This window comes from Aliirhizobium cellulosilyticum, from assembly GCF_014198105.1.
GTDB classification, from domain to species: Bacteria; Pseudomonadota; Alphaproteobacteria; order Rhizobiales; family Rhizobiaceae; genus Neorhizobium; species Neorhizobium cellulosilyticum.
Window position 1 is genome coordinate 1 of record NZ_JACIGW010000009.1, and the last position, 115343, is coordinate 115343.

Consider the following 115343-nt stretch of genomic DNA (forward strand, 5'->3'; position numbering starts at 1 on the left):
CACCCGCATAAGGCATTGGGGTATTGCTCGCCTCGTGAGTTCTTAAACCGTCAAACCGAAAGCTGATCCTGTCCGGTTTTTAAGGGGCAACTCCAGCTGCCAATAAGAACATTAATCCGGCATTAGGCCAAATCAGTGGCCTCAGGACATCCGAACGCGTTAGCTCCGCGTTCATGTGTTCTCTCATTGACGACAAAAATCGAACAAACTCGGGCAATGTGCACCTATGAAAACCTTAGAAAAGAAATAACCTACGAATTGCACAAAGCACAAGGTATTCATAAATCGCTACAAATTCGCTGCCATTCTCCGCGCTGTTAGGGTGGCACTCATACTTCCCCTTCCCCCACCCTTTGCGCTATGGGCAATGCCCATGGCTAATTCGACCTTCACAATCCTGCTCGGCGGCAATCTTGTCGTCACCGATCGCGTCAGACACGCGATCGCGGGAAGCCGTGTGATTGCCGCGGATAGTGGCATGCGCCACGCGGCCGGGCTTGGCGTGATACCGGAACTCTGGGTCGGCGACTTCGACTCTTCCGACGAAGACCTGATCGCCCGTTTTCCCGAGGTGGAGCGAAAGACTTATCCACTGGCCAAGAACGAGACCGATGGCGAAATTGCCACGGCCGAGGCGATCGAACGCGGCGCAAAGCGTCTGATCCTGATCGGCGCACTTGGCGGCGAGCGTTCCGACCACGCGCTGCAGCATTTTCTGCTTGCCATGAGCCTTGCCGAACGCGGCTTCGACATACTTCTCGCCTCGGGTGATGAAGAGGCCATTCCCTTTCTGCCGGGCAAAAAAGCGATCGACCTCCCCAAGGACGCGCTGTTTTCCGTCCTCGGCTTTTCCGCCCTGTCGGGCCTCGACATTTTGGGCGCAAGATATCCCTTGAAGGATTTCTCGCTGCCTTTCGGTTCATCCCGCACGGTTTCGAATGTTGCGGAAGGGCCGGTCGAATTCCATCTAAAGAGCGGCAAGGCGATGATCCTTGCCCGTCCCCACGATTTTTCCGGAGCATAAACGGTCCTCATGGCACCTCCCATTCTCAAGCTTGACGATATCCTCCTGAGCTTCGGCGGCGCGCCGCTGCTGAACGGCGCAGGCCTGCAGGTGGAACCGGGCGACCGCATCTGCCTCGTCGGCCGCAACGGCTCGGGCAAGTCGACACTTATGAAGATCGCGGCCGGCATGGTCGAGGCGCAGTCGGGCGAAGTTTTCCGTCATCCATCCGCAACGATCCGTTATCTCGAACAGGCTCCCGATTTCGCCGGGTATTCGACCGTGCAGGCCTATGCCGAAGCGGGCCTCGGTCCGGGCGACGATCCCTATCGTGTCACCTATCTGCTCGAACATCTGGGCCTGACCGGCGAAGAAGATCCGAACCGTTTGTCCGGCGGCGAAGCGCGCCGTGCAGCACTTGCCCGTGTCATGGCACCGGAACCCGACATCCTGCTGCTTGACGAACCGACCAACCATCTCGACCTGCCCACCATCGAATGGCTGGAAGACGAGTTGCGCAAGACGCGCAGCGCGCTGGTGGTCATCAGCCACGACCGTCGTTTTCTTGAAAAAGTCTCGAATGCAACGGTCTGGATCGATCGCGGCACCGCCCGCCGGCTTTCCCGAGGTTTCGGCCATTTCGAAGCCTGGCGCGATCAGGTTCTCGAAGAGGAAGAGATCGAACAGCACAAGCTCGGCAAGGCGATCGAGCGCGAAGAGCACTGGATGCGCTACGGCGTCACCGCACGACGCAAGCGCAACATGCGCCGTGTTGGCGAATTGCAGGCCATGCGCGCGAGCTATCGCGGCCATAACGGACCGCAGGGCAGCGTTCAGGCCTCGGTTGCCGAGGGTCGCGAGTCCGGCAAGCTGGTTGTCGAAGCCGAAAACATCACCAAGGCTTACGAGGAGCGCACGATCGTGGCGCCCTTCTCGATCCGCGTCCATCGCGGCGACCGTATCGGTCTCGTCGGCCCGAACGGCGCCGGCAAGACGACACTTCTGAAGATGTTGACCGGCCAGCTGGAGCCTGACAGCGGCTGGATCAAGCTCGGCACCAACCTGGAAATCGCCACCCTCGACCAGAAGCGCGAGGACCTCGATCCCGAGGATACCCTGTCCCATTATCTGACTGACGGCCGCGGCGAGACCCTGCTGGTCAACGGCGAACAGCGCCATGTTGCCGGTTACATGAAGGATTTCCTGTTCCAGCCTGAACAGATCCGCACGCCGATCAAGAACCTGTCGGGTGGCGAGCGCGCCCGTCTGATGCTGGCCCGCATGCTGGCAAGGCCTTCGAACCTCTTGATCCTCGACGAACCGACCAACGATCTCGACATCGAGACGCTGGACCTGCTGCAGGAAATCGTCGCTGGCTATAACGGCACCGTCATCCTCGTCAGCCACGACCGCGATTTTCTCGATCGCACAGTGACCTCGACCATCGCACCCGCCGCCCCGGATGCGCCCGATGGCCGCTGGATCGAATATGCCGGCGGCTACACGGACATGCTGGCGCAGCGCAAGGGCGCGCAGGAAGAGCGGAAAAAGGCGGAGAAAGCAGCCGAAAAGCCAAAGGCCGAAAACGCAGCCTCTTCCTCCGACGCGCCCAAAGCCAAGGGAAAGCTCTCCTACAAGCAGAAGTTCGCGCTGGAGAATATTCCCAAGGAAATGGAAAAGGCCGAAGCCGAGATCGCTCTGCGAGAAAAGAAAATGGCCGATCCCAACCTCTTCACCAAGGACCCGGCAAGCTTCAACAAGTTGGCTGCCGAAATGGAAAAGCTGCGCGAAAAGCTGACCCAAATGGAGGAGGAATGGCTGGAGCTGGAAATGTTGCGCGAGGAAATCGAGGGCTGAGCACGATGCGCCAGGCATTCGAAAATTAAATATTTGTTAGCCTTAACAAATATTTAATCAAGAAAATCAGTGTCTCGCCCCGGAACAATCCCGACATTCATCGCGTTTGGTGCGTGTCAGGTTGCTAAAACATGCAACCGGCAAAACCGAGATGAACTCTGGAGATGTCCAATGCTGACAAGTGTATCGCGTCGTCGGCTGGCAAATGAGGCGATGAATCAGCGCGTATTGATTATCGAGGATGAGTTTCTGATTGCGCTCGACGTGGCCGACACGATCGAGAACATGGGCCTGAAGGTCGTGGGGCTGGCGAATGCCCGCAAGCACGCGCTTTCGCTCGCAGCCCATGCGGATATCGCGCTCGTCGATGTCAATCTCGCCGATGGCCGGACGGGACCGGAAATCGGCCGCGAACTTGCCGAACAATATGGCCTCACGGTCGTATTCATGACCGGCAATCCGGAAGATATCGCGGATGGCGTAGAAGGAACGCTCGGCGTTCTGACCAAACCCGTCAGGCCTGAAGTGGTAGAACAGACGATCGGTTATGCGATCGCCAACCGCCTCGGCGGCATGGCCATCGTTCCCCGCGAACTCAAGGTTTTTCGCGGAAACGCAAACTGAGTCAAAATTCCTGCATGGACTTGTCGAATCCGTGCCGCATCTTTCGTCCTTGGAGGAAGGGCGCCAGCTGATGGCGTCCATAATCAAGGAGGAATATCGACATGCGGATGATTTTCGTGAACCTGCCGGTGGCGGATCTTCAGGCTTCCACGGCGTTTTACACGGCGCTCGGTTTCACCAAGAACCCCGATTTTTCCGATGACACCGCAAGCTGCATGGTCGTCAGCGAGCAGATCTACGTGATGCTTCTCACCCACGACAAGTTCCGCATGTTCATCAATGGCGATATCTCCGACGCCAGGAAGACGAAAGAGGTGCTGAACTGCCTTTCCGCATCGAGCCGCGACGAGGTTGACGGCTTCAAGGCAAAGGCGCTTGCCGCCGGCGGCGCGGAGTGGAAGCCCAATATGGAAATGGGCCCGATGTACGGCTGCAGCTTCCAGGACCTCGACGGCCATGTCTGGGAAGTCATGTATATGGACATGTCTGGTGGGTGATCCACTGGCAATTGCGGCTCACCGATAAAAGCCCCCTCCCAACCCTCCCCACAAGGGGGAGGGCTAACCTGGACGCGTCGCTTATGCCCGATTGGAAACAAGCGGGGGCGGCGGTTTTTTGTCCCCCTTTTTGGCGGAGATGGCCGGCAGGCCAGAGGGGAATTTCCATGGAGAGAACGATTGTGTTGCCCCTCTTGCCAGCATGAAGCGAGACCGGTAAATCTTTGCACGCTCTAACGGGGTGCCCTGCGTCTGCTGGGCTGAGAGGCGAAACGCCAACCCGCGGAACCTGATCCGGCTAACACCGGCGGAGGGATTAGACGGCTCGCAACCAGCGCCTATTCCCCACATCGACATTTTGAGGAGGCGCTGATGCGCGGGATTTCGACTTTTCTTCTGGCCGCCACGGCCATGTTTTTCACCCCTTTTGCTGCTGAAGCTCAGGACAAGACGCTCACCGTCTATACCTATGAGAGCTTCACCTCCGACTGGGGCCCCGGCCCGAAAATCAAGGCCGAGTTTGAAAAGACCTGCGCCTGCACCGTCAATTTCGTCGGCGTTGCCGATGGCGTGGCGCTTCTCACCCGTCTAAAGCTGGAAGGTACGGGATCGGAAGCCGATATCGCGCTCGGCCTGGATACCAGCCTGATCTCCGAAGCCAAGGCGACAGGCCTTTTCGAGGCGAACGGCGTCGATGCAGGCGCCGTCAAGGTTCCCGGCAATTATGCAGACGACACGTTCATTCCCTATGACTACGGCCACTTCGCCGTCATCTACGATACGCAAACGATCAAGAACCCGCCGAAGAGCCTCAAGGATCTGATCGAAGGGGACGCTTCGCAGAAGATCGCCATTCAGGACCCGCGCACCTCGACCCCCGGTCTCGGCCTTCTGCTCTGGGTAAAGTCCGTCTATGCCGACAAGGCGCCGGAAGCCTGGGCGAAACTCAGGGACCGGGTTCTGACCGTCACCCCCGGCTGGTCGGAAGCCTATGGCCTGTTCACCAAGGGCGAAGTGCCGATGGTGCTCTCCTATACGACCTCGCCGGCCTATCACATGGTCGAGGAAAAAACCGACCGCTATCAGGCCGCAAGTTTTTCGGACGGCCATTACATCCAGATCGAAGTCGCCGGCATGCTGAAACACGCCCGGGATAAGGATCTGGCGAAAAGCTTCCTGACGTTTCTGATATCGCCGGCCGCACAGGATATCATTCCGACCACCAACTGGATGATGCCGGCCGCCGCCACCGCCGCCCCGCTGCCTGAGGCTTTCGACAAGCTTGTAAAGCCGGAAAAGACGCTGCTGATCGGCTCCGACGAAGTGGCGAAGAACCGTCAGGCCTGGATCGACGAATGGCTGACCGCCATGAGCAAGAAGTGACATGTCGAAACGGACGGAATATCGCATTTGCTGACGACTGCTGAAAGACGACGCGGCATCGGTGCTGGCCTTGCCGTGCTTGCCGCCATCATCGTCTTTGTCGGCACTGCGATCGCGACGCTGCTGGCCTGGGATGGCGATCAATCGGCATCCCGGCTTTTCACCTCCTATACCTGGAGCATTCTGCGCTTCACGCTTTGGCAGGCGGCCCTGTCGACCTTGCTGTCGGTTGCCTTCTCCATTCCGGTCGCGCTGGCCCTGGCTCGCCGCCCCCGGTTTGCAGGCAGAGCCTGGATCCTCCGCCTCATGGCCTTGCCCATGGGCCTGCCGGCACTCGTCGGCGCGCTCGGCCTCCTCGGCGTCTGGGGCAGGCAAGGGGTTTTGAACGGCTGGCTTACTGCCGCCGGACTGGAACACCCGGTCAGCGTCTACGGCCTTTCCGGCATCCTGCTCGCTCATACATTCTTCAACATTCCGCTCGCCGTGCGCCTGCTGCTCTCCGTGCTCGAGCGACTGCCGGCGGAATACTGGCTTCTGTCGGCCAGCCTCGGCATGAAGCCGGCCTCGATCTTCCGTTTTGTCGAATGGCCGGCGCTCGCGCGTGTCGTTCCCGGCGTTGCGGGGCTGATTTTCATGCTCTGCGCCACCAGCTTCACGCTGGTCTTAGTACTTGGCGGCGGCCCGGCCGCAACCACGCTGGAAGTGGCGATCTACCAGGCCCTACGCTTTGATTTTGACCCGCCGCGCGCGGTCGCACTCGCCTTTCTGCAGATCGCCCTCACAGCGGCCGTGATCGGCCTCATCGCGTTTCTGCCGGCGGCAACCGATACGGTCAGGACCGCAGGCCGAAAGGTCTTGCGCCTCGACGGGCGCTCATCCGCATCCCGCCTGTGGGATGGCCTCATCATTGCTGTCGCCGTCATCTTCGTCGCCTCGCCGCTCTTCTCGGTTTTCGTCGCTGGCCTTCGTGCGGATCTCTGGAAACTCGTCAACGGACCACGCTTCATTCAGGCAGCCACGACAAGCCTCGTGATCGCCGTAACTGCCGCAGTGATCGCCGTCTCCGCATCGCTCGCCATCATCATGGCGCGGCAGACGATCAGGGACCGGCGTGATCCCAATATTGCTGCACGGCTTCTATCGACCTCGCTCGCCGGCACATCCTCGCTCGTTCTCGTCGTACCGCCGATCATTCTCGGCACCGGCTGGTTTTTGGTGCTTCGGCAATTCGGCAATGTCGCCTCGTTTGCACCCTGTCTCGTCGCCTTCATCAATGCTCTGATGGCATTGCCCTTCGCCGTGCGGGTGCTCGAACCGGCACTGGATGACCACCACCATCAGACCGCCCGGCTGGCCACCTCACTCGGCATCAGCGGCCCTGCCAAGTGGCGGCTAATCGATCTCCCCGTCCTGACACGCCCGATACTCACCGCCCTCTCCTTCGCTATGGCACTTTCCCTCGGCGATCTCGGTGCGGTTGCCCTGTTCGGCTCCAGCGAGCTCGTCACCCTGCCTTGGCTGGTCTACAGCACGCTATCGAGTTACAGAACGAACGATGCCGATGGGCTGGCGCTGATCCTCGGCGTGATCTGCCTTGCCTTGACCATACTCGGCACCGCGGGCAAAAAGGAAAACGCGAATGCATGACGGCATCGTCCTCGACAAGGTCGCGCTGACGCTCGGCAAGACGAGTTTCGCTTTCGATTGCCGCATCGAACCGGGCGCAGTCACCGCGATCGCCGGCCCGTCGGGCGCAGGAAAATCGACGCTGCTCAATCTGATTGCCGGTTTCGAACGTCCGCAATCAGGCCACATCCTTATCGCCGGAATCGACCAGACCTTGAGCCACCCGTCGGAAAGACCGGTCTCGGTAGTCTTCCAGGATCACAACCTCTTCGCCCATCTCGACATCTTCACCAACGTCGCGCTTGGCCTCAACCCGTCTTTGCGGCTTTCCCCGCAAGACAGGGACCGCGCCGAAAACGCCTTGGTGCGTGTTGGTCTTGCCGGATTCGGCAAGCGCATGCCGGGCTCGCTATCGGGAGGAGAAAAACAGCGGGCAGCATTTGCCCGGGCTTTGCTGCGCAACAAGCCGGTGCTCCTGCTGGACGAACCCTTCGCAGCGCTAGACACCGATCTGCGTCTGCAAATGTCCGCCCTTCTTCTTGACCTGCATAAGGAAAATGCAAATACCGTGGTCATGATAACCCATGACCGCGAGGAAATTGCCCGCATTGCAGATCGCATCCTGCATGTCGAAAAGGGGCAGATCGCTACCGACGAAGCAAAGGCGGATTACCTTTCGCGATTTGCCGCACCCGTTTCGGCCCTATCCGGCACTGTGTGAACGAAAGTCATCAAGCGTGCATGGGCACCGCCACAATTTGGACGTGGCCCAATGGCATCGGCGTTCAAGTTTATTTTCTTTTCATACCCAGTAGGCAATACATATTCATTTAGGAATATCTGTGCAGTTGGCGCGAAAGACGGTAAGCGACAACGGGCGGAAGACGAAGCCAGACGCGACGGCAGGATGCCGAAGTGTAATTCCGGAGATGGTAGTGCAGGCGAAGACTGTAAAGACGGATCGTGCCAGGTGGCCGAGATTTTGGCAGCGTAGCCGCGCATTCCGTTCCGCAGCCACACTCTTTGCCGTCACCTCGATGCTTTACGGCTGCCAGTCGATCTTCGACCAGGCCTATACACCCAATGTATCGCCGTCGGAAAACCCGCAGACTGTCGACCAGGTTCAGAAGAATGACCCGCGTGCCGCAATGGGCGCCCGCGAGCATCCGCGCATTGTCGCAAGTTACGGCGGCGAATATCGCGATGCGAAGACCGAGCGTCTGGTCGCGCGTATCACCGGTGCATTGACGGCCGTTTCGGAAAATCCAACCCAGTCCTTCCGCATCACCATTCTGAATTCGCCGGCAATCAACGCCTTCGCGCTGCCAGGCGGTTATCTCTATGTCACACGCGGTCTGCTGGCGCTCGCCAACGATGCGTCGGAAGTGGCGGCCGTCCTATCGCACGAAATGGGCCACGTCACCGCCAATCACGGCATCGAGCGTCAGAAGCGGGAAGAGGCGGAAGTCATTGCCAGCCGAGTCGTCGCCGAGGTCCTGTCGAGCGATCTCGCCGGCAAGCAGGCGCTCGCACGTGGCAAGCTGCGTCTCGCCGCCTTCTCCCGCCAGCAGGAATTGCAGGCGGATGTTATCGGCGTGCGCATGCTCGGCGAAGCCGGATATGATCCTTATGCAGCCGCTCGCTTCCTTGATTCCATGGCAGCCTACGCCCGCTATTCCGCCGTCGATCCAGATAACGACCAGAGCCTCGACTTCCTTTCAAGCCACCCGAATTCGGCCCAGCGTGTCGATCTCGCGCGCCGCCATGCCCGCGCCTTCGGCCAGGAAGGCGTCGGCGACCGTGGCCGCGATTATTATCTCGCCGGCATCGACGGTCTCCTTTACGGCGACAGCCCGCAGGAAGGTTATGTTCGAGGCCAGACGTTCCTACACGGCAGCCTCGGCATCCGTTTCGATGTTCCGCCGGATTTCCGGATCGACAACAAGGTCGAGGCGGTGCTCGCAACCGGCCCCGGCGAAAGCGCCATCCGTTTCGATGGCGTTGCCGCCGGCGACAATAACAACCTGACGAATTACCTGACGAGCGGCTGGGTTGCAGGATTGCAGCCGGAAACCGTGCGCGAGTCCACCGTCAACGGCCTGCCGGCCGCAACCGCCCGCGCCTCCGCCGAGCGCTGGGATTTCGACGTGACCGTCGTGCGCCTCAATGAGCAAATTTTCCGCTTTTTGACAGCGGTACCAAAGGGTAACACGACCCTACAATCTACGGCAGATACGCTACGCAACAGCTTTCGTCGTATGACGCCAGAAGAAATAGCCTCCCTGAAGCCGCTTCGCGTGCGGATCGTCACGGTTGGCCCAAGTGACACTCTTGCATCGCTCTCGGGACGGATGATGGGAACGGATCGAAAGCTCGATCTTTTCAAGCTCATCAACGCGCTACCGGCCGGCGCGACGGTGTCGCCCGGCCAGAAGATGAAGATCATTTCCGAATAGCGGGGTGAAGGAACACCCCTTCACACTCAGCAGGCGGCAGCAGCCATCTGCGGATTGGCGGAAACGAGCGCAGACTTAAGCTTCTCGATGGCGCGGCTTTCGATCTGACGCACGCGTTCCTTGGAAATGCCAAGTTCGGTACCTAGCGCTTCGAGCGTTGCTCCGTCGTCGGTAAGCCGGCGAGCACGAATGATCTTCTTCTCGCGGTCGTTAAGTTTGGTGAGCGCGCCCTGCAGCCATTTCAGCCGTCGTTCGCCGTCGATCATCCCCGAGACCTGCTCGTCGGGAAGTGGCTCGTTGCTCTCCAGCATGTCCAGCCGTTCGCCGCTATCGGCGTCACCAGCAATCGTCGGCGCCTGCAGCGAGGCATCGTTGGCGGAAAGACGTGCATCCATTGTCTGCACGTCGTTTACGCTGACACCGAGCGCCACCGCGATCTCTTCATGGATGGCACGGGCAGTAAGATTGCTGTCACCGCGGGCGAGCTTTGCACGCAACCGGCGTAGATTGAAGAAAAGCGCCTTCTGCGCAGAGCTGGTCCCGCCGCGCACGATCGACCAGTTGCGCAAGATATAGTCCTGCATCGAAGCGCGGATCCACCAGCTAGCATAGGTTGAAAAACGAACGTCCCGCGCCGGCTCAAACCTTGCCGCCGCCTCAAGCAGCCCTACATAACCTTCTTGAACGAGATCACTCATCGGCAGACCGAAGCCGCGAAACTTCGAAGCCATGGCTATGACGAGACGCATATGCGCAAGTGCAATCTGGTTTCGTGCATTCTGATCCTGGCCGTCTTTCCATCGGATGGCAAGATCACGCTCCTCTTCCCGGGCGAGATAGGGAGCTGACATCGCTATCTTGATCATTGTGCGGTCTGCGGACATGGCTGTCATCGTCTTCTCCGTCAACGGTTCTGATATGACGATGAACAGCGGGAAACCTTGCAAACGCACATCCGCGAAGGATGCCAACGTTAGTTCGGACTGCTGATCTCGCCCCCTCATCAGCGACCCGGAACATCCTGGTCGCAACAGTTTCAGAAGGGAACCGAGGGCAGCGTTACGCAGCAATCAATTCGCCGTTCCGGCGGGTTAACGCGGCGACAGCGCAAAAGTTCCAATAAAAAAACCCGGCTCGAGGCCGGGTTTTTTTATTGCTGTATCTCAGAAAAATCAGGCAGCTTCTTCCTGCGCTTCATCCTCATCAAGGCTCTTGCCGCGCTTGGGTCCCTTGGCAAGATTGACCTCGACAAGACGAACAGCTTCGGTATCCGACATCTTGTTGACGGCCGCGATTTCACGGGCCATTCGATCGAGAGCAGCCTCATAAAGCTGACGCTCGGAATAAGACTGTTCCGGCTGGTTTTCAGCGCGATAGAGATCGCGGACCACTTCAGCGATAGAAATCAGGTCACCGGAATTGATCTTTGCATCATATTCCTGGGCGCGGCGCGACCACATGGTGCGCTTCACACGAGCCTTGCCCTGCACGACCTTGAGCGCGCGTTCGACGAAATCCGTTTCCGAAAGCTTGCGCATGCCGATAGCAACGGCTTTGGCGACCGGAACCTTCAGGCGCATCTTATCCTTTTCGAAGTCGATTACAAAAAGCTCGAGCTTCATGCCAGCAACTTCTTGCTCTTCAATCGCACTGATCGTACCAACGCCATGAGCGGGATACACGATCGATTCGCCGGTCTTGAAACCCTGGCGAGCCGGGGAATTCTTCTTCTGCTGAGTCGTCATTCGTTTCAAAAACTCCCTTCTACTCACCCACATCTGGGTCAGGGGAAAGCCGGGTCTGTCAGGCCCGGATGAGACGGGGGAAACCGTCGGGTCACTCCATACTGGTCCGACAAAACGCGCGCGAAAAAACAAATCCCATCGCTGAGCTGCGACCGACAACATGAAACGAGTTTATGTCTCGGGGAGCGCGTGTGATTGATCTGTGCTTTCGTGATGTTTTTTGGGCACGCGAGTGCCGCCTTGTGGAACAGTATCTCTTGTCTACCACAAAAAAGTGCGGAAATCAATAATTTGCTTCACAGAGTCCGCAAAGCAACATTATAGCGTCCTGCCTATGAAAGCAGCAACGCTTCAATGGCGCCTGCGACAGCAAGGCAGGCGCATCCCGGCTGGACAACCTAGACTCAGTCGCCCTTGCCCGGTTCCGGAGAGAAATACTTCTCGTACTTGCCCACCTCGCCGTCAAGCTCCTTGGCGCCGTCCATCGGATCTTTCTTGATCGTGATGTTTGGCCAGATCTGGGCGAACTCCGCATTGATCTTCAGCCATTTGTCCAGCCCCGGCTCGGTATCGGGCTTGATAGCCTCGGCAGGACATTCAGGTTCGCATACGCCGCAATCGATGCATTCGTCGGGATGGATGACGAGAAAATTCTCGCCTTCATAGAAGCAATCCACCGGGCAGACTTCGACGCAGTCGGTATATTTGCAGCGGACACAGTTATCGGTCACGACATAAGTCATGAAGCACTCCACATCAACGCGTTGATCAGGACACGATTGGGAACGGTCGGGCCCCGAGGGCCGGACGGGGGCAACGCAACCGCTGGAACGACAGAGGCGGGCTATCCGGCATTTTCGAACGTCACGTAAAGCCTTTATCCAAGCTTAGCAAGGATAAACCATTTCGAAAAAACGCGGAAACAGGGCGCATTTTCTAATCATCGTCCCAATTGATCCCGGCACCCAAGTCGGCATCACCAGCATTGGGAAAAAGACGGTCTGTCTCGCGGCGTTCCTTTTTAGTCGGACGGCCGGATCCCTTGATGCGCTGCGCCTGTTCCAGCATTGTCAGGCGCTCGGTTTTCTCGCGCGGTGGGGTGAGATCTTCGTAGAGTTCCTTGGCCTCTTCGTAAGGCCCTCGCCGATCGCCACCGGACTTGACGACCAGGATGAGATCGCGCCGATCGAGCGCGATTTCCACCCGATCGCCCACCTTCACCTGGAAGCTCGGCTGGCGGATCGAAGCCCCGTTCACCTTCACATGGCCGGAATTGAGCAGGCCTTGCGCGAGTGATCGGGACTTCACCATGCGGGTGAAGAAAAGCCATTTGTCTATGCGTTGCCGCAAATCCCCGGATGGCTTTTCGCTCATGACCCTTTACTTCTTCATCTGCTCCTTAAGAGCAGCGAGTTTTGCGAAAGGAGAATCTGGATCGATCGGCTTTTCCTTGCGAGGCGGCTTTGCCTCGAAACGTGCAGGCTGGTTGTTCTTCTGCCCGCCGCGTTCCGGACGCGGACCACCCTCGTTGCGCTCGCCACGGAAGGGACGATCGCCCTGCGGACGCTTGTCACCCCTGCGGTCGTTGTTACGGTCGCGACCCTGGCCTTCGCGCTTGTCCTGCTCACCGCCGCGGCGGTTGTCACGACGATCACCATCACGGCGGCCCTGCGGAGCATTTTCGCCGCCGGCATTGCGTTGGCCGCCACGATCACCACCCCGGTCACCGCCATGACCGCGGCGATCGCCCTGCGGACGGCCACCACGCTGGTTGTTTTCACGACCGCCGCCCGGGCGCCACAACAGAACCGGCTTCGGCTCTTCAGCTTCCGCAGGCTTCGCACCTTCGACTTCGGCAGACAGCTCTACGGCTGCAGCCTCGACAACCGGTTCAGCCGCAGTTTCGGTTACTGTTTCAGACGGGGCTTCCGCAGTGTCTGCGTCTGCCGTTTCTTCAACAGCAGATGCTTCAGCCGAAATCTCCACAGCGGAAATCTCGTCCGATGCTGCGGATGCAGCGGCGGCCGGCGTCTGGCTGGCGAGATAGGCCTGAGCCTCTTCCGCAGTTACGCTGTCGGCCCGATAGCCGAGACCCTTAAGAATTTCTTCCATATCGTCCGGCGTTGCACCGAGGATCGACAGCATGGCCGTCGTCGTGGTGAACCGGCGACCGTCATAGGCACCTTCCGGACGCGGCGTCGCACCCGGCTTCCACTGCAAGAGCGGACGGATAAGGTCTGCAAGACGTTCGAGAATATCGACGCGAACCGCACGCTTCCCGAGGAAACGGAAACCGGCGAGCTTGTAGAAGGTCCGCTCAAACGACGGATCGGCAACAACCGACGTGCGGCCAGCGGCAAGAGCCGGAATAAGGTCGCCATAACCCGGCTTGTCGAGACCATCGTTCTTCAGCGCCCACAGCAGCGTGATAAGCTCGGCCGGAGCCGGCTTCAACAGCGCAGGCATGAAGACGTGATAGGCGCCGAAACGGATGCCATAGCGGCGCATCGAGGCGCGAGCATCCTGATCGAGGGACTTCACGTCCTCGGCAACATCCCGACGGAACAAGACACCGAGATTTTCGACGATCTGAAACGCTAGGCCCTTTGCCAGACCCTGCAGGTCTTCCGCACGAGACAGGTCGTCGAGCGGCTTCAGCACCGTTGCGATATGATGATTGACGAAACGTTCGATGCGGGCGGCCACGTGTTCACGGGCATTGCCGGTCAGCTGTTCATCCGACAGCAGGATGACCCGTGGGCGCATGACATGGTCGCTTGCTGCAAGACGGGCAACCGGATCGCCGAGCCAACGCACAGAACCATCGGAACCGACGGCAAGATCGTTATTGCCGGAAGCATAGAGACGGGCGGCACGCGCCTCGAACTCCAGCGCCAGCGCCTTTTGTGAGGCGGCCTGAACAGCCTTGGCATCCGGTCCTTCGGTCCCCGAGACCGGAGTAAAGCGGAATCCCGCCAACTGTCCGACGTGATGTCCCTCGACAAACACATCGCCATTCACACTGATTTCTGCTTCCAGCATCGCATTCTCTCTTAGGCGCCTCATGAGCACAGATGTCCTGCGATCAACAAAGCGTTTCGTCAACCTTTCATGTAGCGCGTCCGACAACCTATCCTCGATTTCCCGTGTCTTTTCTTGCCAGTGTGTCGGATCGGCAAGCCAGCCGGGTCGGTTTGACACATAGGTCCAGGTTCGAATCTGCGCGATTCGGGCAGACAGGGTATCGATTTCGCCGTCGGTGCGGTCGGCACGGCGAACCTGCTCCGCCATGAAGTCCTCGTTCACCGTGCCGCGACGCACAAGATCGAAGAAAAGCGTCGAAATAAGGTCAGCATGCTGCGCCGGCGCAATTCTTCTATAGTCTGGAAGCGCGCAGGCGTCCCATAATTTCTCCACACGCTCCGGCGTGGTAACGATATCCTTCACTTCCGGATAGCGCGACAGATAGTCAAGCGCCTGGCTGTCGGTAGCCGGCAAAGCACGCGTCAGCCCCTGTATCGTCGGATTTGCATCAAGACTGCGCCGAAGCTCATTGAGCGACGAAAAGCTGAGGTTTTTCGAACGCCACTGCAGCACCTTTACACTGTCGAAATGATGCCCCTCGATCCGCTCCACCAGCTCGTCGTCGAACGGCGCGACCTGTCCCGTCACCCCGAACGTGCCATCGCGAAGGTGCCGTCCCGCACGACCGGCAATCTGCGCCATTTCGGCAGGATTGAGATTGCGGAACTGGTATCCGTCGAATTTCCGGTCCTGCGCGAAGGCGACATGGTCGACATCGAGGTTGAGGCCCATGCCGATCGCATCGGTGGCCACCAGATATTCGACATCACCTTCCTGATAAAGGCCGACCTGCGCATTGCGGGTGCGCGGGCTGAGCGCTCCAAGCACGACGGCAGCCCCGCCGCGCTGGCGGCGGATCAGTTCGGCGATCGCATAAACCTCATCGGCCGAAAAGGCGACAATCGCGGTCCGCTGCGGCAGGCGCGTGATCTTCTTCTGGCCCGCATAAAAAAGCTGCGACAGGCGCGGGCGCTCCACGATCGTAATGCCTGGCAGAAGATTCTCGAGGATCGGCCGCATGGTTGCAGCGCCGAGAAGAAGCGTCTCGTCACGGCCGCGCAGATGCAGGATGCGGTCGGTAAAGATATGTCCGCGCTCAAGATCGCCGGCAAGCTGGACTTCATCGATAGCGACGAAAGAGGCCTTCGTCTCGCGTGGCATCGCCTCGACGGTGCAGACCGAATAACGCGCCATATGCGGCGTGATCTTCTCTTCCCCGGTGATCAGTGCAACATTGTGATGCCCGACCTTCTCCACCAGCCTCGTATAGACTTCGCGCGCGAGCAACCGGAGCGGCAGGCCGATCACGCCTGAGCCGTGCGCCACCATGCGCTCGATCGCGTAATGGGTCTTGCCGGTATTCGTGGGGCCAAGCACGGCGGTTACGCCACGCCCGCTAAAAATCATTGGCTGAGAATTCAAAGCGAAGTTCCACGTCTAATCAACCACGGGCTCCATTGTCGCCCGAAGTTTCGCAACACATGGCGACGCAACGCGACAAACGCAAGAAGAAAGACGCTGAGGCGGCTGAAAACCGGGCTGACGACATCTTCGGAACAAAAGTGAACGAATCGGCGACGAATCGAAGACTCACTGGATTCACGCTCCGTTCTCACAATATATAGACACAGAAACTAGACAGACACATCATATTGTACCAACGGACATTCCGCCGACTTTCCCGACGAGAACAGGTCAAGGACTCGTATCGCTTCGAGAGTCAATCACCCGACCAATCAGCATTTTTTGACGCATCAGAAGTTAGAGACATCTCTCAACGTCCGTTAACAGCCCGTAACAAGGAGTGAGAACAAGGACTTCCACGCCAATGGAACAAAAGTTCCAGCGCCACGTTCTCACCGCAAATTCATCCTGGCTTCAGGAAAGCGGAGATAAACCCATGCTCGGAACGGTTCTACTCGTAATACTCATTCTGCTCCTTATCGGCGCTCTGCCGAATTGGGGACATAGCCGGAACTGGGGTTATGGTCCTTCGGGCGGCTTGGGTCTCGTCGTTCTTATCATCATCATCCTGCTTCTCATGGGCAGGATCTGAACTATCAACGTGGAAGGGAAGGAAACCGAGTTATGAAGAAGATCATGCTGATCGCCGCGCTTGTCGGCACTCTCGCATCGTGCACCTCGACCGAAAAGGGAACGGCCATCGGCGCAGCATCCGGCGCGGTTATCGGCGGCGCCGTAACGAACAGCTGGGGCGGCGCGGCAGTCGGCGCTGTGGGCGGCGGTCTGATCGGGGCAGCCATCGGCGAATCCCAGAAGCACCGCGGCTACTGCGTCTATCGCGACCGCTATGGCCGTACCTACGAAGCTCGTTGCCGCTAAGCGGCACGTTTTCAGCTGAATATGTTAAGGCCGGAATCGGGAGAGGATTCCGGCCTTAATCTTTTGATGATCTATATTGCCTGCAAGTAGCAACAGGCCCCGGCCTGTTCAGCCGGCCATATACTGGCCGCCGTTGGCGGTAAGCGTCGACCCGGTAATGAAACCCGCATCGTCGGAAGCCAGAAACACCACGCAGCGGGCAATTTCTTCCGGCCTGCCAAGCCGCCCGACCGGGATATGCGGAAGGATTTTTTCCTCCAGCACATGTTGCGGAATGGCTTTCACCATGTCCGTCTCGGTATAACCCGGGCAGATCGCATTGACCGTGATGTTGCGCGACGCGCCTTCGAGCGCCAGTGCCTTGGTGAAACCGACATCGCCGGCTTTCGCGGCTGCATAATTCGCCTGACCCAACTGGCCTTTTTGTCCGTTGATCGACGATATGCTGATGATCCGGCCAAAACCGCGTTCCCGCATCCCCGGCCACACAGGATGGGTCATGTTGAACAGTCCGCTGAGATTGGTGCCGATCACCTCGTTCCACTGCTGCGGCGTCATGCGGTGGAACATGTTGTCCCGCGCAATGCCGGCATTGTTGACGAGAACCTCAATCGGACCCATCTGCTTCTCAACAGCCTCGACACCGGCAACGCAGGCATCGTAATTCGACACGTCCCACTTGAAAACCGGAATGCCGGTTGCGTCGTGAAACTGGGATGCACGCTCGTCATTGCCGTGATAACTCGCAGCAACCCTGTATCCTGCGGCCTTTAGGGCGACCGAAACCGCGGCACCGATGCCGCGCGTACCACCCGAAACGAGAGCAACTCGCCCCATCATTCTTCCTTCTCTTTTAAAACCGCGTCACGGTTCAAGGGCGTTCATGGACGTTCCAGACACATGGCGACCCCCATGCCGCCGCCGATGCATAGCGTCGCCAGCCCTTTCGACGATCCGCGCCGCTTCATCTCGAACAACAAAGTGTTGAGAATGCGAGCGCCGGAAGCGCCGATCGGATGACCGATGGCGATTGCTCCGCCATTGACGTTGACGATCGACGGATCGAGACCGAGATCACGGACCACCGCGCAGCTCTGCGCCGCAAATGCCTCATTCGCCTCAATAAGATCAAGATCGGAAACTTTCCAGCCCGCCTTTTCCAAGGCTTTGCGCGACGCCGGGATCGGCCCCGTCCCCATGATCTGCGGGTCGACGCCTGCCGTTGCCCAGGACGCAATGCGTGCGAGCGGCTCGATACCGCGGCGAACGGCTTCTTCTTCCGTCATCAGTACGACGGCGGCAGCACCATCATTGAGACCCGAGGCATTTCCGGCCGTTACCGTACCTTCCTTGTCGAAGGCAGGGCGAAGTTTGGCCATCAGGTCCAGCGTCGCGCCGGCCCGGATATATTCGTCCTGGTCGACGGTGACATCACCCTTTCTTCCCTTGACGACGAAGGGCAGGATCTCGTCCCGGAACCGCCCTGCCGCCTGTGCAGTCTCGGCTTTGTTTTGCGAGGAAACCGCATACTGATCCTGGTCATCACGGGAAAGCTGCCATTGGCGGGCGATATTTTCCGCCGTAATTCCCATGTGATAACCGTAAAATGCGTCGGTCAGGCCATCCTTCAGCATCGTATCGACCATCTTGAAGTCACCCATCTTCACACCGCCGCGAAGATGGGCGCAATGCGGCGCCATTGACATCGATTCCTGTCCACCGGCAACAATGATCTTCGCGTCGCCAAGCGCCACCTGCTGCATACCAAGCGCGACAGCACGCAGACCTGATCCGCAAAGCTGGTTGACGCCCCAGGCGGTCGCTTCCTGCGGCACGCCTGCCTTCATCGCCGCCTGCCTTGCGGGGTTCTGCCCCTCGCCTGCCGGCAGGACCTGGCCGAGGATGACTTCATCCACCTCGCCTGCCTCGACCCCGGCGCGCGCCAATACCCCCTTGATGGCAACGGCTCCGAGTTCATGCGCCAGCACGCTTGCGAAGGCACCGTTGAACGAGCCGACAGCGGTACGACCCGCAGCGGCGATGACAATAGAAGGATGAGGCATGCGTTTCCTCCGGCATTATTGTTGGCCGGACACTGGCAAAGCTCGGTCGAGGTGTCAAATGGACGCACGCGACATCGGCTTTGAAGTCATTTGCTGCGCAACACGATTTTCGTCGCGCCGCACAAAAACATTGTCTCGGCGCATGGTTGAGCTTACATTTCATGCTGGGAGAAGGGCGCTTGCCCTGGAAATAATAAGATTTGTGCTGTGGGAGGCAAAACAATGGCGAAAGCCGAAGGCGAGACGGTTATCAAGAAATACGCCAACCGGCGGCTGTATAACACCGGCACCAGCACCTATGTCACCCTGGAGGATCTCGCCAAGATGGTGAAGAAGGGTGAGGTTTTTGCGGTGCAGGACGCAAAGACCGGCGAGGACATCACCCATTCGGTCCTGACACAGATTATCTTCGAGCAGGAATCCAAGACGGGAAACACGCTTCTGCCGGTTTCCTTCCTGCGCCAGCTCATTTCTTTCTATGGCGATCAGATGCAGATGGTCGTGCCGACATTCCTTGAACAATCCATGCACGCTTTCACCGAACAGCAAGTACAGATGCGAGAGCAGATGACACGCGCCTTCGGCGAGACGCCTTTGGCCAAGAACCTTCACGCTCCGATGCAGATGATGGAAGATCAGGTGCGTCGCAACACGGAAATGTTCCGTCAGGCTATGCAGATGTTCGCACCCTATTCCGCCCCACCGGCAAGCCCGGCACCGAAAAAAGCCGAGGCACGCGATATCGACGAGTTGAAGGAACAGCTCCGTAGCCTCCAGAGTCGGCTGGACAGCCTCGGCGCCTGACACTGCAATTCTGAAAATAGAATTCGCGCAACAAAAAAGCCCGGTCAGACCGGGCTTTTTTGTTTCTGCTTGAGAAAAGCGCTTATGCGCTTTCCTTCGGCGTCAGAACCTGGCGACCGCGGTACATGCCGGTCTTCAGGTCGATATGGTGCGGACGGCGAAGTTCGCCGGAATTCTTGTCCTCGACAAACGTCGGGGTAGCCAGCGCGTCTGCGGAGCGGCGCATACCGCGCTTGGATCGGCTAACTTTTCTCTTTGGTACTGCCATTTGTGTTACTCCACTTCGTGCAAAACGCCTTATTCGGCCCCTGTGAGGCCGAACCCGTCACGTCTCGATCTCGGAAATTTGGCTGGCTTATACATGCACGTCAGGGCTTTGACCAGTCCCCACAGGCATTTTTTCGCGGCCGCGCCGGATTCGTCGAATCCAGCCATTCATGCCTCGTCCGCCGGCACGATCCAGGTCTCGGCAAGCGCTGCCGTTTCCCACGCCTTCCACGCCGGATGCGCCTTCATCGCCGCCATATAGGCAAGCACAGCCTTGTCGGACACGAGGTCATACGCCTCGAACCGGTTGACCACCGGCGCGAACATAGCATCTGCCGCCGAAAACTCGCCGAACAGATAAGGCCCGCCCGAGCGTGCCGTCAGCTCGGTCCAGATCGCGGAAATCCGCGAGACGTCGGCATCCACGCCCGCCTGCACGTCCACCGCCAAGTCGAGCCGGCGTTTTGGCCGCCGCAGGTTCATCGGGCAGGCATTGCGTATACCCCTGAAGCCGGACAGCATCTCCATCGAAACGGAGCGCGCCAAAGCCCTGTCGGCAAGAGCTTTCGGCCAAATGGCTCTCTCCGGAAAAAGCTCGGCAGCATATTCGATGATCGCAAGCGATTCCCAGACGCGAAACGCACCATGATGCAAGCACGGCACTCGGCCGGTCGGCGAGATTTCCCTGAATTTCGGATTTCCGCCCTCATCATCGAAAGGGATCAGCACTTCACTGAACGGAACCCCCGCGGCGGTCAGCGCAATCCATGGCCGGAATGACCAGGATGAATAGTTCTTGTTGCCGATATAAAGAGTGAGTTCTTCAGCCATGACAGTCTCCAGCTTTTGCCTCACGCTACAGGCACACGCCAAAAGCCTCCAATGAAAAGCCTAGAACCTAGTCATAAATGCATTTGATATATTCGCCGGAATTCCTCGCCCGCCGATCGATGACGGCAGCCAGACGGCGCATTCCGCGGCCCGGTTTGCTGGCAACGCGGGTAAACGGATTGGGCAGTGCCACGGCCAGAAGTGCTGCCTGGCCGGTGCTGAGCTTTGCCGCACTTGTCTTGAAATAATGCTGGGCGGCGGCTTCCGCACCATAGATGCCCGGCCCCCATTCCGCTACGTTGAGATAGATTTCCAGCATCCGCCGCTTCGTCCAGATCGTATCGGCAGCAATCGCCAGCGGCATTTCCAGCACCTTGCGCACGAAGAAACGACCGTTCCACAAAAACAGGTTTTTCGCCGTCTGCATCGAGATCGTGCTGGCGCCGCGGGTCGCCTCGCCGCTGAGAGTATCCTCGACGACACCTCGCATCTGTTTCCAGTCGACTCCGCCGTGAAAGCAGAACTGCCCGTCTTCCGACATCATCACCGCGCGCACGAGATTGGGCGAGATCTCGTCGAGATCCACCCAACGCCGATCATAGCCGCGCAGGAGGAAAAGTTCCGACAGCATCAGCGTCGAGACTGGCCGCGTAAACGGCACGGCGTAAACGGGAATGAGCAGGTAGGGCAGGATGAGAAGTGCGGCGAGGACGAGAACCGCCCGCTTCGCGATATGCGAAAACGATCCCGCCTTTTGCCGTCGCGGCATGGCGGGTTCCTCTTCCTCAGTCTGTCGATCTGGCGTGATATCCAAACGAAGTTCCCAAGAGCCCCGATAAGCAACCCGATGTTTCATAGCCAGTATGTCGGCATGTGACGAGTCTTTCGCGTTAAACTTCCTGTGGGGTGGTAAATCCCGTTGCCAGCGCTGTGGCGGCATGCAACACAGCGGCCATGAACACGAAGCCCGCCGATCAGCCCCTTTTCGAGACCCGACTGAAGCAGAGCGCCGTCGAGACGGAAACACTGCTGATGCGCCTTCTGTCATCGCAGGCGCTGGAAGACGAGATCGCCCGGCCGGAAAACCTGACCGCCGCCATGCGCCACGGAACGCTGAACGGCGGCAAGCGGTTGCGACCCTTCCTCGTTCTCGAAAGTGCCGCCCTGTTCGGCGGAGATCGCGAGACGGCACTGCGCATCGGTGCGGCACTCGAATGCCTGCACTGTTATTCGCTCATCCATGACGATTTGCCGGCCATGGACGATGACGACCTGCGCCGCGGCCAGCCGACGGTCCACAAGGCCTTCGATGAGGCCGTTGCGATCCTCGCCGGCGACAGCCTGCTGACCTACGCTTTCGATATCATTTCGGCGCAGGAAACCCGGCTTCCTGCTGACCGCAAGGTGCAGCTGATCTCTGCACTTGCCCGTGCTGCCGGTGTCGGCGGCATGGCAGGCGGACAAGCGCTCGATCTGGCGGCGGAAAAGAAGGCCCCCGATGAAGCCGGCATCCGCACCCTGCAGGCAATGAAGACCGGCGCATTGCTGCGGTTTGCCTGCGAGGCGGGGCCGGTCATTGCCGGCGCATCCGATGACGACCGCAAGCGGCTCCGGCTCTTCGGCGAAAAGATCGGCCTTGCCTTCCAGCTCGCCGACGACCTGCTCGACGTCACCTCCGATGCGGCAACGCTCGGCAAGGCAGCCGGCAAGGATGCCGGACGCGGCAAGGGCACGCTGGTCGGATTGCACGGGATGGATTGGGCGGAAAAGACGCTGAATGCGCTAACGGTGGAAGCTGTCGATCTGCTCGCGCCCTATGGCGAAAAGGCAGAAGTCCTGCAGCAGGCGGCGCGCTTCGTCGCCAATCGCCAGAGCTAAGCCGGCAAACAACCGACTTCACAGAGATAAACCCACCGCCGGCCTGAACAAGCCGACGGTGGGTTTGTTTTTACTGCTGGATCGGAGCGATCGCCACTTCGACGCGGCGGTTCTGCGCGCGGCCGTCCGGCGTTGCGTTGGAAGCGACCGGCTGCGACTGACCGAAGCCCATGGTCGAGATACGACGCTGGTCGACACCGCGACCGCCGAGATAGTTTGCGACCGATGCCGCGCGGCGCTCGGAAAGCGCCTGGTTATGCTGCAGGCTGCCGGTCGAGTCCGTATGACCGTTGACGTCGATATAGGTCTTGCCGAACTTGTTGAGCACGATCGCAACAGAATTCAGCGTATCGTAGAACGGCGGGATGACCTGGTCCTGGTCGGTTGCGAACGTGATGTTCGACGGCATATTGAGGATGATGCGGTCACCCTGGCGCGTCACGGAGACGCCGGTACCCTGCAACTGCTGGCGCAGTTCGGCTTCCTGGCGGTCCATGTAATTGCCGATCGCGCCACCGGCGAGACCGCCGATTGCGGCACCGATCAAGGCATTGCGGCCCTTGTTGCCGCCGCCGATGACGAGACCGCCGAGTGCGCCGATACCGGCACCGATTGCGGCGCCGCCCGCAGTGTTGGAAACCTTCTGCTCGCCCGTATACGGATCGGTCGTGGTGCAGGCAGAAAGGAAGGTCGCGGCCAGCGCGACAATGGCAAATTTCTTGAGCATTCGAATCGTTTCCCGTCCTAGGTGGTCGCACTTCCTTACCACGAAATGCGGCAAAACGAGGAAAAGGCTGCTTTCTCCCCATCATTGGCCACTGACGGGGAGATCACATGACTGCAAATTCCATCATGCGGCAGGAGGAAGGATTTCGATACGGTTGTGCAATCCGCTGGCAACGATGGCCGGAATATCCGGCGGCGTTATCGGCGGGAATACCGTCTGTCCGAATTCGACCCTGTCGCCGACATCGACAAAGAAAGCCTCATGCAGGCTGCCGGGCAAGTTGATGATCAGCATCCGCGCATCGGTTTTTCCGGGGTTTCTGAAAGCATGCACGGTGCCGGGCGCGATATGAAGCGCCTCGCCAGCTCCCTTCCTGTGCCAGATACCGTCGAGCAGGAACTCGTATTCACCCTCCAGAACATAGAAGGCCTCGTCATCCGCCTGCCGGTGCATCGGCGCGCCTTGTCCGGGCGCTGTGCGGTTCTCGATCAGGGTGAATTTGTCATTCGTCACGGCACTTCGAATATGGAAGGTCAGCAGATTGCCGAGAAAATGCACCGTCATCGGTGCGGTGTCGTTGGGATTGACCTTGGCGGTCATGTCGTCTTGTCCTCTCTTGTATTTGTGATACGATCGCCTCTTAATGAGACAAGTTTCTCATAAAGGAAATATGATGACAGGTCAAGTATTGCGCGAAACAGGCTCCGGACGGATCAACCAGAAGAAGAGAACGCGCGCCGAATTGCTGAAGACAGCACGAAAAATGATCGAGGATGGAATGTCGTTTTCGGTCGCGGATGTGGCCGATGCATCCGGTATTTCCCGCGCCACGGCCTATCGATACTTCTCCAAGCCGGACGACATTTTGCGCGAGGCCGCACTGGATGCGGTGGCGGAGCAGGTTCAGCTTTCCGACGAGGTTTCGAACAACGGCACGGTCGAGCAGCGGCTGGACGAGATGGTCGGCCGGATTTTCCGGATGGTCGCCGAAAACGAAAGCGTGTTTCGCGCATTTCTGGCAGCGTCGGTCACCGACGACCAGATCCCGCGCACGGGCCGCCGCCTTCCCTGGCTGTCGGAAGCGCTGCAGCCGATCGAGGAAAAGCTGTCGAAACCGGCTTACGAGACCCTGCTCGCCGGCCTGTCGCTACTGACAGGCATCGAAGCGATCATCGTGCTGCGCGACGTCTGCGCCATGGATATCGACAGGGGGGAAAAGGTCGTGCGCTGGTCTGCCCAGGCCATGCTTGCGAAAGCATTGGCCGAGGCGGAATGACTATTCGGCAGCCGAGCGGTTCTGGCCGAAACGGTTTTCGATATAGTCGGTGACGAGCTTCTCGAAATCGCCGGCAATGTTCGGGCCCTTCAGCGTCATCGCCTTCTTGCCGTCTATGAAGACGGGCGCGGATGGCGTTTCGCCCGTACCCGGCAGCGAGATGCCGATATCGGCATGCTTGCTCTCGCCCGGACCATTGACGATGCAGCCCATGACGGCGACGTTGAGCGCTTCGACACCCGGATATTTCTCGCGCCAGATCGGCATGTTCTTGCGGATATCCGCCTGAATGTTCTGGGCCAGTTCCTGGAACACGGTCGAAGTCGTACGACCGCAACCCGGACACGCGGCGACGACCGGAATGAACTGGCGGAAGCCCATGACCTGCAGGATTTCCTGGGCCACCTGCACTTCCTTCGTCCGGTCGCCATTCGGCTCCGGCGTCAGCGAAACGCGGATCGTGTCGCCGATCCCGTGCTGCAGCACATAGCCCATGGCCGCCGAAGAGGCGACGATGCCCTTCGAGCCCATGCCCGCTTCAGTGAGACCAAGATGCAGCGCGTGGTTGGAGCGCTCGGCCAGCATGGAATAACAGGCGATCAGGTCCTGCACTTGGCTGACCTTGGCCGACAAGATGATGCGGTTGCGCGGCAGGCCGATCGATTCGGCAAGCTCGGCCGAGATAAGCGCCGACTGCACGATTGCCTCATGCATGACCTGACGGGCCGAAAGCGGCGAACCGGCTTCCGCATTGCGGTCCATCAGCGTCGTCAGGAGGTCCTGATCGAGCGAACCCCAGTTGACGCCGATACGCACCGGCTTGTCATGGCGGATCGCCATTTCGATAATGTCGCCGAACTGCTTGTCCTTCTTGTCCTTGAAGCCGACATTGCCCGGATTGATGCGATACTTTGCCAGCGCTTCGGCACAGGCCGGGTGATCGGAGAGCAGCTTGTGGCCGATATAGTGGAAATCGCCGACAAGCGGCACATCCATGCCGAGCCGCAGAAGGCGCTCGCGCACCTTGGGCACGGCAGCAGCACTTTCGTCGCGATCAACGGTGATGCGCACGATTTCCGAACCGGCTTTGTAGAGCGCTGCGACCTGCGCCACCGTCGCATCGATATCGGCCGTATCCGTATTGGTCATCGACTGCACGACGACCGGCGCACCGCCACCCACGATCACCCCGCCCACATCGACCGCAACGGTTTGACGGCGCGGTTTCGGATCGAAGTCTATGGGTGATGTCATGGTCGGGTCTCGGTGCCTACAAGCAGAGTTGCAATTCAGGTGGCGTATGCATTGCCGCTTGTCAACCACCGAGCCGTGTCAGTTTTGCGGCATCGGCCTCAATGATGCGCTCCATCCGCATGCCGGGCGAGCCGGGAGACCGCCAGCACGACGACGAGGAAACCCGACAACGCAAGGAAGATCGACGCCAGCCCGGTATGTTCGGCGACAAAGCCGATCACCGACGGCGCAAGCAGAATGCCGGAATAACCCATCGTCGTGACGACCGACAATCCGACACCGGCAGCCATGCCCGGCAGGTTGCCGGCAGCGGAAAACACGATCGGCACCATGTTGGAGATGCCTATGCCGGCCAGCGCAAAGCCGGCGATCGCAACGGTCGTATTTGGCGCAAGCCCGATGATCGCCAGCCCGCAGATCGCGATCGTGCCGCAGATCCGAAGCGTCATGACGGCACCCAGACGGTCGCGGATAAGGTCGCCGGCAAACCGCATGATCGCCATGGTGCAGGAGAAACCGGCAAAGGCGAAACCGGAAAGGGCGACGGACGCGCCAAGCTCGTTGCGCATGTAAAGCGCGCCCCAATCGAGGATGGCGCCTTCCGGGATCATGCAGAACAGCGCGATCACGCCGATCAGCCAGGGCAGCGGCGAACGCGGCAACCGGCTGCGTGTCTCGTCCTTGACTTCATCAGGATGTGGCGCGTCATGCAGCACAATCCTCCAGCAGAGGACGACCATCAGCGCCGCAATCAGCGTGACGATAATAGAATGGCTGAAAACCCCGAGCTTCTGGATCAGAAAACCGCCGCTCGATGCGCCAAGCAGGCCGCCGAGGCTCCAGAAAGCGTGGCAGGACGACATGATCGCCCGGCGCATATGCTTTTCGGTCGCCACCGCATTGGCATTCATCGCCACGTCCATCGCACCGATCAGGCCGCCGAACAGGAAGATTGCCACCACCCCGCTCCAGACTTCCCCGGTTACAGAAAGAAGCAGCAGCATGGGTGTCAGAAGCACCGCAGCGAATTTTGAAACCGTGCTCGACCCGAACCGGGCGATCTGGCTTCCGGCGATCGGCATCATCACGATCGAACCAACGCCGAAGACGAGGATCATCAGTCCCAGCTCTTTTTCGCTGAGGCCAAGGCGCGAGGCGAATTCCGGAATTTTCGGCGCCCAGGAACCGATCATGAAACCGTTCATCAGGAAAAGAAGCGCGACACCGGCCCGCTCCCTGGTCAGATAGGATCCAAGCGGCCGGCCGGCCTTCTCGATCTCGGATTGGCTCATGGGGTATTTCCTCTTGATGCATTTTTTTCGTTGATTGAGGCGGCCGCACCGCATCGATGTGCCTCGACACCCTGAAGACTTATCTTTTCCACCAGCGCCTCGTCGGCATCGGCCTCGAACACCAGCGACAAGGGGGCCTGAAGCGCATGCACATGAAACGCGGCCTTCAAGCCCAGCTTGTCCGAGGTGATGGCGGCGAGGCTGCGTCTGCTGGCAGCACAGGCCATACGCTTGAAGGCAGCGTCTTCAAAAATATCCGCGGCCAGCCCGTCTTCCAGCGTCAGGCCGCAGGCGCCGAGAATGCAAAGATCCGGCCGGATCATTTCCAACTGCCGGATGGCAGTCGCATCGAGCGCAGCCCCGACAGCCGGATCCACCCTGCCGCCGATCATGATCAGTTCGACGCCGGGTCGACCGGAGAGTTCTGCAGCAATTGCCGGCGTATTGGTGACGGCGGTCAGGCGAAAATTTTCAGGCAGGCTGCGGGCAACAGCAAGATTGGTCGACCCCGCGTCGAAGAAGACGACACTGCCTTCTTCAAGCAGTTCCACCACCTTTTGCCCCAGCATCACCTTGCGATCCGGCTGCTCTGAGATGCGCGTTTTCAGCGGAACCGTCGTGCCGCCCGGCAGCAGCGCCCCGCCATAGACCCGTTCGCATTCGCCCCGTCCCGCCATTTCCCTGAGGTCGCGCCGAACCGTATCCTCTGAAACACCGAACGCCTGCGCGAGATCCTGCGCCGCAACACGCCCCTTGGTGCGAAGTTCGGCAAGGATGCGCGCCTGTCTTTCACTGACAAATTGATCCATGCCGTAACCATGCACGATTCGGCATAAATACGCAATATCGTGCAAAAACACGAAATATGTCACAACGCAAAAAGGCGGCCCGCATGGCGAGCCGCCTTCTATCATTCATGCGCAAACCCTGTTCAGGCGGCGTAGACCACCAGCAGATCCTTGGCGTCGATCTGATCGCCGGCCTTGACGAGAACTTCCGTGATCACGCCGTCCTTTTCGGCATGCAGCGCGGTCTCCATCTTCATTGCCTCGATCGACAACAGCACATCGCCCGCCTGCACCGTCTGGCCGGAAGAGACGAAAACCGTCGAGACGACACCCGGCATCGGTGCGCCCAGATGCGCTGCATTGCCGGCTTCCGCCTTGCGGCGGACGGTACCGGAGGCGGCACGATTGCGGTCCGGCACCTTGATGCGGCGCGGCTGGCCGTTGAGTTCGAAGAACACTGTCACCATGCCCTGCGCATCTGCAGCGCTGATTGCCTGGTTGACGATAACCAGCGTCTTGCCCCGCTCGATATCGGCAAACATTTCCTCGCCGTCTGCCAAACCGTAAAAATAGGTGGGCGTCGGCAGCACGGAGACCGGGCCATAGGTTTCCGACGCCAGTGCGAAATCAGTGAACACCTTCGGATACATGAGATAAGAAGCGAACTCGAAGTCATCGACCTTACGGCCAAGCTTCTCCTCGATGTCCTTGCGCTCCTTGGCAAGATCGGCCGGCGGCAGCAGCGAACCGGGCACCGCCGTATAGGGCTTTTCGCCCTTCAGCGCCTTCTTCTGGATACCTTCCGGCCATCCGCCCGGAGGCTGGCCCAGATCGCCCTTCAGCATCGAAACGACCGATTCCGGGAAGGCGATATCCTTGTCCGGGTTCTCGACATCGGCCACCGTCAGGTCCTGGGACACCATCATCAGCGCCATGTCGCCGACGACCTTCGAAGACGGCGTCACCTTGACGATATCGCCGAACATCTGGTTCACGTCGGCATAGGTCTGGGCGACCTTGTGCCACTTGGTATCCAGCCCCAGCGAACGGGCCTGTTCCTTCAGGTTGGTGAACTGACCACCCGGCATCTCATGCAGATAGACTTCCGATGCCGGCCCCTTGAGATCGCTTTCGAAGGCCGCATACTGGTTGCGCACCGCTTCCCAGTAGAACGAGATTTTTCTGATCCATTCCGGATCGAGACCCGGATCGCGCTCGGAGCCCGAAAGAGCCTCGACGATCGAACCGAGACATGGCTGCGATGTATTGCCGGAAAACGCATCCATAGCCGCATCGACCACATCGACGCCGGCGTCGACGGCCGCAAGCACTGTGGCTGCCGAAATGCCCGATGTGTCATGCGTATGGAAATGGATCGGCAGCGATGTCGCGTCACGCAGCGCCTTGAACAGAACCTTGGCCGCGGCCGGCTTCAGAAGCCCGGCCATGTCCTTGACGGCAATGATATGCGCACCGGCCTTTTCCAGTTCCTGCGCCAGCCCGACATAATATTTGAGGTCGTATTTCGGCCGCGCCGAATTGCCGAGATCGCCGGTATAGCAGATCGCAGCCTCGCACAGCTTGCCTTCCTCGTTCACCGCATCCATCGACACTCGCATGTTGTCGACCCAGTTCAGGCAGTCGAACACGCGGAACAGATCGATGCCGCCGTTTTCTGAACTGCCCTTCGCCGCCTGACGGACGAAATATTTGACGACATTGTCGGGATAATTCTTGTAGCCGACGCCGTTTGCCCCGCGCAGAAGCATCTGCAGAAGGATGTTCGGAGCCGCCTCGCGGATCAGCGCCAGCCGCTCCCACGGATCTTCGGTGAGGAAGCGCATCGAAACGTCGAACGTCGCACCGCCCCAGCACTCCAGCGAGAAGAGGTTCGGCAACGCCCGTGCATAGACACCGGCAATGCTGGCAATGTCGTGGGTACGCATGCGGGTCGCGAGCAGCGACTGGTGGCCATCACGCATCGTCGTGTCGGTGATCAGCGCCCTGCCTTCGCCGCGAATCCATTCGGCAAACTTCTTCGGCCCCAGCTCATCGAGTTTCTGCTTGGTACCGGCCGGGATCGCCCCTTCGATGAACGGCAGGACGGGCTTCGAGATTTTGTCCGATGGCGTCGGCCGCCCCTTCGTCTCCGGATGGCCGTTGACGGTCACGTCGGCGAGATATGTCAGAAGCTTCGTCGCACGGTCGGCGCGCTTCACCTGTTCGAACAGTTCCGGCGTCGTATCGATAAACCGCGTCGTATAGGTGTTGTCGCGGAATTTCGGGTGCCCGATGATCGCTTCGAGGAAGGTCAGGTTTGTAGCCACACCACGAATACGGAATTCGCGCAACGCGCGATCCATGCGGCTGATCGCTTCTTGCGGCGTCGATCCCGAGGCCGTCACCTTGACCAGCAGCGGATCGTAATAACGGGTGATGATCGCACCCGTATAGGCCGTACCGCCATCCAGCCGGATACCGAAGCCGGCAGCCGAACGATAAGCGGTGATACGCCCGTAGTCCGGGATGAAGTTCTGTTCCGGATCTTCCGTGGTGATGCGGCACTGAAGGGCGTGGCCGTTGAGCCGGATATTCTCCTGGGCAGGCACGCCCGATTCCGGCGTACCGATTGCAAAGCCTTCCAGAATGTGGATCTGCGCCTTGACGATATCGATACCGGTCACGACTTCCGTCACCGTATGTTCGACCTGAATGCGCGGGTTCACTTCGATGAAGTAGAACTTGCCGGTCTCGGCATCCATCAGATACTCGACCGTGCCGGCGCCGACATAATTCGTTGCCTTGGCGATCTTCAGCGAATAGCCGGCAAGCTCAGCACGCTGCGCCTCGGAAAGATAAGGAGCCGGCGCGCGCTCCACCACCTTCTGGTTACGTCGCTGGATGGAACAATCGCGCTCGAACAGGTGCACGACATTGCCGTGCGTATCGCCCAGCACCTGACTTTCGACGTGACGGGCACGTTCGACCAGCTTCTCCAGATAGACCTCGTCCTTGCCGAAAGCCGCCTTCGCCTCGCGCTTGGCCTCGACGACTTCCTTGGCCAGGTCCTTGGGGTCGCGGATGGCGCGCATACCACGACCGCCGCCGCCCCAGGAAGCCTTCAGCATTATGGGATAACCGATTTCCTCGGCCATCCGCGCCACTTCTGCAGCGTCGTCCGGCAGTGGATCGGTTGCCGGCACGACCGGCACGCCGACGGAAATGGCCAGATTGCGGGCCGCCACCTTGTTACCGAGCTGCCGCATCGTATCGGGCCGCGGACCAATAAAGATGATGCCAGCCTCATCGCATGCATCGACGAATTCCGGGCTTTCCGACAGGAGCCCGTAGCCGGGATGGATCGCGTCGGCGCCGGAAAGTTTAGCGACCCGGATCACTTCCGGGATCGAGAGATAGCTCTCGATCGGCCCGAGATCCTTGGCAAGATGCGGGCCGCGGCCGACCTGATAGCTCTCGTCCGCCTTGAACCGGTGCAGCGAAAGTTTGTCTTCCTCCGCCCAGATCGCGACCGTCTTAATCCCGAGCTCGTTGGCAGCGCGGAAAACGCGGATTGCGATCTCGGATCGGTTGGCAACAAGGATCTTCTTTATCTGCAAAGCGCTCTCCCCACGGCAATTTGAGTTTGTTGCACCGCAAGAGATCAATATCCCTGAAATTACGCAAGTATAAAGTTGGCCGAAAATGGCACCTCAAGTTGCACAGATTGCCTCAGGCGATCAGCGCCAGGCGAAACGCCAGCGCAATCAAATGCTGCCGGTTGTTAGCACCGAGCTTTTCGTGCAGCCCGTTGATGTACCAATCGACTGTATGGCTGGAAATATCCAGCTCCTTTGCTATCTCGTTAGAGGTAAGCCCGTTGGCCAATAGAAGTGTGATTTCCATTTCACGCCGCGTCAATTGTACATCGCTCAAAGGCGCATTCTCGAAGATATCCGCCTTGTGGCGAAGCTCAAGCAACTTCCAGAAAACCGCTTTGGCAGCCGCATCGAACAGGCTGATTTCGGCCGGCGAGAGGTCGACCGGGTTACCCCCAACCGCGAAACTGCCGACAAGTCCGTTGCGGCCATGAACCGGAAACAGATATCCGTCGTGCAGCCCGTGCCGCGCGGCCTCCTGAAGCATCCTCTTCATTCGTTGACGATGCGGATCGGCCTTCAACGTCAAAAGCGCATCCTTCCAGCGGAACGGCCGTTGAGCCAGGCGCAGCCATCGAAGCGTCGGATCGATCAGCGAATATTTCCGTTGGGTATAGAGTTCCGTCCAGTTTGCCGGCCATTCGGCGGCAAGGATTGATCTCTGCAGATTGAGCTGCGGCAGGGGCTGGATGAGAAGACTGTAAAAATCAAACCCATAGCTACCGACCAGGCTTTCCAGCTCGGCGGTAACCTGTTCCGGCGTCTTTGCTTCCCCAAGCAACACCAGGAACTGGACAATCATGGTAATATTCAATACCGCCCCCGAGCCCGAACCGGGCATGCCGAATTACATAAGCTACAATTGCCGAGATAGTTTACACAGACGGTTAGGATTGATTGAAACCGGGCCGCCAAATCTAGCATCGCTGAATCGATAAACACCACAAATACGTGCATTCCTATTTTTCTACACGACACACCATAGCGACACAATCTCGCCTACGATAATGGCTTGGAATCGCCTTGTATTGTCCATAAAGCTCTGTGACCCACATTAGGGTGAAAGTGACTGAAGAGGTTAGACGGTTGACACTATTTCAGGTTTATGGGCGGGCACTTGGATACCTGGGCAAGAACAAGTGGCGCGTGACGGCAATCGTCATCGCCAACATCGTGCTGGCCGTGATCACCATCGCAGAGCCGATCCTGTTCGGCTGGATCATCGATGCGATATCCTCCGGCGGTGCAGTGACCAATGTCCTGATCCTATGGGCAGCTTTCGGCTTCTTCAATACGGTAGCATACGTACTCGTGGCCCGTGAGGCTGACCGGCTTGCACACGGCCGGCGTGCATCGCTGCTGACAGAGGCCTTCGGGCGGATCATCTCGATGCCGCTCTCCTGGCATCACCAGCGCGGCACTTCCAACGCCCTTCACACGCTGCTTCGCGCCGCCGAAAGCCTTTTCGGTCTCTGGCTCGAATTCATGCGCACGCATCTCGCAACCGCTGTGGCGATCCTCTTCCTGATCCCGACCGCAATCTCCATGGACTGGCGCCTCAGCCTCGTACTGCTCTGCCTCGCCGTCTTCTACTGGGTGATCGGCGTTGCGGTGATGAAGCGAACCAAGGAAGGCCAGGCCTCCGTGGAAAGCCACTATCACCAGGTGTTCTCGCATGTCAGCGATTCGATCAGCAACGTCTCGGTCCTGCATAGCTACAACCGTATCGAGGCTGAAACCCAGGCCCTCAAGGTCTATACCAAGGACCTGCTGAAAGCCCAGTATCCGGTTCTCGACTGGTGGGCGCTGGCAGGCGGCCTCAACCGCACGGCCTCGACCGTCTCCATGGGCGTTATCCTCGTCATCGGCACCACGCTCGTCCAGCGCGGCGAGATCCGCGTCGGTGATGTGGTCGCATTTATCGGTTTCGCCAACCTTCTGATCGCCCGCCTCGACCTGCTGCGCCAGTTCGCCACCCAGATTTTCGAGGCCCGCGCCAAGCTCGAAGATTTCTTCGCGCTCGAAGATTCCGTCGATGACCGCACCGAGCCCGCCAATGCCGGCGAGTTGCGCGATGTCAGCGGCGAGGTCGAATTCCGCGATGTGAGCTTCGGTTTCGCCAACACCAAACAGGGCGTTCACAACATCTCGTTTACCGCCAAGGCCGGTCAGACTGTTGCGATCGTCGGGCCGACGGGTGCCGGCAAGACAACCCTCATCAACCTTCTCCAGCGAGTTTACGATCCACAACAGGGCAAGATCCTGATCGACGGGATCGATATCTCGACCGTCACCCGCAAATCGCTGCGCCAGCAGATCGCCACCGTCTTCCAGGATGCCGGCCTTCTGAACCGCTCGATCAGCGACAATATCCGCCTCGGCCGCGAGGGTGCCACGGAAGCCGATATCATCAAAGCTGCGGAAGCCGCGGCCGCGACCGAATTCATCGAAGACCGCCTCAATGGTTATGAGACTGCGGTCGGCGAACGCGGCAACAAGCTGTCCGGTGGCGAACGCCAGCGTATCGCAATCGCTCGCGCAATCCTGAAAAATGCCCCGATCCTCGTTCTCGACGAGGCGACCAGTGCGCTCGACGTCGAAACCGAAGCCCGGGTGAAGGTAGCGATCGACAAGCTCCGGCAGGACCGCACCACCTTCATCATCGCCCACCGCCTGTCGACTGTCCGTGACGCCAACACCGTCATCTTCCTCGATGGCGGTCGTGTCGCCGAAGTGGGAAGTTATGACGAGCTGAGCCGCCTCGGCGGCCGCTTCGCCTCGCTCCTGCGAACCAGCGGCTTGCTGGACGACAGCGAGGATGATGACGCGTCGAAGAAGGACAAGAAACCGGAGGCGACGCCGAACCCGGCGTGATGCAGTTTTTTGGATAGATTACTATACGGCCCGGCGCTCCATAAGACGCCGGGCTTTTATGTTTGTGGGATAAGCCTTTTGCGTGGCGTCATCCTAGGGACACGCCTGAGCATGACGAAAGAGGCAGCGGTTCTTACGCGGGCTTGCCGCGGTGGGGACGAAATCCGCCCTCCCCGCAAAAAACATCATTGCCAATCAATCACCTGGCGAAAATCATCGCCGACGATCATCCCCACACCCGGCCAACCGCTTAACCTGATCACGTCATCAAGCAGGGGGCCGGGTCGCGAACCGGACGCCTACGGACGAAAGATCCGGCGCACGATGATGGTCGTTAAGCGGAAGGGCATGCCGTCAGGGCAAAGTCCTTCACCGGAACGGAAAAACGGGATGCTCCTCACCCGTCAACCTTCCGGAACGCTTCACGATCGGGCGGGCAGAATGCCTGACACCAATATCCACCCATTATCGCACTGCCCGCCTCCCCAATGAGCCGACCGTGACGGAATCTCCCGTTGCGGTCACCTGTGCTGCGCTTCTTTTCGATGGAGACTGCCTTATGCCGACGTAGAAAAGCATCGCCCCGAAAACCATTCCGGTTTCCGGGGCGATGCCATCTCATTCGATTGTCACGTCACGCAGTTGTCTGGCTTTGCGGCCTATTTGGACGACAGCAGAAACCCGCCATCCTTGCCGGCAGAATTGCCGTCGACGGTAACATTGCCGCCTTCGACCTTGATCTTGTGGGCCTTGCCCTCAATCGTCAGTTCGGCCTCGAAACCATCCCAGCCGGTCGGCAGCGACGGATCGACGGTCAGACGATCGCCGTTGCGCTTGATGCCGAGAATGCCCTCGATCGCCGCGCGATAGAGCCAGCCGGCGGAACCCGTATACCAGGTCCAGCCACCTCGGCTCTGATAGTCGCCGGCGCCATAGACATCGGCGGCAACGACGTAAGGTTCGACCCGATATGTTTCGGCCGCATCGCGATTGAGCGCGTGGTTGATGGGGTTGAGGATCTGGAAGCATTTCCAGGCATCGTCACCACGTTTCATCTGCGCCAGCGCCAGCACGACCCAGATGGCTGCATGCGTGTACTGACCGCCGTTTTCGCGGACACCGGGCGGATAGGCCTTGATATAGCCGGGATCCTGCCGGGTCTTTTCGAACGGCGGGGTGAACAGGCGGATGATGCCCGCCTCTTCGTCCACCAGCTGTTTCATCACCGCATCCATCGCCTGGTCACGCCGGTCCACCCGGCCTTCGCCGGAAAGTACGCTCCACGATTGGCCGAGGCTGTCGATGCGGCATTCGTCGCTCTTGGCAGAACCGAGCGGCGTGCCGTCATCGAAATAGCCGCGACGATAATAGTCGCCGTCCCAGCCGTCGGTTTCGAGCGCATCCTTCAGCGTGTCGATATGCTTCTTCCAGCGATCAACGCGCTTCTTGTCCTTGCGCGCTTCGGCGTAAGGAATGAAGTCACGCAGGGCAGCCGCCAGGAACCAGCCGAGCCAGACACTCATGCCGCGGCCTGCAACGCCGACACGGTTCATGCCGTCGTTCCAGTCGCCGCCGAGCATCAAGGGCAGGCCCATGTCGCCGGTACGGTCGATAGCAAGATCGAGCGCACGCGCCGCATGTTCGTAGAGGTCGGCGATCTCGTTCGTCACCTCGGGCTGGATGAAGGCATCGTGCTTCGTCTTTTCGAGGATCGGACCGGAGAGGAACGGCAACTGCTCTTCCAGAATGGTCTGGTCGCCGGTGACCGAGACATACTGGTTGATCGCATAGGCGAGCCACACCACGTCGTCGGAGATCGTCGTGCGCACGCCGGAGCCGTTATGCGGCAGCCACCAGTGCATCACGTCGCCTTCCTTGAACTGGCGCGACGCCGCATTGATGATCTGCCGGCGGGCAAGCGACGGCTCGTGCACGAGGAAGGCCAGCGTATCCTGCAACTGGTCGCGGAAGCCGAATGCACCCGATGCCTGATAGAAGGCGGTACGGGCCATGATGCGGCAACCGAGCGCCTGATAGGGCAGCCAGTGGTTGACCATGTTGTCGAGCGACTTGTCCGGCGTCGAGATTTTCAGACGACCGGTGAACTCGTTCCAGAAGCCACGGTTCTCTGCCAGCGCACCGTCGAACCTGACGGTCTTGAGCTCGGCGGAAAGCGCAACTGCCTCCTCCTTCGTTGCGGCATCACCGAGGAAGAAGGTGACTTCCGTTTCCTGACCCGGAGCAAGCTCCACGTCATAGGCGAGCGCCGCACACGGATCGCCATCGAGATCGAGCGAACCGCTGAGTGAGGACACACCCGCCACCGCAGCCGGCATCTGAACCGAGCCGAAGCGGCCGACGAATTCGCGACGGCTTGCCGTGAAGCCGGTCGGCATCTCGCTCATGCCGAGGAAGGCAAAGCGGCTGAAATTGATGCTGAACGCGTTGTTGGCAAACAGCGTGCCCGTCGCCTCGTCCCGCGAAGGCAGGATGAAGGGAACAGTCTTTGCCGTGTTCGCACCGAGCAGCCATTCGACATAACCGTAAAGCTTCAGCTTCTTCGTTTCCGAGCCGGAGTTCTTCAGCTTGATATGCGAGAACTTGGCATGACGCGTCCGGTCGACGGTCTGGGTCAGTTCCAGCTTCAGGCCGTCCTCTTCGGACGAGAAGACCGAATAACCGAGGCCGTGGCGGGCTTCGAACAGGACTTCCGGGCGACGCGAGAGCGCAGCGAACGGCGTATAAACCTTGTTCGTTTCCGTATCGGATACGTAGAAACCTTCACCCGGACGGTTGATAACGAGATCATTGGTCCAAGGCGTCAGCTGGTAGTCACGGGAGTTTTCCGCCCAGGAGAAGCCTGCACCTTCGGCCGAAACGTGGAAGCCGAACGTATCGTTGGAGATGACGTTGATCCACGGATGCGGCGTCGACTGGCCACCGTTGAGGCGGACCACATATTCGTTGCCCTCTTCCGAGAAGCCGCCGATGCCGTTCCAGAATTCGAGATCCGTAGGCTCCTTCGGCAGGACTTCGGGAGCGGCAAAGATCTCGCCGTTCAGAAGCGGACGACGATCGGCATCGATCTGCTGTTCCGTCGAAGGCGCAAAGATCGTGCTCGTACGGTTGAGCTGATCCCCGAATTGGCCGTTACGGGCATGCAGGACGACGCGGGAAGCGGCGATCAGGCCATCAGCGCCCGCGCCTTCCAGAAGATCGCGGCGCAGCGTGAACACATGCGTGCGTCCGCCTTCCTGGCCCATGCGGGTCGCCATCTGCTCGATCGACTGCTGCATGTCCTGTGCATCGTCGGCCCCGCGCTCGTTGAAGATCACGAGATCGGAGACTACGCCGCGCGAACGCAGATATTGCTGCGCCAGGATGGCTTCCTTGGCGACCGGCATGTCCGCCTCGTCATTGATCCGCAGCGTGAATATCGGAAGGTCGCCCGAAACCGAGGACGGCCAGAGGCCCGACTGCTTCTGCATGCCTGCCTGCAGCGTCTGCTGGTCGGCGCGAAGCTGCATGTCGGGATAGACGAGATAACGGGCCAGATGCTGGAAGACGGCCGCATCCTGCGAGGTGACGCCGAGATGGCGCATCTGCATCTGCGTACGCGTCCAGGCCTGGGTCAGTTCGCTCTGGAAGCTTTCGGCGTGGCGATAATGTTCAATCGCCTTGTCGAGATCTTCGCGTTTCGGTGCTGCGATCGTCCAGAAGACGACGCTGACCTTCTTGCCGGCCGGAACCCGCACGCTGCGGCGCAGCGATAGGATCGGATCGAGCGTGAAGCCGTCGGTATTCGACAGCGACGCGCCCGGATCGAAGGCAGCAGCCTCCGACAGCGTGCGGCCACGGCCGAGGAATTTGCGGCGGTCGGTTTCGTATTCGGTCGGGCGGTCCGTTCCGGCGTGGTCGGCGGCGAGATGCGCAACCAGCATGTCCGGTTCGCTGTGATCGCGCTTGTTGCGCCATGCGCGGATCACGTCGCCGCGCTTGCCGATTTCGGTATTGATAAACATGCGCGAGAAGACCGGGTGGCCGTTATCGCCGTCATCACCCGCAATCACCGGCTCCATATAGGAGGTGACTTCGATGAAACGGTCTTCGGTGCCCATATTGAGCAGCGTCACGCGACGGCCTTCGGCATCGTGCTCGGTGCCGACGATGACCTCGACCGTGCTGGTCAGGTCGCCGACCGTCTTGTGGAACTCGGCCTTTTCGTCGCCGAACACAGCCTTCGACTGCTCGCCTTCCGCACGACGCGGTTCGGTCGTGGTCGACCACCAGTCATTGGTCGCCGTATCGCGTAGGAAGATGAACTGACCCCAGCGATCTTCCGTCGGATCTGGTCTCCAGCGCGAAACGGAGAGGCCGTTCCAGCGGGAGTAACCCGAACCGGTCGCCGTCATCATTAGCGAGTAATGACCGTTGGAGAGCAGCACCAGTTCGCGGTCCTTGGTGGCCGGGCTGGTGATCGTGCGAATTTCCGGACGAAGCAACTCGCCGCCGCCGGTACCCGGCTTTTCCTCGTGCTTGGCGCTCATCACCGGAATGTCGCGCGGCGCCTTTTCCTGCAGCAGCAGTTCGGCCGCCTCGATCACCGGATCGGCGTGGAAGAGCTCGCGCAGCAAGCCGTTCATGACGACGTTGGCAACAGCAGCAATCGACATGCCATGGTGGTGGGCATAGTAGTTGTAGACGACAGCGCAGCGCTTGCCTTCCGGCACACGGGTCGGTGTGAAGTCGACCGCATCGTGGAAACCGTAAATGCCGAGCGCACCGAGTTCGCGCAGTTCGGCAAGGTTTTCGACCGCTGCCGTCGGGTCGTACTGGCTGGCAAGGATCGACGCGTAAGGCGCGATGACGGCGTTCTGGCCGAGACCACGCTTCAGACCCAGCGTCGGCACACCGAAATTGGTGTACTGGTAGTGCATCTGATGGTCGAGCGCGTTGAACGCGGCTTCCGAAATGCCCCACGGCGTGCCGAGGCGGCGGCCATGGTTCATCTGTTCCTTGACGATCAGGTTGTTGGTCTGGTTGAGGATACCGCCCTGACGCTCCTGCATGACGAGCGGCGGCATCAGGTATTCGAACATCGAACCCGACCAGGACACCAGCGCACCGCGCGCACCGATCGGCACGACATGGCGGCCGAGCTTGTACCAGTGCTCGTTCGGCAGGTCGCCCTTGGCGATGCCGAACAGGCTGGTGAGGCGAGCCTCGGACGCGAGCAGGTCATAGCAGGCTTCGTCGACTTCGTTGCTCTCGACCCGGTAACCGATCGACAGAAGACGACGATCCTTGCGGAACAGGAACTTGAAGTCCATCGCAAAGGCGATCTTGCGGGCACGGACACTAAGCGACGCGAGGCGATCGCGCAGCTCTTCGACATTGGCGTTATCGAAGGTACTGTCGGCAATATGCGCTTCGCAGGCGGTTACCAGCGAGGCGGCCCACTTGGTCACTTCCTCGCTCTGGCTGGAGCGAACTTCGTGGTCGAGATTGTGCGAAAGCTTCTGGATCTCGCGCGCCAGCACCGACAGGTTGATGATGCGGATCGAGGCGAACTCGTGCTCGCGCTTGACGGCGGCAAGCGCATTGGCAAAGCCGTTGATCCGCTCTTCGAGACGGCGACGCAGCGGACGCACGGTCTTGCGATCGTCGGGAAGCGCCTTCAGCGTTTCACCGAGAATGCCGGCGACATCACCCAGACCATCGAGATTGCCCTGCAGATGCGCCGACGGCGCTTCTGCCCAGATGCGGCAGGCAGACGAAATCGCAATCAGGTGACCGGCGAAGTTACCGCTGTCGACCGACGACACGTAGCGCGGCATCAGCGGCTTCATCGTGTCGATATGATACCAGTTATACATGTGGCCGCGGAACTTGTCGGCCTTTTCGACGGTCGCAAGCGTCTGCTCAAGCCGTTCGATCGTCTCGGCAAAGCTGATCCAGCCGAAGTGACGCGCCGAAATGGTCGACAGGAGATAGACGCCGATATTGGTCGGCGAGGTGCGCTTGGCGACCGACGGATTCGGCTTTTCCTGATAGTTGTCCGGCGGCAGATAGCTGTGTTCCGGCGTCACGAACATTTCGAAATAACGCCAGGTGCGGCGCGCGATCTTGCGCAGCTCGACCGACACGTTTTCCGGCACGAACAGCTTGTCTTCCGTCTCGGCCGACTGGCTGACATACCAGGCAACGAGCGGCGAGAAGATCCACAGGATTGCAAACGGAATGCCGACGAGGAAGGCATTGTCGCCCGGGATGGCGGCAAGAATGATGCTGAGCACGGCAATTGCCGGCGCATGCCACATCGACCGGTAATAATCGGTCGGGCTGCCCTGCGCATTCGACTGGATAGACGCAGCCGTCTTCCATTCCAGCATCAGCTTGCGGGAAACGAACAGGCGATAGAGCGAACGGCCGATCGCGTCCGTCATGATGCAGGCAGAATCGGCAATGAAGACGATCCGGAGCGCCACCTGAGCATTGGTCGAGCGGACGTCGGACCAGACAGAATAGAAATGCGCCTTGGCGACGTTGTCGCTCGAACGCGGCAAAAGATTGGTCAGAAGCGAGATCGTCGGAGCGACGAACAGCGAGAAGATCAGCAAAATCTGCCAGATCAGCGCGCCAAGCGGGTCCATGCAATACCAGCCGAGCACGGAGGCGAAGAACCATGCGATCGGAGTGAGCGACCGGCGCAGGTTATCGAGCATCTTCCAACGACCGAGCGCGGTCACACCACGCTTGGCGTCGATGATGTAAGGGATGAGCTGCCAGTCGCCGCGTGCCCAGCGATGCTGGCGCGAAACTTCGACTTCGTAACGGGTCGGGAAATCCTCGACCAGCTCGACATCGGTGACAAGAGCGCAACGCGCGAAAGACCCTTCGAGAAGGTCGTGGGAGAGAACCGCGTTTTCTTCGATACGGCCCTTCAGCGATGCCTCGAAGGCATCGACGTGATAGAGGCCCTTGCCGGTGAACGAACCTTCAGCGGTCAGGTCCTGATAGACGTCGGAGACGGCGAAGACGTAAGGGTCGAGACCGCGGCCGACCGAGAAGACGCGCTGGAAGACCGAGGCTTCCGTGCCGGTCGTCAGCGACGGCGTGACGCGCGGCTGCATCAGGCCGTAGCCCTTGACCACCTGGTTGGTTTCAGGATCGAGAACCGGGCGGTTGATGGGGTGGTGCATCTTGCCGACGAGCTTGGTCGCCGCATCGCGGATGAGGCGGGTATCGGCATCGAGCGTCATCACATACTGGATGTTTGCCGGAACCGTGTTGGCGCCCTGGAGATAGGTCGTATCGCGGTCGCCGCGCAGAAGCAGGTTCAGCTCATGCAGCTTTCCGCGCTTGCGCTCCCAGCCCATCCATACGCCTTCGTTCGGATTGAACAGGCGACGACGATGGAGAAGGAAGAACCGGTCGCTTGCCACCTCGTCCTTGTAACGCGCGTTGAGCGCCACGATTTCGCGCTTGGCATAATCGAGGATTTCTAGATCGGCTTCGGTCTGCTCAACCTTGCTGTCGCGCCAGTCGGACAGCAGCGAGAAATAGATCTCGCCCTGCGCGTTGGCGAGATAATGAACCTCGAGATTGCGCACCAGTTCATCGACCGTATCGCGGTCGGTAATCAGGCACGGCACGACGACGAGCGTCTTTGCCTCTTCCGGAATGCCTTCCTTGAATTCGTAACCGACAAGCCGCGCCGGTTTAACGAAATAGGTGACGACCGTGTTGAACAGGCCGGTCGCGCCTTCCGAAGCAGGAAGCGCAAACATCAGGAGCAGGAAGAAAACGACGATCAGCGGGATCGCGGCCTGAACCAGGAAATGGCCTGTGATCGCCAGGGCAAGCACGGTCAGCAGGATCACCGGAGCGGCAATCGCGAGCCAGTTCAGCTTGCGATAGGCGCGCACGGCCCGCTGCAGGATCGGCGGGTGATAATTGACGGCTGCCTCCAGTTCCTTGCGGTGACGGCCGACGATGAATGCGCCTACATTGGTCTCGCGTACATCCGGGTCTTTTTCGGCCGCTTCCTGCGAAAGCTTGATAGCGGCCTGGGTGACTTCGGCTTCGCTGCGCTTGGAAAGGCGCGCGAGCTTTTCGATGCGGTTGCGATAGGCGTTGCGCGAACCGAAATCGAGCGCTTCGTAATCGGTATGCTCGCGAAACAGCTTGTCGATCTGCGAGACGTCCTCGAACCAGACGCTCCATTCCGTATCGATGATGAGACGCAGGCTCTTGATGATATTGCCCATCGTCACATTGCCGGAAGACAGACGGCTCTGCTCCGACTGCGTGACGGTCTCGACATCCGTGCCGACCTCGGCAAGGCGCTGTTCAATCCACTGCGTGGCGAACGTCGTCGACTGAGAGGCATTGCGCATTCTATAGAGGAACTGAGCTGCAAACGTGTTGTCGCGCACCAGATCCGCAACACCGGCCAGCACCTTGGCGCTTTCGGTCTCGTCGTTCAGGCGGATGATCTCGTCGGCCACGTCATTGGCGCGCTTGCGCATGTTGCGCGAACGGTCGACGCGGGTGGCGATACGGCGCAGGTTCTCGATCAGCACGAAGCGGATGAAGGACGGCAGCGCCCAAAGTTCGCCGATTTCGAGCGGTTCGTTTTCCTGGAAACCCTCGACCATGGCGGCCAGCGTCTCGCGGTTCACGCCCGAATGGGTATGCGCCACGTAAAGCCATGCGAGCGCCAGAACGCGCGGCATCTTCTGTCCCTGGACGACGCGGGTCGGCAGTTGCTTGAAGAACTTTTTAGGAAAATCGCGGCGGACTTCCTGGATCGCCTCTTCGACGATGTAATAGTTGTCGAGCAGCCATTCGGCCGCCGGCGTGATCGAGGCACCGGCGTCCACGTCGAGAGCCGCAGCGCGATAGACGCGAAGGATTTCCTTCTCGTTGTCGGAATGCTGCTGGAAGAACTCGAAGGACATGAGGCCGGGAAGATCTTCCCCCTCGCCGCGGCCGAGCCTTACGCCGCAGTCTCTCAGGTCGTCTATCGTCAGATAGCTCGCACGGATCGAATCATTGTGATCGATCTGCTTGACGTCTGTTTCGCGCGAGGAGCCGGGCTTCGGAGTATCAAGGGACATGGACACGCTTCTGAATGAAAGATCGGGGTTTATCGGCCAAATTTCTTGGGCCTACGCCGGAAGATCACGTCGCCATCTGGGAAATGGCGCCAAGTTCCGGTGCAATCCGCGCGAAGGGAGATAGAGGCCGGCTTGAATATTGCAAATCAAAGACACCAATTATCGCCAGCCACAGCTCGGATTGACACAATCTATCCAATTAACCTTGGCAGCCTGAATAAAGGCTGAACGGATTCAAACGATTGATTCAGGAAGAAAACTTTAAAGCTTGAGCCACTCGATTGGCGCATAGCGGCCAATGGTCTATACCCGCGCCTTCTCTTTGCGAAAGCCAGAAAGGCCTGACAGATGACGCTGCGATTTTCAAACGACATGACCGACGTGATCGCCATCCGCCGGCATCTGCATGAAAATCCGGAAATCGGCCTTTCAGAATTCAAGACCTCGGATTTCATTGCCGGGAAGCTTGAGGAGTACGGCTACGAGGTCACGCGCGGGCTGGCGAAGACCGGCATCGTCGCAACGCTTAAAAACGGCGACAGTTCGCGTTCCGTCGGCATTCGCGCCGATATCGACGCCCTGCCGATCACCGAAGAGACCGGCCTCGAATATGCCAGCAAGAACAAGGGTGTGATGCATGCCTGCGGCCACGACGGACACACCGCCATGCTGTTGGGAGCGGCAAAAATCCTTGCCGAGCGAAAGAATTTCGACGGCACGATCCATCTGATCTTCCAGCCGGCGGAGGAAAACTTTGGTGGCGCCAGGATCATGATTGACGAAGGCCTGTTCGATAAATTCCCCTGCGACGCCGTCTTCGGCATGCACAATGATCCGGCCATGCCCTTCGGCAAGGTCTTCGTCAAGGACGGCCCACTGATGGCGGCGGTCGATGAAGCCCGCATCATCGTCAACGGCCATGGCGGTCACGGCGCCGAACCGCAGGCGGCATCCGATCCGATCGTTGCTGGCGCCAGCATCATCATGGCGCTGCAGACGATCGTCTCGCGCAACATCCATCCGCTCGATCCGGCTGTCGTCACGGTCGGCGCATTCAACGCTGGCATCGCCAGCAATGTCATTCCCGAACGCTCGGAAATGGTCATCACCATCCGCTCCTTCGATCCGGGTGTGCGCAACAAGCTGGAAGAGCGCATCCGCGCCATCGCCGAAGGCCAGGCCGCAAGCTATGGCATGACCGCCACGGTCCATTACGAGCGGGGGTACGAAGCGACTATCAATCACACAGCGGAAACCGATTTCGTTCGCGACCTGGCAAAAAAGGTCGTCGGAGCAGAGAATGTCGCCGAGATCGAACGCCCGATGATGGGCGCCGAGGACTTTGCCTATATGCTGGCTGAGCGTCCCGGCAGCTACTTTTTCCTCGGCACCGCGAAGACCGACAACGACCCTTCGCTGCATCATCCGCGCTTCAACTTCAACGACGATGCACTACCGATCGGCGTCAATCTCTGGGTTGAGCTTGCCGAGACTTATCTGGCGTCGAAATAGGATTTCTTTACGGGAGGAGACGTTATCGACGATCTCTCCCGCTCGTCATCCTCGGGTTTGTCGCGAGGATCTAATCACGTTTCCACCAATTCAACGTAGCAGATGCTCGGGACAAGCCCGAGCATGACAGAACGCGGCATTACCGCATTTAAGGCTCAGAAAATACCGAGCGTCACGGCACCGACGAAGACAAAAGCCGCAACGGCGATTGCCAGATGCGTGGCAGATTGCCAGCTGTCGAACAGCGAGTGGCGATGGGAAAGCGATCGTGTCTGAACAGTCGAGTGTCGCATGATCTTCCTCCAGCTTTTCTTAAAGCCACCATTCTCCGGGTGATGACTGATGCTACCTTATCCCTATCAACTTGGTAGAGATAAAGTTCCAAGCAAAAGCGGCGGATTGGAAAATCCTTTTCCGTTAATGCCTGTAATGCGACGTTAACGGTTTATTATGCCTCCGGTTCCGACGAGCGCCTTTTTGTCGCCTCAATCCGGATTTCGTTCGAGCGCCATGCGGAAAATGTCGCTATCGACATTGCCGCCCGAGCAGACCGCAATCACGGTGTCGCCGAGCGTCTCGCCGTGGAAAAGCGCTGCCGCAAGCGCCACAGCGCCGCCCGGTTCGACGACGATCTTCAACCGGCTGAAGGCAAGCGCCATGGCTTTCAAAGCCTCGTCCTCGGTGACGACGAGCCCGGCGCCGCAAAGCTTCGACATGATCGGAAAGGTGATGTTTCCCGGCTGCGGCGTGATGATCGCATCGCAGAGCGAACCGGATTGCCTCGCGTTTTTTTCGATCGTGCCGGATGCCAGCGAACGCGTGACATCATCGAACCCTTCCGGCTCGCAAGGGTGGACAGTGAAGCCCGGCGCCTTGGCGGCGAGCGCCAGCGAAACGCCGGAAATGAAGCCGCCGCCACCGGTCGGGACGAGAACGCCGGCCTTTTCGATACCCAGTTCCTCTGCCTGTTCGGCGATTTCGAGACCCGCCGTCCCCTGACCGGCGATCACCAGCGGTTCATCGAACGGTTTGACCAGCGTGAGGTTGCGCTCGGCCGAGAGCCGCGCACCGATCGCATCGCGATCCTCCGTCGCGCGATCGTAGAGCACGACTTCGGCGCCATAGGCACGGGTGTTCTCGATCTTGATGCGCGGCGCATCGGCCGGCATGATGATGACTGCCGGAATGCCGTGCAGCTTCGCGGCAAGCGCCACGCCCTGCGCGTGATTGCCGGAAGAAAACGCGATCACGCCTTTTGCACGAACCTCCGGCGCCAGCCCCGAAATCGCCGACCATGCACCGCGGAATTTGAACGATCCCGTATGCTGCAGGCATTCGGGTTTGACGAAAATCCGCCGTCCGGCGATCTCGTCGAGGAAGGGAGAGGAAAGCAGCGGCGTGCGGCGGACATGGCCGTCGAGACGGGCTCGGGCGGCTTCGATCATGGCAATATCGGTCATGGAAATCCTTGCTCGGAAAAGGCAGCGGCGCGTGAATGACAAAAGCCTATTATCGCCCCGGCTCGAGGTAAAGCGACGCAAGCCGGGAAGATTGTCACCAAGTCAATTCAGCCGGCCAGTTTCAACGAGTAAGCCGGGCACCGATCTTCACCACAGCCTTGATCGGCAAATGATCCGATGCCCGCCGAGAAAGCGGCGTGTCATGCGTTTCGACACGATCGATCAACTCGGGGCGGTTCGCCATGATGCGGTCGAGCGCCAGCACCGGCAGTCGTGACGGGAAACTTGGCACCGCCGATGGCAGGCCGAAAACCGTCGCCAGCGTGTTGAGCGAGGAACGATCGCCCAGCCGCCATTCGTTGAGGTCCCCCATTAGAACGGTCGGATATTCTTCGCGTGCGCGCAGGATATCGAGGATCATCCGCGCCTGCTGTTGGCGGGACCGATTGAGCAGGCCAAGATGCGCGGCAATCACCCGAAATGTATTTCCACCTGCAAGGTCGAGTTCCGCCATCAGCGCCCCGCGCGGCTCCAGTCCCGGCAGCTTCACCTGGTGCACATCACGCACCACCCCCTCGCGGAAAAACACGACATTGCCATGCCAACCATGCGCGCGCGCGACGCCAGAGACCGGAACCGGGTAAAGCCCCGTTTCCCTCTCCATCCATGCGAGATCGAGAAGCCCACGGCGCTCACCGAAGCGTGTATCCGCCTCCTGCAGCGCGATGATATCGGCACCGATTTCGCGGATTACCTGGGCGATCCGGCCAGGATCGAATTTGCCATCGACCCCGACGCATTTGTGCACATTGTAGGATGCGACAAGCAGGCCGGTTGAAGGATCATGCTGTGAATGGATGCCAATCCCGCGCGCCTTTCGGGCGCGGATCGACGCAATGATGCTGGCCGGCAAGGTTGTACGTTTCTCGTGCATCACCGTCATTCTTCAAAGCATGACCGACGCGGGCCGCGCCGACCGGTACAGATCACAGATAGGGTGAACCCAACCAGAGCACCCGTTCAAGCAGGCGTTTTGCAAATGGTCGTGAACGAAGACCATGCAGCGTCACCTCTTCCGCAGAGGAAATAGCCAGGTCGACCCTTCGTTCCAGCGCTTGCGCAAATCCACGATCGAAAACTTCAAGATCGACCTCGAAATTCAACCTCAGCGAGCGGGGGTCGATATTCGAAGAACCGACATAGGCCCAGCAGCCGTCGATAGCCATCAGCTTGGAGTGGTTGAACGGTCCTGCCGCCCGCCAGATGCGGCAATAGTTTTTCAGCATCTGGTCGAACTGAGCCGTCATGGCGAGATCGACTAGTTTCAGGTTGTTGGCGCTCGGTACGACGATATCGACCACCACGCCGCGCCGGGCCGCCGTGATCAGCGCAGTGATCAGCTCCCGGTCGGGCAGGAAATAAGGTGAGACGATCTTGATCGAGGACCGGGCGATGGAAAAAGCGCCCATCAGCATCTTCTGGTTCGTCTCGACGCTGCGATCCGGACCGGAAGAGACGGCTCGCATTATGGTGGGCGAACCGGGCCGCATGCCAGGTGTCGGAACCTTCCAGGCTTCACCCTCCAGCTTTTCGTCGGTGGAAAACTCCCAGTCGGCAGCCGAGATCGCCAAAAGATCGGCCACAACCGGTCCGGTCACGCGGAAATGCGTGTCAGCGGCACATTTATCGCCGCTGAATTCGCAGGAAAATCCCTCACGGATGTTCATGCCGCCGGTAAAGGCTATTTCGCCGTCGATGACCATGATCTTGCGGTGGGTCCGCAGGTTCGCATAGGGCAGCCGCAGGCCGGTGATGACATTGCCGTTGAACACATCGACGGTGACGCCGCCCTCACGCAGCATGCCGAGCACACTCGGCACGGAATAACGTGCACCGACGGCATCGATCAGCACCCGGACCTCGACACCACGCCGAGCCGCCGCACTCAGCGCCTCGATAAACCGCGCGCCAATCCGGTCCCGGTCGAAAATATAGGTTTCGAGCAGAATGGAACGGCTCGCGAGCGCGATCTCTTCGAGCATTGCGCCATAGGCTGCATCGCCATTGTCGAAGGCGGAAATCGTATTGCCGGTCGTCAGGTGGTGCCGGGTGACACGGTCGCCAAGCGTCTTCATCCCCCGAAACCGGTGGCCGAAGTCCTCGATCACCTGATCATCGGTCGCATCATAGGAGGCGAAATCGAAACGCTCCGCTCCCTGCAGCAGCGAGCGCCGATCACCGATGACATTACGGCGGATACGATTGACGCCGGCGATCAGATAAAACGCCGCGCCGACGATGGGCGACAGAAGGATGACGCCGACCCACCCGACCGCGGAGCGGACCTCTTCCTTCGTCATTGTCGCGTGAAAGGCCGCAGACGCGCCGGCCACCACCGAGACAATGAACAGGATGTGCGGCCAATAGGCGTCGATAAGCGAGATCATGGCGTCCAATATAGGGACGCCATGATACTAGGCAATGCGGCTAGACAATTGGAGAAATCAGCGGTTTACGCCGTCAGCTCCTTGGCGAATTTTTCAAGCCCGCGCTCGACCTTGTCGAACATGTCATCGACCTGCTCGTCGGTAATGATCATCGGCGGGCAAAACGCAATCGAATCGCCGATCGCGCGGCTGATGACGCCCTCCTCCATCAGATATCCGAACAGCTTAGGCCCGAGCTGCCCGGCGGCAAAGCCTTCGCGCGGCACAAGTTCGAAGGCGCCGATCAAGCCCACCCCGCGGTATTCTATGACCAGCGGATGATCAGCGATCGACTTCAGCCGCGCCAGGAATTTCGGGCTGAGCGACCTGACATTGCCGACAAGATCACGCTCCTCGATGATCCTGATATTTTCCAGAGCGACGGCAGCAGCGACCGGATGGCCGGCAGCAGTGACGCCATGGCCGAACGTACCGATCTTCGCCGATTCATCCGCCAGTGGCTGGTAGACATTTTCGTTGATCAGAAGCGCCGAGATCGGCTGATAGGAAGACGAGATCTGCTTCGACAGCGTCATCATGTCGGGCTGCAGCGCATAGGTCGTGGCGCCGAACATCTCGCCCGTGCGGCCGAAACCGCAGATAACTTCGTCGGCGATGAAAAGCACATCATATTTCTTCAGAACCTTCTGGATCGCTTCCCAGTAACCGGCCGGCGGCACGATGACGCCGCCCGCACCCATGACCGGCTCGCCGATAAAGGCGGCAACCGTATCGGGACCTTGCTTCAGGATCAGGTCTTCCAGATCTTTTGCGCAGCGCTCGACGAACTGCGCCTCGGTCTCGCCCTCGGTCTTGAAGGCGCGGTAATGCGGGCAGCTCGTGTGCAGTACGCGGGCAATCGGCAAGTCGAATGAGCGGTGATTGTTGGGCAGGCCGGTCAGGCTGGCGGACGCGATGGTGACGCCGTGATAGCCCTTGGTGCGGGAAATGATCTTCTTCTTGTCCGGCTTGCCGAGCGCGTTCGACCGGTACCAGACGATCTTCATCGCCGTATCATTGGCTTCCGAACCCGAATTGGTGAAATAAGCCTTTGACATCGGCACCGGCGCGATCTCGATGAGCTTTTCGGCAAGCTCGACGGAGGGGCTGTGGGTGCGCGCGGTGAATGTGTGGTAATAAGGCAGCTTCGCCATCTGCTTGGCAGCGGCTTCCACCAACCGACTTTCGCCGAAGCCGACGCCGACGCTCCAAAGCCCCGCCATGCCCTCGATATACTGCTTGCCGGCATTGTCGTAGACATGGATGCCTTCGCCGCGCTCGATCACCAGCGCGCCATCGCGCTCCAGCGCCCGTGCGTTCGTGTACGAATGCAGATGATAGGCCTTGTCGCGGGCCTCGATGGAATTGGGATGGATCGTCACGGGCTGTTCTCCTCTTGCACGAACGCGAATAGGAAATTCATAAGAGGAATCCAGCGGATTTCCAGCCCTCAAACACGATTTAGCAGAGCCCGTCGTTTAAAATAATTGACGGGCTCATGAGCAATTTTCATAGGCCTGATCAGCGAACCGACATCCTAGCGTACAGACATGGCCGCGATCGGCGGCTCTGCTTGAGCAGGGATCGGGCTCTTGTAATCCTGCCCCTTGTGCCGGCGCTTCAGATCTGCCCAGGCAGCCTCGCGCAGCTGTTCGCTGGTCATCGCCGCAAGACCCGTGGCCGCCATCACTTTCGCGACCGAAGCCATACCCTTGTGGGCGAGCGCGCTCTTGCCCTGCGCAACCACCTGCCAGGTATGAAGCTGCGTGCCTATGGCGAGCGTCGCACCATAGGCCTGAACAGTCGGCACGACCCAACTGACATCGCCCACATCAGTCGATCCGCCCATCTGGCGAACTTCGTTGTGAGGCGGCAGAACGAAGTCGGCAAGCGGGATATCCCGCTGTTCGAGGCGCTCCTGCGCCCAGCTGGCCGCAACATCCTCGGGTGTCAGTGTGGCGCGGATCTTTTCCGCAAATTCGATATCCGCAGCATCGAAGGCCGGCGGCCCCATGCTCTCCCAGATATCCTGCATCGTATCCATCAGCGGCGTGTTCACCACGAGGTTGGAAACGCCGGCAAGCGTGACGGATTCCATCTTCGTCTCGGTCATCAGCGCCGCGCCCTCGGCCACCTTCTTTACCCTCTCGATAAGCGCGAAGAGACCGGCGAGATCCGGCGCGCGCACGACATAACGAACCTTGGCATGCGCCTGAACGACGTTCGGAGAAATGCCGCCGGTGTCCAGCACCGCATAATGAATACGGCATTCGGACGGCATGTGCTCGCGCATATAATTGACACCGACGCTCATCAGTTCGACGGCATCGAGCGCGCTACGACCCAGTTCCGGCACGGCGGCGGCATGGGCGGCACGGCCGGTAAAGGTGAAATCGATGCGGCAATTGGCAAGCGACGTCTCACGCTGCACCCCGGCAAAGTTGCTCGGATGCCAACTGATGGCGATATCGACATCGGAAAAGGCGCCGTCACGCACCATGAAGGCCTTGGCGGCACCACCCTCTTCCGCCGGGCAGCCGTAATAACGGACCCGGCCGGGCGTGCCCGTCTTTTCAAGCCAATCCTTGAGCGCGGTCGCAGCCAGGAGGGAAGCGGAACCGAGCAGGTTGTGCCCGCAGCCGTGACCGTTTGCACCGGCAACCAGCGGATCGTGCTCTACGGTGTCCGCCTTCTGGCTGAGACCGGCCAGCGCATCATATTCGCCGAGAAATGCAATGACCGGGCCACCGCTGCCGGCCTCGCCCATCACAGCGGTCGGGATATTGGCAACCGCATCGGTAATCCGAAAACCCTGCGCCTCCAGCATCTCGCGATGGGCAGCAGCAGACTCCGTCTCCATGTAGCAGGTCTCGGGCGTCTCCCAGACTTGGTTGGCCAGTTCCGCGAACACCTCCGTTTTACGATCCACGAGATCCCAGACGAGAGGGAGGTTCGAGTTGCCATCGGTCATGAAACAGCCGCCTTGATTTCTAGCTAAGATGAGTTTTGGGTATGGAATGCAATAACCGCATACCTATCCCTTTCCGGGCCAAGCGCAACGCATAATGCAAAGAATTAAGGCTATGCGCATCGATTAGGCAGCGTCACCGCAGTTGTGATCAAATCCCGAATCTTACCGTCTCGACAACCGAGTGATAATCGCTATTCTCGCGCGCCACGGGAAGCAGACACGCTGAGCGAGCATTGCTTCACCGCAAAACAAATATGGAGTGAATGAGCAAAGACCAAGCATGACGTTCTGCATTTGTCGCCTCGATTGAAAATCTATTCCTTGAGGCAGCCGATATGTAGGACGACCCGCATGATCCTGCAGTTTCACCCGAGATGGGGAAATATATTTCGACCGGCATAGAGTTGGGCTTGCCGGTCAGGAGGTGAACAACACAGGACTTGGTCAAAAGATGCGGCAAAACGCATCGTAAATCAGGGAAATCAACCGTGCTGGCAAAGCCGGCACAGGTAGGGAGACTATCAATGAAACGTGTACTTACTCTCGCAGCGGCAGCGCTTCTGTCCGCAACATTCTTTGCCGGCGCCGCCAGCGCGAAGACCTTCGTTTATTGCTCCGAAGGTTCGCCAGAAGGCTTCGATCCGGGCCTCTATACCGCCGGCACGACCTTCGACGCCTCGGCTCATCCGATCTTCAACCGCCTGCTCGAATTCAAGCCGGGCACGACGCAGCCGGAAGCCGGTCTCGCAGAGAGCTGGGAAATTTCCGCTGACGGCACCGTCTACACCTTCAAGCTGCGCAAGGGCGTCAAGTTCCAGACCACGGACTTCTTCACCCCGACCCGCGAATTGAACGCAGACGACGTCATCTTCTCGATCGGTCGCCAGATTGACGAAAAGAACGCCTGGAACAAGTACATTTCCGGCGGCACCTGGGAATATGCCGACGGCATGGGCTTCCCGAAGCTGATCAAGTCGATCGAAAAAGTCGACGACCTGACGGTCAAGGTCACGCTGAACCGTCCGGAAGCACCGTTCCTGGCCAACCTTGCCATGCCGTTCGCTTCGATCCTGTCGAAGGAATATGCCGACAGCCTCGAGAAGGACGGCAAGAAGGAGCAGTTGAACCAGAACCCGGTCGGTACCGGTCCGTTCACCTTCGTCGCCTACCAGCAGGACGCCATCATCCGCTACAAGAAGAACGCCGACTACTGGGGCACCGCTCCGAAGATCGACGATCTCGTCTTCGCGATCACCAGCGACGCTGCCGTTCGTTACCAGAAGCTGAAGGCCGGCGAATGCCACCTGATGCCGTTCCCGAATGCCGCCGACGTTGAATCGATGAAGTCCGACCCGAACCTGGAAGTTCTGGAGCAGGAAGGCCTCAACATCGCCTACCTCGCCTACAACACGACCCAGGCTCCGTTCGACAAGCCGGAAGTTCGTATCGCTCTGAACAAGGCGATCAACAAGAAGGCCATCGTTGACGCCGTCTTCCAGGGCATGGCAACGCCTGCAACCAACCCGATCCCGCCGACAATGTGGTCTTACAACAACGAGACCAAGGACGACACCTACGACCTCGACGCTGCCAAGAAGATGCTGGCAGACGTTGGCGTCAAGGATCTCTCGATGAAGATCTGGGCAATGCCGGTTTCGCGTCCATACATGCTCAACGCACGTCGCGCTGCTGAAATCATGCAGGACGACTTCGCCAAGATCGGCGTCAAGGTCGAGATCGTTTCCTACGAATGGGCTGAATACCTGTCGCGTTCGAAGGCAAAAGACCGTGACGGTGCCGCAATCCTCGGCTGGACCGGCGACAACGGCGACCCGGACAACTTCCTCGACACCCTGCTCGGCTGCGATGCAGTTGGCGGCAACAACCGCGCACAGTGGTGCAACCAGGAATTCGACGCTCTCGTGAAGAAGGCCAAGGTCACCTCCGACCAGGCTGAGCGCACCAAGCTTTATGAGCAGGCACAGGCCGTCTTCAAAAAGGACGCTCCCTGGGCAACCATCGATCACTCGCTCGCCGTCGTTCCGATGCGCAAGGGTGTGACCGGCTTTACCCAGAGCCCGCTCGGCGACTTCACTTTTGAAGCAGTCGATATCGCCGAGTAAAACTGGCCTATCACAACTTTTTGCCGCGGGACGCGTTGCGTTTCCCGCGGCATTTTCTTATGAGATGCCTAAAAATATGGCGGTGACGCCGATATGGCTCGATCCATGGCTTGACAAAAGCCCAGGTCGGTCCAGCCCCTTTCCGCAAAGGCTTAAAATGTTTGGCTTCCTTCTGCGGCGCCTCGCCGTCCTGATCCCGACTTTCATCGGGGTCTCCATCATCGCCTTCTCCTTCATCCGGCTTTTGCCGGGTGATCCGGTTGCGCTCCTTTCGGGTGAGCGCGTCATGTCTCCGGAGCGTCACGCGCAGATCAGCGCGCAGCTCGGCATGGACCGGCCGATGATCGTGCAGTATTTCGATTATCTCGGTGGCGTACTCACCGGCGACTTCGGCACCTCGATCGTCTCGAAGAAGCCGGTTCTTGATCAGTTCCTGACACTGTTCCCGGCAACGGTCGAACTGTCTTTCTGTGCCATCATCATAGCGATCGCGCTCGGCATTCCCGCCGGTGTCATTGCCGCAATCAAGCGAGGCTCGATCTTCGATCAGGGCCTGATGGGCATCGCACTGGTCGGTTATTCCATGCCGATCTTCTGGTGGGGTCTGCTGCTGATCATCCTGTTTTCGGGCACCCTGCAGTGGTTCCCGGTATCGGGTCGCATCTCGCTGATGTTCTATTTCCCGCAGGTCACCGGCTTCATGCTGATCGACAGCCTGATTTCCGGCCAGAAGGGGGCGTTTGCCTCGGCACTCAGCCACCTCGTTCTGCCGTCGATCGTGCTCGCCACCATTCCGCTCGCCGTCATCGCCCGCCAGACCCGTTCGGCCATGCTGGAAGTTCTGTCCGAAGACTATGTGCGCACCGCCCGCGCCAAAGGCCTGTCGCCATTCCGCGTCGTCGGCATCCATGCGCTGCGCAACGCCATGATCCCGGTTATCACGACGGTCGGCCTGCAGGTCGGCGTCATGTTGGCCGGCGCGATCCTGACCGAGACGATCTTCTCCTGGCCGGGCATCGGCAAATGGATCCTCGATAGCGTCTTCCGCCGTGACTACGCCGTCATCCAGGGTGGACTGCTGCTGATCGCCGCGATCATCATGACGGTCAACCTGATCGTCGACCTGCTCTATGGTCTCGTCAACCCGCGTATCCGCCACTAAGAAGGAGCAAAATCCCATGGCTGACGCCACTCTTACACCAAAGGCTGCGGAGCCCGTATCCTCGGCCCAGATGCGACGCCAGATGCTCAAGGAGTTCTGGTTCTACTTTTCCGAAAACCGCGGCGCCGTGATCGGCCTGTTCGTTTTCCTGGCTTTGGTGCTGGTCGCGATCCTCGCACCGGTGATCGCGCCCCATTCGCCGTTCGAACAGTATCGTGATGCGGTCTTGAAGCCGCCGGTATGGGCTGAAGGTGGCACCGCCACCTATATTCTCGGCACCGATCCGGTCGGTCGCGATATCCTCTCGCGCCTGATCTACGGCGCGCAGTATTCGCTGTTCGTCGGTCTGGTCGTCACCACACTGTCGCTGGTTTCCGGCATCGTCGTCGGTCTTCTGGCCGGTTATTACCGCGGCTGGCTGGACACGATCATCATGCGCCTGATGGACATGATCCTCGCCGTTCCCTCGCTGCTTCTGGCGCTGGTGCTCGTCACCATTCTCGGTCCGGGCCTGAACAGCGCCATGATCGCGATTGCCGTGACGCTGCAGCCGCATTTCGTGCGCCTCACCCGCGCCGCCGTGATGGCCGAAAAGACCCGCGACTATGTCACCGCCGCCCGTATCGCCGGCGCAAGCCCGCTGCGCCTGATGTTCCGCACCATCCTGCCGAACTGCACCGCACCGCTGATCGTCCAGGCAACCCTGTCCTTCTCCAACGCCATTCTCGATGCGGCCGCTCTCGGCTTCCTCGGCATGGGCGCTCAGCCGCCGACACCGGAATGGGGCACGATGCTGGCCGAAGCCCGCGAATTCATTCTGCGCGCCTGGTGGGTCGTCACCTTCCCGGGTCTCGCAATCCTCATCACCGTTCTTGCCATCAACCTGATGGGCGACGGCCTGCGCGATGCGCTTGATCCGAAGCTGAAGAGGTCCTGATCATGTCGCTTCTGCAAATCGACAATCTCACCGTCGAATTCGAAACCGCCAGCGGCTGGTTCCGCGCCGTGGACGGCGTCTCGATCTCGGTCGACAAGGCCGAAGTGCTCGCCATCGTCGGCGAATCCGGCTCCGGCAAGTCGGTCTCCATGCTGGCAGTCATGGGTCTTCTGCCCTGGACGGCAAAGATCACCGCCGACCGCATGCTTTTCGAAGGCAAGGATATCCAGGCACTCAGCGGCGCCGAGCGGCGCAAGTTGATCGGCAAGGATATCGCCATGATCTTCCAGGAGCCGATCGCCAGCCTCAACCCGTGTTTCACGGTCGGCTTCCAGATCGAAGAAGTCCTGCGCATCCATCTCGGCCTCGGAAAGAAGGAGCGCCAAGCGCGCGCCATCGAACTGTTCAAGCAGGTTGGCCTGCCGAACCCGGAAGAGCGCATGCATGCCTTCCCGCATCAGATGTCGGGCGGCCAGTGCCAGCGCGTGATGATCGCGATCGCAATCGCCTGCAGCCCCAAGCTTCTGATCGCCGACGAGCCGACCACCGCGCTCGACGTGACGATCCAGAAGCAGATTCTCGATCTGATCATGGATCTGCAGGCCCGCACCGGCATGGGCCTGATCATGATCACCCATGACATGGGCGTGGTTGCAGAAACCGCCGACCGCGTCGTCGTGCAATACAAGGGTCGCAAGATGGAGGAAGCCGACGTGCTTTCGCTGTTCGAAAACCCGAAGAGCAATTACACCAAGGCGCTTCTGGCAGCCCTGCCTGAAAACGCCACCGGTGACCGCCTGACCACGGTTTCCGCCTTCTTCGACGGCAACCCGGAACCGGCACCTTCCGCAGGAGCATCGGCATGAGCGACATAAAGACCACCGACACCATGCTCGAAGTCCGCGACATCAAGCGCGATTACGAACTGCCGGGCGGCTTCATGAAGCCGAAGAAGACGCTTCATGCGGTGAAGGGCGTTTCCTTCAGCCTGGAACGCGGCAAGACGCTGGCGATCGTCGGCGAATCTGGCTGTGGCAAGTCCACGCTGGCGCGCATGATCACCTTCATCGACGAACCGACCTCCGGTGAACTGATCATCGACGGCAAGAAGATGGACACGCGTCCGGGCCACCTGACGTCCGAAATGCGCCAGAAGGTGCAGATCATCTTCCAGAACCCCTATGGCTCGCTCAATCCGCGCCAGAAGATCGGCGACGTTCTCGGTGAGCCGCTGGCGATCAACACCGATTTGTCTGCTGCCGAGCGCCGCAACCGCGCCACCGAAATGCTGATCAAGGTCGGCCTCGGCCCGGAACATTACAATCGCTACCCGCACATGTTCTCCGGCGGTCAGCGCCAGCGTATCGCCATTGCCCGCGCGCTGATGATGAATCCGAAGCTGCTGGTGCTCGACGAACCGGTTTCCGCACTCGACCTTTCGGTTCAGGCCCAGGTGCTGAACCTGCTTGCCGACCTGCAGGACGAGTTCAACCTCACCTACGTCTTCATCAGCCACGACCTCTCGGTCGTTCGCTACATCGCCGACGAGGTGATGGTGATGTATTTCGGCGAGGCAGTCGAATACGGCAGGCGCGACGAGGTGTTTTCCAATCCGAAGCACGAATATACACAGACCCTGTTCAAGGCGACGCCGAAGGCCGACGTGGAATCGATCCGGGCGCGTATCGCAGCGAAGAAGGCCGCTTCTGCGGCTTGAGCCTTGCTGCCATTGCCAGACATTGGACCGGAGGGAGAAATCTCTCCGGTCTTTTTTATTCGACAAACACCCTGACGGTCGCGGCCCTGCCCGCACTGTCAATCACCGTCAGCGTCGAAAATCCCGCCCCTTCCGGTTGCCATTCATTCGTCCGACGGCGTGAGAGATCGGCAAGCGGCTTGCCGTTCGCGAGCCAGCGGAATGGCGGGCGGCCACCCTGCAATTTCAGCACAAGCGGCGAGATATCGCCGGATGACGCTCCAAGATCGACCTTCGCCCCTTCGGGCGGATAGACTATCTGCGGCGCGGTCTCGCGAGACGACGAGCGGATAAGCCCGCTTGCGGTGACGGCAAACCGCCGCTGGGCGATCGGAAGATCGGATTGCGCCAGGCGCACGGCACCGGCCGGGGCCGCAGGATGTGGCGTGAACGGCACGCCGGAGCGCGAAAAGGCTTCGAACAGGATCGGCGCCGCCGTCTGGTAACCGGCAATACCCGGCACCGCGCCGTTATCCGGCCGTCCGACCCAGACACCGAGCACATAACGTCCGTCATAACCAACCGACCACGCATCACGATAACCGTAGCTGGTACCGGTCTTGTAGGCGATGCCGAGTTTTCGGCTGCCGGTCGGCGGCAGAACGTCGGAGAGAATATCGGTGACATTCCAGATCGCCAGCCGCTCCAGCAGCATCTCGCTGTCGAGCACGGTCGGCTGTTCATCGATACCATTACCGACCCGGACCGGCTGCCCGCCATTGGCAAGTGCTGCATAGGACTGCACCAGATCCTTGAGCGTGATGCCGACCCCGCCAAGCCCGATCGCCAGCCCCGGCGCCTCGCTCGGCGGCAGGACCGGGTGCACATCGGCACGACGAAAGCGGATCATCAGCCGCGACGGCCCGACCGCATCAAGCAACCTGACCGCAGGCACGTTGAGCGACAGCTGCAGCGCCTGCCTGACTGTCACGTCGCCCTGATAGGTCATGTCGAAATTCTTCGGCCGGTAACCGAAGAAATCCGCCGGCCGGTCCTCGATCATGGTTTCCTGGGAAACTAGCCCCTGCTCGAAGGCAAGGCCGTAGATGAACGGCTTCAGCGTCGAGCCCGGCGACCTGAGTACGCGCGTCATGTCGATCCAGCCGGAACGCCCCGCATCGAAATAATCCGCAGACCCCACTTCCCCGACGATCTCGCCGGTCGTTGCATCCGCCATCACCATGGCAAGCGAAACCTTTGGGGCGAGCTTTGCGGAAGCCTCTCGCGCCACCTCCTCAAGTTGTCTCTGAATGCCACGTTTCAGCGTCGTGTGATATTCTTCTGCCTTGGGCTGCTTGCGGATAGCGGCTTCGGCAAGATGCGCGGCATAGGCCGGCAATTGCAGCCTTTGCCGCGGCACCGCATCAAGCAACGCCCGCTCCGCCTCACCCTCTCCCGTCACCTCGGCCACCGCGGGACGGGTCAGCACCCGTTCGCGCGCGGCATGCGCCTCCTGCGGATGGCGATCCGGTCGGCGCATCTCCGGAGATTGCGGCAGGGCGACGAGGAGTGCCGCTTCGGCCACCGTCAGCCGCTTCGGCTCCTTACCGAAATACGCGAGGCTCGCGGCCCTCACACCCTCCAGATTGCCTCCATAGGGCGCATGGGTGAGATAGAGTTCGAGGATCGCTTTTTTGTCGAGGCGGCGCTCGATCTGGATGGCGCGAGCAAGCTGCAGGAGCTTTGCGGAAAACGACCGTGTCTCGCGCGGCTCGATCAACCGCGCCACCTGCATGGAAAGCGTCGAGGCGCCGGAAACGATCCGGCCATTGGTCAAAAGCTGGAGCGCAGCGCGGCCGATCGCCAGCGGATCGATACCGCCATGCTCGTAAAACCGCCGGTCCTCATAACCGATCAGCATGGCGAGAAAACGTGGATCGACATCCTCGACATCCGTCTTCAACCGCCAGCGCCCTTGCGGCGTGGCAAATGCCCGCAGCAAGTCTCCATCGGCATCCAGCACTTCGCGCGAGGTGACCGTGGCATTCTCGAGTGGCGGCGGATAGGCGCGATCGGCCGAGTCAAGGCCGAGGGTCGCCGCTCCCGCCAGCAAGAGGCAGGCGCCGAAGCCGACCGAGAATTTCCACCTGCGTTTCATGCGGGTTCTTCTGTTGTCCGTTTTCAATCATGCGCCGAAATCCTGGAAGCGTCCGCCCCTCATCCGGCTGCCGCCACCTTCTCCCCGCAAACGGGGCGAAGGACCTGTGCCGCAGCCTATCCGTCCCCCTCCAACGTTGCGCGAGCCACGTCCCCTCTCCCCGCCTGCGGGGAGAGGGTTAGGGTGAGGGGCAAGCTCCCCTCAAACACCGAAGGCAGCCCACCTAGAATTAGGAGAGTGCGGCGATTTACCTGTCCGGCCAAGGCAAGCAGCCTCCACCCTCACTGAGCCGCCAAAACCTCCATCTTGCCCATCGCCGTCCGGCCCGAAAACTGCGGGCGGTACATGTCGTCCACCTGGGCTGCCGGGTGATCATAGACGCCCGGCGTCACGGCACGCACGACGTAAGCCAGCGTGATCTGCCGATTGTCACCCTGTGAACGATCAAAGGCGGCCACAAAGCGGTCGTTGCGGAATTCCGTATGCGCCGCCTGCACTTCCTCGATCCAGTCGAAATTGGAAAGATTGGCGCTGTTGACGATAGACGGATTGTCGATCTCGAAACCGGCCGGCAGAAGATCGGTGACGACGATGCGGGACGGCCAGTCATTGGTCTCGGTGACGTTCAGGACAACGACATAACGCTCGTTCTGCTTCGCCTCGCTGACATTCGCCTCCTCGCCTGCCATCGTGTAATAGGTCCGAGAGATCTGGAACCCGTCGCCGCCAGCCGGCAATGGCGTGGCCGGTGCGGCAACCGTGGTGATCGCGGCAGACAGGGCATCGCCGCTGTCGTTGCGGATGGTCAGCGGATGATCGAGCAGAACATCGCCCGCCATCTGCGACATCAGCGTGCCGGAATGGGCTGCGCCATTGACGTTGAGACGAAGGCTGTCATCACCGTTCTGCAGCGCACGGGCGGCAAGCAGCATCCAGGTCTGTTCCTGAGTGCTGGTGTATTTCTTAATAGCCCATTCCTTGGCAACGACATCCGCCAGCGCCGGCACGATCGGCGGCACCGGCCTGCTTTCGGCGGCAAGCGCCAGAACCGCGGCACCGTCACGCAGCGACGAACCGTAATCGGAACGGGCAAGGCTCACCTTATGGACCTGCGCATTTTCCGACATCTGCAGCGCATCGTTGAAGATACTTCGCGACCGCTGGCCATCGCCGTAAAGCGAAAGCGCCGCCGCAATATGCGCCTTGGCAAGCGGTGTCGGAAAATCATTGAGCATCGTATCGGCGTAATAGCGGAGATCGCTGATCGCAGCCTTGCGGTTACGGGCCAGAACATAAAGCGCATAGGCGATCTGGTTGCCCTGGTCGCGGACATTGGTCGTGTAGGCGAGCGTGTTCTGCAGGTTTTCCAGCGCCTGCACCAGCGGCTGTTCCGGCACGTCATATCCCTGCTCGCGGGCGCGCGAGAGGAAATCGCTGACATAGGCATCGAGCCAGAGATCATTGCCCGCGCCATCCGGCCCCCAGAGGCCGAAACTGCCGGCAGAAGCCTGGAAGGACAGCACGCGATAGATCGCATCCTGTACACGCTTCTTCACCTCGGCATCGTCGGCAAGCCCGTTCTGCACCGCCATTTCGCTGAGATAGAGCAGCGGCAAAGCCCGGCTCGTCGTCTGCTCGGCGCAGCCATAAGGATAGCGGTCGAGGCTCATCAGCAGCGCCGGGATATCGAAGGCGTTGGAACGGCTGACATTGACGCTGACCGATGCCCCCTGCAGCACGCTATCGGCCAGCAGATTGCCGTCGACGGTAACGCTTGCGCCGGGCCGAAGATCGACCAGCCGCCGTTCCGTCACCGGCATCGCTGCCGGGCGGACCGGAATATGGAGAACCTGATCGACGGAGAGACCGGCGCTATTGGCAAGCTTGATCGACACCGTACCCTCGCCCGGCTCGATACCGACCAGCGGCAGCGTGACGCTGGTCTTGCCTCCTGCGGTGAGTTCCACCGGCTTGATCGCGCTCTGGCCAACAGCCACCGCATCGCTGGTCTCGACCTTCAGATCGTAGGTTCCGGCAGGCCCGTCGGTATTGGCAATATCGAGCCGCAGATTGCTGTCATCGCCCGGTGCCAGAAAGCGCGGCAGGCTGGAGGTGATGACGATCGGATCGCGGATGATGACATCCCTGACGCCATGACCAACACCGGATTTCGACCAGGCTACAGCCATGACCCGCGCCGTTCCGTTGAACTGCGGAATATCGAAGGAGACCTTTGCCCTGCCTTCACTGTCCAGCTTCACCGGACCGGAGAAGAACGCAACCAGCTTTTCCTTCGGCGGGCTGGCCTGCAGCGCCATGCTGCCACCATCGCCGCCGGTCCTTAAGCGCCCGGTCGCCCCGAGCGAACCGTCGATCAATCGGCCATAAATGTCACGGATTTCCAGCCCGAGACGACGCTGGCCGAAATACCAGTCATCGGGTGCCGGCGGCTCGTAACGGGTGAGGTTCAAGATGCCGACATCGACGGCCGCGACCGTGACATAGGCGTCCTCGTTGGCACCCGCTCCCGCTACCTGCAGCGAGAGTTCAAGCGGCTGGCGCGGCAGCGTCTTTTCCGGAGCGTCGATGGCAATCGAAAGATCACGGGCCTCGGGATCGACCTTCAGCCAGGTAATCCCGATCGCCCGCATCGGCATGCGGTTTTCGCGGACTTCGCCGGGGCGATAAAGGGTTGCGGTGACATAGGAACCTGCACCCCAATCCGCAGTCACCGGAATTTCGACTTCGCCGCCATTTTCCGCAATGCTGGCGGTCTCGACAGAGATCAGCTCTTCCGAACCAGCCATCACCATCAGCTCGCCGGCATAACGCGACGAGACTTTCAGCTTGGCCGTATCACCGACCTTGTAGCTTTGCTTGTCGAGTGCGATTTCCAGCGCATCCGGCGTTTCGGTCGAGGCCGCGGTAACAAACCAGCCGGCATCGAACTCGACGCTGGAAGCCGGGCCGCCGATATCGGCGGTTTCTACCTCGAGGCGATAGCGTCCCCATTCGACGGGAACGGAAACGCGCCCGCCATCGGTCGTAACATCGACCGTTCCGTTGGAAACCTGGCGCGTACGGGTGATAGGCTCGTAACGCCAGGAATTGCCGTCGCGATACCACTGGTAATCCCGCTCGACCTTGACGAGCTTCCACGGTAAGCCTTTCAGCGCCTGCTTGGCGCCCGCCTCATTGACGAGGATGACGTTGAAATTGCCGACCGCACCCTCCGGCAGATCACCGGAAAACTCCGGCTTGATGCCGATCCGCGGACCGTCAGCCTTGACCGGCAGCGACAGATTGCGCTCGATCGCGCGGCCGCCGGTTTCCTGCATGCGCACGACGATATCGGCATTGATGAGTTTTGTCGTCGACGGCAGTTCCGCCACATCCGCGTCGAACGTGGCCTTGCCGTCCTCATCAGTATCCTCCAGCGGGTCGAGCGGGATGCGCACGGTTTCGGTTTCCTCCTCGTCGGCAAGGCCGAACTGGTAGCCGGGGAAGACCGCGTTTTCGCGGGTAGGCTTCAGCGCGATCTCGCCTTCGAGGCCGAGACCGGCCGCAGGCGCGCCGTAGAGATAGCGTCCGTCGATGGAAACCTTAGCCGGCTCACCGACAACGATCTCCTTCGCCTCGCTCGTCATGTCGAATTCTATGCGATCCGGTACGAAATCATCGACCAGGAAAGTCTTCTCGCCGATCGCCGAGCCCTTGGGATCGGTAAACACCTGCATCGTCCAGGTGCCGCGCATGGAGGTGTCCTGCAGAGCCAAATCGAGCGTATAGCCGCCGATATTGCCGTTTCTCACCATCCGCCGATCTTCCACACCATCGGGGCGCAGGAAAACGAAGGTGAGTGGCAGGTTTTCGATCGCCGTCGCATCGACATTGCGGGCAAGCGCGCTTGCATGCACCACCTCGCCGGGGCGATAGATGCCGCGCTCGGTCCAGGACAGAAGATCGATCGCGCCGGGAGCCGGGCGGCCGGTGACGCCGCGGTCGGACAGATCGAAACCGGCACGGGTCATGTCGAGGAAGACATAGTCCTTGCCCTCACTCTGGGCCGCCAGAACCGCCGGCACCATGGCCGCCGTACCGCGCATCAGGCCGGCGGTGAAGGTGGCGCGGCCATCCGCATCCGTCTTGGCCGTACCGAGGATTTCGTTGTTCTTGGCCAGAAGCTGCAGGTCGACGCCTTCGATCGGCTTGGCGGACCCGAGCGCACGGGCAAACACATGCAACCCGTCGGTGCCGGCATAAGTGGTGAGACCGATATCGGAAACGACGAACCACTGCGTCGCCTTGTTGTCCCATTCCTGATTGACGGCATTGGCGGCAGACGCCGTCAGAACATAGACGCCGGGCTTGCGTTCCGGCAGCGCCTCGTCGACCGGGAAACTGGTCGTCACGTCCTTGTTCAAATCTTGGCCGAGATCGATCGTGCCCTGCCAGACGATCTCGCCATTTTCCTGCTCGATCCGGTCGGCGCTGTAGCCGCTCATCTGGGTCAGGAACTGCGAATTGGTCAGAAGCGGCGCGATATTACGGTCGCCGATCCGGTAGAGTTTCAGGTTCGCACGCTCCGTATTGACCGACACGATCGGAATGCCGCGACGCGCGGTGGACGGCAGGACAAAGCTGTCGCCGGTAAACCGAACCATCGGAGAGCGGTCCTTGACGTAGAGGTCGAGATCCACCTGCGCCGGCAACGGCTCGTCGACCGAGGACGGCAGGCCACGGCGCAGCGACAGCTTGTAGCGCTGGCCATGGGTCAGCCCTTCGACGCAGATCTGGTTGTCCTTGGCCTCCATTGCCTTCGGTGCCTGGCCATCGAGCGTGACGAAAGGTGCGTAGTCGACGCCGGCCTTCACCAGCGGTTCGGAAAACTGCACGCAGGCGCGCGGATTGGCGCTGTCGGCATCGACCATGTTGCCTGTGACGCGAAAGCCCTGGCGCTCGCGCAGGTCGTTGTAGGCCGCCTGTACGGTGCGTGCGCTGGCCAGCGCGAGGCTCTGCTTGTAGGCGGTCAGCGCCTGACGGTAGTTCTGCTGTTTGGCGAGTGCCGCACCGAGCACTGCAAGCGCATCGGCACGGGCCTGCGTCGAGCGCGACATCAGATAACCGTTGATCGCCGCAAGCGTGCCTTCGCTGTCGGCCGAACCATTGTTCTTGGCAATGCCCGCGGCACGCGCCAGCGCGATCCACAGATCGCCGTCGTCGGGGAAGAGCGACAGGGCACCCTTGTAATTATAGATCGCCGTATCGACCCGGCCGGCAAGCAGCTCGGACTGCGCCACGGTTTTCAGGTTTTCAATACCGTAACCCTGCTGGTTGTCGCCGAGCGTCAGCCCGTCCTTCTGCTCGCGAGCCTGCTGCAAGACCTCGTCCGACAGGAAGGAAAGCCGCGGCGGGGCACCGATATCTGGCTGGACAGCCACTTCGACGATCTTGCCCGCAACGGCGCCGGCAAAAGTATTGAGCTGGCCGTGGTCGGATTTGAGAAAGCACCACTTGGCTTTGACATTGTACGTGAAGGCACGGCACTGGTTGTCGCCGATACAGGCAGTCTCGCACTGATCCTGGCTGACATTCTTCACGGTCCGTAGGTCGAAGCCAAGATAGTCGCCATCAACCGTCGTCTCTATCCGCCGCTCCTGGGCAGCAAGCGGAGAGCCGAGAACAAGAGATGAAAACACAAGAGCTGAAAAGCCGAAGATCGCGCGCCTAGACATTTGCAAGTCCCCCCGTGGCAGCCGTCGGATGCGCCTTTGTCCAATGTGAGGAGCAGCTTGTCAACGGAACTGATCTCCTTCGTTACGGACGAAATCAAACCGAAAGTGACGCAGCGAGAAAACTCCTCTACACAAAGCTGTGCCAGAAATGCCGTCTTGCACACGTCATTGATAGTGGCAGGCAGACAGTCTTGTGATGTAGAAGGCAGTCGATATGGCAATTCTGAACCTTTTCAAGAACCGGCGAGCAGACGAGAAGGCGGAGCGGGCAAGTTTCGGCGCTCTTCTCGACGGCTATTCGATCGAGGTCATGCCGCGCACGGCGGCCAAGATCGACAATTTCCGCGAATTCCTGCCGGCCGGAATGCGCGTCTATATCGCCCATATCGACGGCACGCCGATCGAGGACATGGTCGCGACGGCAAAACGGCTCACCGAAGACGGCTACGCGGTGATGCCGCATGTTCCCGCCCGCCTCATCCGCGACAAGGCAACGCTGGAAGACTGGATCAGCCGTTATGTGAACGATGCTGGCGTCACTCAGGCGCTGCTGCTGGCCGGTGGCCTCAACGTCCCCAGGGGTGATCTCGAAAGTTCGCTGCAGCTTCTGGAGACCGGCCTGTTTGGTCGTTACGGCTTCAAGCGACTCCACATCGCCGGCCATCCGGAAGGCAATAGGGACATCGACAAGGATGGCACGACAAGACTTGTCGACCGGGCCTTGAAGTTCAAGCAGGCCTATTCGGAAAACAGCGATGCCGAGATGGCGATAGTCACCCAGTTTGCCTTCGATGCCGGATCGATAACCCGCTGGGTGGAGCGTATCGCCGATGCGGGCGTGACGCTGCCGATCCATCTCGGCGTTGCCGGACCGACGAAACTGCAGACGTTGATCAAGTTCGCCATTTCCTGTGGCATTGGCCCGTCACTGAGCGTTTTGCAGCGACGCGCGATGGATCTGAGCAAGCTGCTTGTTCCTTACGAGCCTGACGAGTTCCTGACCGAGATCGCCAACTACAAGGCAACCCATCCGCAAAGCCTGATCGACGAGATCCATGTCTTCCCGCTCGGCGGCATCAGGGCCAGCGCCGACTGGGTGAACGAGCGCGTGCTCAAGGGCAAGGTAGCGAGCCAATAGCTCGATAACGGACGTTAGAAAGAAAACGGCGCGATCCGAGGACCGCGCCGATTTTTTATCGTGGAAGAGACTGCGATCAGCCCGAAATATAGGGCAGGACCTCATTCGTACCGCGCCAGATCATTTCGAGCGCAACGTAGAGAATGACGGCGAGACCGACATAGGCGATCCAGCGATGCCTGTTGAGCAGGCGGGCAATGAAGCTTGCGGCAATACCCATCAATGCGATCGACAGAACCAGACCGAAGATCAGCACTTCCGGGTGCTCGTGCGCCGCACCGGCCACAGCCAGCACGTTGTCGAGCGACATGGAGACGTCGGCAATGACGATCTGCCAAGCGGCCTGGGCAAAGGTCTTGCGGGGTGCACCACCGGCGACCGTACCATCGGCATTAAAATCGCTGTCGGCAAGAGCCTCATTGGCTTCGTCTTCATGCTGATGAGGCGTTCTGAGTTCGCGCCACATTTTCCAGCAGACCCACAAAAGCAGAACGCCGCCAGCGAGCAGCAGGCCGACGATCTGCAGCAACTGCGTGGTCGCCAGTGCAAAACCGATACGCAGCAGCGTAGCGGCAATGATGCCAACCAGAATGGCCTTGGCGCGCTGTTCCTTCGGCAAGCCTGCCGCAGCAAGGCCGATGACGATCGCATTGTCACCAGCCAGAACCAGATCGATCATGATAACTTGCGCGAGGGCGGACAAGGCCTCAGGCGTGAAAAATTCCATCATAAGACAACCTATTTAGACGGGGTGCCTCATGTCCTGACGACCTTTGGGGCGTGTTCCGGGCAATGAACCCAAGGACACACATTCCATCTGACCAAAAACCATCACGACACCGGGCACCGATATTGGACAATCCAGTCCGACATCACAGTTCATGGAAGAACTGCCAGAGGGGCCCGGTCCTGGTCGACCAAGATTTAGCGCCGGCTTGAGCGAAACTCAAGTGGCCGACTCACGAAACCGTCAGATCCTCGTGATCTCCGCTACCGCAACGGCCGAATTGTCGGCCCGCACCGCAACTCGCCTCCGATGCGTTTTCACTTCGGAAGCCGCTTCTGCAAGCTGTCCAGGATGCGTTTTCCGAGCGCCTGGTAATCCTCGTCGAAGTGATGCCCGCCATCGATCGCCACCGTTTCCACGCCGGATGCCTTCATCGAAGGGCACGGGTCATCGTCTTCTTCGGTGCCGTAGATGCACTGGACGAGGCCGCTCTTGATCTTGGCGATATCATCGACCGTCGTTCCACCCTCGCCTGCTCCGGCCATGCCGAGCCAGCCGGTAACGGAAATTTCGAAATCCACTTCCTTCGAAAGCGCCAGCAGCGAAAGCTGTTTCACCCGTTTTTTCTCAGCCTTCGGAAGAAGATTGTAGGCCGCGGGAATCACATCCGCACCGAACGAATATCCAATCAACACGACATTCGAGACACCCCATTGATCGGTATAGGTATCGATGATCCGCTTCAGATCGTCTGCTGTTTCCTGTGGCGTGCGTTTCGCCCAGAAATACCGCAGCGAGTCGACGCCGATGACGGGAACGCCTTGGCTCTGCAGATATTCCCCAAGCTCACTGTCGAGATCGCGCCAGCCGCCATCGCCGGAATAGACGATCGCCATCGTGTCCATAGCCGGCTTTGTTTCCAGAACGGAAAGCGGCAGGTCGAGAGCACCTTCGGATTTCCCCGACGATAGCTGGTTCTGCAGCCACGTTCCGAGATAATCCTCTGCGTCATCGGAAGTTTCCTTCACGACGATATCGCTATGGGCCTGTTTCAGGGTAAGCGCATGCGTCTTGCCAGCCGGATCCGCCTCCGGCGTGAAAGCAACCGTTACTGGAGCCGGCAATGCACCGTCAGTCAGTCCGTAGACGATCCCGGTATCGGTGGGGCGTTTGTCGGCAGGTGTGCAGAGCTGCTTCTTCAAAGGCACGATTTCGCCCGGATCAACGGCGATCGCACCGCCGATCGTTGCAAACGGGCTCTGTGCGATCATCGCGAGCGCAAGCGTGCCGCCTTCTTTCACGCCGGCCAGAATAGGATGCCGGTATTCGCGGTTTGCCACCCGCCGCTGTACCTGCTGCGAGAGATCCTCGATATCAGAAACCATGTAGATGCAGTCACCGTCGTCCGTCGCCAGCGATTTCATGTAGGAGGGGAAATCGATGCCGACGACGGCAGCCCCACTCTCGACGAGATCCTTCGCCTGCGCTTCCTCGGCAGCACCCCAACCTTTCGCATCGGAAATCAGGAACACCGTGCCGGCCAAATCCTGTCCCTGCGGAAGATAGATATGCGGCGAGGGAATGAGCCCGGTATGGTAGTCCTGATCGGCCACAGGATTTTCGGCCTGTGCCTGAGGCGCTGCCAGGGTGGGAGATTGGGCGGGAGCTGGTGTCTGGGCATGCGTCAGGGGCGCAAACGCCATGCTCAGCGCCGTTGTCAGGCCAAGCGTAAACAGTGTTGCAAGACGCATTCTCATTTACCCACTACTCCTCTCAACCCACCACCGATCAAAAGCGTCGCATCCATCATGGCGACAGCCGGACCGATGCCGGAAACGGCAAGATAGCGCGGTTCCCAGCGAGGGTGAAACTTTGATTTGAAGGCCTTCAGGCCCTTGAAGTTATAAAACCGCTCGCCGTGTTCGAAAATGACGCTGCCGATCCGGTCCCAGGCGGGTGCCGCTTCGCGCTGCGCCATGCCGGAAAGCGGCGCCATGCCGAGATTGAATTCCTTGAAGCCGGCATCGCGCAGATGCTCCATGATCCGAACGAACAGAAAATCCATCGATCCTTTCGGCGCATCCGGTGCAAACCGCATCAGGTCGACCGTTCCTTCCTGTTTGGTATCGGTGACGGCAAGCGTTGCAAACGCGACGATCCGGCCCTCTTTGCGCAGAATGCCAACCGGTTGCGACAGCACGTAGTCATCGCGGAAAGCGCCGAGCGAAAAGGTCTTTTCGCGCGTATTGTGTTCGTCGAGCCAACTGTCGGACACGCCACGCAGGGCCTCGAGCTGGTTGGCAACCTCATCCGGCTGCAGCATCTCGAATTCGAGCCCTTCGCGCACACCCTTGTTGATCGCTTGCCGGAGGCCGGATAGCCGGCTGCCCTTCAATTCGAAACCCGCAAGATCTACGACGGCAAGTTCGCCCAGCCGGAAGGCGCGCATACCGGCATCTGTGCAATAGGCGAGAAGATCAGGCGAAATCTGATAGAAGACAGCACGCCCGCCACCGGTTCTCGCCTCTTCGACGAAACGCCAGACCAATTCGGCGATCTCGTCACTTGGACCGATCGGATCAAAAAGCGCGATCCAGGAACGGCCCTGGATGCCATACATGATGAATGCATTGCCGCTCGCGGAAAACATCAACCGCTTGTCACCCATGCGAACGAGGTTGGCGTCCGCGAAATCCTGGGCCATAGCGATATTTGTCGCCTGTGTCAGCTCTTCCGCGGTCGACAGGTCCGATCGCTTCACGGCAGGCCGTAACAGGCTGAAGATCGACACGACCGCAGCGACGATGGCTATGCCGAGCATAGCGCGCAGACCTCGCGGTGCCTCGGCAGAGAATTCGAACCGCCACCAGAGATCGCGACTGTAATCGACCTCACGATAGACGAAAAACAGGATCGTGGTGGCAGCAGCGACGAGGATCAACATAGCCACTATCCATGGCGGCGTCAGCGCCTGGCGCAGCATCGAGGCCGGGCGGTTGAATTGTCGGGCGCTGAGCAAAAGCCCTGCCAGGAGCACCGTAAGGAACACAGCTTCGAAAAGTGCTAGCGCCTTGAGTAGCGAGAACAAAAGACCGAGTGCCGTGCAGAGGACTGCTGTCCACCATGCACCATCCAGCCTCTGCGCCAATCCGCGAGCGCTGACGAAGAGCAAGATGCCGATAATACTGGAGAGAAAATGCGCGCTTTCAACCAACGGCAGCGGCATGTAGCTGCCAAGGAAATTGAGGTTGGAATCCGGCGTCGGCGTGACGCTCGAAAGAACCAGCATCGCACCAGCGATCAGCGCGAAGGCGGACAGCAGGAGAGGCGCCAGCCGAAACTCAAGCTTTCGCAATGTGGAAGCAACCGGATGTTTCGACAACTGCCGCGCTTCGAGAAAGATGACGAAAAGCGTCGCGATCAGCAGGGGCAGGACGTGATAGATGACGCGGTAGAGGACGAGGCTGCCAAGAACCTGATCGATATCGACGGTGTTGCCGAGAGCGGCAACGATAATTGTCTCGAAAACGCCCAGCCCCGCAGGAACGTGGCTGAGAACGCCGGCACCTACGGCAGTCGCGTAAATCGCCAGAAAAGACGGCCAGCCGATAGTGGTCTGAGGCAGAAGAACGTAAAGCACGGACGCGGATGCAGCGATATCGAGTGCAGTGACGAGAAATTGCTGCGACGAAGTGCGGCTGTCGGGAAGCCTTAGATGCACCTTTCCGATTGAGATTGTGCGCCCGTCACGACCGATGAAAACCAGTATGCTCAGGCCGACGATGATGACCAGGGCGATGATGCGGATTGCCGTATCGCTGACACCGATGATCTGGCCGACCCGCGGGGCAGTAACAAGACAGGCAAGTGCCGTGACCGACAAAAGGCCAATGCCGAAGGCGAAAGTGACAAACGCGATGACACGGCCGATATCTTCCGGCGAAAGACCTAGCCGCGAATAACCGCGAAACCGGATGGCACCGCCGCTCAGCGCACCGAAACCTGCCGTATTGCCGACAGCATAGGCGCTGAAGGCCGTCATCGCCACTGGCACCGTCGGCAGCTTGCGGCCGATATAGGTCAGGGCATTGAGATCATATCCGACCAGCGCTGCAAAGCTTAGGCCGGTGAAGAACACGGCAAGTGCGATCGACGACCACGAGGTCGAGACCAGCGCCTCGATCACCTCGTCATAACTGACTTCTGTCGTTAGCTCGTAAATAGCCAGAGCGGTGAAACCGAAGACCAGAAGCACGATGAAGGAAACGAACAAGCCGCGATGGGCCTGGAAAAAATCGCGGACGTAACTGCTAGAACTGTTGGACGCCATGGTCTGCTTTGCCCCGAAGACAAGCGATAAGATCTGAAAACGCGGTGCGAAAAGCAACTGGATCACGGCTTAAGTGTGTCATCCGCTGATTTGCGCAACCGCTCCTATCATATGCTTCTTAATATCGCTTGACGGAATCTGCGCGGCCCATATAGTTTAAACTTAAAATAACTACATACGGGAACTTCGGGAGATATTCATGCGCATCGTCTGCATCGGTGGCGGCCCGGCTGGGCTCTATTTCGCCCTGTTGATGAAGAAGTTTCATCCCGAGCACTCGATTGCGGTTGTAGAGCGCAATCGGCCCTATGACACATTCGGTTGGGGCGTGGTCTTTTCAGACGCCACCATGGTGTCGATGCATGCCTGGGATCCGCAGAGTGCTGTAGAAATCGAGGATGCCTTCAACCACTGGGACGATATCGAGCTTCTGTTCAAGGGCACCCGCCAGCGCACATCCGGCCACGGTTTTGTCGGCATCGGCCGTAAGAAGCTCCTGAACATCCTGCAACGTCGCTGCGAGGCGCTTGGCGTCGAACTGGTATTCGAAACCGATTCTGATGGTGACACCGACTACCCCGATGCCGATCTGATCATCGCTTCCGATGGCTTCAACTCGAGGATCCGCAATCGTTATCCGGAAGTCTTTGAGCCGGATCTCGCCGTGCGCCCGAACCGCTATATCTGGCTCGGCACCAACAAGCTCTTCGACGCTTTCACCTTCGATTTTCGTAAGACCGATCACGGCTGGTTCCAGGCGCATATCTACAAGTTCGACGAAAACACCTCAACCTTCATCGTCGAAACGACCGAAGAGGCCTACGAAAAGCACGACCTCGGTCAGATGGACCAGCAGGGCTCGATAGACTTCTGCCAAGGGCTCTTTTCCGAAGTGCTGGAAGGCGCCGAGTTGATGACCAATGCGCGGCACCTGCGCGGTTCGGCATGGCTGAATTTCAACCGGCTGATCTGCGGCAAGTGGAGCCATTTCAACGGCAATTCCCATGTCGTGCTGATGGGCGACGCTGCCCACACAGCCCATTTCGCCATCGGCTCCGGCACCAAGCTTGCGATCGACGATGCGATCGAACTGACCAACCAGTTCAACCGGCTCGGCCACACAAAGGAGGCCATTCCGCAGGTTCTGAAAACCTATGAAGATATCCGCCGCATCGATGTCGCCCGCATCCAGAACGCGGCGCGCAATGCGATGGAATGGTTCGAAGTCGTGGGTGAGCGTTACGCCGATACGCTGGAACCGCCGCAATTCATGTATTCCATGCTCACCCGCTCGCAGCGCATCAGCCACGAGAACCTGCGCCTGCGCGATCCCGTGTGGCTCGAAGGCTACGAGCGCTGGTTTGCGGAAAAAAACGGCATCGAAGTGCAGGGCAACGGCCGCACCCTGCCGCCGATGTTCACCCCCTATTCGCTACGCGGCACCCACCTGCCGAACCGCATCGTCATGTCGCCGATGGCGATGTATTCGGCAAAGGACGGGTTGCTCGACGATTTTCACCTCGTGCATCTCGGTTCCCGCGCGCTCGGTGGCGCTGGCCTCGTCTTTGCAGAGATGACCTGCGTCTCTCCCGATGCACGCATCACCCCCGGCTGCCTCGGCCTGTGGAACGACGAGCAGGCGATGAGCTGGAAGCGTTTTGTCGATTTCGTCCATGCCAATTCGGAAGCCAAGGTCGGCATCCAGCTTGGACACGCGGGGCGAAAAGGTGCAACGAAACTCGCATGGGAAGGTATCGACCAGCCGCTGGAAACCGGCGCATGGCCACTGATTTCCGCTTCCGCCCTACCCTATCTCAAAAACAGCCAGGTACCGAAGGCGATGGATCGCGCCGACATGGACCGGGTAAAGGCGGACCATGTCCGCGCCGCAAAATATGCCACCGAGGCAGGCGCCGACTGGCTGGAGTTGCACTGCGCCCACGGCTATCTTCTGTCGAGCTTCCTTTCGCCCCTGACAAATGTCCGCACAGACGACTATGGCGGCAGCCACGAAAACCGTGCGCGCTATCCACTGGAAGTTTTTACCGCGATTCGCGAAGTCTGGCCGGGAGATAAGCCGATCTCGGTGCGCCTCTCCTGCCATGACTGGGCCGATGGCGGCAACACACCGGAAGACGCTGCGATCTTCGCAAAAATGTTCAAGCACGCAGGTGCAGACCTGATCGACTGCTCCTCGGGCCAGGTTTCCAAGGAGGAAAAGCCGGTTTATGGCCGCCTGTTCCAAACACCGTTTTCGGACAAGATCCGCAACGAGATCGGCATTCCGACCATCGCCGTCGGCGCAATTTCCGAAGCCGATCAGGCAAACTCGATCATCGCCGCAGGCCGAGCCGATCTCTGCGCCGTCGCCCGCCCGCATCTCGCCGACCCCGCCTGGGTTCTGCATGAAGCAGCGAAGATCGGCCTGACAAGCATTGCGTGGCCGAAACAGTATCTCTCCGGCAAGACGCAATACGAGACGGGCCTTGCCCGCGCCGCTGCTGCCCCGCCGCCGGTCGGCCCGACCATTGACGCGCGATAAGGACCGGATGCGATGACCAGCACATCCGGCAGGCTTTCAAATGGCCACGCACTCGTCACCGGCGCCGGTTCCGGCATCGGCGCCGCAATCGCAAAGGCATTGGTCGAGGCCGGAGCGCGGGTGACGCTGGCAGGCCGGCGGGCACAACCGCTCGAAGCGCTGGCAGCGGAACTCGGCGCGGGCAAGGCCTTCGTGGTCGCCGGCTTCGACGTGACGGATGCCGCCGCAATCGCCACCGGTCTCGATGCTGCGCGGAAAAAATTCGGACCGGTGACCATCCTCGTCAACAATGCCGGCGAAGGACCGAGCGCGCCGTTCGAAAAGACATCGCTCGACCTGTGGAACCGGGTGATGGCCGTGGATCTCACCGGCGTTTTCCAGGTGACCCAGGCCGTGCTGCCGGACCTCAAGGCTTATGGCGAGGGTGCCCGCATCATCAACATTGCCTCGACCGCCGGGCTGACGGGTTACGCCTATGTCTCCGCCTATGTGGCTGCCAAGCACGGCGTTGTCGGACTCACCCGCGCTTTGGCACTGGAACTGGCGAAAACCGGCGTGACGGTCAATGCCGTCTGCCCGGGCTTTACCGATACGCCGCTGATCGCCCGTTCGATCGAGACGATCGTGGCAAAGACCGGCCGCTCGCCGGAGGACGCATTGAAGGAATTCACCAGACACAATCCGCAGGGGCGGCTGGTGCAGCCGGAGGAAGTCGCAGACACGGTTCTGTGGCTGGCTTCGCCCGCCGCCCAATCGATCAATGGACAGGCAATCGCGGTTGCCGGTGGGGAGGTTTTGTCGGGATGAGCAACGCAACGGTTTCGATGGCGGGGCAGCTGAAGCCTTTTCGGGGATATCAGGCCAGACACTTTCTCTGGGAGGTCAGCGAAGACGGCCGTGTCGGCACGATCCGGCTGAACCGGCCGGAGCGCAAGAACCCGCTGACCTTCGAAAGCTATGCCGAACTGCGCGATCTGTTTCGCGATCTGGCCTATGCGTCCGATATCCGCGCCATCGTGCTGACCGGTGCCGGCGGCAATTTTTCCTCCGGCGGCGATGTCTTCGAGATCATCGAGCCGCTGACGAAAATGCCTATGCCCGAGCTTCTGGCCTTCACCCGCATGACCGGCGATCTGGTCAAGGCGATGAAGAAATGCCCGCAGCCGATCGTCGCCGCAGTCGAGGGCATCTGTGCCGGTGCCGGCGCGATCCTCGCCATGGCATCGGACCTGCGGCTTGCAACGCCGGAAGCGAAAACTGCCTTCCTCTTCACCCGCGTCGGTCTCGCCGGTGCTGATATGGGCGCCTGCGGGATCCTGCCGCGTATCATCGGCCAGGGCCGCGCCGCCGAACTTCTCTTCACCGGCCGCTCGATGACGGCCGATGAGGGGCATGCCTGGGGATTCTACAACGCCCTTCACGCATCGGACGCGCTGGAAGCCGAAACCCTGAAACTCGCACACTCACTGGCCGACGGCCCGTGGTTTGCCCATACGATGACGAAAACCATGCTGAACCAGGAATGGGCCATGGGCCTCGACGAGATGATCGAGAGCGAAGCTCAGGCGCAGGCGATCTGCATGGCGACCAGGGATTTCCGCCGCGCTTTCGAAGCTTTTGCCGAAAAACGCAAGCCGGTTTTCGAGGGCAACTGATGGCGGTGCATTCGACGCTTCCCGGCCCCGCGCGCGATTTTCTCGACTGGCCCTTCTTCGATGCCAGCCACAAGGCGCTGGCAGAAAAACTCGATGCTTTCGCATCCTCTGGCGCGCTTGGCGATATCGACCATGCTGACGCCGACAAGGCCTGCCGTATGCTCGTCAGGTCACTGGGCGAGGCAGGCCTTCTGGATGCCGCAACCGGCGTCGGTGGCACGACCCCGATCGACAGCCGCGCCGCCTGCCTGACCCGGGAAACGCTGGCCTGGCATGACGGATTGGCCGATTTTGCCTTCGCCATGCAGGGCCTCGGCACCGGCGCGATCGGCCTGTCCGGTTCGGAAGACCTCCGCGCGACAGTCCTGCCGAAAGCCCGGTCCGGCGAATGGATCGCTGCCTTTGCTCTCTCGGAAAAGGATGCCGGGTCGGATGTCGCGGCCATGACCTGCGCCGCCAGCAGGGATGGTGAGCATTATGTGCTCGACGGCGAAAAAACCTGGATCTCAAACGGCGGCATTGCCGATGTCTACACGGTCTTTGCCCGCACCGGCGAAGCGCCCGGCACGCGCGGCATTTCCGCTTTCGTCGTCCTTGCCGATGATCCCGGCTTTTCGACAACCGAGCGCATCGACGTGATCGCCCCGCATCCACTGGCAACGATCCGTTTCGACAATTGCCGCATTCCGGCGTCGCGCCTGCTCGGTGCCCCCGGCGAAGGTTTCAAGATCGCCATGCGCACCCTCGACATTTTTCGCGCTTCCGTCGCGGCAGCTGCTTTGGGCTTTGCCAAACGCGCGCTGGATGAGGCACTTGCCCATGCGAAATCGCGAAAAATCTTCGGCAACACCCTGTCCGACCTGCAACTGACGCAAGCAACCCTTGGCGACATGGCGGCCGAGATCGATGCCGCGGCACTGCTGGCCTACCGCGCCGCCTGGCGTCGTGATGTGCAGGGCCTGCCGACCACGAAGGAGGCGGCGATGGCAAAGATGGTCGCGACTGAAAACGCCCAGAAGGTGATTGACCGCGCCGTGCAGATGTTCGGCGGCCGCGGCGTACGCGTCGGCGAAATCACCGAAAGCCTTTACCGGGAAATCCGGGCTCTGCGCATCTATGAAGGCGCGACCGAGGTGCAGAAACTCATCATCGCCCGCGAATTGCTGAAGGCATGACCATGGCGTACACGACGACGCGGCGGCTGAATTTCGGAGATTGCGATCCTTCCGGCATTGCCTATTTCCCGTCCTATCTGCACATCATGGTCGGGGTTTATGAGGAATTCTTCGAAAGCCTCGGCTTCGCGTGGCCCGAAATGATCAACGAGCGAAAGCTCGGTTTTCCGACCGTCACGCTGGACCTCACTTTCACCAATCCCGGTTTCCACGGCGACCGGATGGATTTTACCCTCAAACTCGCAAGGCTCGGCAACAGCTCGCTTGATCTCGAGCACGAAGTCCGCGCGGGAGACCGCCTGCTCTGGACGGCCCGGCAAAGGCTCGTCCTAACCTCTCACGAAACAACCAAGGCCTGCCCCTGGCCGGATGATCTGCGCGCCGCGCTGACACAGCATTTGGAGAACGAAGATGCACACGATTCTGCAGCCTGAAGGCTGGGCCAAACCGATCGGTTACGCCAACGGCGTCTCCGCCACCGGCCGCCAGATCTTCGTCGGCGGGCAGATCGGCTGGAATGCTCAGTGCCAGTTCGAAACCGACGATTTCGTCGGCCAGGTGAAACAGACGCTCGAAAATATCGTGGCAGTGCTGGCCGCGGGCGGCGCAAAGCCGGAGCATATCACCACCATGACCTGGTATTTCACCGACAAGGCCGAATATCTCGGCAACCTGAAGGGTATCGGCCAGGCCTATCGTGAGGTGATCGGCAAGCATTTCCCGGCAATGGCGGCGATGCAGGTCGTGGCGCTTGTCGAGGATCGCGCCAAGATCGAGATCCAGGCGACGGCCGTCGTTCCGGAGTAAGGCGATGAGCGATGTGACGACCTTCTCCGCCACGGTTACCGCAACGACCCGAAACGGCATTCTGGTCGTCACCATCGACAATCCGCCGGTCAACGCCACCTCCGCCGATGTCCGTCTGGGACTTTCCCGGGCGCTCGCCCATGCTGAGTTAGAAGCCACGATCTCTGGCCTCGTGATTACCGGCGCGGGAAAAACCTTTATCGGTGGCGCAGATATCAAGGAATTCGGCAAGCCGGCTATCGAGCCGACGCTGCCCGACGTGATCGAACGGATCGAGGCCCTGTCTAAACCGGTCGTCGCGGCGCTGAATGGCGCTGCCCTCGGCGGCGGATTGGAACTGGCGCTCGCCTGCCATTATCGCATTGCTTCCCCTGCGGCGCAGCTTGGCCTGCCCGAAGTGAAGCTCGGCATCGTACCCGGTGCAGGTGGCACTCAGCGCCTGCCGCGGCTTATCGGCATTCCGGCCGCGATGGAGCTTATTGCGTCGGGACGAATCGCCAGGGCCGGAGAGGCGCTGTCGCTTGGCATCATAGATGAAATGGTCGAGACCGATCTTATCGAAGTGGCCATCACCGCCGTGCAAAAGCTGGTGGGTACGCCACTTCGCAGGACGAGTGAGCTGGCTATTGCTTCGGCCGATCCAGCGGAGCTCGAAAAGGTATCGGGAAAGCTCCTTGCAAAGGCACGTGGACAGAACGCACCGGCGGAAGCTGTGCGGCTCGTCGCATCCTCGCATCGCCCGCTTGGCGAAGGGTTGGCGGATGAGCGCGCCACCTTCCTCACCCTGAGGGACAGCCGTGAAGCGGCAGCGCTGCGGCACGTCTTCTTTGCTGAGCGAGAAGCCTCGAAGGTCGCCGGACTGGAAGGTGTCGATCCGCGCCCGGTGAGCACAATCGGCATCTGCGGGCTTGGCCTGATGGGCAGCGGCATTGCTGTTGCGGCGCTCGGCGGAGGCTACACGGTCATCGGCCTCGACCAGACACCGGAGGCGGCCGAAAAAGGCCACGAGCGGATCATCGGCCTTCTGGAGCGCAACCTTGCCTCTGGCCGGCTGGATCAGGCCGGTTTCGACACTCAGACGGCCCGGCTATCGGCCACCGCAACGGATGCTGACCTTGCCCCTTGCGACCTTGTGATCGAAGCAGTGTTCGACGATCTCGACGTCAAGATCGACCTCTTCCGCCGCCTCAATAAGGTGATCCGTCAGGACGCCATTCTTGCCACCAACACCAGCTACCTGAACCCGGACGAGATCGCCTCAGCGACCACATATCCCGAGCGCGTGCTCGGCCTGCATTTCTTCTCACCCGCCCATGTCATGCGCCTGCTCGAAGTCGTGCGTTGCAGGGAGACTGCCCCGGATGTTCTCGCCACCGGCCTCGCTGTTGCAAAACGACTGAGAAAGCTGCCGGTCGTGACCGGCGTCACCGAAGGTTTCATCGGCAACCGCATCTTTTCCGCCTATCGCCGCGAGGCCGAGTTCCTGCTGGAAGACGGCGCACTGCCGCACGAGATCGATGCGGCGCTGGAGGACTATGGTTTTCCGATGGGCCTTTTTGCCGTCTATGACATGGCAGGCCTCGAAATCGCCTGGGCGCGCCGCAAGCGCCAGGCAGCAGCGCGCGATCCTTCCGAACGTTATGTCGAGATCGCCGACAAACTTTGCGAAGCCGGCCGTCTCGGCCAGAAATCCGGCCGCGGTTGGTACGCCTATCCCGATGGTAAGCGGGCCGTCGATCCCGAAGTCACGGCAATCATCGAGGCGGCACGGTCGAAGAAGAGCATCAAACCGCGGGCCTTTTCGAAAGATGAAATACAGCAACGGATGTTGGCCGCCATGGTCGCGGAGGGTGAGGCGCTACTCGCCGAAGGCATCGCAGCCCGGGCAAGCGACATCGATCTGGTGATGATCAACGGCTATGGATTCCCCGCTCACAAGGGCGGGCCTATGTTCGCGAAGGGCTGAACGGCCCGCTCCACCGTCTTCCTCGGGCTTGTCCCGAGGATCCAACCACGTTGAAATTTATCGAAGCGTCGCAGATCCTCGGGACTAGCCCGAGGATGACGCAATGTTGTGATGTGCGCCCTCAAACAGAAAGGGGCGCCGAGACGCCCCATTCCTAATTCGTAAATGCGGACTGGCCTATCGGCGCTGGTTATATACGTCGACGCAAACCGCACCGAGCAGAACCAGCCCCTTGATCACCTGCTGGTAATCGATGCCGATGCCAAGGATCGACATGCCGTTGTTCATCACGCCCATCAGGAACGCGCCGATCACGGCACCCGTCACCTTGCCGACACCGCCATAGGCCGATGCGCCGCCGATGAAGCAGGCCGCGATGACGTCGAGCTCGAAGCCGGTACCGGCCTTCGGTGTGGCGCTGTTGAGGCGTGCCGCAACGACGAGACCGGCAAGTGCTGCCAGCACACCCATGTTGACGAAGGTCCAGAACACCAGACGCGTCGTCTTGATACCCGACAGTTCCGCCGCGCGGGCGTTTCCGCCGACGGCATAGATCTGCCGGCCCAGGATCGTGCGGTTGGTGAAGAAGCCATAGGCGACGATCAGCACGGCCATGATGATCATCACATTCGGCAGGCCACGATGTGACGAGATCAGGTAGGCGACGAAGGCAATCGCGGCGAAGACCAGAACGTTCTTGGCGACGAAGAAGCCCATCGGTTCGCTTTCGACGCCATGCAGGACGCGACGCGCGCGGCTGCGGAAATTCTGCCAGACCATCAGAACGGCAACGGCCAGCCCGATGATGAAGGAGGTCACATAGATGCCGCCATCCGACGAGATCAGCTCGACCATATAGCCGGAGGACAGTTTCTGGAAGATCGGCGGGAACGGACCGATCGCCTGGCTACCGAGAATGGCAATCATGAAGCCGCGGAAGACGAGCATGCCGGCGAGCGTCACGATGAAGGACGGAATCTTGAAATAGGCAACGAAATAGCCCTGGATACCGCCGATAATGCCGCCGACCACCAGGCAGGTGAGGATGGCGAGCGGCAGGTTGATGCCCCATCTGACCATCAACAGACCCGCCAACCCGCCGATGAAGCCGGCAACCGAACCGACCGAAAGGTCGATATGGCCGGTAACGATGATCATCAGCATGCCGAGCGCCATGATGACGATATAGGCGTTCTGCAGCACGATATTGGTGACGTTGAGCGGCTTCAGGAGAATGCCGCCGGTGGCAAACTGGAAGAATATGACGATGACGACAAGCGAGATCAGCATGCCGTAATCGCGCAGATTGTCCTTCCAGAAACCGGTGCCCGCTTTCGGAGCCACTACTGCTTCCTGTGGTGTGCTCATGGGTTATCTCCCTTTGCGGCGCATGATGGCGCGCATGATATTTTCCTGCGTGGCCTCTTCGCCGGCCACTTCGCCGACAAATTCGCCCTCGTGCATGACCATGATCCTGTCGCAGGTGCCGATGAGCTCGGGCATTTCCGACGAGATCACGACGACGGCCTTACCGGCATCCGCAAGTTCGTTGATGATCGAATAGATTTCGTATTTCGCGCCGACATCGATACCGCGCGTCGGTTCGTCGAGGATCAGGATGTCGGGGCCGGTGAACAGCCATTTCGACAGCACCACTTTCTGCTGGTTGCCGCCCGAAAGTTTTCCGGTTTCCTGATAGACGTTGTGGCTGCGGATCCGCATGCGTGTACGGAATTCCTGCGCCACCTTCATTTCCCTGATGTCGTCGATGACACCGCTGGACGCCACGCCGCCGAGATGCGCAAGCGAGACATTCTTGCGGATGTCCTCGGCAAGGATCAGGCCGAGCTGCTTACGGTCCTCCGTGACATAGGCCAGGCCTGCCTTGATCGCCCGGTGGACGTTCGACGTATCGGCTTCCTTCCCGTGAATCTTCACGGTTCCGGTGATGTCGCGGCCATAGGCACGACCGAACACACTCATCGCGAACTCGGTACGTCCGGCGCCCATCAGGCCCGATATGCCGACAACTTCGCCTGCCCGAACCTTCATCGAGACATTCTTGACCATCTGCCGGCTGGAATGCTGCGGGTGGTAGACAGACCAGTTCTCGACTTCGAAAATCACATCGCCGATCTTCGGTGTGCGGGCCGGATAACGGCTTTCGAGATCGCGATCGACCATGCGGCGCACTATTTCGTCTTCGTCGACTGCGCCTTCATGACAATCGAGCGTGCCGACGGTACGACCGTCGCGCAGAACCGTGATGCGATCGGCGACTTCGGTGATCTCGTTCAGCTTGTGGCTGATCATGATCGAGGTGATACCGCGACGGCGGAATTCCTTCAGCAGTTCCAGAAGGGCGGCGCTGTCGGTTTCGTTGAGCGATGCGGTCGGCTCGTCGAGGATCAGCAGGCGCACATCCTTCGACAGCGCCTTGGCGATTTCGACCAGCTGCTGCTTGCCGACGCCGAGATTGGTGATCAGCGTTTCCGGCGCTTCTGTCAGGCCGACCTTGGCAAGCAGTTCCTTGGTGCGAATGTAACGCTCATCGCGGTCGATCACACCGAACTTGGACGGCGAATTGGCGAGAAAGATGTTTTCCGCGATCGACATCAGCGGAATGAGCGCAAGCTCCTGATGAATGATGATGATGCCGAGCTTTTCGGAATCGTTGATGTCGCGGAATTGGCGTTCTTCACCGCCGAAGAGGATCGATCCCTCGTAGGACCCATGCGGATAGACACCCGACAGAACCTTCATCAGCGTCGACTTGCCGGCACCGTTTTCGCCGACGAGAGCATGAATCTCGCCTTCCCGAACGGTGAAGCTGACATCGGAAAGCGCCTTCACGGCGCCAAAACTCTTCGAAATGCCCCGCATTTCGAGAATGGGCGGCTTTTCCGCCGCAGATAATACGGGATCAAGCATGACGACTCCCAATATGAAGGGGCCGCGCGGCAGGTCGCCGCGCGGCCTGAATGGATTACTTGATCTGGGCTTCGGTGTAGTAACCGCTCTTGACCAGCAGATCGACATTGGTCTTGTCGATGGCAACCGGCTTCAGGAGGTAGGACGGAACGACCTTGTTACCGTTATTGTAGGTCTTGGTGTCGTTGACCTGAGGCTCCTTGCCGCTCATGACGGCATCGACCATGTCGACGGTAACCTTGGCGAGATCGCGGGTGTCCTTGAAGATGGTCGAATACTGCTCGCCGGCAATGATCGACTTGACCGAAGGAACTTCGGCGTCCTGACCGGATACGAACGGCATCGGCATGTCGCCGGAGCCGTAACCGACGCCCTTGACCGACGAGAGAATACCGATCGACAGACCGTCATAAGGCGACAGGACCGCGTTCAGCTTCTTGTCGGAATAGGTCGAGGAAAGGATAGCATCCATACGCGACTGTGCAGTTGCAGGGTCCCAGCGAAGAGTAGCGACCTTGTCCATGCCGGTCTGGCCGGAACCGACAACGAGGGTGCCCTTGTCGATCAGCGGCTGCAGAACGCTCATGGCGCCGTCATAAAAGAAGTAGGCGTTGTTGTCGTCCGGCGAGCCGCCGAACAGTTCGATGTTGAACGGGCCCTTTTCGGTATCGGCCTTGAGAGCCTTGACCAGCGAGGTTGCCTGCAGAACGCCGACCTGGAAGTTGTCGAAGGTAGCGTAATAATCGACATTCGGGGTGTCACGGATCAGGCGGTCATAAGCGATGACCTTGATGCCGGCAGTATGCGCCTGAGCAAGCACGTCGGACAGTGTCGTGCCGTCGATCGAAGCGACCACGAGCACCTTGGCGCCCTTGGTGATCATGTTTTCGATCTGGGAAAGCTGGTTCGGAATGTCGTCTTCGGCATACTGGAGATCGGTGGTGTAGCCGCGCTCCTGAAGCACCTTGATCATGTTGTCGCCGTCGGCGATCCAGCGGGCGGAAGACTTGGTCGGCATGGCAACGCCGACGAGGCCCTTGTCCTGCGAGAATGCGGGGGCAGCGAAGGCGATCGAAGCCATCATCGCCGCCGAAGCAAGCAATTTAAGTATTTTCATTGTACACTCCTCCGTAACGGTGGCCCCCAACGGGCCACCGAGTTAGTTCGGGCTGGCTCCTCGCCGCCCTCACGACCTCAAAAAGGACGCCTGCCTTTAAAGGTCAGTGATTGTCGCGCGGCAGACCTTCGGTCTGCGCAATGCGCTGGTATTTGACAGCCGGCTCAAGAACCGCGCCGGTCTCCATCTGTCCCACGATGCCGCGCTGGATCTCCTGCCAAGGCGTCTGGTGCTTGGGATAATGATAACCGCCATTGGCTTCCAACTCGCGGCGACGTGCGGAAAGCTCGTCGTCGGAAATCAGGATATTCGCTTCGCCGCGGCCAAGGTCGATACGTACCCGGTCACCTGTCTTCAGAAGCGCCAGGCCGCCACCTGCCGCCGCTTCCGGAGAAGCATTGAGGATCGAGGGGCTGCCCGACGTGCCGGACTGGCGACCGTCACCGATGCAGGCGAGCGAGCTGATGCCACGCTTCAGAAGGTAATCCGGCGCACGCATGTTGACCACTTCGGCCGCACCCGGATAACCGATCGGACCGGCACCGCGCATGAACAGAACCGTGTGTTCGTCGATGCCGAGAGAGGGATCGTCGATGCGGTGATGATAATCTTCCGGACCATCGAACACCACGGCCTTGCCTTCGAAGGCTTCCGGGTCGCTCGGGTTCGAAAGGTATCGTTCGCGGAATTCCGGCGAGATGACGCTGGTCTTCATGATCGCCGAAGAGAACAGGTTGCCGCGCAGCACGCGGAAGCCGGCGCGTGCCTTCAGCGGTTCGTCATAGCGCTTGATGACCTTGTCATCCTCAATGATCGCCCCGCGACAGTTCTCACCGATTGTCTTGCCGTTGACCGTGATCGCGTCTTCGTTGATCAGGCCCTGGCCCATCAGCTGGTTGACGACCGCCGGAACACCGCCCGCATGATAATAGTCCTCGCCGAGATATTCACCGGCCGGCTGCAGGTTGACGAGAAGCGGCACTTCCTCGCCATAGGTCTGCCAGTCGTCGACCGTCAGTTCCACGCCGATATGGCGGGCAAGCGCGTTCAAATGGATCGGCGCATTGGTCGAACCGCCGATCGCCGAGTTGACGCGGATGGCGTTGACGAAAGCATCCTTGGTCAGGATGTCGGAAGGCTTCAGGTCTTCCTTGACCATCTCGACGATACGCAGACCGGTCAGATAAGAGACCTCCTGACGATCACGATATGGTGCCGGGATGGCGGCCGAGCCCGGAAGCTGCATGCCGAGCGCTTCGGCAAGCGAATTCATCGTCGTCGCCGTACCCATCGTGTTGCAGTAGCCGGTCGACGGAGCCGACGAGGCCACCAGCTTGACGAAGCCGGCATAATCGATTTCGCCCTTGGCCAGCAGTTCGCGTGCCTTCCAGACGATCGTGCCCGAACCGGTGCGCTCGCCGCGGAACCAGCCGTTCAGCATCGGACCGACGGAAAGGGCGATCGACGGAATGTTCACGGTGGCCGCCGCCATAAGACAGGCCGGTGTGGTCTTGTCGCAACCGATCGTCAGCACGACACCGTCAAGCGGATAGCCGTAGAGAACCTCGACGAGACCGAGATAGGCAAGGTTACGGTCGAGACCCGCGGTCGGGCGTTTGCCGGTTTCCTGGATCGGATGGACCGGGAATTCGATCGCGATACCGCCGGCTTCACGAATGCCTTCGCGCAGACGGTTGGCCAGTTCGAGATGATGACGGTTGCAGGGCGACAGATCGGAACCGGTCTGCGCGATGCCGATGATCGGGCGATCGGACTGAAGTTCGGCCTGGCTGAGGCCGAAGTTCATGTAGCGCTCCAGATAGAGCGCCGTCATGTCGACATTGTCGGGATTGTCGAACCAGGCGCGCGAACGAAGTTTGCGCTTAGCCGTGGTTGCAATCTCGGTGGACGGGGTTTTGCCGTGATCTGCCATTGTCAGTCCTCGAATGCTTCAGTTTCGATGCGCCGGCCCAGCATGAAGGCATCGGCCACATGCACCAGCGGCGAAAAGTCGGTATCGCTTTCGCCCTTGGAGACGAGCGTGACGAAATCCCGGTAGAGATTGCGATATTCGCGATCTTCCTCGACGATCTGCGCCTCGCCATCGACGATCAGGCGGCTGCCGCCATGCGTCAAAACGACTGGGCCTTCTTCCGTCTCGACACGGATATCCCAGGTCTGCGGGCCTGTCTGGCGCCAATCGAATTCCGCCGTAATCGGCAAGCCGGATGCGGTCTCGAACGTCAGATTGGCGGCGATCGGTGCTGCGCGATTGGAAGGAATGGTCAGGTCCGAATGGGTGAGATGGAATGTCTCCGGCATGATGCGGGTGACGATCGACAGCGCATTGATGCCCGGATCGAACACGCCGAGACCGCCCGGTTCCCAGATCCAGGCCTGGCCCGGATGCCAGTGACGAACGTCTTCCTTCCACGCGACCGAAGCGCTTTTGAGCTTGCGCTTGGCAAGCAATGCCCGCGCCGGCTCGACGCCTGCGGCACCGCGGGAGTGCCAGGTGGCAAACAGGCTCAAGCCCTTGGACTTGGCCAGCTTTTCCAGCGCGAAGACTTCGGAAAGCGTAGCACCCGGCGGCTTTTCCAGCATCACATGCTTGCCGGCCTCGATCGCAGCCTTGGCCTGGGCGAAACGCCCCTGCGGCGGCGTGCAGAGCGAGATCGCGTCCAGCTCGACGCCGGATGCCAGCATTTCATCGATGTCATGAAAGCAGTGAACGCCTTCCAGCTTGGCGTTACGGCTGGCGACAGCCGTCAGTTCGATACCGTCGGTCGCTTCGATCGCGCCGAGATGCTGATCCCTGGCGATCTTTCCAAGCCCGACGATGCCGAGACGAATTTTACCCATATCAATTTTCCTTAAAGCTTGCGCACGTCAACCGACATCGCCGCGGCGACGGTCAGACGGTTGACGAGCGGCAGCTTGAAGGGCGCAGCATCGATCTCGAACACATCACCTTCTTCGGTCTTGATGCCGTGCGAGACGGATAAGGTAGCCGTGCCGAAGAAATGAACGTGCAGGTCGCCCGGCGCGCGGAAGATGTCGTATTTGAAGTTATGGTATTCGAGATTGGCGATCGAGTGCGACATGTTGGCTTCGCCCGACAGGAAGGGCTTCTCGAAGATAACCTGATCGCCACGGCGGATGCGCGACGTGCCCTCAACGTGATCCGGCAAGTCGCCGATCAGCAGCTCCGGCCCGAGCGACGCCTGACGCAGCTTCGAATGAGCGAGCCACAGATAGTTGCCCTTCTCGGTCACGTGATCGGAAAACTCGTTGGCGAGACAGAAACCGACGCGGAAGGGCGTGCCATCAGGACCGATCAGATAGATGCCGGCAAGTTCCGGCTCTTCGCCACCATCGAGCGCGAAGGAAGGCGAGACGAGATCGGAGCCGGTGGACCTGAGTTGCGAGCCATTGCCCTTGTAGAACCATTCCGGCTGCGCACCAATCTGGCCCGGGGCAGGCTTGCCGCCTTCGACGCCCGACAGGAACATGCGCATGGAATCGGTCGGCTTGTCTTCAGCCTGAGCGGCCTTGTGCATCTTGTCGCGACCATCGGCCGAACCGAGATGCGTCAGACCTGTGCCGGCAACGATGAAATGAGCGGGATCGGGATGCGAGATCGGCAGACCGATACGGCCTTCGCGCGCAGCAAGCTCGACATCGATATCTGCACCAAAGCCGAGCGCTTCGATCTGCGCCGCAAGACTGCGGCCCGCAGCAATTGCCTGCATCGCCAGATCATAGGTCGAAGTCACACCATTGACGACATGGCCGGGGCCCTGCCCCTCCCATGCAACAACCTTGGTTGCACCAGCGTCATCGGCAATCTGCAGAATTCTCAGCATCAAACCCGTCATCCATTTTGTCTGATTTGACATGGCGCCTCCACAGGCCATGCCGTCCTCCTATCAGGTCGCGGACCTGACATCTTTCAAAAATACGACTATTGGATTTGCGTTGCCGATGTCAAGAACGTCTTTTTCCGTAAAGGTAAATCGGCATTGGTCAATTTTCAGGCTATAGGCCCAACCAATACACGCAATTCGCCAACATTTCCGACAGTTTGATCGAATTTTCGGCAAGTCGTTAAATTGGGGGTTGAAAAAGTATTATTATATGCCAATCCTTGCCTCGCCAGTTTGCTTCATCATCTCTGGGAGGATTAAGATGAAAAAAGCTCTCGTCGCGGCAACTGCTGCCGCTATTTTTGCAACTCTTGCATCCGGCGTTTCCGCAAAATCACTGACAGTCGGCTTCTCGCAGATCGGATCTGAATCCGGCTGGCGCGCAGCCGAAACGACTGTGACCAAGCAGGAAGCCGAAAAGCGTGGCGTTACGCTGAAATTTGCTGACGCCCAGCAAAAGCAGGAAAACCAGATCAAGGCGATCCGCGGCTTCATTGCCCAGGGCGTCGACGCCATCCTGATCGCTCCGGTGGTCGCCACCGGCTGGGATGCGGTTCTGAAGGAAGCCAAGGAAGAGAAAATCCCGGTCATTCTTCTCGACCGCGAAATCGAGTCCCCCAAGGATCTTTATCTGACCGCCGTAACCTCCGACCAGGTCTTCGAAGGCAAGGTCGCCGGCGAATGGCTTGCCAAGGACGTCGGCTCCAAGGACTGCAAGGTCGTCGAGCTTCAGGGCACGACCGGCTCTTCACCGGCAATCAACCGCAAAAAGGGCTTTGAGGAAGGCATCAAGGCTGCGTCCAACATCAAGATCGTGCGCTCGCAGACCGGCGACTTCACCCGCACCAAGGGCAAGGAAGTCATGGAAAGCTTCATCAAGGCGGAAGGCGGCGGCAAGGATATCTGTGCCGTTTACGCCCATAATGACGACATGGCTGTCGGCGCAATCCAGGCGATCAAGGAAGCCGGCCTGAAGCCGGGCACCGACATCAAGATCGTCTCGATCGACGCCGTGCCGGATATCTTCCAGGCTATGGCCAAGGGTGAAGCCAACGCGACCGTCGAACTGACGCCGAACATGGCCGGCCCCGCCTTCGATGCTTTGGAAGCGTATCTGAAGGACAAGAAGGAACCGAAGAAGTGGATCCAGACTGAGTCCAAGCTCTACACTCAGAAGGACGATCCGATGAAGGTCTACGAAGCCAAGAAAGGCCTCGGCTACTGATCTCCCGCTGTCGGCGCTCGAAGCCGGACAGGATCAATGACCGGAGCGGGATTACCCGCTTCGGTTTCTCATCAGCATGCGGGACGAAGACATGTCAGCACCACACGCTCTTCTCGAAGCCCGAGGCATCGGCAAATCCTTTTTCGGCATATCCGCCCTTGAAGACGTCGATTTCACCCTTCAGCAGGGCGAGATTCATGCGCTTCTTGGCGAAAACGGCGCGGGCAAATCGACACTGATCAAGATCCTGACCGGCGTCTATCGCCGCGACCGGGGCACGATCTATCTCGAAGGCAACGAGGTTTCCCCCGATGATGTCGCCGCTGCACAGGCGCTTGGCATCGGCACCGTCTATCAGGAGGTCAATCTTCTGGAGAACCTCACGGTAGCGGAAAACCTGTTTCTCGGCCGCCAGCCGCGCCTCTTCGGCATGATTGACCGCCGCACCATGCGCGAGCGCTCCAGAACTCTGCTTGAGCGATATGGCCTCAATATCGACGTCGATGCGCTTCTTTCTTCCTATTCCGTCGCGATCCGCCAGATCATCGCGATTGCCCGCGCCGTCGATCTTTCCGGCAAGGTCCTGGTTCTCGACGAACCGACGGCAAGCCTTGATGCCAACGAGGTGAAAGGCCTTTTCACCGTTCTGCGCCAGCTGCGCGAAGACGGCGTCGGCATCGTCATCATCACCCATTTCCTCGATCAAGTTTACGAGATCGCCGATCGCGTCACCGTGCTGCGCAACGGCCGGCTGGTCGGAAGCCGCGCAATCTCGGAACTGCCGCGCCTCGATCTGATCTCGATGATGCTCGGCCGCGAGCTGCAGCACATCACCCGCGATCATCAGGCAGAGCCGGAAACCATCGACGATCGCGGCGCGCCATCGATCCAGTTCCAGAATTACGGCAAGAAGGGCAGCGTCGCGCCCTTCGATCTTGATATCAGGCCGGGCGAGGTCGTCGGCATTGCAGGCCTGCTTGGTTCCGGCCGCAGCGAGACCGCTTTTCTGCTTTTCGGCATCGACCGCGCCGACAGCGGCACCGCCACGATCGATGGCCAACAGGTCTCAATCGCCTCGCCGGAAGCCGCTATCGCCAACCGCTTCGGTTTCTGTCCGGAAGAACGCAAGACGGATGGCATCGTCGGCGACCTGTCGGTGGCCGACAATATCGTGCTGGCGCTGCAGGCGCAGCGCGGCTGGATGCGGCCGATCTCGTCAGCCCATAAGCGCGAACTCGCCGACAGCTTCATCAAGTCTCTCGACATTCGCCCCGCGGACCGCGAACGGCCGATCAAGTTTCTCTCCGGCGGCAACCAGCAGAAGGCGATCCTTGCCCGCTGGCTGGTGACGGAACCACGGCTGCTTATCCTCGACGAGCCGACCCGCGGCATCGATATCGGCGCTCATGCGGAAATCCTGAAAATGATCGAAAGATTGTGCTCCGAGGGCATGTCGCTCGTCGTCATATCTTCCGAGCTGGAAGAACTCACCGCAGTGGCCCACCGCGTTATCGTGCTTTCCGACCGTCGGCATGTCGCCGAGCTTTCGGGCCGCCAGTTGACCACCGACGGCATCATAAGGGCGATTGCCGGCACCGGCGAAACGGAGGCCGCATAATGACCTGGTTTACCCGCCGTCTACGTCGCCTGGCACCACAGCTTGTCGCGCTCGCGATCATTCTCGGCATTATCAGTCTCATCGCCCCCGGCTTCCTGACGGTCTCCGTCCAGAACGGGCGGCTTTACGGCAGCCTGATCGACATTCTGGTTCGCGCTGCCCCCGTCGCGCTCCTGACTGTCGGCATGACATTGGTGATTGCAACACGCGGCATCGACCTTTCGATCGGTGCCGTGATCGCCATCTGCGGCGCAGTCGCCGCAACACTGATAAGCGACGGTTATTCGCTTCCGGTTGTGATTGCCGTATCTCTCGGTGTCGGCGTAGTCTGCGGATTGTGGAACGGCGTTCTTGTCGCCGTCCTCGATATCCAGCCGATCATCGCGACGCTTATCCTGATGGTGGCCGGCCGCGGCATCGCCCAGCTCATCACCGAAGGTGTCATCCTCACCTTCAATGACGATACGTTTGCAGCACTCGGTTCCGGCTCACTCGCCGGCATTCCGGTCCCGATCTATCTGTGGGTCGGAACCGCACTCGCCATCGGCCTGCTGATGCGGCGCACCGCCCTCGGCTTCCTCATCGAGGCGACCGGCATCAACCGCCGCGCGGCAAGCCTTGCCGGCGTGCGCGCCCGCTTCCTGCTATTCTCGGCCTATGCGATTTCCGGCCTCTGCGCCGCCATTGCCGGCATGATCGTCACCGCCGACATTCGCGGTGCCGACGCCAACAATGCCGGCCTTTGGCTGGAACTCGATGCCATCCTTGCAGTCGTCGTCGGCGGCACGTCGCTCAATGGCGGACGTTTCTCGATCACCGCCTCGCTGATCGGCGCACTGATCATCCAGTCGATCAATACTGGCATTCTCGTTTCGGGCTTTCCGCCGGAATTCAACCTCATCATCAAGGCAGGCATCATCATCGTGGTGCTGACACTGCAATCGCCGGCAATCATGACCCTCTTCGGTTTCATCAAGGCCACGCGGCGCAGTGGCAAGCTCAACCACGGCACGAAGGAGGCGACACGATGATCCATGCCCGCAACCTGCCCTTCGTCACCACGCTGGCGATCTTCGTCATCGCCTACGGGCTCTGTGTCCTGCAGTTTCCCAACATGCTGTCGACGCGGGTAATCGGCAACCTTCTGACCGACAACGCCTTTTTGGGCATCGCAGCAGTAGGGATGACCTTCGTCATCCTGTCGGGCGGCATCGATCTTTCGGTCGGCTCGGTCATCGCCTTCACCAGCGTCTTTGTCGCCGTTTTGGTCGGCTCCTTCGGCGTGCATCCGCTCACCGCCTTTCTCGCGGCGCTGGTCATCTCGACCCTGTTCGGCTGCCTGATGGGCGCGATGATTCGCTATTTGATGATCCCGCCCTTCGTGGTGACGCTTGCCGGCATGTTCCTTGCCCGTGGCGCGGCCTATCTCGTGTCCACCCAGTCCGTGCCGATCACCCATGAATTCATCGACACCATGCTCGGCTTTTACATCCGCTTCCCCGGTGGCGGACGGCTGACGCTGCTTGCCATGGTGATGCTCTTAGTCTTTGCCGTCGGCATCATCGTCGCCTCGCGCACCCGCTTCGGCGCCAATGTCTATGCGATCGGCGGCAATCTTCAGTCAGCCGAGCTGATGGGCGTGCCAGTGGGTGCGACGACGATCCGCATCTACGCCTTGTCGGGCTTCCTGTCCGGTCTCGCCGGCATCGTCTATACGCTTTACACATCCTCCGGTTATTCGCTGGCGACGGTCGGTGTCGAACTCGATGCGATTGCCGCTGTGGTGATCGGAGGCACGTTGCTGACCGGCGGCGTCGGTCTGATCGCCGGCACCTTCATCGGCATCCTGCTGCAGGGGCTGATCCAGACCTACATCGTCTTCGACGGAACGCTGTCCTCCTGGTGGACGAAAATCGTCATCGGCATCCTGTTATTCGTATTCATTGTGTTGCAGCGCACCATCATCTGGTATTCGGACCGCCGACTTGCGGTACGACAATTGAAGGAAGTTTGATTTTGGGTCTTCTGGAAACGACCATCAGCGGCCGGAAGCGGCGCGGCAACCACGCCCATGTGGTCGCCGAGCTCGGGCGCGGTATCGTCTCCGGCAAGATACCGGAAGGCTCGCTCCTGCCCGGCGATGCGGAGCTTTCGGGCCGTTTCGGCGTCTCCCGCACCGTTCTGCGCGAGGCGATGAAGACGCTTTCCGCCAAACGGTTGATCGAAGCAAAGGCAAAGGTCGGCACGCGCGTGCTGCCGCGGGACAGCTGGAATTTCTTTGATTCGGATGTCCTCGGCTGGCGTTTCGAGAGCGGGCTGGATTACGAATTCATCGAACATCTTGCCGAGATCCGCCTTGCCCTTGAACCGGCAGCAGCCTCCGCAGCTGCGGCCCGCGCCACAAGCGACGACATCGTCGCGCTCTATGCGATCGCGGCGAAATTCGACAACCTCAACCACACGCCGGAATCGATCGCAAAGGTGGATCTCGAATTCCATCTGGCCATCGCCCGCATGTCCGGTAACCCGTTCATGCGTTCGGCGAGCGCACTGATCGAAGCGGCACTCGCGATTTCGTTCGAACTCTCGTCCCCCGCCGCTTCACCGGAAACAATCGACGAAGTGGCGACCAACCATTTGCGGATCGTCCATGCCATCGCCTCGCGTGATCCGGCCAAGGCGATGTCGGCAATGCGGCATGTGATCGAGGTCGGCAAGAGCCGTATTCGCGGATCGCTCCGCGGCTCGGATAAGAACGCGATCGACACCCGCAAGCCTGTCACGGTCAACAATAGTTGACTTCATAACTCATGAATGATCTTAGTCCGGGGAGACGATAGATATTCCGGACAACCGCCATGCTTCACCAGACCCGAGGCCGCATTACCCGTGACAACGGTGCCGCAATCGATGCGCTGAAGAAACGCGCAGCTGAGTGGGAAGTGCCGCTGACGCAGGAAGCAAAAGGTTTCTGCTTCCATGTCTGGAATTCCAAGGCAACGCTTTATCCGGACGAAACCGGCGTCACGATCGAGATCTCGTCGCCCGAACAGCGTCTGCTGCAGACCCTTCAGGGCAGCCTGACCGAGCTTTTCGAAGAATGTCTCCTCTGCCCGAAATGGGATGAAGTGGCCGAAGGCGCGCTCGCACCCGGCATGTCGCTGATGCAGGTCGCATCCATCACCAAACGGTCGCCCGGCTTCACCCGCGTGCGCCTCGAAGGGCACGATACGGAACGTTTTGGGGAAGGCTGCAGCTACCACTTCCGCCTCCTTATCCCCCGCAAGGGCCGCCCACCCTGCTGGCCGCGCATCGCTGCATCCGGCCGCACCGTATGGCCAGAGGGTGACGACGCCCTGCACCGGCCCGTCTACACCACCGTGGCTTATGGCCAGAACTGGCTCGAATTCGACATCTTCGAACACGCTGGCAGCCCGACATCCGCCTGGCTGGCGGAAGATCCGGTCGGACGCACGATCGGCATCATCGGTCCGGGCGGCGGCGGCTGCCCCGAGAGCCGCAACCTTTTCCTTTTCGGCGATGAAACCGCAGTGCCGGCCATCATCCGGATCCTTCAGGAAGCCCCAGGCGACGTCCGCGCATTTATCAGGGCAAGCCGTGAGGATCTCTGCGAGCTCGCGGCCGATCACAGGGTCTCGACCGTCGACGATCTGATCCCGGCTTTGGAGGCCTTTAACTTGGTCGACGGCGCTTATGTATGGTTTGCAGGACATGCAGATCACGCACGCGCTGCGCGCGCATGCCTGACCGCTCGCGGCATGCAGAAACGTGATTTCACCGCCGCCGCCTACTGGAATTAAGCAGCCGGGCCGAACCTCTGAAAGCAGAAGCAGTAGAGGGATTTGCCACGCTCGGACATGCCGGGATGCACGAGAATTTTTGGCATCCCTGTTTTAAGGTATCCTAATACCCGCAAGCGCCGGAATTGCTCGAATTAACCTTACCCCGTAACCTCGCTTGGTATTCTTGCTTGCTCAAAGCTGAAAAATGGGCACTTTTCATTAAATAAGAGCGCTCGCGGAGCTAATAGTGCCGCAAAGTGGAGGCGTCACAGCAATGTCGCGGTCGCCCTTTAGTGCGTGTTTCTGAATCGGATAATTGAGGTGCGGGCATGACTTACGAATCCGCCAGACTTATGTCTGAGGCTATAACGCTTTCTTCAGCGGCGGTTTTCTACTCCTTGATCGACGCCCTGGTCGAAAAGGGAATTCTGACCGGCGAGGAGGAAAAGGAAATCTACCTCTCTGCCATGGACAAGATCAGTGAGGTGGCCGGCGATGACGAAGACGGCACGCACGAACTCGCTCGCGAATTGATCGAACAGCAGATCGCTGATCGCGAGCTCTGAGCCAGCTCTGGGCCCATCTGCTGCGAGCAACATCGTCTCCATCATCGAGTTCCCGCATCCGCGGAAGCTCACCGTAACTCAGAAGAATGAAACGGCCAGCACAAGCAGAAGCGAGCTGGCCATCACGGTCGCTGCGAATGCACCGTTCCATTTGAGGACGATCGTCGTAGCCGAGGTGGATGTCAGGCGCGCCATGGTAATCGTCATCGCGCTGATCGGCGAAAGCGCGATCCCCGCCGCCCAGCCGAGCGAAAGCGCCAGTGCCAGCAGCATCGGATGAGCATTGCCGAAGGCGGCTGCCCCGAACAACTGGGCGAGAAACACCACCACGATCGAATGCGGCACGAAGAGAAGCGCGCTCGCCGCGATCGCCACGATGCACAGACCTGCCAGCACCGAAGGCGGTAACTGGTTCAGCTCCGCCAGAAAATCTCCCTTGCCATCGAGGAAGACGACAGCCGTTGCCCCGATGACGCTGGCCGAGAGATAGATAGCACTCTCCGTCCGCATCACCGACATGTTGCCGACCATGCCTTTGACCTCGCGTCCAAGCCCCGAAATCGGCACACGCTGCTCGTAAACGATCCAGCCGAGAGCAAACAGCGGCAGGAGGATCAGCGAGGCGACAAGCGGACTTACATCGATCGCAGCGTGGATCGCCAGCGTGCCGCCAAACAGCCCGACGCAGGCGCAAAGCGTTATCGCAAGCGGCCCGGCCGATGGCCTGTCACCGTCGTCGAGCACAGCATTGATTGTCTGGCCTGTCACCTCGGTGTGGAAGAATGTCGTCACGAGGATCAAAGCCGCAGCAGTCGCGAAGGCGGCAATGATAAAAGCCGTCGGCGCGAGATTGGGAATGGACTGGGTAATGATGGCGAAACCGACACCGAGCGGCGACCAGATCGTCATCAGAACCGTTCCGCGCATGGCAGCAAGCAGGATGGAACGGCGCTCGCCCTGCCGGTCCTGACCTTCGGTCGCCTTTGCCACCATCTGCCCGAGCAGCGAGATGATGCCGATATTGAAGAGCAGGCTGAGCAGATGGCTGCCGACCTTCACCGCCTGGTAACGCCTGCGCCCGGGCATGCTCATCAGATATTCCGCCGCATTCCTGATGATGTCCGAACGCCCGACCGCATAACGCAGCATGCCGAGCACGGACAGGAACGAGGAGAAGCCGACGCCCTGGTAGAGCGCGCGCTCCACGATCGCAGCCTTGCCGGCCGGAAGCAGGAATTCCGACGTTGCGCAGAGTATGAAGCCGGCGGTGACGAACACTTTGGCAATCGTCGCAAGCCGTTTCCAATCAGACAGCACCGCCACCGTGGCCAGAGCAGCGGCAGCCCGGAGCAGCCATACGGACCCCGGGGTCACATTTGCAAGAACGAAGAGAAACGCACCTGTGAGGGTAAGTACATCTGCCCAGCTGATAACCTGCTGCTTTTGCAGCGTTGCGGCTGAGGCACCCTTGCTCATGGATGGATAGCTCCGGGACAGGCTCCGACCCGACACGCATGTGCGGAACGACGAGAAATCTTGAAATGGAATTCGGTGATATCAACAATCTGCAGTACGCGGCGATGCCCTGCCTGCAGGACAAACACCGAAATGCTGCATTGCAGCATAACATTGGAAAAGTCCAGCATTCGCAGAGCGAAAGCGCCTGCTGCGACGCAAACAATGCGCGTTTCACGCAGGCTGATGACCTATAGACACAATTACGAATTGCCGCTCAACGCGGCAGATCGTCTCGGTGGTGATTTTTAGGGCAACTGCATTCCTTGGCAGGCATGACTTCGCGATCGGTGAGCCAAGCGCATCCGAAGCACGATCGACTTAACTCGCCTGAGGTCAGGAAGCCTGCGACTCGTCATCCTCGCGGGGCCGTTCTTCCGGGCCGATCGGATATTTGCGCGGAACACCATGGCTGCGGGCCGTGCGATCCCGGTGCAGGGCTGCACGCGCCAGAAGCATGAAGGTGATCGGCGTTGTGAAGGTCACGAAAATGCCGATCAGGATTTCATGGATGACCAGCCGCGAAGACGCGGCGGTGAAATAGATCATCGATGCAAGCATGATGCCGCCGATACCCCAGCTGGTGCCAAGCGCCGGCGCATGCAGCCGTTCGTAGAAGGATGGCAGGCGCAGGAAACCGATCGCACCGATCAGCGCAAGAGCTGCGCCGACAAGAAGGAAGAAAGCCACCGCAAATGCGACGGGTAGGGGAAGGTCTACTGCAGGATAGATCATTCGATCACCTCCCCGCGCATCAGGAATTTTGCCAGCGCCACGGTGGAAACGAACCCGAGCAGGCCGATCACCAGCGCCGCCTCGAAATAGATGACCCGACCCGTGCCGATGCCGAATGTCACGAGCAGCAGCATTGCGTTGATATAGATCGTGTCGAGACCGATGATCCTGTCCTGTGCCCGCGGGCCGCGGAACATCCGGATTGCGGCGATCGCCATGGCGACGACAAGCATGAATTGCGCAATCGCGACTGCGGTATAGATGATGACGGCACTCATGCGAATATCTCCATCAGCAACTTTTCATAGCGGTTCTTGATCGTTGCGATCCACTGCTCTTCCTCCTCGAGATTGAGCACATGCATAAGGATCGAACCGTCATAGGAATCATATTCCAGCCAGACCGATCCGGGCGTGCTCGTCAGGATGATCGCCAGAAGCGCCAGCGCGGTGCGGTCCTTGATCTCCAGCGGGATCGTCAGGAAACCGGCCTTCCCACCCTTCGTTCGGCCCCGGATGATCAGCCACGCCACCGCGATGTTGGAAAGCGCAATATCGTAAAGCACGATGAAGAACAGCTTGGGCAGAAGGTACCACTTGTTCAGCTTCGGTTTGTCCGGCCTAAGCGATGCCATCGCCCAGGAAGCAAATACCGCAACCAGCGCACCGAGGATCAGATGTCCGAGTGTGAAGCTGTTGAGCAGCATCCACATCAGCGTCAGCGAGATCGTCAGGATCGGATAGGGAAGCATCAGTGCCCCCCCCCTGTGCCGTCATCGACACCCGGCACGACCGTCGCATTGCGCACCGCGTCGATATAGAGGCTCGGATTGCTGAGCGTACGGATGGTCGTATCCATATACTGCATCGCCGAGTTGGCCTGCACCGTCAGGAACAGAGTCAGCGCCAGAAGGAACATTACCGGCACGATCTCGATTACCAGGACCCTTGGCACTACGCCTTCCAGCGAGGTCCAGAAGGTACGGATCCCGACGCGCGTCATCGAAATCAGCGCTGCGACACCGGACAGGATGACGAGGATGATCAGCGTCCAGACGGGGGCAGTTGGCGGAACACCGATCGCACCGGTGCCCATCATTGCCGACAGCATGGCGAACTTGGCGATGAAGCCCGAGAGCGGCGGCAGGCCGGAGAGAAGAATGCCGCACATGGCAAAGCAGGTACCGAGGATCGCCATCGTGCCGGGCATGGTAACGCCATCGCCCTCTTCCGGCTCGTCCTCGTCGGCATCGCCATAGGCTTCCATCGTCACGGCAAGAACGTTGGCGCCTGCATCTTGGCTTCTTTCGACAAGCTCGATCAGCATGAAGAAGGCGCTGATCGTCAGTGTCGAACTGACCAGATAAAGCAGCGCACCCGAGGACACCGCACCATCATTAATGCCGAGAACCATCAGCAGCGTGCCTGAAGACACAAGCACCGAAAAGCCGGCCAACCTGCCGAGTGCCTGCGATGCCAGGATACCGATCGTACCGAAGATCAGCGTCGCCATGCCGCCATAGAGCAGCACCGTGGAACCGAACCCGGCCGACGGCCCGTTATCGAAGAGGAGCATGGTCAGCCGCAGGATGACATAGATGCCCAGCTTGCTGAGGATGGCAAAAACGCCGGCAACCGGGGCCGAAGCTGCGCTATAGGCCGTGGGCAGCCAGAAGCAGAGCGGCCACATGCCGGCCTTGATCAGGAAGGCAATGCCGAGCACCCCGGCGCCCGCCTCCATCAGCATTCTGCGATCCGCTTCCATGTCCGGAATACGGGCGGCCAGATCCGCCATATTGAGCGTGCCGGCCGTGCCGTAGATCAGGCTGACGCCGATCAGGAAGAGCAGCGCTGCCGCAAGGTTGACCGCGATATAGTGCATCCCGGCCTTGACGCGCAGCTGACCCGAACCGTGCAGCAACAGACCATAGGATGCCGCGAGCATCACCTCGAAGAAAACGAAGAGATTGAACAGGTCGCCGGTCAGGAAAGCGCCGTTCACGCCCATCAGCAGCAACTGGAACATCGAATGAAAATGCGAGCCCATCGCATGCCAGCGCGCCAGCGAATAGACGAGTGCGGCGACAGCGACCGACGCTGTCAGAAGCAGCATCAGGGCAGACAGGCCGTCCAGCACGAGAACGATACCGAACGGCGCCGACCAGTTGCCGAGCAGATAGACACCTTCGTAGCCGTTCGGGCCGCTTTCGATGCGGAAAAGAATGAAGGCGACCGTCAGAAGCAGAAGCATCGAGACGAGGCTTACCATCGCCTTGGTCACGCGCTGTCGTTCATCGATGACAACCAGGATGGCCGCTGCCACAAGCGGGATCAGGATCGGTGCGATGATGAGGTGATGCGACCAGCCGTTCATCGCTTCTCCCCTCTGCCGTCCACATGGTCGGTGCCGGTCATGCCGCGTGAAGCGAGCAGGACAACGAGGAAGAGTGCCGTCGTTGCAAATCCGATGACGATGGCGGTCAGCACCAGCGCCTGCGGCACCGGATCGGCCAGAACGTCATGCCCGCCCCCTTCACTCAGAATTGGCGGAACATTCGTCTTCACGCCACCGACGCTGAAGATGAACAGGTTCACTGCATAAGACAGGAGCGAGAGCCCGATGATGACTTGATAGGTGCGCGGACGCAGGATGAGCCACACGCCGCAACTGGTCATGACGCCGATGGCGATGGAAAGGATGATCTCCATTAGCTCTCCTTCGCCTTTTCGGCCTCGATCGTGCGAAGGCGGGTTATGCGGATGGACTGGTGCGCAAGCGCGACGAGAATAAGCACCGTCGACCCTACCACCAGAAGGAACACCCCGAGATCGAAGAGCAACGCCGTTGCAGCCGGCACCTTGCCGATGAGCGGCAGCGTCAGATACTGCGAATGGGACGTCAGGAACGGATAGCCGAGGAACCATGCGCCTATGCCCGTGAGCGTGGCGATGATCAGCCCGAGCCCCATCCACCAGAGTGGCAGGATGCGGATGCGGTCTTCCGCCCAGCGCGTACCGCCCGCCAGATATTGCAGCAGGAAGGCGATCGACAGCGTCAACCCGGCCGAGAAGCCGCCGCCCGGCAAATCATGCCCGCGTATGAAGAGATAGACGGCAAAGGTGATGATGACCGGGAACATCCACTGCATGATCACCGATGGCACGAGCAGGTATTCGCGCACCGTATCGCCTGCGTTCCGCTCCGGCCGCTCCTCATCAAAACGGTTCTGGATCCGCTGCTGTTCAGGCATGACCATCGTGTCAGGCGCCGGACGGAAACGGCGGAGAAGCGCGAAGACGGTGAGTGCAACGATGCCGAGAACAACGATTTCGCCGAGCGTATCGAACCCGCGGAAATCGACGAGAATAACGTTGACGACATTGCGACCACCACCTTCGGAATAGGCGTTCTTCAGGAAGTAGGTCGCGATCGCATCCGGCACCGGCATTGTCATGACGGCATAGGCAATGAAGGTCATGCCGATACCGCAGATGATCGCAATCAGTAGGTCGCGGAAACGCCGGAAACGGGCGCGGAAGGTCACTGATTCATCCATCTTCTCCGTCCGCTTGGGCAGCCAGCGCAGGCCGAGAAGAATGAGAACGGTGGTAACGATCTCGACCAGCAGCTGGGTGATCGCGAGATCCGGAGCTGAAAGCCAGACAAACGTGATGCAGACGATAAGCCCGATGCCGCCCAACATGACCAGTGCGGCAAGCCGGTGGTATTTGGCGAGATAGGCCGTGCCGAGCGCAAGGCAGATACCGATCAGCCAGATGCCGGCAAACACCTTGTCGACGCCCGAAAAGACGAAGGTCCGTGGCTCGAAACCGGAATGCCAGAGCGGCAGCAGTCCCGCCAGGAAACCGGTCACGACAACCCAGCGCAATTGCGGCTGCAGATTGCGCGTGCCGATCCGCTGTTCGGCCATGCGCGCCCAGCGCCATGAAACCTCGACCAGTATGCGCTCGAAGATACGCTGGCCCTTGAGCCGCCGGATCAACGGAGGCCCGTCCTCGCAGGTCGCAAGATAATGGCGCAGGACGAAATAGAGCGCCGCACCGCCTGCGAGCGCGATGAGGCTCATGATCAACGGCAGATTGAAGCCGTGCCACATGGAAAGGCTGTATTCCGGCGTCTGCGTACCGAGCACGCTCACCACAGCCGTATGCAGGAAGGGCCCGACCGAAAATGCCGGCACGATCCCGACGATCAGGCAGATGACGACCAGCAACTCGATCGGAAAACGCATCCAGCGCGGCGGTTCGTGCGGCGTATCCTTCGGCAGATTGGTCGGCGACGGACCGAAGAAGACCGTATGGATGAAGCGCAGCGAATAGGCGACGCTGAACGCGCCGGCAAGCGTTGCGACATAGGGGAGGATGATGTCGAGAACCGAATCCGCATGCGTCTCGATTGCCTCGGCGAAGAACATTTCCTTTGACAGGAAGCCGTTGAGCAGCGGCACGCCCGCCATAGCCGCGCTCGCCACCATGGCAAGCGTCGCTGTATAGGGCAGATAGCGGAATAGCCCGCTTAATCGCCGCATGTCGCGCGTTCCGGTCTCATGATCGATGATACCGGCCGCCATGAACAGCGATGCCTTGAAGGTCGCGTGGTTGAGCATGTGGAAGATCGCGGCCACCGTGGCCAGCGGACTTCCGAGACTGAGCAGCGTAGTGATCAGCCCGAGATGGCTGATGGTCGAATAGGCGAGAAGCCCTTTCAGATCCTGCTGGAAGATCGCGAAAAATGCGCCGAGCAGAAGCGTGAAAATGCCGGCAGCACCCAGAATGAAGAACCATTCATAGGTGCCGGAAAGAGCAGGCGAGAAGCGCGCCAGAAGGAAGACCCCGGCCTTTACCATGGTTGCCGAATGAAGGAAGGCGGACACTGGCGTGGGCGCCGCCATGGCATTCGGCAGCCAGAAATGAAACGGAAACTGCGCACTTTTCGTCAGCGCACCGAGCAGGATGAAGACCAGCGCCGGAACATAGAGCGAGTGACTGCGGATCAGATCACCCGAGGCGAGGATCTTGTCGAGATCGTAGCTGCCGACAATATTGCCAAGCAGAAGAAGGCCGATCAGCAGGCAGAAACCGCCGATACCGGTGATCGTCAGGGCCATACGGGCGCCATCGCGCGCCGCAGCCGAGTTGTTCCAGTAGCTGATCAGAAGGAAGGACGAGATGCTCGTCAGTTCCCAGAAGATTGAAAGCAGGATCACATTGCCGGAAAGCACGATGCCGAGCATCGCCCCCATGAATGCGAGAAAGAAGGAAAAGAACCGCGGAACCGGATCTTCCTCGGACATGTAATAGCGGGCGTAAACCGTAACCAGGAAGCCGATGCCGTTGATCAGCACGCAGAACATCCAGGCGAAACCGTCCAGACGCAGCGAAAAATTCAGCCCGAGCTGAGGGATCCATTCTATGGTGTAACGAAGGACATTGCCGTCGGTCACCTGCGGATAGGCAAGCACGGTAATGACGAGGCAGCCGAACGCCACCAGCGAGGCCAGTCGCGACGGCAAAGCCGTCGATGCCGTGTTCAGGAGCAGTACGGAAAGGAGACTTCCGATAAACGGCAGGGCCAGCAGCAAGACAAGAAAGTGCGGCGCAAGCGTTATCCCAATGTCCCATCCCTTCATTCTCGAGGCATTTCAGTCCTTTATCATGTAATGGGGTGCCCCACTAGCCAACCGGATCAAACTGCCATATATGATTTATTCTGACCAATATGGGCAATTTGGAACAATGGGTCAACCGGATCAGGGAAAGATTTTGTCGCCGGCGCTCTGTCGGGCAGGCCGTGGCTTCCTCGACTGGACGCAAGGCGATCTGGCGGATCGCTCAGGCGTGTCCCGTAGCACGATCAGGGACTATGAAGGTGATCGCCATGAGGTTCACCGCTCGACCGAAGCCCAGCTCAGGCGCGCCTTCGAAGAGGGCGGGCTGGCTTTCGTGACGGTGGAAGATGGCTGTGTCGCCATTTGCCCCAAGGACAGGAAAACAGCTTCCGACTGACATCGGTTCACCCGACACGGGCTTTCTGGAACTGCTGCCGGTATTCCGAAGGCGAGATGCCGACCTCCTTCTTGAACGCCTTGCAGAAATAATTCGCATCCGCATAGGAAAGATCGAGTGAAACATTGCTGATCGGCAGATCGCTGTTTTGCAGCAAAACCTTGGCGCGCTCGATCCGCTGCCCCTTCAGATAGGAAATGAAGGTCGTATTCATTTTCTTGCGAAACAGCCGGCTAAGATAACAGGGGCTGACATGCGCAAATTCCGCCGCGTCCTCAAGCGTTACCCCCTTGGAAAGATTGCGCTCGATGAAATGCAGAACCGTTTCGATCCGCTCCCCGGCTGCCCCGCCATGCTCCTGTCCGGGGTCGAAAAGAATGTCGGTGATCTGACATAGCAATTCCTGGACCTTGTACTGGCTGCGGGCATCGAGGCGCTGGTTTTCCAGCTCTGCGACCTGCCGCGCCATCGGCAACGGTAATTTGCTGTCCATCTCCTCCAGAAGATCCGTCAGGATTTCGGCAAGATCGAGCACTTCATGGCGCGGCGCCACGTCCTTGTGAGCATAGATGCCTTCCAGCCGCGTCCGCACCAGACGAAGGCAATCACGATAGGCGCGCCTTTCGACCAGAGACCGGATACGATCTGCGATGTCGATTTCGTCCTCCACCTCATCCTCAGCGGCATCCATCGCCGGCATCAGACGCAGGTTCGGCACTACCTTTTCAGGAACCGGCATGGCCAGGCAATCACGAACCCCATCAAGCAACGCCTCGGTCCGTACCGGCTTTAAGAGAAAACCGTCGGCCTTGTACTGGATCGCCGCCTGCATGATGTCGAAATAGTCGTAGGCCGTAACAATCAGCACTTTCGTCGCCAGATGCCGCTCACGCACCATCTGCAGCAGTTCCAGCCCGTTGGGACGTGGTATCTTAATGTCGAGCAGCATCACGTCGATGCGTTCGCTCTCAAGCAGCCTGACCGCTTCCGACCCGTTCTTGGCTTCGCCGACGATCCTGATGTCATCCGTATTGCGCTCGATGATCGAGCGCAGGGCGCGCCGCTCCAGTTCCTCGTCTTCGACGATTGCCATGTTGAACATGCAAATCTCCTCTCAAGCGTCAGCCGCCCGCCCTTCAGAAGTCGAACGGCTCGAATTCCAGAGGGAAACGCATGCGCACAAGCGTCCCGCGCCCCTGGCGAAAAGGACTGAGGATCTCCAGTCCGTGATCCGTGCCAAAGTAATAACGAAGCCGGCTATCGATATTGTAGATCCCAATACTCTTGCGCCCGCCGCGATCCGCCTCGCCGCGCAGAACCGCCTGCTTGCGCTCCGACGAAATGCCGTCACCGTTGTCGACGATGTCGATGATCAGCTCGACCCCGTCACGGTAGGCGGAGATCTCGATCACGCCGCCGCTCTCGCGCGGCTCTATCGCATAACTGATGCAGTTCTCGACGATCGGCTGGAGCACCATGACCGGACAGAGCACGTCGAGAAACTCCTCCGGCACATCGAGCGAGAACTCGAAACGATCACCGACTCGAAGCTTCAGGAGATGAAGGTAATTGCGAACGTGCTCCACTTCCATTCGCAATGGCACGAATTGCGACCCGCTCTTTTTCAGCACGTAACGCATCATCTCTGCAAAGGAATGCACCGTGTTTTCGGTCTCAGGTGCGTTTTCGACCAACGCCAGCCGGCCGATTGTGTTCAAGACGTTGAACAGGAAATGCGGGTTAACCTGGTAGGAAAGAGCCTGCAGTTCAGCCTCTCGCAGAAGCCTTTCAAGCTCTGCCCGCCGTTTCGATTCCTCCGCAAGCCTCAGGTTCTTTGCATAAAGCTCCTGCGCCACACCGCGAGAATAACTCTCCTCGACGATATGCGATGCGATGTAGAAAAGCGAATAGGCAGCCGAACGCAGCTTCTCGTAAGTAACCTCGTTGATCCGGTGGTGCTCGTCCAGCAGCGGCTGATGCTCTCGCCACGACCCTTCGAAGGGAAAGATATTCGAAAGATCGACGAGACCGGTCGCACCTTCATCCGAGGTAAGCTTGACCTGGCCGCAAATGACCGCCCCGAGATATTCACCGCGCACGATGATGGGAGCCGCAAAATCGACCAGACTGCAGTGGCATCGATAGATGGATGGCTCGCCGGTTGAAAGCGCCGTGCGGCCGCCGACGGCATCACAGTGGAAACACCGTTCCCGCCATTCGGCGCGGGCACGAACTGCCTGACAGAATGCCGAAAACCCGGAAGGCTTGGTGACCGGTACGCCTTCCGGATCGACAATCACCATCGCCACCCCGACCGCAGCGCTGAAATTATCCTGAACCTTCTGGAGCATTTCGGTGCTCATCAGCTCCAGCAATCTCTTGCGTCGCGCAGCTTTGGTCGCCAGCGAATTTTCAGCCGGCCGATCTATCGCGGCCGGAAAGATCGTGATCTCCGGATTTATCTGCGGCACCACCTCCTCAGGCTGCCCGCTCGGTCGGTCTGCTCCCATGACCACCCCTCCGCGTCACGGCCGAAATGGCCGTAAGAAGCGGTTTTCTCGAATATCGGACGTCTCAGTCCAAGCACATCGATCATTCCGGATACGCTGAGCGGGAAAAGCTCGCGTATCGCCTCCTCAAGCAAAGCGGAATCGACCGACAATTTCTCCGCGGATGATACCGCCACCATTTCCGGTTCTTTCTGACCTATCGCAAAAGCCAGCGATATTTCGCAATTTGTCGCAAGTCCGGCGGAAACGATATTTTTGGCGATATACCGCGCCATATAGGCCCCGGTGCGATCCACCTTGGTGGCGTCCTTGCCGGAAAACGCGCCGCCCCCATGCCGACCGATGCCGCCATAAGTATCGACAATGATCTTGCGCCCGGTAAGCCCCGTATCGGCCGCCGGGCCGCCTTTGACGAAACGCCCTGTAGGGTTGATGAGAACCCGCGTATCGCGCTTCAGCCATGACCCCATCACCGGCGCGATGACCTCTTCCAGCACGCCGCGCAGCAATTGCTCGCGTTCGATCTTGGCCGAATGCTGGGTCGAGACCACGACGCTGATCAGCCTTTCCGGTCGGCCCTCTTTATCATGGGCGAATGTCACCTGCGCCTTGCCGTCCGGCCGCAGCCAGGCAAGACGCCCGCTCTTGCGCACCTCAGCCAGCCTGCGCGTCAGCTTGTGGGCAAAATCGATCGAAACCGGCATCAGACTTTCGGTTTCATTGCTGGCGTAGCCGTAGAAAATGCCCTGGTCTCCGGCACCGAAATCCTTTTCGCGCACGACGCCCTGCGCAATATCGGGCGACTGCTCATGCAGGTCGGCGAGGATAAAACATCCATCGGCATCGAAACCCAGGTCGGGATCCGTATAGCCGATCCGTCGGATCACATCGCGAGCGATACGGGTTACATCGACCAAAGCCCGCGACGTCACCTCCCCTGCGATATGGACTGTGTTGCCCGAAACCAAAACTTCAGCCGCAACGCGCGCCATCGGATCCTGCGCAAGATGGGCGTCGAGAATGGCGTCCGAAATCTGGTCGCAAACCTTGTCGGGGTGACCTTCCGTCACCGATTCTGCCGTCGTGTAGCGCGCGACCATGATCGCCTCCTTTATCCAGGCCCGGGATGCGGGTCCCGGGTCATCGTCTTTTTGGTTCAGCCGCCGATGACGCAATTGAAGCCAAGCCCTTCGACTGCCGCCTTGAACGGTGTCATGTCCTCTGGCTTGAGATTGGGAGCATCCGCCATCGGGTAAGGCCGGCCGAGCAGCTCGTATTTGTTTTCGCCATAGGTGTGGTAGGGCAAGAGATGCACGGTATCGACGCCCGGCATCAGCTTGGCGAAATTGCCGATCGCGGTAATCGCCTCGACGCTGTCATTTACCCCCGGCACGACCGGAATGCGCACCACCGTGTGGGTGAGCGATGCGATGCAGAGCGCGTTTTCGAGAATGATGCGGTTGTCGATACCGGTATTGGCCCGATGCACCGCCGGATCGATGGCCTTCAGGTCCATCAGCACATGATCGACAAACGGAATGACGTCGCGAACGATGTCGCGGGTCGTGCAACCCGTCGTCTCCATCGCCGTGTTCCAGCCCTGCTCATGGCAGGCCATCAGGAGCTGCTTGGCAAACTCGTGCTGGAACAGCGGCTCACCACCCGAAAGCGTGATCCCGCCACCGGAACGACGATAATGATGCGCATCCTTGCGCAATTCCTGCATCACCTCGGCAATGCTCATCGTCTTGCCGGCACGCTTCAGCGCCTGCGTCGGACAGACCTTGGTGCAGGCTCCGCACTTGATGCATTTATTTCGATCGACGAAATCGGGATTCTCATAGGCAATCGCCTTGGTCGGACAGACCGCCATGCACTGGCCGCATTTGATGCAGGCTGAACGGCGGTAGAACAGTTCCGGCTCGGGGTTCTGAGATTCTGGGTTGGAGCACCAGCGGCAGCGCAGCGGGCAGCCTTTCAGAAACACGATCGTGCGCACGCCCGGCCCGTCATGGATGGAATAGCGCTGGATGTCGAAGACGATGCCTTGCCTGTCGTGGTCGATCGCGGTCATTTCAATATCCTGTCTTTTATGCCGGGTTGCGGCGCCTCCTCCGGCGCCGTTCAGAACTCGGACTGTTGTGCTGCTGCGATGGCATCCATCGCCATACGGACGGACGAGGTCTCTCCCATGATGGCAAGCGAAGTGACGTGCTGCGGACAGGTGCCGTAGAGTTCCACGGTGAAAACGCCTGCAGCCTTCAATGCGAGATCGGAGAAGTAGAAAAGGTCCGCCACCGCGATCTGCATCAGCCCGACGGAATCCACCCGGTTGGCCTGCACCCAGGCCCGGCCATGCGGTGGCATCCGTCGCTGCAGCATCTGCAACACGTCAGGATGCGGAGCGTTGATGATGCGGGTTGCCATGGCGGATCTCCTCTCTTCCAGTCTTCTTCGAACGACAGACGTCCCTGCCTCAGCGGACGTTCAGCGCCTCCACCATCACGCACTTGCGACGACGGGCGAAGGATTTCGGCGACGTCAGCCCCTCGCCGGTCGGACCTGCTATGGTGAAGGTCGTGTAACCCTCGCCGCCGACGCCGATACCCGCATAGGACGGGCCGTTTTTCACGAAGATCGTCGTCTGGATCAGCTTCGCCATCTTGGTGATCTTGCGCACATCGGTGGAATGGATCATCGCCGTATGGCGGTTGCCATGTTCCAGCTCGACGGCAAGATCGATCGCCTCATCGACATCTCCTGCCCGCACCAGCGGCAGGATCGGCATCATCAGCTCTTCCTGCACGAACGGGTGTTCCTTCGGCAGCTCGATCAGGATGACGCGGATGTCCGGACCGACCGAAATCCCGATCTTGTCGAGCAGATAGACCGCACTCTTGCCGACGCAATTGGTCTGCGGCCCGCCCTTAGGCGTCAGCACCAGTTCCTCGAGCTTCTTCACGATCGCCATATCCTTGACCAGATAGGCGCCGTTCTTCTGCATCTGCGAGATCAGGAAATCGGCGATCTGGCTGACCGCAATCACTTCCTTTTCGGCAATGCAGGGCAGGTTGTTGTCGAAGCTGCAGCCGCTGACGATGTCCTTGGCGGCCTTTTCGATATCGGCGGTTTCATCGACGACGACCGGCGGGTTGCCGGCACCGGCGCCAATCGCCTTCTTGCCGGTCGACATCACCGTCTTGACGATGGCCGGGCCGCCGGTTGCCACCAGCATGCGCACCTTGGGATGTGCCATCATCGCATTGGTGTTGTCGATCGAAGGTGCCTGAACGGTGACGACGAGGTTTGCCGGCGCACCGAGGCCCGCAAGCTTGCGGTTGATAAGCTTGATTGCCAGGAGCGACACGATCTTCGCACGCGGATGGGGGCTGAACACGACAGCATTGCCGGCGGCCAGCATGCCGATCGTATTGCAGATGATCGTTTCCGTCGGATTGGTGGTTGGCGTGATCGAACCGATGACGCCATAGGCGGAATACTCGACCAGTGTCAGGCCGCCATCACCGCTTTCGGCTTCGGTCTTCAGATCCTCGATGCCGGGGGTCTTTGATGCGGCCAGCCGGTTCTTGATCACCTTGTCGCTGGCATTGCCCATACCCGTCTGTTCGACGGTCATTCTGGAAATCCGTTCCAGCATGGCCGGATCGAGAAAAATCTCGCGGATACCGTCGACAAAACTCTTTCGCGCAGCCATGGAGCAGAACAGATATTGCCTCTGCGCTTCGGCAGCGGCCTCCACCGCCTCGTCCATGCTGGCAAACACGCCGTCACCGAGAACGACCGCTTCCTCATCCGAAATATCGAGCGAGACCGATGCGGCAGACAAGGCGCAGTCACCGCGCTCGCAGCAGGAGCAATTCATCTCACCGGCCGATTTCGTCACCATGCCGTCGGCAACGATGCAGCCCTGGGCGAATGGCGCTGTGGGGTCGGCAGCTGGAACAGGCTTTGAACCTCCCATTTCCGCGATAATGCGGGCCACCGTATCTTCGACCGAGGATGTTGCACTCTTTACCGGAGGAGGGGCGGGAACAGGGGTCGGAGCCGGAGCGATTGCGCCGTTGAACCCGGCAAGCACGCGATTGACGGCGGCGTTGATGTCTTGGTCGTTCATAATCCTCTTCCTTCCTCGGGGACCGTTCCCCTTCTTTCGGGAAATCCATCGATCGCGTAGCGGGCGATCTCCATGTCTTCAGCGACCGTTCCGCCACTGATGCCGATGGCACCGATCACGGCGCCATGAGCGCGGCAGGGAATGCCCCCACCGAAAAGCACGACCTGGCCTTCGCCCGAGCCGTTGCCGGCTCCGCTGCCCGAATGGCCAACGCCGAAAAGCATGCCGCCCGGCTGAGCGAGACGCCCGAGTTCATCAGTTCCCATGCGATAGGCGGCAGAAGTCCAGGCCTTGGCGCCAGCAAGCTTGGTGCTTGCGGGCAGGCTGCCTTCCATCCGGTGAAACAGGATCGAGCGTCCCTCGGCATCAGCGATGGCGATGCAGACCGGCACCGACATCTGCTGCGCGCGGTTCTCCGCGCGCTCGGCAATGGCACAGGCATCGGCAAGCGAAATGCCGGTCGCAAATCCTCTATCTGCAATACGCCCGGCAAACTCGGCAGCGAGTGCCGCTTCGATCAATTGCAGCTCGCGGGGGGCGAAATTACGGGTGGCGAACATCGCTTACTCCCGCATCTGTTTCGACCGTATCGACAATGCCGACAATCGTGGCATCGACCACGGACTGCTGCAGCGTGCCGGCGAAACGGCTGGCGCTGCCGGATGTGACGATGACCGTCTCGCCCTTGCCCGCACCGACCGTATCGACGGCAATCAGCGTCTGGCCCTGCGGCTCCAACAATTCATTGAGCCGGGTAATGATCAGCAGCTTCGAGCCCGAGAGGCTCGTATCCTTGGTCGTGGCGACCACCCGTCCTATAACCCTGGCGAGATACATGGCTTGATCCTCACTCCCTCACAAGCGCGATGTCGCGCGCGCGCAGTTCTTCCGCAGCGGCAGGCGTAACGATCACCGCATGCCCCAGACGCAGTTCCGTCGCCTCCAAGCTGCGTGCCTCGCGCAAGCCGAACACGCCCTCGGTTCTGGCAGCAATGAGCTTCGGTGCAGCTATAGGCGTTGCAGACGCAGGCGTGTCGCCCTCGACGGTGACGGCAAGCCGTGCCGCCCAGCTCAATTCGATGCCGTAGCTCATCAGTGTCTGCAGATGGCCGCTCATCGTCGCCTGATAGGCCGCATTCGGCAGCAATCCACGCGCGCGCCGATCCCGTCCGTTGGGGCAGACGCCATCGCGGGCGGCGATGATGCGGACGCCTCTTTCCAGTCCACCCTGCAGAATTTTCGACAGCGGATCGTCGGCAATGCCGAGCGCCACCTTGGCGGCAAGCGAAACGCTGAGTGTTGGAACCAGTATGGTCGTGTTCCGATCCAGAAGATCCCCGGCCTTGCCTTCGACTTCGGCTGCTCCGAAACCGGCAAGCCGATCTTTCAGCGATTGCCGTGCCTCCGGCGCAATGACCGTCTCGAATGCCCATCCCGCATCGCGAAGCTGTTGCAATTGGCCGAGTGCAGCCTCAAGCCCGAAATCCGTTTCCGCAAACAGCAGCAGTGCCGAGCGTGGCTTTGCCGGAACTCTGCCCCCCATCCGTGCGATGATGCGATCGGACAGGAGATCGAGCAGGATACGATCGAGAACGGCATCGATGCTCATGCCTGGCCTCCATCATCATACATCGCGATCCCGAGCGGCGTGACCAGCAGCGGTTCGACGGGCTTTATGACCCGGCGTCCGGTATGGCTGACGAGAACCGCGGCAAAATCCTTGAACGAGCAGGCACCGCCGACAACATGGATCGTGTCGACATAAGGGTAATCGGCAAGGAAGTCGGCGACGATGCGTCCCATCTTGTCGGCCACCGGCCGGATGATCGAGAAGACGTCGCGCTCAAGCCCGTGATTGAGCTTTTCAGCCTCCGCATCCTCGAAAGAGATTTTTCTCGCGCCGGCCAGAACCAGCGTCATATGCGTGCCGCCGGTCGGCTCGTCGAATGTGGCAACCACCTCGCCGTCCCTGAGAACGGAAATGCCCGTCGTGCCGCCGCCGACATCGACCACCGCGCCGTTCTGAACGCCAAGCAGGCGCGCCGCAGCGGTGGGTTCATCGACGATTTCCGCCAGCTCGAAATCGGCCGATTCGACCACATGGCCGATCGCCTTCGCATTGGACGGATGAACGCCGGGCGGAATGGCGGTCGCAGCGCGCAAGAGCGGCTGACCAAGCCGCTCCTCGAGCTCCTCTTTCATGCGGCGAACCGCATGAACCGCGCCGATATAATCGACGACGATGCCGTCACGCACGACGGTCGAGCGCCAGGACGTGCCCGCCACCGGATTATTCTCCGCATCGACCACCGAAAGCACGAGGTTTGCCGTGCCGAGATCGACGCCAACCTTCAGCCGGCCGGGCGCCCATTCCGGCTGCGGCACGATCGTGCCCTGCCGGACGAGTTCCCCGAAAGCCCTGAGTTTGCTGTCGATGCTCGACATGACTTCTCTCCGATCAGACCTTGCGGATCCGCACCATCACGTCGTTCTTCAGGCCGAATGCATTGGCCTCCTCGACGTCGATATGCATTTCCATGAATGAAGCTTCGGCAGCGCGGATTTTGACGTTGTGCATGATGCCGCCGCGCACGCCGCCAACCTCGACATCGACCTCTTCGCCGTTCTTCAGGCCAAGTTTTGCGGCTTCAGCCGGCAGCATGTGGATATGGCGGAGCGCCACGATCACGCCGCGCTCCTTTCGGATCGTCCCATAGGGGCCGATCACTTCGATACCCGGCGACTGTTCCAGTTTTCCCGACATGCGCAGCGGCGGCTTGATGCCGAGGGTGAAACCATCGGCGACCGAAACCTCGATCTGCGTTTCCTTGCGCAGCGGCCCGAGCACCCGCACCTTGCCGATCTGGCCCTTGGGTCCACGGATCGTCACCGTTTCTTCCGCCGCATATTGGCCGGGCTGTTTCATCGCTTTCATGCGCGTCAGTTCCGAACCGGGGCCGAAAAGCGCGTCCATGTCCGGTCGCGAAAGATGGATGTGGCGGTTCGACACGCCGATCGGCACGAGCCACGGATCGCGGTCCTCGTCGCCTTTTGCGGCAGGTTTCGCCTGCTCCGCCGAGACGGTGAGGCTTTGTGCCAGAAGCTCGGCAATCACGCGGTCGATCATGGGTCTGTCGATTTGCATTATGGTGTCCTGTTCGTCCTGGCCCGACATGACGACCGGGCCTTTCATGGGCGCAACGATCCACCCGGCGGTGTTGCCGCCGGCCTTCGCTGTCACCTGAAATTCTCGTCTGTTTGGCGCTGACTACCGCCGGCGATGGCGACGATCGGCGCGGGATTGCGCATGGCTTGCAGCTTGGGGTGCCGGCTCAGCCGCCACCTCGATATCAGGCTCCACGGAAGCCTCGGCAACGGCCGGGACTTCCGGCTCTACCGATGCGACTTCTTCTACCGGAGCTTCGGCGGCTTCGGTCACCGGAGTTACCGGCTCAGGCGATAGATCGTCTGCAACAACATCCTCGACCGCCAGAGAAACCTCCGCCGCAGCAACCGCTGCGGCAGGTGGTTCCAGACCGACAGTGGCCCCGCTTTCCACGATCTTGCCCAGCCCGTTTGCGGGACGGGCAATCACGCTGGTGGAGACAACCGTCCCCACACGCCCCGCCTCAGCAGCGGCTGCGGAAACCGCAGCCTTGACGGCCCCTACATCGCCGCGAACCTTGACGACTGTCATGCCGTCACCATTGGCAAGCTCGTAGCCCACCAGCGTGACATTGGCGGATTTCACCGCCGCATCGGCGGCAGCCACGGCAGCCGTCAATCCGATGGTCTCGATCAATCCAAGGCTTTCCTGCAACATGACAGTCTCCTTTCAGGGTCAGATATACGGCTTGGTCGAGGAGACCACCGCCGCCGGATCAAGCGTCTCGAGCACCTGCTTGCCGACATCGCGTGCCGCGCGGATGGCCTGACGGACAGCACCGGAATCGCCACTGAACAGGAAGATGGCTTCGTTCGAGTAGCTCGTTCCGCCATTGCCTGGAGACGCAAAACCGGTCGGTACGACGGTTGCGGCCTTTGCGGCGGTATCGGCCAGAAGCACGCCGATTGCGGCAGGAGAGCCGACCGTGATGCCGAATGCCTGTCCGAGCGGTGCCCCGAAGGCCTTGTTCAGCGCATAGCTAGCGCGGGCGGTATACTGGAATTCCAGGTGGCCGGCCGGCGTGCCGTAGACGTCGCCGAAGGTACGATCGAGTTCCGACAGCGTCACTTCGACGGCACGGCGGGCGTCTGAAACGTCCTCTGCGCCGAAGATGATCAAGCTGCCGTGGCCGCCGCCGCCTTCCGTGTCGCGCGGCAGTTCGATCAGTAGCACTTCACTGTTGGTGGCCTTCACCGCTTCGTCTGCAGCAAAGATATGTGGACCTGCACCGGTACGTGCGCCGACGATGCCGATCGACCGGTATTTCTTGTCGATCTTCATCTGCTCGTGCAGTAGCGGGTCTACATTGGCAATCACCAGACCGACCGTATGCCCGATAGCCGTGCCGACGAATTCGGTGAGATTACAGGCCTTCGGCGCCGTCTTTGCGGCAGCCGGCTTCTCAGCGGGAGAGGCGGCCGGGGCCGGGGAGCTTTCGCTCCCACCCATCTTCCGGATCACCTCGTCCATGAGTTTTTCGACAAGAGCATCCTGCATTGTCGATCCTCCTTTGTGTGTTCAGGGCTTCAGGCGACCTTGCCTTCCGGCAGGATCTTCTCGACCTCCATGTGAGGGCGCGGGATCACGTGGACGGAAACGACCGTGCCGACCTTTTCGGCGGCGACGGCACCGGCATCGGTGGCGGCCTTGACTGCGCCGACATCGCCGCGGACCATAACCGTGACGAGGCCGGAACCGATCTTTTCATAACCGACCATGGCGACGTTAGCCGACTTGACCATGGCATCGGCGGCTTCGATGGCAGCAACCAGACCTTTGGTTTCGACCATTCCGAGAGCTTCCTGTTGCATGACTTAACTCCTTAGCGTTTCGGTGTTCAGACGTTGATGTGATGACCGTTTCTCGCGGGTTGGACTTGATCGTCGGCCCCCTCCCTCCCGGCCTAGCCCCCGGCCCGGCCGAGAAGCATCAAAAGCTCCTCGAACGTGGGCCTGCGTGGGTTTCCTGCAGTGCAGGCGTCCGCCATGGCGGCCGCTGCCATATCGGGCATGGCCCGACGATATTCCTCGGCATCCATGC

The 115343-nt window shown here is 60.0% G+C and carries 93 protein-coding genes and 1 riboswitch (1 of these 94 running past the window's edge); of the genes, 36 read left to right on the plus strand and 57 right to left on the minus strand.

Translation table 11 applies throughout. The annotated features are described in order from the left end of the window. Positions 1-367: 367 nt before the first annotated feature. From GGE33_RS24210 to GGE33_RS24245, 8 genes are all read left to right on the plus strand, one after another. Positions 368-1024 (plus strand): thiamine diphosphokinase, encoded by a 657-nt coding sequence (locus tag GGE33_RS24210; protein WP_183829164.1) that lies wholly within the window; start codon positions 368-370, stop codon positions 1022-1024. A 9-nt stretch (positions 1025-1033) separates the two neighbouring features. Further along, entirely contained in the window at positions 1034-2860 is a 1827-nt protein-coding gene (locus GGE33_RS24215; RefSeq protein WP_183829167.1) for an ABC-F family ATP-binding cassette domain-containing protein, read from the plus strand. 171 nt (positions 2861-3031) lie between these two features. Beyond that, complete coding sequence (locus GGE33_RS24220) at positions 3032-3484, plus strand: response regulator (protein WP_183829170.1); 453 nt, start codon at positions 3032-3034, stop codon at positions 3482-3484. Between the two features lie 101 nt (positions 3485-3585). Continuing rightward, positions 3586-3981 (plus strand): VOC family protein, encoded by a 396-nt coding sequence (locus tag GGE33_RS24225; RefSeq protein WP_183829175.1) that lies wholly within the window; start codon positions 3586-3588, stop codon positions 3979-3981. A gap of 227 nt (positions 3982-4208) precedes the next feature. After that, a riboswitch (TPP riboswitch) is annotated at positions 4209-4314 on the plus strand. Between the two features lie 39 nt (positions 4315-4353). Beyond that, the gene (gene thiB / locus GGE33_RS24230; RefSeq protein ID WP_183829178.1) at positions 4354-5364 is read left to right on the plus strand and encodes a thiamine ABC transporter substrate binding subunit; all 1011 of its coding nucleotides are present in this window, start codon (positions 4354-4356) and stop codon (positions 5362-5364) included. 27 nt (positions 5365-5391) lie between these two features. Continuing rightward, entirely contained in the window at positions 5392-7011 is a 1620-nt protein-coding gene (gene thiP, locus GGE33_RS24235; RefSeq protein WP_183829181.1) for a thiamine/thiamine pyrophosphate ABC transporter permease ThiP, read from the plus strand. Then, a complete protein-coding gene (locus GGE33_RS24240; protein WP_148147759.1) occupies positions 7004-7711 on the plus strand; it encodes a thiamine ABC transporter ATP-binding protein in 708 nt (235 codons plus the stop codon). The genes thiP and GGE33_RS24240 overlap by 8 nt, the downstream gene beginning before the upstream one ends. A 316-nt stretch (positions 7712-8027) precedes the next feature. Beyond that, positions 8028-9446, plus strand: coding sequence for a M48 family metalloprotease (locus GGE33_RS24245; protein ID WP_246436449.1), 1419 nt, complete (start codon positions 8028-8030; stop codon positions 9444-9446). Between the two features lie 26 nt (positions 9447-9472). On the opposite strand, the gene GGE33_RS24250 is transcribed toward GGE33_RS24245, so the two are convergent. From GGE33_RS24250 to GGE33_RS24270, 5 genes are all read right to left on the minus strand, one after another. Next, positions 9473-10339 carry an RNA polymerase factor sigma-32 gene (locus GGE33_RS24250; RefSeq protein ID WP_148147757.1) on the minus strand — a complete coding sequence of 289 codons (867 nt, stop codon included), beginning with the start codon at positions 10337-10339 and terminating at the stop codon, positions 9473-9475. Between the two features lie 279 nt (positions 10340-10618). Continuing rightward, positions 10619-11191 (minus strand): CarD family transcriptional regulator, encoded by a 573-nt coding sequence (locus GGE33_RS24255; protein WP_148147756.1) that lies wholly within the window; start codon positions 11189-11191, stop codon positions 10619-10621. A 404-nt stretch (positions 11192-11595) separates the two neighbouring features. After that, positions 11596-11934, minus strand: a complete 339-nt coding sequence (gene fdxA / locus GGE33_RS24260) for a ferredoxin FdxA (protein WP_183829184.1) — start codon at positions 11932-11934, stop codon at positions 11596-11598. A gap of 193 nt (positions 11935-12127) precedes the next feature. Continuing rightward, positions 12128-12565, minus strand: coding sequence for an RNA-binding S4 domain-containing protein (locus tag GGE33_RS24265; RefSeq protein ID WP_183829187.1), 438 nt, complete (start codon positions 12563-12565; stop codon positions 12128-12130). A 6-nt stretch (positions 12566-12571) separates the two neighbouring features. After that, complete coding sequence (locus GGE33_RS24270; protein WP_183829381.1) at positions 12572-15682, minus strand: helicase-related protein; 3111 nt, start codon at positions 15680-15682, stop codon at positions 12572-12574. Between the two features lie 493 nt (positions 15683-16175). Between GGE33_RS24270 and GGE33_RS24275 the strand changes: the two genes are divergently transcribed. After that, entirely contained in the window at positions 16176-16331 is a 156-nt protein-coding gene (locus GGE33_RS24275) for a DUF3309 family protein (RefSeq protein ID WP_112458869.1), read from the plus strand. Between the two features lie 32 nt (positions 16332-16363). Beyond that, the gene (locus GGE33_RS24280; protein ID WP_148147754.1) at positions 16364-16618 is read left to right on the plus strand and encodes a YMGG-like glycine zipper-containing protein; all 255 of its coding nucleotides are present in this window, start codon (positions 16364-16366) and stop codon (positions 16616-16618) included. A 108-nt stretch (positions 16619-16726) separates the two neighbouring features. On the opposite strand, the gene phbB is transcribed toward GGE33_RS24280, so the two are convergent. Then, positions 16727-17455: an acetoacetyl-CoA reductase gene (gene phbB, locus GGE33_RS24285; protein WP_148147852.1), complete on the minus strand. Its 729-nt coding sequence runs from the start codon at positions 17453-17455 to the stop codon at positions 16727-16729. 44 nt (positions 17456-17499) lie between these two features. Next, entirely contained in the window at positions 17500-18681 is a 1182-nt protein-coding gene (locus tag GGE33_RS24290) for an acetyl-CoA C-acetyltransferase (protein ID WP_183829190.1), read from the minus strand. 222 nt (positions 18682-18903) lie between these two features. Between GGE33_RS24290 and phaR the strand changes: the two genes are divergently transcribed. Beyond that, entirely contained in the window at positions 18904-19485 is a 582-nt protein-coding gene (gene phaR, locus GGE33_RS24295; protein ID WP_183829193.1) for a polyhydroxyalkanoate synthesis repressor PhaR, read from the plus strand. Between the two features lie 82 nt (positions 19486-19567). Here the strand turns inward: phaR and rpmF are convergent, their stop codons facing one another. The 3 genes from rpmF to mtgA form a co-directional block, all read right to left on the minus strand. Then, the gene (gene rpmF, locus GGE33_RS24300) at positions 19568-19753 is read right to left on the minus strand and encodes a 50S ribosomal protein L32 (protein WP_112458846.1); all 186 of its coding nucleotides are present in this window, start codon (positions 19751-19753) and stop codon (positions 19568-19570) included. 167 nt (positions 19754-19920) lie between these two features. Next, positions 19921-20583: a glutathione S-transferase family protein gene (locus GGE33_RS24305; RefSeq protein ID WP_183829196.1), complete on the minus strand. Its 663-nt coding sequence runs from the start codon at positions 20581-20583 to the stop codon at positions 19921-19923. A 67-nt stretch (positions 20584-20650) separates the two neighbouring features. After that, complete coding sequence (mtgA, locus tag GGE33_RS24310) at positions 20651-21397, minus strand: monofunctional biosynthetic peptidoglycan transglycosylase (RefSeq protein ID WP_183829199.1); 747 nt, start codon at positions 21395-21397, stop codon at positions 20651-20653. 140 nt (positions 21398-21537) lie between these two features. Between mtgA and GGE33_RS24315 the strand changes: the two genes are divergently transcribed. Beyond that, positions 21538-22461 (plus strand): polyprenyl synthetase family protein, encoded by a 924-nt coding sequence (locus GGE33_RS24315; protein WP_183829202.1) that lies wholly within the window; start codon positions 21538-21540, stop codon positions 22459-22461. 70 nt (positions 22462-22531) lie between these two features. Here the strand turns inward: GGE33_RS24315 and GGE33_RS24320 are convergent, their stop codons facing one another. After that, positions 22532-23188, minus strand: a complete 657-nt coding sequence (locus GGE33_RS24320) for a YiaD family glycine zipper/OmpA-like lipoprotein (protein WP_183829205.1) — start codon at positions 23186-23188, stop codon at positions 22532-22534. A 123-nt stretch (positions 23189-23311) separates the two neighbouring features. Then, positions 23312-23788: a cupin domain-containing protein gene (locus GGE33_RS24325; protein ID WP_183829208.1), complete on the minus strand. Its 477-nt coding sequence runs from the start codon at positions 23786-23788 to the stop codon at positions 23312-23314. Positions 23789-23861: 73 nt separating this feature from the next. Between GGE33_RS24325 and GGE33_RS24330 the strand changes: the two genes are divergently transcribed. Next, on the plus strand, positions 23862-24464 hold the full coding sequence (locus GGE33_RS24330) for a TetR/AcrR family transcriptional regulator (protein WP_183829211.1): 603 nt from the start codon (positions 23862-23864) through the stop codon (positions 24462-24464). On the opposite strand, the gene ispG is transcribed toward GGE33_RS24330, so the two are convergent. The 5 genes from ispG to GGE33_RS24355 form a co-directional block, all read right to left on the minus strand. After that, positions 24465-25718 carry a flavodoxin-dependent (E)-4-hydroxy-3-methylbut-2-enyl-diphosphate synthase gene (gene ispG, locus GGE33_RS24335; protein ID WP_183829214.1) on the minus strand — a complete coding sequence of 418 codons (1254 nt, stop codon included), beginning with the start codon at positions 25716-25718 and terminating at the stop codon, positions 24465-24467. It abuts the gene before it with no gap. 98 nt (positions 25719-25816) lie between these two features. After that, on the minus strand, positions 25817-27010 hold the full coding sequence (locus GGE33_RS24340; protein WP_183829217.1) for an MFS transporter: 1194 nt from the start codon (positions 27008-27010) through the stop codon (positions 25817-25819). Beyond that, positions 27007-27819, minus strand: a complete 813-nt coding sequence (locus tag GGE33_RS24345; RefSeq protein ID WP_183829220.1) for a DeoR/GlpR family DNA-binding transcription regulator — start codon at positions 27817-27819, stop codon at positions 27007-27009. Before GGE33_RS24345 ends, GGE33_RS24340 begins: the two co-directional genes overlap by 4 nt. A gap of 122 nt (positions 27820-27941) precedes the next feature. Beyond that, positions 27942-31415 carry a pyruvate carboxylase gene (pyc, locus tag GGE33_RS24350; RefSeq protein WP_183829222.1) on the minus strand — a complete coding sequence of 1158 codons (3474 nt, stop codon included), beginning with the start codon at positions 31413-31415 and terminating at the stop codon, positions 27942-27944. Between the two features lie 112 nt (positions 31416-31527). Then, positions 31528-32268, minus strand: a complete 741-nt coding sequence (locus tag GGE33_RS24355; RefSeq protein WP_183829225.1) for a LuxR family transcriptional regulator — start codon at positions 32266-32268, stop codon at positions 31528-31530. A 272-nt stretch (positions 32269-32540) separates the two neighbouring features. On the opposite strand from GGE33_RS24355, the gene GGE33_RS24360 reads away from it, so the two are divergent. After that, positions 32541-34328: a glucan ABC transporter ATP-binding protein/ permease gene (locus GGE33_RS24360; protein WP_183829228.1), complete on the plus strand. Its 1788-nt coding sequence runs from the start codon at positions 32541-32543 to the stop codon at positions 34326-34328. Between the two features lie 659 nt (positions 34329-34987). Here GGE33_RS24360 and GGE33_RS24365 read toward each other — a convergent pair. Next, positions 34988-43450 carry a glycoside hydrolase family 94 protein gene (locus GGE33_RS24365; protein WP_183829231.1) on the minus strand — a complete coding sequence of 2821 codons (8463 nt, stop codon included), beginning with the start codon at positions 43448-43450 and terminating at the stop codon, positions 34988-34990. A gap of 348 nt (positions 43451-43798) precedes the next feature. Between GGE33_RS24365 and GGE33_RS24370 the strand changes: the two genes are divergently transcribed. Beyond that, a complete protein-coding gene (locus GGE33_RS24370) occupies positions 43799-44962 on the plus strand; it encodes a M20 aminoacylase family protein (RefSeq protein ID WP_246436448.1) in 1164 nt (387 codons plus the stop codon). 155 nt (positions 44963-45117) lie between these two features. On the opposite strand, the gene GGE33_RS24375 is transcribed toward GGE33_RS24370, so the two are convergent. From GGE33_RS24375 to GGE33_RS24400, 6 genes are all read right to left on the minus strand, one after another. Beyond that, the gene (locus tag GGE33_RS24375; RefSeq protein ID WP_183829234.1) at positions 45118-45255 is read right to left on the minus strand and encodes a hypothetical protein; all 138 of its coding nucleotides are present in this window, start codon (positions 45253-45255) and stop codon (positions 45118-45120) included. Positions 45256-45447: 192 nt separating this feature from the next. Then, positions 45448-46422: a threonine ammonia-lyase gene (locus GGE33_RS24380; protein WP_183829237.1), complete on the minus strand. Its 975-nt coding sequence runs from the start codon at positions 46420-46422 to the stop codon at positions 45448-45450. A gap of 121 nt (positions 46423-46543) precedes the next feature. After that, positions 46544-47356 carry an endonuclease/exonuclease/phosphatase family protein gene (locus GGE33_RS24385; protein WP_148147737.1) on the minus strand — a complete coding sequence of 271 codons (813 nt, stop codon included), beginning with the start codon at positions 47354-47356 and terminating at the stop codon, positions 46544-46546. 52 nt (positions 47357-47408) lie between these two features. Continuing rightward, positions 47409-48869: a phospholipase D-like domain-containing protein gene (locus GGE33_RS24390; RefSeq protein WP_183829240.1), complete on the minus strand. Its 1461-nt coding sequence runs from the start codon at positions 48867-48869 to the stop codon at positions 47409-47411. Positions 48870-48934: 65 nt separating this feature from the next. Then, a complete protein-coding gene (locus GGE33_RS24395; RefSeq protein ID WP_183829243.1) occupies positions 48935-50290 on the minus strand; it encodes an aminotransferase in 1356 nt (451 codons plus the stop codon). A 155-nt stretch (positions 50291-50445) separates the two neighbouring features. Continuing rightward, on the minus strand, positions 50446-51879 hold the full coding sequence (locus GGE33_RS24400; protein ID WP_183829246.1) for a M20 family metallopeptidase: 1434 nt from the start codon (positions 51877-51879) through the stop codon (positions 50446-50448). Between the two features lie 524 nt (positions 51880-52403). Between GGE33_RS24400 and GGE33_RS24405 the strand changes: the two genes are divergently transcribed. From GGE33_RS24405 to GGE33_RS24425, 5 genes are all read left to right on the plus strand, one after another. Further along, positions 52404-54002: an ABC transporter substrate-binding protein gene (locus tag GGE33_RS24405; RefSeq protein WP_183829249.1), complete on the plus strand. Its 1599-nt coding sequence runs from the start codon at positions 52404-52406 to the stop codon at positions 54000-54002. Between the two features lie 157 nt (positions 54003-54159). Further along, the gene (locus tag GGE33_RS24410) at positions 54160-55164 is read left to right on the plus strand and encodes an ABC transporter permease subunit (RefSeq protein ID WP_148147732.1); all 1005 of its coding nucleotides are present in this window, start codon (positions 54160-54162) and stop codon (positions 55162-55164) included. 16 nt (positions 55165-55180) lie between these two features. Then, positions 55181-56101 carry an ABC transporter permease subunit gene (locus GGE33_RS24415; RefSeq protein WP_148147731.1) on the plus strand — a complete coding sequence of 307 codons (921 nt, stop codon included), beginning with the start codon at positions 55181-55183 and terminating at the stop codon, positions 56099-56101. 2 nt (positions 56102-56103) lie between these two features. Beyond that, positions 56104-56967, plus strand: coding sequence for an ABC transporter ATP-binding protein (locus tag GGE33_RS24420; protein WP_148147730.1), 864 nt, complete (start codon positions 56104-56106; stop codon positions 56965-56967). Next, the gene (locus tag GGE33_RS24425) at positions 56964-57818 is read left to right on the plus strand and encodes a dipeptide ABC transporter ATP-binding protein (RefSeq protein WP_183829252.1); all 855 of its coding nucleotides are present in this window, start codon (positions 56964-56966) and stop codon (positions 57816-57818) included. Before GGE33_RS24420 ends, GGE33_RS24425 begins: the two co-directional genes overlap by 4 nt. Before the next feature lie 55 nt (positions 57819-57873). On the opposite strand, the gene pbpC is transcribed toward GGE33_RS24425, so the two are convergent. Beyond that, positions 57874-59955 (minus strand): penicillin-binding protein 1C, encoded by a 2082-nt coding sequence (gene pbpC, locus GGE33_RS24430; protein ID WP_183829255.1) that lies wholly within the window; start codon positions 59953-59955, stop codon positions 57874-57876. A gap of 281 nt (positions 59956-60236) precedes the next feature. Next, complete coding sequence (locus tag GGE33_RS24435; protein ID WP_183829258.1) at positions 60237-65690, minus strand: alpha-2-macroglobulin family protein; 5454 nt, start codon at positions 65688-65690, stop codon at positions 60237-60239. A gap of 214 nt (positions 65691-65904) precedes the next feature. Between GGE33_RS24435 and GGE33_RS24440 the strand changes: the two genes are divergently transcribed. Further along, complete coding sequence (locus GGE33_RS24440) at positions 65905-66828, plus strand: methylenetetrahydrofolate reductase (RefSeq protein ID WP_183829261.1); 924 nt, start codon at positions 65905-65907, stop codon at positions 66826-66828. Positions 66829-66904: 76 nt separating this feature from the next. On the opposite strand, the gene GGE33_RS24445 is transcribed toward GGE33_RS24440, so the two are convergent. The 3 genes from GGE33_RS24445 to mprF all read right to left on the minus strand — a co-directional run bounded on the left by GGE33_RS24445 (position 66905) and on the right by mprF (position 71885). Continuing rightward, positions 66905-67558: a TerC family protein gene (locus tag GGE33_RS24445; RefSeq protein WP_148147725.1), complete on the minus strand. Its 654-nt coding sequence runs from the start codon at positions 67556-67558 to the stop codon at positions 66905-66907. Between the two features lie 314 nt (positions 67559-67872). After that, positions 67873-69258, minus strand: a complete 1386-nt coding sequence (locus tag GGE33_RS24450) for a virulence factor family protein (protein ID WP_183829384.1) — start codon at positions 69256-69258, stop codon at positions 67873-67875. Positions 69259-69308: 50 nt separating this feature from the next. Then, positions 69309-71885, minus strand: coding sequence for a bifunctional lysylphosphatidylglycerol flippase/synthetase MprF (gene mprF, locus GGE33_RS24455; RefSeq protein WP_148147724.1), 2577 nt, complete (start codon positions 71883-71885; stop codon positions 69309-69311). A gap of 199 nt (positions 71886-72084) precedes the next feature. On the opposite strand from mprF, the gene GGE33_RS24460 reads away from it, so the two are divergent. Genes GGE33_RS24460 through GGE33_RS24490 form a run of 7 tightly spaced genes read left to right on the plus strand, consistent with a single transcriptional unit; the run spans position 72085 to position 80030 of the window. Next, on the plus strand, positions 72085-74427 hold the full coding sequence (locus tag GGE33_RS24460; protein ID WP_183829264.1) for a bifunctional salicylyl-CoA 5-hydroxylase/oxidoreductase: 2343 nt from the start codon (positions 72085-72087) through the stop codon (positions 74425-74427). A 12-nt stretch (positions 74428-74439) separates the two neighbouring features. Beyond that, on the plus strand, positions 74440-75234 hold the full coding sequence (locus GGE33_RS24465; RefSeq protein ID WP_183829267.1) for an SDR family NAD(P)-dependent oxidoreductase: 795 nt from the start codon (positions 74440-74442) through the stop codon (positions 75232-75234). Continuing rightward, positions 75231-76082, plus strand: coding sequence for an enoyl-CoA hydratase family protein (locus GGE33_RS24470; RefSeq protein ID WP_183829271.1), 852 nt, complete (start codon positions 75231-75233; stop codon positions 76080-76082). Before GGE33_RS24465 ends, GGE33_RS24470 begins: the two co-directional genes overlap by 4 nt. Then, complete coding sequence (locus GGE33_RS24475) at positions 76082-77257, plus strand: acyl-CoA dehydrogenase family protein (protein WP_183829275.1); 1176 nt, start codon at positions 76082-76084, stop codon at positions 77255-77257. Before GGE33_RS24470 ends, GGE33_RS24475 begins: the two co-directional genes overlap by 1 nt. Positions 77258-77259: 2 nt before the next feature. Then, positions 77260-77691 (plus strand): acyl-CoA thioesterase, encoded by a 432-nt coding sequence (locus GGE33_RS24480; protein WP_183829279.1) that lies wholly within the window; start codon positions 77260-77262, stop codon positions 77689-77691. Beyond that, positions 77669-78064 carry a RidA family protein gene (locus tag GGE33_RS24485; RefSeq protein ID WP_183829282.1) on the plus strand — a complete coding sequence of 132 codons (396 nt, stop codon included), beginning with the start codon at positions 77669-77671 and terminating at the stop codon, positions 78062-78064. The genes GGE33_RS24480 and GGE33_RS24485 overlap by 23 nt, the downstream gene beginning before the upstream one ends. Before the next feature lie 4 nt (positions 78065-78068). Then, complete coding sequence (locus GGE33_RS24490) at positions 78069-80030, plus strand: 3-hydroxyacyl-CoA dehydrogenase NAD-binding domain-containing protein (RefSeq protein WP_183829285.1); 1962 nt, start codon at positions 78069-78071, stop codon at positions 80028-80030. 177 nt (positions 80031-80207) lie between these two features. Here GGE33_RS24490 and mmsB read toward each other — a convergent pair whose 3' ends face one another. From mmsB to araD1, 6 genes are all read right to left on the minus strand, one after another. Continuing rightward, complete coding sequence (gene mmsB / locus GGE33_RS24495) at positions 80208-81398, minus strand: multiple monosaccharide ABC transporter permease (protein WP_183829288.1); 1191 nt, start codon at positions 81396-81398, stop codon at positions 80208-80210. 3 nt (positions 81399-81401) lie between these two features. After that, on the minus strand, positions 81402-82961 hold the full coding sequence (gene mmsA / locus GGE33_RS24500; protein ID WP_183829291.1) for a multiple monosaccharide ABC transporter ATP-binding protein: 1560 nt from the start codon (positions 82959-82961) through the stop codon (positions 81402-81404). 55 nt (positions 82962-83016) lie between these two features. After that, positions 83017-84078 carry a multiple monosaccharide ABC transporter substrate-binding protein gene (gene chvE, locus GGE33_RS24505; protein WP_183829294.1) on the minus strand — a complete coding sequence of 354 codons (1062 nt, stop codon included), beginning with the start codon at positions 84076-84078 and terminating at the stop codon, positions 83017-83019. Between the two features lie 103 nt (positions 84079-84181). Next, positions 84182-86011, minus strand: a complete 1830-nt coding sequence (locus GGE33_RS24510) for an IlvD/Edd family dehydratase (protein ID WP_183829297.1) — start codon at positions 86009-86011, stop codon at positions 84182-84184. Between the two features lie 2 nt (positions 86012-86013). Continuing rightward, a complete protein-coding gene (locus GGE33_RS24515) occupies positions 86014-86940 on the minus strand; it encodes a Gfo/Idh/MocA family protein (RefSeq protein WP_183829300.1) in 927 nt (308 codons plus the stop codon). 11 nt (positions 86941-86951) lie between these two features. Further along, positions 86952-87944, minus strand: a complete 993-nt coding sequence (gene araD1, locus GGE33_RS24520; RefSeq protein WP_183829387.1) for an AraD1 family protein — start codon at positions 87942-87944, stop codon at positions 86952-86954. A gap of 316 nt (positions 87945-88260) precedes the next feature. On the opposite strand from araD1, the gene ytfQ reads away from it, so the two are divergent. From ytfQ to GGE33_RS24555, 7 genes are all read left to right on the plus strand, one after another. Further along, the gene (gene ytfQ, locus GGE33_RS24525; RefSeq protein WP_373289457.1) at positions 88261-89229 is read left to right on the plus strand and encodes a galactofuranose ABC transporter, galactofuranose-binding protein YtfQ; all 969 of its coding nucleotides are present in this window, start codon (positions 88261-88263) and stop codon (positions 89227-89229) included. Positions 89230-89320: 91 nt separating this feature from the next. Then, positions 89321-90847 (plus strand): sugar ABC transporter ATP-binding protein, encoded by a 1527-nt coding sequence (locus tag GGE33_RS24530; protein ID WP_183829303.1) that lies wholly within the window; start codon positions 89321-89323, stop codon positions 90845-90847. Continuing rightward, positions 90847-91878, plus strand: a complete 1032-nt coding sequence (locus GGE33_RS24535) for an ABC transporter permease (RefSeq protein WP_183829306.1) — start codon at positions 90847-90849, stop codon at positions 91876-91878. Before GGE33_RS24530 ends, GGE33_RS24535 begins: the two co-directional genes overlap by 1 nt. Beyond that, positions 91875-92861 carry a galactofuranose ABC transporter, permease protein YjfF gene (gene yjfF, locus GGE33_RS24540; protein WP_183829309.1) on the plus strand — a complete coding sequence of 329 codons (987 nt, stop codon included), beginning with the start codon at positions 91875-91877 and terminating at the stop codon, positions 92859-92861. Before GGE33_RS24535 ends, yjfF begins: the two co-directional genes overlap by 4 nt. Positions 92862-92863: 2 nt before the next feature. Then, positions 92864-93646, plus strand: coding sequence for a FadR/GntR family transcriptional regulator (locus GGE33_RS24545; protein WP_183829313.1), 783 nt, complete (start codon positions 92864-92866; stop codon positions 93644-93646). 59 nt (positions 93647-93705) lie between these two features. Beyond that, positions 93706-94668 (plus strand): siderophore-interacting protein, encoded by a 963-nt coding sequence (locus tag GGE33_RS24550; protein ID WP_183829317.1) that lies wholly within the window; start codon positions 93706-93708, stop codon positions 94666-94668. 311 nt (positions 94669-94979) lie between these two features. Next, a complete protein-coding gene (locus GGE33_RS24555; protein WP_148147705.1) occupies positions 94980-95216 on the plus strand; it encodes a hypothetical protein in 237 nt (78 codons plus the stop codon). 78 nt (positions 95217-95294) lie between these two features. Here the strand turns inward: GGE33_RS24555 and GGE33_RS24560 are convergent, their stop codons facing one another. The 7 genes from GGE33_RS24560 to GGE33_RS24590 all read right to left on the minus strand — a co-directional run bounded on the left by GGE33_RS24560 (position 95295) and on the right by GGE33_RS24590 (position 103095). Then, the gene (locus tag GGE33_RS24560; protein ID WP_183829320.1) at positions 95295-96692 is read right to left on the minus strand and encodes a hypothetical protein; all 1398 of its coding nucleotides are present in this window, start codon (positions 96690-96692) and stop codon (positions 95295-95297) included. Positions 96693-97067: 375 nt separating this feature from the next. Beyond that, the gene (mnhG, locus tag GGE33_RS24565; protein ID WP_183686373.1) at positions 97068-97466 is read right to left on the minus strand and encodes a monovalent cation/H(+) antiporter subunit G; all 399 of its coding nucleotides are present in this window, start codon (positions 97464-97466) and stop codon (positions 97068-97070) included. Next, positions 97463-97744 carry a K+/H+ antiporter subunit F gene (locus tag GGE33_RS24570; RefSeq protein ID WP_112505878.1) on the minus strand — a complete coding sequence of 94 codons (282 nt, stop codon included), beginning with the start codon at positions 97742-97744 and terminating at the stop codon, positions 97463-97465. Before GGE33_RS24570 ends, mnhG begins: the two co-directional genes overlap by 4 nt. Next, positions 97741-98217: a Na+/H+ antiporter subunit E gene (locus GGE33_RS24575; RefSeq protein ID WP_183829323.1), complete on the minus strand. Its 477-nt coding sequence runs from the start codon at positions 98215-98217 to the stop codon at positions 97741-97743. The genes GGE33_RS24570 and GGE33_RS24575 overlap by 4 nt, the downstream gene beginning before the upstream one ends. Then, a complete protein-coding gene (locus GGE33_RS24580; protein ID WP_148147702.1) occupies positions 98217-99839 on the minus strand; it encodes a monovalent cation/H+ antiporter subunit D in 1623 nt (540 codons plus the stop codon). Before GGE33_RS24580 ends, GGE33_RS24575 begins: the two co-directional genes overlap by 1 nt. Continuing rightward, positions 99836-100174 carry a Na+/H+ antiporter subunit C gene (locus GGE33_RS24585; RefSeq protein WP_183829326.1) on the minus strand — a complete coding sequence of 113 codons (339 nt, stop codon included), beginning with the start codon at positions 100172-100174 and terminating at the stop codon, positions 99836-99838. Before GGE33_RS24585 ends, GGE33_RS24580 begins: the two co-directional genes overlap by 4 nt. Beyond that, positions 100174-103095 carry a monovalent cation/H+ antiporter subunit A gene (locus GGE33_RS24590; protein WP_183829390.1) on the minus strand — a complete coding sequence of 974 codons (2922 nt, stop codon included), beginning with the start codon at positions 103093-103095 and terminating at the stop codon, positions 100174-100176. The genes GGE33_RS24585 and GGE33_RS24590 overlap by 1 nt, the downstream gene beginning before the upstream one ends. 82 nt (positions 103096-103177) lie before the next feature. On the opposite strand from GGE33_RS24590, the gene GGE33_RS24595 reads away from it, so the two are divergent. After that, positions 103178-103492, plus strand: a complete 315-nt coding sequence (locus tag GGE33_RS24595) for a helix-turn-helix transcriptional regulator (protein WP_148147699.1) — start codon at positions 103178-103180, stop codon at positions 103490-103492. Positions 103493-103499: 7 nt separating this feature from the next. Here GGE33_RS24595 and GGE33_RS24600 read toward each other — a convergent pair whose 3' ends face one another. The 15 genes from GGE33_RS24600 to GGE33_RS24670 all read right to left on the minus strand — a co-directional run. Further along, the gene (locus GGE33_RS24600) at positions 103500-104594 is read right to left on the minus strand and encodes a response regulator (RefSeq protein WP_183829329.1); all 1095 of its coding nucleotides are present in this window, start codon (positions 104592-104594) and stop codon (positions 103500-103502) included. Between the two features lie 34 nt (positions 104595-104628). Next, positions 104629-106002 (minus strand): sensor histidine kinase, encoded by a 1374-nt coding sequence (locus GGE33_RS24605; RefSeq protein WP_183829332.1) that lies wholly within the window; start codon positions 106000-106002, stop codon positions 104629-104631. After that, the gene (metK, locus tag GGE33_RS24610) at positions 105951-107102 is read right to left on the minus strand and encodes a methionine adenosyltransferase (protein ID WP_183829335.1); all 1152 of its coding nucleotides are present in this window, start codon (positions 107100-107102) and stop codon (positions 105951-105953) included. Before metK ends, GGE33_RS24605 begins: the two co-directional genes overlap by 52 nt. A 56-nt stretch (positions 107103-107158) precedes the next feature. Next, positions 107159-108076: a glycyl-radical enzyme activating protein gene (locus tag GGE33_RS24615; RefSeq protein WP_183829339.1), complete on the minus strand. Its 918-nt coding sequence runs from the start codon at positions 108074-108076 to the stop codon at positions 107159-107161. Between the two features lie 50 nt (positions 108077-108126). Continuing rightward, positions 108127-108429, minus strand: coding sequence for a BMC domain-containing protein (locus tag GGE33_RS24620; RefSeq protein ID WP_183829342.1), 303 nt, complete (start codon positions 108427-108429; stop codon positions 108127-108129). Between the two features lie 49 nt (positions 108430-108478). Continuing rightward, on the minus strand, positions 108479-110137 hold the full coding sequence (locus tag GGE33_RS24625) for an aldehyde dehydrogenase family protein (RefSeq protein ID WP_183829345.1): 1659 nt from the start codon (positions 110135-110137) through the stop codon (positions 108479-108481). Next, entirely contained in the window at positions 110134-110697 is a 564-nt protein-coding gene (locus GGE33_RS24630; RefSeq protein WP_183829348.1) for a GlcG/HbpS family heme-binding protein, read from the minus strand. Before GGE33_RS24630 ends, GGE33_RS24625 begins: the two co-directional genes overlap by 4 nt. Continuing rightward, a complete protein-coding gene (locus GGE33_RS24635) occupies positions 110681-110974 on the minus strand; it encodes a EutN/CcmL family microcompartment protein (protein WP_183829350.1) in 294 nt (97 codons plus the stop codon). The genes GGE33_RS24630 and GGE33_RS24635 overlap by 17 nt, the downstream gene beginning before the upstream one ends. A 10-nt stretch (positions 110975-110984) precedes the next feature. Then, on the minus strand, positions 110985-111746 hold the full coding sequence (locus GGE33_RS24640) for a hypothetical protein (RefSeq protein WP_183829353.1): 762 nt from the start codon (positions 111744-111746) through the stop codon (positions 110985-110987). Next, positions 111743-112582 (minus strand): ethanolamine utilization protein EutJ, encoded by an 840-nt coding sequence (gene eutJ, locus GGE33_RS24645; RefSeq protein WP_183829356.1) that lies wholly within the window; start codon positions 112580-112582, stop codon positions 111743-111745. The genes GGE33_RS24640 and eutJ overlap by 4 nt, the downstream gene beginning before the upstream one ends. Positions 112583-112595: 13 nt before the next feature. Further along, positions 112596-113378, minus strand: coding sequence for a phosphate propanoyltransferase (locus tag GGE33_RS24650; protein ID WP_343062662.1), 783 nt, complete (start codon positions 113376-113378; stop codon positions 112596-112598). Between the two features lie 27 nt (positions 113379-113405). Then, positions 113406-113960: a BMC domain-containing protein gene (locus tag GGE33_RS28055; RefSeq protein ID WP_183829359.1), complete on the minus strand. Its 555-nt coding sequence runs from the start codon at positions 113958-113960 to the stop codon at positions 113406-113408. A gap of 18 nt (positions 113961-113978) precedes the next feature. Next, positions 113979-114800, minus strand: coding sequence for a propanediol utilization microcompartment protein PduB (gene pduB / locus GGE33_RS24660; protein WP_183829362.1), 822 nt, complete (start codon positions 114798-114800; stop codon positions 113979-113981). A 29-nt stretch (positions 114801-114829) separates the two neighbouring features. Next, complete coding sequence (gene pduA / locus GGE33_RS24665) at positions 114830-115114, minus strand: propanediol utilization microcompartment protein PduA (RefSeq protein ID WP_183829366.1); 285 nt, start codon at positions 115112-115114, stop codon at positions 114830-114832. A 92-nt stretch (positions 115115-115206) separates the two neighbouring features. Further along, positions 115207-115343, minus strand: the 3' end of a protein-coding gene (locus GGE33_RS24670; RefSeq protein ID WP_183829369.1) for a 1-propanol dehydrogenase PduQ. Its footprint extends 1003 nt past the window's final position; the window shows 137 of its 1140 coding nt (coding positions 1004-1140); its start codon lies off the right edge, out of view — the gene reads right to left on this strand; it ends in the stop codon at positions 115207-115209.

What these genes read in the sequence shown, in the direction of transcription:
- GGE33_RS24210 (WP_183829164.1), top strand. Translation starts at nt 368, where the DNA reads ATGCCCATGGCTAATTCGACCTTCACAATCCTGCTCGGCGGCAATCTT.
- GGE33_RS24215 (WP_183829167.1), top strand. Translation starts at nt 1,034, where the DNA reads ATGGCACCTCCCATTCTCAAGCTTGACGATATCCTCCTGAGCTTCGGC.
- GGE33_RS24220 (WP_183829170.1), top strand. Translation starts at nt 3,032, where the DNA reads ATGCTGACAAGTGTATCGCGTCGTCGGCTGGCAAATGAGGCGATGAAT.
- GGE33_RS24225 (WP_183829175.1), top strand. Translation starts at nt 3,586, where the DNA reads ATGCGGATGATTTTCGTGAACCTGCCGGTGGCGGATCTTCAGGCTTCC.
- thiB (WP_183829178.1), top strand. Translation starts at nt 4,354, where the DNA reads ATGCGCGGGATTTCGACTTTTCTTCTGGCCGCCACGGCCATGTTTTTC.
- GGE33_RS24240 (WP_148147759.1), top strand. Translation starts at nt 7,004, where the DNA reads ATGCATGACGGCATCGTCCTCGACAAGGTCGCGCTGACGCTCGGCAAG.
- GGE33_RS24245 (WP_246436449.1), top strand. Translation starts at nt 8,028, where the DNA reads ATGCTTTACGGCTGCCAGTCGATCTTCGACCAGGCCTATACACCCAAT.
- GGE33_RS24250 (WP_148147757.1), bottom strand. Translation starts at nt 10,339, where the DNA reads ATGACAGCCATGTCCGCAGACCGCACAATGATCAAGATAGCGATGTCA.
- GGE33_RS24255 (WP_148147756.1), bottom strand. Translation starts at nt 11,191, where the DNA reads ATGACGACTCAGCAGAAGAAGAATTCCCCGGCTCGCCAGGGTTTCAAG.
- fdxA (WP_183829184.1), bottom strand. Translation starts at nt 11,934, where the DNA reads ATGACTTATGTCGTGACCGATAACTGTGTCCGCTGCAAATATACCGAC.
- GGE33_RS24265 (WP_183829187.1), bottom strand. Translation starts at nt 12,565, where the DNA reads ATGAGCGAAAAGCCATCCGGGGATTTGCGGCAACGCATAGACAAATGG.
- GGE33_RS24270 (WP_183829381.1), bottom strand. Translation starts at nt 15,682, where the DNA reads ATGATTTTTAGCGGGCGTGGCGTAACCGCCGTGCTTGGCCCCACGAAT.
- GGE33_RS24275 (WP_112458869.1), top strand. Translation starts at nt 16,176, where the DNA reads ATGCTCGGAACGGTTCTACTCGTAATACTCATTCTGCTCCTTATCGGC.
- GGE33_RS24280 (WP_148147754.1), top strand. Translation starts at nt 16,364, where the DNA reads ATGAAGAAGATCATGCTGATCGCCGCGCTTGTCGGCACTCTCGCATCG.
- phbB (WP_148147852.1), bottom strand. Translation starts at nt 17,455, where the DNA reads ATGGGGCGAGTTGCTCTCGTTTCGGGTGGTACGCGCGGCATCGGTGCC.
- GGE33_RS24290 (WP_183829190.1), bottom strand. Translation starts at nt 18,681, where the DNA reads ATGCCTCATCCTTCTATTGTCATCGCCGCTGCGGGTCGTACCGCTGTC.
- phaR (WP_183829193.1), top strand. Translation starts at nt 18,904, where the DNA reads ATGGCGAAAGCCGAAGGCGAGACGGTTATCAAGAAATACGCCAACCGG.
- rpmF (WP_112458846.1), bottom strand. Translation starts at nt 19,753, where the DNA reads ATGGCAGTACCAAAGAGAAAAGTTAGCCGATCCAAGCGCGGTATGCGC.
- GGE33_RS24305 (WP_183829196.1), bottom strand. Translation starts at nt 20,583, where the DNA reads ATGGCTGAAGAACTCACTCTTTATATCGGCAACAAGAACTATTCATCC.
- GGE33_RS24315 (WP_183829202.1), top strand. Translation starts at nt 21,538, where the DNA reads ATGAACACGAAGCCCGCCGATCAGCCCCTTTTCGAGACCCGACTGAAG.
- GGE33_RS24320 (WP_183829205.1), bottom strand. Translation starts at nt 23,188, where the DNA reads ATGCTCAAGAAATTTGCCATTGTCGCGCTGGCCGCGACCTTCCTTTCT.
- GGE33_RS24325 (WP_183829208.1), bottom strand. Translation starts at nt 23,788, where the DNA reads ATGACCGCCAAGGTCAATCCCAACGACACCGCACCGATGACGGTGCAT.
- GGE33_RS24330 (WP_183829211.1), top strand. Translation starts at nt 23,862, where the DNA reads ATGACAGGTCAAGTATTGCGCGAAACAGGCTCCGGACGGATCAACCAG.
- ispG (WP_183829214.1), bottom strand. Translation starts at nt 25,718, where the DNA reads ATGACATCACCCATAGACTTCGATCCGAAACCGCGCCGTCAAACCGTT.
- GGE33_RS24340 (WP_183829217.1), bottom strand. Translation starts at nt 27,010, where the DNA reads ATGAGCCAATCCGAGATCGAGAAGGCCGGCCGGCCGCTTGGATCCTAT.
- GGE33_RS24345 (WP_183829220.1), bottom strand. Translation starts at nt 27,819, where the DNA reads ATGGATCAATTTGTCAGTGAAAGACAGGCGCGCATCCTTGCCGAACTT.
- GGE33_RS24365 (WP_183829231.1), bottom strand. Translation starts at nt 43,450, where the DNA reads ATGTCCCTTGATACTCCGAAGCCCGGCTCCTCGCGCGAAACAGACGTC.
- GGE33_RS24370 (WP_246436448.1), top strand. Translation starts at nt 43,799, where the DNA reads ATGACGCTGCGATTTTCAAACGACATGACCGACGTGATCGCCATCCGC.
- GGE33_RS24375 (WP_183829234.1), bottom strand. Translation starts at nt 45,255, where the DNA reads ATGCGACACTCGACTGTTCAGACACGATCGCTTTCCCATCGCCACTCG.
- GGE33_RS24380 (WP_183829237.1), bottom strand. Translation starts at nt 46,422, where the DNA reads ATGACCGATATTGCCATGATCGAAGCCGCCCGAGCCCGTCTCGACGGC.
- GGE33_RS24385 (WP_148147737.1), bottom strand. Translation starts at nt 47,356, where the DNA reads ATGCACGAGAAACGTACAACCTTGCCGGCCAGCATCATTGCGTCGATC.
- GGE33_RS24390 (WP_183829240.1), bottom strand. Translation starts at nt 48,869, where the DNA reads ATGATCTCGCTTATCGACGCCTATTGGCCGCACATCCTGTTCATTGTC.
- GGE33_RS24400 (WP_183829246.1), bottom strand. Translation starts at nt 51,879, where the DNA reads ATGACCGATGGCAACTCGAACCTCCCTCTCGTCTGGGATCTCGTGGAT.
- GGE33_RS24405 (WP_183829249.1), top strand. Translation starts at nt 52,404, where the DNA reads ATGAAACGTGTACTTACTCTCGCAGCGGCAGCGCTTCTGTCCGCAACA.
- GGE33_RS24410 (WP_148147732.1), top strand. Translation starts at nt 54,160, where the DNA reads ATGTTTGGCTTCCTTCTGCGGCGCCTCGCCGTCCTGATCCCGACTTTC.
- GGE33_RS24415 (WP_148147731.1), top strand. Translation starts at nt 55,181, where the DNA reads ATGGCTGACGCCACTCTTACACCAAAGGCTGCGGAGCCCGTATCCTCG.
- GGE33_RS24420 (WP_148147730.1), top strand. Translation starts at nt 56,104, where the DNA reads ATGTCGCTTCTGCAAATCGACAATCTCACCGTCGAATTCGAAACCGCC.
- GGE33_RS24425 (WP_183829252.1), top strand. Translation starts at nt 56,964, where the DNA reads ATGAGCGACATAAAGACCACCGACACCATGCTCGAAGTCCGCGACATC.
- pbpC (WP_183829255.1), bottom strand. Translation starts at nt 59,955, where the DNA reads ATGAAACGCAGGTGGAAATTCTCGGTCGGCTTCGGCGCCTGCCTCTTG.
- GGE33_RS24435 (WP_183829258.1), bottom strand. Translation starts at nt 65,690, where the DNA reads ATGTCTAGGCGCGCGATCTTCGGCTTTTCAGCTCTTGTGTTTTCATCT.
- GGE33_RS24440 (WP_183829261.1), top strand. Translation starts at nt 65,905, where the DNA reads ATGGCAATTCTGAACCTTTTCAAGAACCGGCGAGCAGACGAGAAGGCG.
- GGE33_RS24445 (WP_148147725.1), bottom strand. Translation starts at nt 67,558, where the DNA reads ATGATGGAATTTTTCACGCCTGAGGCCTTGTCCGCCCTCGCGCAAGTT.
- GGE33_RS24450 (WP_183829384.1), bottom strand. Translation starts at nt 69,258, where the DNA reads ATGGCGTTTGCGCCCCTGACGCATGCCCAGACACCAGCTCCCGCCCAA.
- mprF (WP_148147724.1), bottom strand. Translation starts at nt 71,885, where the DNA reads ATGGCGTCCAACAGTTCTAGCAGTTACGTCCGCGATTTTTTCCAGGCC.
- GGE33_RS24460 (WP_183829264.1), top strand. Translation starts at nt 72,085, where the DNA reads ATGCGCATCGTCTGCATCGGTGGCGGCCCGGCTGGGCTCTATTTCGCC.
- GGE33_RS24465 (WP_183829267.1), top strand. Translation starts at nt 74,440, where the DNA reads ATGACCAGCACATCCGGCAGGCTTTCAAATGGCCACGCACTCGTCACC.
- GGE33_RS24470 (WP_183829271.1), top strand. Translation starts at nt 75,231, where the DNA reads ATGAGCAACGCAACGGTTTCGATGGCGGGGCAGCTGAAGCCTTTTCGG.
- GGE33_RS24475 (WP_183829275.1), top strand. Translation starts at nt 76,082, where the DNA reads ATGGCGGTGCATTCGACGCTTCCCGGCCCCGCGCGCGATTTTCTCGAC.
- GGE33_RS24480 (WP_183829279.1), top strand. Translation starts at nt 77,260, where the DNA reads ATGGCGTACACGACGACGCGGCGGCTGAATTTCGGAGATTGCGATCCT.
- GGE33_RS24485 (WP_183829282.1), top strand. Translation starts at nt 77,669, where the DNA reads ATGCACACGATTCTGCAGCCTGAAGGCTGGGCCAAACCGATCGGTTAC.
- GGE33_RS24490 (WP_183829285.1), top strand. Translation starts at nt 78,069, where the DNA reads ATGAGCGATGTGACGACCTTCTCCGCCACGGTTACCGCAACGACCCGA.
- mmsB (WP_183829288.1), bottom strand. Translation starts at nt 81,398, where the DNA reads ATGAGCACACCACAGGAAGCAGTAGTGGCTCCGAAAGCGGGCACCGGT.
- mmsA (WP_183829291.1), bottom strand. Translation starts at nt 82,961, where the DNA reads ATGCTTGATCCCGTATTATCTGCGGCGGAAAAGCCGCCCATTCTCGAA.
- chvE (WP_183829294.1), bottom strand. Translation starts at nt 84,078, where the DNA reads ATGAAAATACTTAAATTGCTTGCTTCGGCGGCGATGATGGCTTCGATC.
- GGE33_RS24510 (WP_183829297.1), bottom strand. Translation starts at nt 86,011, where the DNA reads ATGGCAGATCACGGCAAAACCCCGTCCACCGAGATTGCAACCACGGCT.
- GGE33_RS24515 (WP_183829300.1), bottom strand. Translation starts at nt 86,940, where the DNA reads ATGGGTAAAATTCGTCTCGGCATCGTCGGGCTTGGAAAGATCGCCAGG.
- araD1 (WP_183829387.1), bottom strand. Translation starts at nt 87,944, where the DNA reads ATGCTGAGAATTCTGCAGATTGCCGATGACGCTGGTGCAACCAAGGTT.
- GGE33_RS24530 (WP_183829303.1), top strand. Translation starts at nt 89,321, where the DNA reads ATGTCAGCACCACACGCTCTTCTCGAAGCCCGAGGCATCGGCAAATCC.
- GGE33_RS24535 (WP_183829306.1), top strand. Translation starts at nt 90,847, where the DNA reads ATGACCTGGTTTACCCGCCGTCTACGTCGCCTGGCACCACAGCTTGTC.
- yjfF (WP_183829309.1), top strand. Translation starts at nt 91,875, where the DNA reads ATGATCCATGCCCGCAACCTGCCCTTCGTCACCACGCTGGCGATCTTC.
- GGE33_RS24550 (WP_183829317.1), top strand. Translation starts at nt 93,706, where the DNA reads ATGCTTCACCAGACCCGAGGCCGCATTACCCGTGACAACGGTGCCGCA.
- GGE33_RS24555 (WP_148147705.1), top strand. Translation starts at nt 94,980, where the DNA reads ATGACTTACGAATCCGCCAGACTTATGTCTGAGGCTATAACGCTTTCT.
- GGE33_RS24560 (WP_183829320.1), bottom strand. Translation starts at nt 96,692, where the DNA reads ATGAGCAAGGGTGCCTCAGCCGCAACGCTGCAAAAGCAGCAGGTTATC.
- mnhG (WP_183686373.1), bottom strand. Translation starts at nt 97,466, where the DNA reads ATGATCTATCCTGCAGTAGACCTTCCCCTACCCGTCGCATTTGCGGTG.
- GGE33_RS24570 (WP_112505878.1), bottom strand. Translation starts at nt 97,744, where the DNA reads ATGAGTGCCGTCATCATCTATACCGCAGTCGCGATTGCGCAATTCATG.
- GGE33_RS24575 (WP_183829323.1), bottom strand. Translation starts at nt 98,217, where the DNA reads ATGCTTCCCTATCCGATCCTGACGATCTCGCTGACGCTGATGTGGATG.
- GGE33_RS24580 (WP_148147702.1), bottom strand. Translation starts at nt 99,839, where the DNA reads ATGAACGGCTGGTCGCATCACCTCATCATCGCACCGATCCTGATCCCG.
- GGE33_RS24585 (WP_183829326.1), bottom strand. Translation starts at nt 100,174, where the DNA reads ATGGAGATCATCCTTTCCATCGCCATCGGCGTCATGACCAGTTGCGGC.
- GGE33_RS24600 (WP_183829329.1), bottom strand. Translation starts at nt 104,594, where the DNA reads ATGTTCAACATGGCAATCGTCGAAGACGAGGAACTGGAGCGGCGCGCC.
- GGE33_RS24605 (WP_183829332.1), bottom strand. Translation starts at nt 106,002, where the DNA reads ATGGGAGCAGACCGACCGAGCGGGCAGCCTGAGGAGGTGGTGCCGCAG.
- metK (WP_183829335.1), bottom strand. Translation starts at nt 107,102, where the DNA reads ATGGTCGCGCGCTACACGACGGCAGAATCGGTGACGGAAGGTCACCCC.
- GGE33_RS24615 (WP_183829339.1), bottom strand. Translation starts at nt 108,076, where the DNA reads ATGACCGCGATCGACCACGACAGGCAAGGCATCGTCTTCGACATCCAG.
- GGE33_RS24620 (WP_183829342.1), bottom strand. Translation starts at nt 108,429, where the DNA reads ATGGCAACCCGCATCATCAACGCTCCGCATCCTGACGTGTTGCAGATG.
- GGE33_RS24625 (WP_183829345.1), bottom strand. Translation starts at nt 110,137, where the DNA reads ATGAACGACCAAGACATCAACGCCGCCGTCAATCGCGTGCTTGCCGGG.
- GGE33_RS24630 (WP_183829348.1), bottom strand. Translation starts at nt 110,697, where the DNA reads ATGTTCGCCACCCGTAATTTCGCCCCCCGCGAGCTGCAATTGATCGAA.
- GGE33_RS24635 (WP_183829350.1), bottom strand. Translation starts at nt 110,974, where the DNA reads ATGTATCTCGCCAGGGTTATAGGACGGGTGGTCGCCACGACCAAGGAT.
- GGE33_RS24640 (WP_183829353.1), bottom strand. Translation starts at nt 111,746, where the DNA reads ATGAGCATCGATGCCGTTCTCGATCGTATCCTGCTCGATCTCCTGTCC.
- eutJ (WP_183829356.1), bottom strand. Translation starts at nt 112,582, where the DNA reads ATGTCGAGCATCGACAGCAAACTCAGGGCTTTCGGGGAACTCGTCCGG.
- GGE33_RS28055 (WP_183829359.1), bottom strand. Translation starts at nt 113,960, where the DNA reads ATGTTGCAGGAAAGCCTTGGATTGATCGAGACCATCGGATTGACGGCT.
- pduB (WP_183829362.1), bottom strand. Translation starts at nt 114,800, where the DNA reads ATGCAGGATGCTCTTGTCGAAAAACTCATGGACGAGGTGATCCGGAAG.
- pduA (WP_183829366.1), bottom strand. Translation starts at nt 115,114, where the DNA reads ATGCAACAGGAAGCTCTCGGAATGGTCGAAACCAAAGGTCTGGTTGCT.